Origin of the sequence: Paenibacillus sp. IHB B 3415 (assembly GCF_000802655.2) — a bacterium.
GTDB lineage: Bacteria > Bacillota > Bacilli > Paenibacillales > Paenibacillaceae > Paenibacillus_AQ > Paenibacillus_AQ phytohabitans.
Genome location: NZ_JUEI01000062.1, coordinates 1 through 93217 on the forward strand (window position 1 = coordinate 1; position 93217 = coordinate 93217).

Consider the following 93217-nt stretch of genomic DNA (forward strand, 5'->3'; position numbering starts at 1 on the left):
GCCGCCCGCCGCGCGGCGAGCCGCCGCCTTGCACAGAGGTGAATTCGCCAACGCCGAATTCATCCTTCTCGTACCGGCGGCGGTCCAGCCGCTGGGAAATGCCGTGCTCGATCAGTTCGAGCCCGGCGCGTTCACGCGGCGAAGAGAATGTGATCGCAAGGCCTTTGCCTCCGGCGCGGCCCGTGCGGCCGATCCGGTGAATATAGCTGTCCGCATCCAGCGGAAGATCGTAGTTGAAGATGTGGGTGATGCCTTCCACATCAAGCCCGCGGGCTGCCACATCCGTAGCAACCAGCAGCTGCAGCTTGGCATCGCGGAACCGCTTCATGACCGCTTCGCGTTTGCCCTGCGACAAGTCGCCATGCAATTCGTCGCAGTCATACCCGGCCGCCTGCAGCGCTTCGTTCAGCTTGATGGCCCGGCGTTTGGTCCGGCAGAAGATGATCGCCAGGTACGGGCGGTCCCGCTCGATCAGGGAGATCAGCGCTTCTTCCTTATTGCGGTCAGAGCATTCCACTACCTGCTGGCGGATATTGTCCAGCGGTATTGGAGAGCCGCTCTTGATAATGATATCCAGCGGTTCTTTCATATAATTCGCAGCCAGTCGTTTGATCGGGTCCGGCATTGTCGCAGAGAACAGCATCGTCTGGCGGCGGTAAGGCACAGCCGTAATGATCGTCTCTACATCCTCCAGGAAGCCCATGTGCAGCATCTGGTCCGCTTCATCCAGCACCAGCATCTTCACGCCGCTTAAGTCCAGCGTCTCCCGGCGCAGGTGATCCAGCAGCCGTCCCGGCGTTCCGATAATCAGATGTCTGCCGCCTTCCAGCTTGCGGAGCTGCTTCTCCACATCCTGTCCGCCGTAGACTGCCAGAATCTTCACTCCCGTATGGCGCGCCAGCTTGCGCGCTTCCTCGGTAATCTGCAGCGCGAGTTCACGCGTCGGCGCGAGAATAAGCGCCTGCGGATAAGCCGCCTCTACCCGGATCTTGTCCATAATCGGCAGCAGGAAGGCCAGTGTCTTCCCTGTGCCCGTCTTGGCACGGGCAATGACATCGAGACCCTCTACGAGCGGCGGAATCGCCTCTTCCTGCACCGGCGTCGGCTTCACGATTCCCTGCCCCTTGAGCAGATCGTTTAGTACTTCAGAAACTCCTAATTCTTTAAAACCCGGCAATTGCTCCACCTCACTATTTTTCCTAAGTTTTCACTTCATAACTTATATTCATCCATTTATCGGAGTAATGTACGCATTCACAAGGCTTGGCCTGCGGCATAAGCCCGTTATCAGGCGGCAACGGCTGCACCGTCCTGCATAGCGTGCTGTGCCAGGACAGCCAGTCCAGATATCGCTCTCAGGTATCCGTATCAAACAAAAGCGGAAGAACCCCGTTGCCGGAGCCCTTCCGTTCCACTGGCCCGCAAGGCTGCAGTTGAAGTTCGGTTTCTGGGGCAGCAGCGATCCACCGGACATTCAGACGGCACTCCATTTGCGTTCCATTACACTTTAATTTTGGGCAAGTTATCTTTATATATTGTACTTGATTTCGCGCCGCTTGTGTGCATCTGCGGAAGAATAATTATTTCCCGGGCTTATCCCGCTAGAATCTTCCTGATTTGAATATCGAGAACAGCAGCCATATAATCATCAGCATAGCGATGACGGAGCCGATCTCCACGATGGGGAAATCCCAGAGCAGCGAAGGCTCTCCGCGCAGAGAGGAAGCAACAATCAGACCGGCCATAATAATGCTGAAGGCCAGCAGCACGATACTGAAGGAGAGCCGGTTGCCGACCCGGCTGAACTTGTGCTCCAGATTCTGGAGCTCAGGCACCCCAATCTCCACCTTGAGCTTCCCCTTGCTGAGCAGCGCGGAGAGCTGCCGGGCCTGGGCAGGAAGCTCCACCAGACTCTCGGCAAGATCGGCTACTCCGCCGAGCAGCTTGCGCTGCAGCCGGCTTCCGCTGAAGCGCTGCTTCACCAGCTGCCTGCCGAACGGCTCGGCCATCTGCACTATGCTGAAGGCCGGGTCGAGGCTGGCGACCATGCCCTCCAGCGTCAGCATCGTCTTGCCCAGCATCGCGAGATCCGGCGGAATAACCAGCCGGTGCTTGCGGGCAATGCCGAACAGATCATTCAGCGCCTTGCCAATGCTGACCTGCTTGAACGGGATATCATAATACTGCTCCCGCAGCCGGTCCATATCATCGTGCAGCGCCATCCGGTCGGCATCCTCCGGAATCACACCCAGCCTGAGAATGGCCCGTACCATCGAATCGGTATTCTTGCGCATCAGTGCGATCACGAGTGCGGAGAGCCCATCCTTCATTTCCTCGCTCAGCCGCCCGACCATCCCGAAATCAATCAAAGCCAGCTTGCCGTCCTCCAGCACCATGACATTGCCCGGATGCGGATCGGCATGAAAGAAGCCATGGATGAAAATCTGGTTCAGCATCATCTCTACAAGCTGCTGGGCAATAGTCTTGAGCTTGACGCCCTTGTTCAGCAGCTCATCCCTGCGGTTCAGCGTAATTCCGTCCACGTATTCCATCGTCAGCACCCGTGTGGAGCTGAAATCCCAATAGATGGCCGGTATATATACATTATCCTGGGCAGTCAGATGCCCGGCTATACGTTCGGCATTGCGCCCTTCCTGGGCATAATCAAGCTCGGCCATCAGGGCGCGGGAGAACTCCTCGACCATCCGGGTTAATCCGTATTGCTTGGCCCAGTCCATCTTCCGCTCAGCCAGGACGCTTAAATCCAGCAGAATTTCAAGATCCCGGCTCATGGTCCGCATGACGCCGGGACGCTGAATCTTGACCGCTACACTCTGGCCGCCGTGCAGGACCGCCCGGTGTACCTGACCGATGGAAGCCGCAGCAAGCGGATTGTTCTCGAAGTACTCAAAGACCGTATCCATATGCTGTTCGAGTTCCTGCTCGATAATATTGCGGGCCGTCTCGGCCGAGAACGGCGGCACATTGTCCTGCAGCTTAATAAGCTCCTGTATAATTGAATCCGGCAGCAGATCGGAACGTGTACTGGCGAGCTGGCCCAATTTGACAAACGTCGGCCCCAGATCCTCCAGCACCCGGCGGATCCGCTCCCCGAGTGTTACGCTTTCGTGAACCTCCTGCGTAATAATCCGGCGCGGAAGGGACAGAAGATGATAGAGGCCCAGTTCCTCCACCATATAGCCGAAGCCATGACGCATAAGCGCCATGGCTATTGCCCGGTACCGGCCGGCATGTCTTATGCGGACTGCCATTTATTCCGTATGCGTTTCCGGCACGACATCCTCCTGGGTGCGGGGAGCCGTATTGCCCTCCAGCTCGGCTACGCGGCGCTCAAGCACAGCAATGCGCGATTCCAGTCCGGCAATGTCTCCTTGAACAGGCACCTTGAGCTCCTTCAGCACCTTCTGAACCTGCTCATGTACAGCCGCTTTGAAGGTACCGCGTTCTTCTTCACCGCGCTCCACCAGCCGGTCAACCAGTGCCTTGGATTCCGATGGCGCAAGCTCGCCCCGCTTGACGAGTTCATCTACGACCTTTTCAACCTTTTCCTTGCTGACAATGGTGAGGCCCACTCCTAAAGAGATTGCTTTCTTGAACAAATCACTCATGGTACTTCCCTCCCAAAGATTCCAGTTATGGTTAGAGTATACCCCTTAGCGGGCCAATTCACAAAATAACCCCACAAAGTGGGGCCAAATCTTCGATGATTACTCAGGTACTTTGCGGGAACCCCAAAAATATATACTGTCTTTCACAAAAGTCCGGGGTTATCTGGGAATCCGTGCCGCCCAGGTGGCTGCGCGCAGAATCAGCTGGCGGACTGCCGGATGACGGAACGACGGCTCATGATGGCCGGGCATCAGATAGACAACCCGTCCCTGACCGTAGCTGTGGCACCAGGCCGCAGGCAGCATTTCCCCGTCCGCTTCATATTCAAGCAGAATCTTCTTATCGGTGAAGGGGTCGAACTCGAAACGGTACGGCTCTTCATCGAGCTGGAAATCCTCAATGCCTTCGGTGATATCATGTTCCCGCACCTTGAAATTCAGCGGGGCATAGGGAGGATGTCCGGTGAATCTGCCGCCGATCAGATGTGCCAGCTCATACCGCTTCGCCAGCGAAACACCGGTATGCAGGACAATCAGGCCGCCGCCCCCGCTTACATAACTCAGCAAACCCGCCGTCTGCTGGGGAGATACGGTTTCGTTCCATAATTCGTTATATGCAATGCAGAGATCATATCCTGCCAAATGTTCGCTTAACAGCAGCTTTTTATTCTCCGAGCACTGTACGGTCAGAAGATCATTCAGAATCTCGCTGACCTGCTTGTCTACGCCTTGCAGCGGGTGAAACCGTGGGTGGGTATAATCGCCAAGTAACAGGCATTTTCTCTTATCCATGGGTCTCCTCCTCCTTATTTCTTTATCTTTGTAGTTGAACGTTGCCTATTATTCTAAGGAAAACAGCCCCCGATGTCCATAAAACGGACTGCCTTTATAGTAAGAATACGCTAATCCGGGTGGTCCAAAAAGAATTCCCGTCCTGTACCGGACGGGAATTCCTGCTCTGGGCGCCTGTGCAGCACAGCCTGCTGTTACCGGGAAGCCGCGATATAGCGGCCCAGCTCTACGAACATGCTGCCCATCCGTTCATGCTCCGGCATAATGATCCGCTTCACGCCCTCTTCTTTGAGGGCTTCAGAGGTAAGCCGGCCGACAGATACAGCCAGCACCTTATCCTCCAAAGCCTGAACGAGTTCTTCCAGCCTGCCCTGCTCCCGCGCATACTGCGTCAGGAAGCGGAATTGCGGAGCACTTGTGAAGGCTACCGCGTTCACACGGCCTTCTGTAATATCCGCCAGCAGCAGCGCCAGTGCTCCCGGCTCCGGCTGCGTGTACCGGTACGGCTGCACCCAGCTGACCTCTGCTCCCGCCTGCTCCAGCCACTGGACCAGATGCGGGGCGGACTCTCCGTGCAGCTGCAGTCTGACCCGCTTGCCCTGCAAATCCCAATCCTGCAAACCGCGGATCAGCCCCTTGGTGCTGCCGTCATCGTCGCGCACCACAGGCTCCAGCCCCCGCTTCTTCAAGGCATTGACTGTCTTATAGCCGCGCGCAGCAATAGGTGAAGCGGAGAGAACTTCCAGGAAGCGGTCCGCAAGCTCCAGCTTCGCGGCCATCTCGAACAATGCGTCGAGTCCCATTCCGGTCGTCAGAACCGCCAGGTCCGGAGGCTGGTCTGTCCAGGCCGTCAGCCCGTCACGCAGTGCAGCATCATCCAGAAATGACGTCCCCTGAGCCGGACGGTGCAGCGCAGTCCCACCCATATTCTGTACCAGTTTGGCCATTTCTTCCGCCTTGCGCGGACCCGCCAGGGCAATGGTAATGCCCTTCAATTGCTCTGCCATGAATGCGTCTCTCCTTCGTCACCCCATATTATTGCTTATCAGTATACTTGCAAAAGGAGGTAAAAGGGAAGACCGCAGCGCACTTTCTGCTTCAGGAATTCCGCTGGTCTCCGGAACTAACGCTATTCTGCCGGACGGTATCCGCTGCACCCGGAGCCTGATTTCCCGGATATAATTTGAATTTGCCGACCAGCCGCTGCAGTTCATCGGCAAGATGGCTCAGATCTGCCGAGGAAGAAGCGATCTCTTCCACCGATGCCAGCTGCTGCTGTGCAGCAGCGGAGATAGTTTCGGTATTGCCTGCCGCCTCCTGGGTGATCCCGCGAATCTCACCAATGGCCTTCTCCATACTATCCGCTTCTGCCGTCAGCGTATGCACAGCTCCATTCATCGCTTCAATCTTCTCAGCCGCCCCTTTAACCGCCCTGCGGATCCGTGAGAAGGAGCGTCCGGTCGTATCAACCGCCATAATACCTTCGGATACCCGGTTCTTCGCATACTCCATGGTAGCTGTAGCCTGGGTCATCTCCGCATTAATTGAAGTAATCTGTTCGGAGATCATCCTTGCCGACTTCTCTGATTCTTCAGCCAGCTTACGCACCTCTGAAGCGACAACCGCGAAGCCGCGGCCCTGCTCGCCTGCTCTGGCCGCTTCAATGGAAGCATTCAGCGCCAGCAGGTTGGTCTGCCGCGAGATCCCGGTAATTACACCGACAATCCCCTGGATCTGTCCGGTCCGCTCATTAAGCTTATCAATGACCCCGCCCAGCTCCTCTACTGTTTCATGAATCCCGTTGATCTTATCGACTACACTGATTACAGATTCATTCCCCTCTGAAGCGGAGAGCGAGGTCTTGTCCATCATCGCCGATACTTGCTCCATAAACCCGGAAATATGCTCTACCTCGCTTGTAGTGGCAGCCGTACTTATCATTCCTTTATGGACACTGTTAACCTGGCGCTCTGTTCCGGCCGCTACCTCCTGGATTGCTATCGTAACATGCTCTATCGCTTTGGTAGTCTGCTCGGCCCCCGCTGTCAGTTCCTCGGCGGATGAGGAGACATTGTCGGTCATCTCCTGTACACCGATAATCATCTGCCGCAGATTGCCGACCATCAGGTGGAAATTCTCAGCCAGCAGGCCAATCTCATCTCTGCGGAAGTCCCCGATATCCTGTGACAGGTCGCCCCCGGCGATTAGCTCCGTCGCTCTGCGCAGCCGCATCAGCGGCTTCAGGATCGATGAGACATTGAGGTAGATAAGCACCAGCGCCAGCAATACAGAAACAGAGATTACAATTAATACCGTCTCCCGGATATCACTCGTCGCACGGGTAATCTCATTCTTGCTGATGGTCCCCCCGATTCTCCAGCCGGTCAGCTCATTCACCATGAAGGTCATCTTCTTGGAGGAATCCTTATAGTCATAATCGAAGCTGCCGCTCTCACTTTCGAACATTTGCTTCACGAAATCAAGCGAGGACTCCTCGCCAATAGCTTCGGTCGGGTGAACCAGGAATTTCTTGCTGCTGTCGATAATCAGAATATAGCCTTCTTCGCCTACCTTGATATCTGTCAGATCGGCCAGCGAAGACAGGTTCAGATCCAGACCCACTACCCCGTTCCCGCCTTCCAGCACTGCTGAAATTGCAATAGCCGACTCATTATTTACCGTCTGGAATACCGGTGAGATCACAATCCCGCTGCCATGCTTAAGCGCATTGATATAAGCGTTCTCCTTGCGCGGGTCATAGCCGTCCGGCAGCTGGATATCGGCAGCACGGATACCCTTGCCTTTACTGGTTCCGGCATAAATATCAAGCACATCGGAATGCAGTTTGGCATACTCCTTAAGTCTGGCCTCCAGTGCAGGCGCGGCCGCCCCCGCCGCTTCATTGTTAATAGAGTCCGCCGTGAGCTGTGCAGCAAAGTAATTAATATCATCAATTTTGGATTGAATGTTTGCATCGATAATCTCGTTAACCGCCACTACACTTTCCGTGGCATTTTGGGTGAGCTGCTCCCCGACTTTACTGCTGGCCGATTGATAGGTCTGCCAGCCTATAATGATGCTAGGTACAAGCAAAACAAGCAAATATGTAAGAATTAGCTTCGTGCGGATGGTCAGACGCGCCTTTTTATTCATATGATGGCTCACTCTCTCTTTCTTTATGGGTCTTAAGCACGATAAATCTGCAGCCTCAATATATAATTAAATATCGCCCCTGGAAATCCTCTTTTCTCAGGGAATTCATTATAATTCTCCTATGTTGCTTAATAATTTTCATATATACACAGCAAAAAACCGTTTTTATGAAAACGGTCTTTTGTTATATTTATTCTTTTTTCTAGTGCGAATTCTTATTCCGGCAGGCTGGACATACGCCTCCAAATACAACATGTGTATGGGTGATGGAATAACCCGTATCCTCCGCTACCGTGTCGATCCACGCCTGCGGAACCTGACTCATCACTTCATCCACTGCGCCGCAGATTTCACAGATAATATGCTGATGGTCGTCCAGACGGGCATCATATCTGCTGGCCGCCTCTCCGAGCTTCAGTTCACGGATCATTTGTTTATCCGAAAGATACCGCAGTGAATTATAGACAGTCCCATAGGCCAGGTTATGCCCCTGCTCTACAAGCCGGTTCATTACTTCCGCAGCAGTAGGATGGTCATGGGAATTACGGACGATATCATACACGGCTTGACGTTGAGAGGTTAAGTTCAGCGTTCTCATCTTTATCATCCTCTGACTTGTTTTTAGATCAAGTATAAGTCCTAGTGCCGGAAGCGTCAATCCGAGCGGGGCTCTATTTGATCATTCCCGAGTATTTCACATCCACATCCGCCTTAACCTGAAATTTCAGCCGGGGATACAACCTCTCCCACACCGCCATTTCTGTGTCATTATTCCAGTGCCGGGCCCCGTAATGCAGCCCCCAGCCCATAGGATCCATCCCGCTGTCCCGGATTTTGATTAGCAATGCTGTAACTGCCTTGCTGAGTTCCGCTGCCCCTGACTCCCCGATCTCCTTCAGCATGTGGTGAGTAATCATATCCTCTGTACTATTTTCCTCCAGAATTGCCCGGATCTTAATGTTGTACCGGATGTACGGGTTATCCTCCTGCTGCGTCACAATCCGGTAGCTGGAGGAGCTGCTCTCTGTATAGTACTGGTACATCCTGCCGCCTAAGTGAGCCGGAAAGTTCGTACGCAGATTGGACCGGGACAGCAGATTGAACAGTCTGGTCTCGTCAGGCGTGAGAACAAGCTTGATTTTATTCTTATCCAGCAAGGCAATCTTATCGATTAGGAACTGCTCTTCCCCCTGCGCTTCAATAATAGGCAGAATTGGATCGATACCATTCTCATAAATACTCCGCATCAGCTGATAGGAGAACACTCTGGAGATAAAGGGCGACTCTGTGCCTTGTCCGTTCATCGCCAGAATCAGCGAGTTGGACGGGATTCGCTCGGACGGCGGCTTCACCTGCAGTACTTCCAGCGCCCCCGGCCTTCCGATGGCAAAATTCAGGATCAGCTGGATATCTCTGCGCCGCACCGCCCAGTCCATCACATGCCTGATGTCTTTGGCAGCGATTTGTTCACCCAGGATCAGCGACTTGCAGTGGACATAGTCCAGCTCCTTCTCCACTTTGGACTTCATTCTGCGCAGTGCCTCGGAGATACTCTCCGATTCTTCGGTAAGGATCTGCATCTTCTCATCGATCTTGGTAACATCCCCTTGCGGGATTGCCAGCTTCAGGCTCACCTTGAATGTTCCTTCCACCTTGCCGGGATCGATCCCGATGGCGACCACAAATATTCTCCGGTCGATATCTTTGAAATTGCAGCCTGTCACTGTCATGCACATCAGCAACAACAGAAGGAAGACTGCACTCCTTTTTGTTCTCATACCCTCCGCCTCCTTACAATCCAGTAGCACCAGAACAGCAGGAGAATCAGCAGCAGCTCCCCGTACCAGCGGATATGCAGCAGGAATACCCCAAGCAAATTAAGGTCGTATTGATCCATACGCATAAGGGCGAAGGCTCCGGCAGCAAACAGGACCAGGATAACGATCTCCTGACGCAGTTTTTTCTTAGGCTTCTTAGCCGTGGAGGGCAACAGACTGAGCAGCAGCTCTTTGCCGACATGCCACTGGATAATGGCACTGACCAGAGATAATGTAATGTAGGCGAAATAGAAGATATACAGCATGCGTTCGATCAAGAAGGCTTCGATGCGGATGCTGTCTGCCGTTGTAAACCACGTATACACATGCCGATCAACGCCAACGGTCCCGTGATATCCGATCGGCACAAAAAAGCATATGGCAAGCACTAGAAAACCTTCCAGACTTAGAATCCATATATGCCTCAGCTTCAGTCCATGAAATACACGGTTGAATACCGCCAGATTGATATAACCGCTGAAGGTAAATGTTGCGGCCGCAATACTGTTCATATCCGGGGCATGCAGAGAGTGAGTCATCACCTGTAGCACGGCATCCCAGCTGAAATCCGGGTTAATAATCGCCTTGACTGTTGTATACAGAATTAAAGGCAGGGTAATCCCCAGCGTAAGCTCCAGTCCGTAGAGCAATGACAGCGAGTCTATCCGGGAACACAGGCAGACAACGGCCAGGAAGCCGAGTAATATTGCATACGGCCCTGTATCCGGGCTGATAAAACGCAGCGTAATGTCCACAAAGGACAGCAGGATCAGCGCCCCGGCCATATACCAGAGAACCGCATATACAAAAATCAGCGGAGCAGCCAGCTGCTTCGGCAAGGCCGACCCGAAGATTTCCGGCAGTCCCTGTCCGGGGAATTTATTGATGACTTTGGTGAACAGGTAGATAAATAGGGTGCCCGTAACCACCGCAACCAGAATGGAGGACTGCGCCCCGTCAAAGCGGGCATCGATCAGCTCCCGGGGGGCGAAATTAATGATGTTGATCAGGGTATTCATGAGAAAAAGACAATAGAAATAGCGGCTCTTAGCCATCACTCCCCACCGCTTTTCTTCCTCAGGGTCGTTCCCAGCGTATCGAGGAAAAACATCTTGAAATACGGCTGGCCGAAGCTGCGCTGGCTGCATAAATACATGGTGAAGCCCACCAGGCAGATGACAACACCGACAAGACCGAGCACTGCCGCAGCTATGACGAAGAAATATTTCAGCACACGGATGGAGAAGCTCATCATATTCAGCGGAATCAGGAAATTGGATATCGCCACAACGGAAACCAGAATAATCATAATGTTGCCGATCAGTCCTGCCGCAGTAGCGGCTTGGCCCAGAATCAGACCGCCAACCGTAGTGGCCGTCGGACCAATAGCCCGGGGCAGCCGCAAGCTCGCTTCGGTCAGAAATTCCATCATGATCATCATAAGAATGACCTCGACAAAAGAAGGATAAGGCACCGTAGCACGGCTTCCCCCAATCAGCAGGGCAATCTGCACGCGCACAATCTCCGGATTATAGGAGGTGAAAGCAATGTACAGGGCAGGCAGCCACAGTGTCATGGCCACACCGAGAATGCGCAGCAGCTTTAAGAAACGTCCAACAAAGGGAAGATGGATTTTATCATCCATAGCTGTGAAGAAATCATTGAAAATAGACGGAAGCACAATCGCGTATCCGGTAGTATCCAGCATTACAGCAACCTTGCCTTCAGCCAAATTGAACACCACCCGGTCCGGGCGCTCCGTAACAATCGTTTTGGGGAAAATGCGCAGCTTGTCGCTGCTGATATATTTCTCCAGCTCACCGGCAGCCTGCAGAACATCCAGCTTAAGAGAGTCCAGCTTCTCTTTTAATTCGGCCAGAACATTGTGATTCACTCTGCTCTCGTCATAGAGTATAGCCACCTTGGTCTTGGACACGTTGCCGATGATGGTGAACTCCATCTTCAGTGACGAGGATTGATAACGCCGCCGGATCAGGTTCAGATTAACCGCCAGACTCTCGCCCAGCGCATCTGACGGGCCTTGGCTGATACTCTCGGTTATCGTTTCTTTAACACCGCTAACCTCAGCCTTGAGCGCATCGAAGAAGAAGAACCGGCCAGCCTGGCCTATACAGGCATAACCGCTAAGCAGAAGGTCCAGCGCACGCGTCCCCTCTGTAACCTCCTCACTTCCGGGGTAATCCGCAATGTAGCTATAGTAAGCTGCCGGATCGCCCATCTCGTAGAACGGCGCAACCACATTCCGTCTGATGGTCTGTCCATCCGTAACACTCTTGATATACAGCAGGCTGACCTCTCCAGAGGGAACGGCCATGATCTTGTCCTCAAGGTCACCGAAACCGCTCAGCTGTCCCCTGATCCATTCCAGGGTCACTCCCTGCTTATGCACTTGTCCTGACATGGATCATTCTCCCTCCAGGCCCGAATTGCCGGGGACTTCCCCTTATTTTGGCACTGTCGCCCTCTTTTCATGCAACCGCTGCCGGGTCACGGCGTTTCTTTTGCCGGAAGTGTGGTAATAAATGAAATGAATAATGACTAATGGAGGGATCAACTCATGAATTCACAGGATCACCGCTCGCAAGGTCTTCCGCAATTTCCGGAATCATTATGGAGGGGCAGCACGGAGCTGCCCTCTTTTCCGGAGCTTGCGGAAGATCATGTCACAGATGTAGCTATTGTCGGAGCAGGCATTACCGGCATTACGACAGCTTATTTACTATCCAAGGCCGGGTATAAGGTCACTCTGCTCGAAGCCGGAGAGATCTTCGGCGGCACCACCGGCTTCACCAGCGCCAAGATCACCGCCCAGCACGGAATGATCTACAGTGATCTGCTGAAGCACTTTGGGGAGGAACAGGCCCGGCTCTATTTCCAGTCAAACAGTGAAGCGCTGGAGTGGATGATCGCTACGGCTGAAGAACTGGGGCTGTCCTGCGGGTTGACGCGGGAAGCTGCGTATCTGTATGCCGATATGGGAGATGAGAAGACGCTTAAGCAGCTGGCTGCTGAATTCGAGGCATACAGCAAGCTTGGACTGCCCGGAGAATGGCTGGACCAGGTTTCGCTGCCACTTAGAGCCGGCGGTGCGATCAAGCTGCCCGGACAAGCCCGTTTTCATCCGCTGGAGTACCTGAAAGGGCTGCTGCAGATCGTACTGGACAAAGGCGGCACGGTATACGAGCATACGATGATTGGTGAAAAGGTCGATACGGACGGGCAGCTCACCCTCTACACCGAAGGGGAGAAGTTCAAAATTAAATGCCGCCATGCCGTGTCCGCCTCCCATTTCCCATTCTATGATGGAGGCTCCCTCTATTTCTCGCGGCTGCACGCGGAGCGGTCCTATTGTCTGGCTATTGAGCCGGAAGCAGATTATGAGGGCGGCATGTACCTGAGTGCCAGTGAACCTACCCGCTCGCTGCGCGCGGTGGAATGGGACGGGCGGAAGCTGGTTATCGTCGGCGGTAATAACCACAAGACCGGACAAGGCATCTGCACCTTCGGCCACTATGAGAATCTGGAGAAGTTTGCGGGAGAATTGCTCGGCATTCGCAGCATTCCCTTCCGCTGGTCGGCGCAGGATCTGATTACCCTGGACCGGGTTCCCTACATCGGCAAGCGGGCGGAGGATGAAGAAGTCTATATTGCCACAGGCTTCGCCAAGTGGGGCATGACCAGCGGAACGCTGGCTGCACGCCTGATTACAGATGGAATCCTGGGAAGCAGCAACCCTTATAAGGAGCTGTACGATCCGACACGCTTCAAGGCTAATCCGGGCATCAAAAATTTCATTGTACAGAACTTCTCGGTTGCCAAAGAACTTGTAGCCGGAAAAGTGGAGATTATCCATAAAAAAACAGACGAGCTTGCGCCGGATGAAGGGGCCGTTGTTTTCCATGACGGCAAACGGGTTGGCGGCTACCGCGACCCTGAGGGCAAGCTGCATCTCGTGGACAGAACCTGCACACATATGGGCTGTGAATGCGAGTGGAATGACGGGGAACGCTCCTGGGATTGCCCGTGCCACGGCTCCCGCTTCTCTTATGAGGGCGATGTGCTCGAAGGACCGGCCACAGTGCCGCTTAAGAACCTCACAGCCAAGCAGTGAGTCTGCTTCATATACAGCAGTGTACAGAGACATTCAATTAGAATGGACTGTCTTGTCCCTCTCCGCCTGTCCCGGCGTGATTGTCTCTGTCCGCTCAGGTATAATAGCCTTATGTTCATCCAATATATAGAATTTTCTATCTTAAGGAGCGTGACGACAGGTTATGGATTTAAGAGGAACCAGTATTGTAATTACAGGTGCAGGTAAAGGGATCGGCAAAGCACTCGCGATGGCACTCGCTAAAGAAGGCGCCAACCTGGGGCTTATCTCCAGAACTTCAGCAGATCTGGAGGCACTGAAATCGGCATTGACTGAGGTATATGACATCAAGGTCAGCATTGCTGTAGCTGATATCGCGGTGCGTGAAGAAGCAGAGCGGGCGGTTGTCGCCCTGCAGAATGACCTTGGCCCGTTCGACGCGCTTATCAACAATGCCGGGATTGCCCAGTTTGGCACTTTCCTGGAGATGGACCCCGCTGACTGGGAGCGCCATATGCAGATCAATCTGTTCGGCACTTATTATGTAACCCGTGCAGCACTGCCTGCTATGATTGAACGTTCCAGCGGCAACATCATCAATATCTCTTCTACAGCAGGAGAACGCGGCTTCGCTACAGGCTCAGCCTATTGTGCTTCCAAGTTCGCTCTGATGGGTATGACGGAAGCGCTGGCGATGGAGGTCCGCAAGCATAATATCCGTGTTGTGGCACTGACCCCCAGCACCGTCAACACAGGTCTGGCCACCGGTGCCGGCTTGAAGATCGGTGATGAAGACCGGATGATGCAGCCCGAGGATGTGGCCGAGCTAACGCTCGCTGCCTTGAAGCTTCCAGACCGCGTCTTCCTGAAGACCGCTGGCATCTGGACGACCAATCCGCAATAACAATGGCAGATTACACCCACACCTTATGAGGAGGACTTGGCATGCTGGTAGTAACCAACACGATTAAGATCAAAGAAGGACATGGCGAAGCACTGGCCTCGCGTTTTGGGGCAGACAATGGGGTGCAGAGCATGCCCGGATTTATCCGCATGGAGGTCTGGCAGGGCGCGCCCAAAGAAGGCGTGGAGGAACTGAAGATCTGTACTGTCTGGGAGAGCGAGGAAGCGCTGAGCGGCTGGCGGCTGGACGTCCAGCCCCGCCTTCCGCGATTCGCACCGCGGGGCCGGCCGGAATGAAGCTATTGTCGGCGCCTCACTCGACAAGTATGAGCTGGTACTCAGCCGAACTCCCGGTAACTGAATCTAGCCGTTATACGCATATACACAACAGGGATGCCCCGCAGCCTTTAAGGCTTGACGGGGCATCCCTGTTATTGCATCTGCAGTTCACAACCCGGTTATTCGCGGCCTGCTGCCGGAGACTCGCTCACGTCCTGATGCTTGCCCGGCCAGAAGGCCCGGCGGCCCAGAAGCACGGTGATGGCCGGAACCAGGAACGGCCGGACCACGAAGGTATCGAGCAGTACGCCAATCGCGGTGATGATGCCGAATTGCACCAGCACCTGAATCGGCAGACTCGCCAATACGGCGAAGGTACCTGCCAGAATGAGTCCGGCGGAGGTGATTACCGATCCGGTTTCGTTCACGCCTTCGGCGATGGCCTGCTTCAGCGGCATAGCTTTACGCTTTTTCCAGATATTCGAGATCATGAAGATGTTATAATCCTCGCCCAGCGCTACCAGGAAGACGAAGGAATAGAGCGGAATTGCGCCTTGAATCGCATCTGCACCGAGCAGATAATGAATAATAATCCAGCCCAGACCGAGTGCCGAGAAGAAAGAGAGAATTACCGTAGCCACCAGATAAATGGTCGCCACTACAGATCGGAGATAGATCAGCAGCAGCACTGTAATCATCCCGATAACCACCGGTATAATCAGATCGGTATCCCGTTCCCCGAGCTCCTTGGTATCATACTGGGTAGCGGTCTGTCCGCTAATCCATACCTTATCCTGCGCGTTCTCTATTCCCGACTCCGCCAGAGCCTGCTCTACAGTAGCCTGAAGTGCCGGAATGTGATTCATCGCCTCGATGGAATACGGATTAGCCTTGAATTCAATATCATATGCAGTGATGTTCTTATTGACGGCCCCCTGCTGCGGATCAGACACTACGTCCACATAGGACAGGCCTCCCAGGATGACCTTCAGATCTTCTCCGCCGCTCAGGCCCTCTGTATCCACCATCAGCTTGGCCGGCGCCAGCTCTCCGGGAGAGAACTGCTTGCCGATCAGGTCGAACCCTTCACGTGATTCCATATCTTTCGGGAAGGAGGACAGGATATCATAGGTGAATTTAATTCCGCTGGAGAACGAGGCCAGAATACCCAATACCACCACGGTTACTCCCACGATCGCCCATGGCCGGGAAATGACAAGATACCCGATTCCTTTTTGGGACGAACGCTTCGGCTGCGGTACCGGCTTCCCCTTGGCCTTGGCCCGCTCAATCTCCATTTGCGGAGTACGCGGAACGAACGGGAAGAACGAGGTTCGCCCGAAAATAGCCAGGAGTGCCGGAACCAGCGTCAGACTGGCAATCCCCATAATCAGAATGGAGACACTGAACGGAACCGCAAAGCGGTGGTACGCACCGTATTTGGCCAGCAGCAGCGCGAAGAGCGCAAGGACAACTGTGAATCCGCTCATGGCGATCGCTCCGGAGGAATGGGTGATTGCACTCAGCAGTGCACGCCCCTTGCTCTCCTCAACCTTCAGCATCTGGCGGAACCGGGAAATCATAAACAGGCAGTAGTCTGTCCCCGCCCCGAAGAGCAGCACCGTCATAATAGATACGGCCTGCGAGTCTACCGTAATCCAGCCTTCCTCTGCCATCTTGCCAAGCAGCGGACTGGTCACGCCATAAGCAAAGCCGACGCCAACGAGCGGTATCAATGCCAGAATCGGCGACCGGTAGATCAGGAGCAGGAAGACCAGCACCAGAATTACCGTTGCAATCAGCAGTGAAACGTCGGCATTCTTGAACAGGCCTGTAGCATCTACCGATATCCCGACAGGGCCGGTAATCCGCAGGCTTAAGTCGCCGCTGCCTTGCTTCACTGAAGAAGGATCCGTGCCTGTTTCAGTACTCACCAGCTTCTTCATCTCAGTCAGCGATTCCCCGAGCTGGTCACTGTCTGCCTTCTTGTCAAACAGCACCGGTGTGACGAGTGTGCTTCTGTCCTCCGACAGTGAGGCCTGCAGCGCCTGCGGCGGCAGCTGTCCAAGCGGCGGAACGAAGTTCTGATGCGCGAGCGGCTGCTGTTCAAGCTTGGAGTATACAGCAGTTATATGTAAGAGATCTTCCTCTGATAATCCGCCTTCACGATGCCATACCAGCAAGGCCGGTACACCGCTTCCGGCAGGGAATTCTGCCTCCGCAAGGGCCGCTGCGCGGACAGATTGCGAATCCTCCGGCAGGTTGGGCGCGTTATTGACAACCTGCGAGTTGACCGAAGGCCAGATCATAGTCAAAGCCCCTACAACTGCAATCCACACCAGAAGGGTAATCCATTTAGTTTTGCCTCCTGCTACCCATTTACCGTAGCCTGACATTCCTTTCATCCTCTCTCCCATCCGCAGGCCTAAAATGAGCCGCGGGTCATTTTTACTATCCTTATCATATATACCTTAAAAATTTAAATCAAACCTTTTTTATGTTAACAAAGCTGAAAGGGGTTCTATTCTGTTCCCCGGCAAAACAAACAGGCCCGCAAATCGCCATAAGCGATATGTGGACCCTCGTATATTGGATTCCCTACCTCTACGCTTCTACAGTTTCCCTGTTAAACGCTAAAGCTGATGAATATTTAAGATTTCTTGAGCTCTCCGGTTCCATTAATCCAGAAAACTCCAGTACTGATCTGCTACTTTTTTTTCTGCTTATCAGCGATATATAAAAGTATTCCTATGATGGCCAGCAAAAAAAGATATAAAGAATCATCACCGCTAACTAAGCGTACTCCAAATAGGGAAGACACACCAACCAATAAATAAAAAACGGAAATTGTAATTATCATGTAAATGTAGACCATTTACTCTCCCCATGTCTTATGTACGGGGGCAAATCACAATTCATTGCTGCTCCAGTACATATTATTTTTTAATAAGTGAAATTAAAACGATCAGTAAAATCTTCTATTGCTGCTCCCGAAAAGTCTACACTAAAAAAATTTAAAATAGCCAATGCTGCTCCGGGAATTAGTTTATGAGCATAACCGAGTGCTACAGAACCCGTTTGTCCGGCGTATGATTTTGCTACCCTTATTTCCTGCTTTAAATATCCATCTTGTGATTGATCTCCAGTCGAAATAATATTGATCTCTACTGCATCCCCATCATTTTCTTGTTTTTGAATTTTATTTGTATATTGGAATAATTGTGGATCTGATCTCCAATTATGAACGCTATAAGGTGCTCCGTAAGGTGTGGCCTGGCTCTGCCAAGCCATTCCAAGCGTGTCTGTAAAACAGAAAGTAGGTGCTTTTGCCCAATTATACTGTGCATATATATTATAGCTGTTTTCGGAGCTATTAGGTGAACTGTTTTTTGTTGCAAATCCATATAAAGAAAAATTGCCTTCTTGGACAGACCTTGTGGAAAATTGATTAGAAGAAACTACTTTCCCCTCTTCATCTATAATGGTTTTTACAGGATTCAATTTTTCAGCCTTAATTTTTATGCCGCCATCACTGACAATCTGCTTTTTTAAAGCTAAGGATATAAAACTGGTTTCTTCAGTCGTAAACCCCATTTGCCCAAGATAATCATTAAGCTCAGATTCGGAAAGCGTATCTGTATTCTCTAAAGGGGCTATATACTCTGGCTCTGCAACGACGTTATCAGATGCAAAAACAGGAAACGAGAAAAGAAGCATCAAAGCAAAAGATAAAAAGAAGGCAGAAGCTACCTCTCACCACGAAGAGATAGCGAGAAAAGATTCTTATTTTTGAGAACGATGTCAACGCTGACTTTTAATACGGTAGTCCATCTTCACTTAGAAACAAGAGAGCAATAACGGTGCATATAGAAAAACAATCCAAAGATTAAGGGGTACTAGGTAACGCTTAATAGACCCCAGGTCCATAGTGTCCCCACATAACAGGACAGTCCTGCAAAGCCCTTAAGCGATTAGCGAGATTAACCAAAAAAATAAAGCCCCTATATCCTCAGCAGAGTTGCTGTGACATTAGGGCTTTATGAGCCTATTACTTATTTTGGAAGGTGGTTTACCCTACATCCGGCAGCTCCTCGTCGGAAAACTGGCTGTTGTACAGATCAGCATAGAAGCCGCCGGCTTCCAGCAGTTCTTGATGGGTGCCCTTCTCAATCACGCTGCCCTGATTCATAACCAGAATCAGATCCGCATCACGGATGGTGGACAGGCGGTGAGCGATGACGAAGCTGGTTCTGCCGTTCATCAGCGTATTCATAGCCTTCTGGATCTGCACTTCCGTGCGAGTATCGACGCTGCTGGTGGCTTCATCCAGAATCAGGATTGAAGGATCAGCCAGGATTGCCCGGGCAATGGTAAGCAGCTGCTTTTGCCCTTGGGAGATGTTCGAGGCTTCCTCGTTCAGGATCGTGTTATAGCCCAGCGGCAGCGTGCGGATGAAGTGGTCGGCATGCGCAGCCTTCGCTGCCCGGACCACATCAGCCTCCGTAGCACCTTCCCGGCCGTAAGCGATATTGTCACGGATGGTGCCGTTGAACAGCCAGGTATCCTGGAGCACCATACCGAATTTGCTGCGCAGTTCGCTGCGCTTCATATTGGTGATGTTGACACCATCGATCACAATCTCCCCGCCGCTGATCTCATAGAAGCGCATCAGCAGGTTGATCAGGGTCGTTTTGCCGGCTCCGGTTGGACCTACAATTGCAATAGTCTGTCCCGGGCTGACCTCGATATTCATGTCTTCAATGAGGATAGCATCCTCTTTGTAGCCGAACTTCACGTGGCGGAATTCCACAGAGCCCTCTTCTGCATCTACTGGACGTTTCGCAAGTGAAGTTCCCACCTCAGGAACTTCCTCTTCTTCATCCAGCAGTTCAAATACACGTTCCGCCGAAGCGATGGTGGACTGGATGATGTTGGCGATATTGGCTGTCTGCGTAATCGGCATAGTGAACTGGCGCGAATACTGGATGAATGCCTGGATGTCCCCGACATCAATCGCTTTTTTGGTCACGAAGATCCCGCCGACCACACAGACGAGCACATAACCAAGGTTCCCAATAAACATCATCAGCGGCATAATAATCCCGGAGATGAACTGGGATCTCCAGCCGGAATTGTACAGGTCATCATTAATTTTGTTGAAGTCCTTCAAAGAGTTCTTCTCGCGTCCGAACGCTTTGATAATACGGTGTCCGGTATACATTTCCTCAACATGGCCGTTCAGCTGTCCCAGCGACTTCTGCTGGCCGATGAAATAGGTCTGTGAGCGTTTGGTGATCAGCATAATGACCACGAAGCTCAGCGGCAGCGTTACTATGGTAATCAACGTCAGCCACGGGCTGATGGTCAGCATCATTACGATGACACCAATAATCGTCACAATGGACGTAATAAGCTGGGTCAAGCTCTGCTGCAGGGTAGTACTGATATTGTCTACATCATTGGTCGCCCGGCTTAATATTTCCCCGTGCGTCCGGGAATCGAAATACTTCAGCGGCAGCCGTTCAAGCTTGCTGTTGATCTGCTCACGCATATCATATACGACCTTCTGCGCCACACCGGCCATTACATACTGCTGTATATAACTGAACAGTGAGCTTAACAGATACAGTCCGGCCAGGAGAATCAGAATATCATTAATATAGCCAAAATCAATTTCCGCTCCAGGTACACCCATCAGCTTGCCATAGGCGCCTTCAAACAATTTGGTGGTAGCTCTACCCATTACTTTAGGGCTAAAAATGCTGAATATGGTACTGGCAATCGCCATCACAAACACAATAATCAGCTGAACCTGGCGCGGGCGCAAATACCGGGTCAGGCGCCGCAGCGTTCCTTTGAAATCCTTGGCTTTCTCAGCCGGCATTCTCATGCCCGGACCGCCGGGTCCTCCGCCTGGTCCGAAGCCGCCACCTGAACGCCGGGGCGGTTTCATGTCTTTGTTCTGCTCACTCATGCTATTTCCTCCTCTGACAACTGCGAGGATACGATCTCGCGGTACACCTCATTGTTATCCAGCAGCTCACGGTGTGTACCCATTCCGACAATCTCACCGTCATCCAGTACGATAATCCGGTCTGCATCCATAACCGTACTGACACGCTGTGCGACAATAAGGACTGTAGATTCTGTAGTCTCCCCCTTCAGGGCAGCACGCAGCTTGGCATCGGTCTTGAAGTCAAGCGCCGAGAAGCTGTCATCAAACAGATACACTTCCGGTTTCCGTACCAGTGCACGGGCAATGGACAAACGCTGCTTCTGGCCGCCGGAGACATTGCCCCCGCCCTGGGAGATTTCCGAATTGAAGCCGTCCTTCATGGCCGTTACGAAATCATAGGCCTGGGCCACCTTGGCGGCATGAAGGATTTCATCCTCCGTAGCGTCTTCCTTCCCGTAACGGATATTCTCGTTAATGGTACCGGTGAACAGCACGGCTTTTTGCGGGATATAACCGATCTTGCTCCGCAGATCCTCCTGCGTCATCTGGCGTACATCCACTCCATCGACGCGGATCGCACCTTCAATAGCATCATAGAATCTTGGAATCATGCTTAGCAGCGTTGATTTACCTGACCCGGTTCCGCCGATAATAGCTGTAATCTCGCCGGGGCGTGCACTGAAGGAAATTCCGGACAGCGCAGGCTGTTCAGCCCCCGGGTAAGAGAAGGATACATTGTCGAACTCCACAAAACCGCGCATTCCGTCACGGCCGTCCGCATGGGTAGCCGTAGCCGTAGTCTTCAGGTCTGCAGTTGTCGGATCTGTAATTTCAGGCTTCATATCAAGGACTTCATTGATACGCAGTGCAGAGGCAGAGGCTCTTGGAATCAGGACAAACATCATCGAAACCATGATGAGGGAGAACATAATCTGCATAGCATATTGAATGAAGGCCATTAGTGAACCTACCTGGAGATCGCCGTCGCCAATCCGGATTCCACCATAATAGAGGATAGCAATCATGGAGAAGTTCATCACGATCATCATCAGCGGCATCAGTCCGGCCATAACCTTATTCACTTTGATTGCAGTATCCGTCAGATCTGCATTGGCCAGACTAAACCGCTTATTCTCATGCTCAATCCGGTTGAACGAGCGGATAACGCGGATACCGGTCAAATGCTCGCGCAGCACAAGGTTTAATTTATCCAGCTTGATCTGGATTGCTTTAAAGAGCGGAAGCCCCTTCATTCCAATGAAGAAGATCGCTCCAACCAGCAGCGGAATCACCACTACAAAGATCAGCGAGAGCTTGGCATCCTCTGACACCGCCATAATAATCCCGCCGATCATCATCATCGGAGCACCAATCATCATGCGAAGCATCATAGTTAATACGGTCTGGACTTGTGTAATATCGTTGGTAGTACGTGTAATTAATGAAGCCGTACCCAGCTTGTCGAATTCATGCAGTGTGAAGTTCTCGACATGGTTGAACATCCGTGACCGGGTGTTCTTACCGAAGCCGGCTGCAACCTTAGCCGACAGATAGCTGGCAACAATGGAGCAGACTGCACCGCCGGCCGCTACGAGCAGCATGAAGCCGCCGATTCTCCAGATATAATTCTGGTCGCCGTTCACAATCCCCCTATCAATAATGTCACTCATCAGGGTCGGGAGATACAAATCCCCCATGGACTGCAGGAATACGAGAATCAGTACTGCGGCTATTGCCAATCGGAAGGGTCTCAAATGCTTTAGTAATTTAATCAAGTTTCTCATCTCCGTTCATTTGTAACCGGTCTAGATTAGGCGGAGGATTGTCTTTCATGAAGGCATGTACTTTAAGCAGCAGCTCTGCCAGCTGGTCAGACTCTTCCTCACCCAGATACTCCACCATTTTGTTAAGCGTGGTGTCCATGTGCTTCTTGGCCTTGCGGGTAATAATTTTCCCCTGTTCCGTCAACTTGATGCGTACCACTCTCCGGTCGGAGGCGTCGGCTTGCCGTTCCACCATCTGCTTAGCCTCCAGACTGTTGATCAGCTGTGTGACCGTGGGCGGAGTCAGCCCCAGAAAGCGGCTGATTTCAGAAACCTTGAGTCCTACATCAGATGAATGGGACGCCCGTGCAATACATATCAATAAAGTCATCTCACTTGGCTTATGACCCTCCACGGAATGATGCAGGTGGCCTTTGCGCAGCTTCCGGAGTGCGGAGAAAAGCTTGTGTCCGACTGAATTTTCATCTTCTCTATTTATCCCAATGTTCCCACCTCTTTTTTAGTTAGGTATACAAATAATTAAATACTATATTAATTAGGCTACCTAATTATATTTTCCGGGCAATATTTTGTCAATTCCTGAATACGCTATCAATTATTACAGATTGAAGAACGCAGGTTGACGGATGTTTGTACTTTTTTTCACGTAATCACGCACAAATACTCCCTCGGCACGGATGGCCGGGGAGTGATCCTTAGATAAGGTAATGATTAAGCTAAATAACGCCAAAACGCTGGCTCTCATGATCAGTAATTTCTTCACGCTGTCTTACCTCCCGCAGCAGCTCCCTGTAAGCGGTCTGCTGGGTGTCGGAGGAGGCGTCTCTGTTTAATTCGAACAGGGTCACACAATTAATGAAGTCCTTTCCGCTATTCAGCCTGACGGTTAGCCGCAGACATTGAATAATATAGTCAATTCCTTTGGAGTACTGTTTACGGGAGATATAATATATGGCTATCTGGTAATAGAGACGGTACACACGGTCTACATTAATCGGGTCCTGAAATTGTTCAAAACGCAGCATTTCCCTGGAAAAGCGTGACAGCACAGCGTCTGCAGAGAATCCGAAACGGTTGGCCGACTCCAGAATAATGACCATGCCGGATAGAATTTCACCGGGATGCTCTGCCAAAAAAGCTATATATGCCGGCAGCACCGAAGTATTGCCCATTAATATCTCAAGGGTAAAGCCATTGGCTACAGCAAACAGCCGGAAGCTATCCACGGCACTGCGCCCTTCATCATCCAGCAGCTCAAACCATCCCAGATCCGCATAACCGGCGGTGTATTTCTTGGCCTGCTCATATTCTCCCCGCTTAGTAAGCGCTGAAGCCTTCAATAGGTAGCCATGGCCATAATAGACTACCAGCGGGCGTTCCGCCTGGAAAGCCTCCACCCGTTTCCCCTTGCTTCTGCGCAGCTCCTCGCGGTAGATCCCATGGGCTAATGCCCTAAGCTCATCGGCATATTTCTCTACATCCTTCCAGCGGTGCAGAGCAAAGCATACCTTCGCCAGCTTAAGCAGCCCGTCGAGCTGCATGTCCTCGGGAAGCAGACCGCGGAACGGCTCAAAGCGGATTACAGCGCGCAGCTTCTGTTCCATATCCACATCAGGAGTAGACTGCAGGGATTTGAAAATACGGTACTGGCTGATGGCCAGCCGTTCTGAGTAGCTATCCTGCTCATTCTCTACAATAAGCCTGTAGAACACGATAGATTCCTGTATCTTGCCGCTGCAGAACAGCCTCTCCGCAACCGTATAGATGATATCCAGCGGCCTGGGGTATTCCATAATTCTGCTCAACACTTCATCAATACACTGCCGCTTGCCAATTTCGGCACAGCGGACCAAAAAAGGCTCCACACGGCGGCGGGAAATTCTGTCCTCACTAAAGCACTCTTCCACATAAAGCGGATACAGCCAGCCCTCCGGGAATCCGAATGCCCGCGTCATCGCATCCAGTTGTCCCAGAGAAATCGGCTTGGGCGGATTGCCATGAAGGATCGCACTGAGACTGCCGCGGTTGAGTCCGGATATTTTGGCAAATGAGGCAAGATTATGGCCCGAGCGGGACAAATTTTTCTCAATTTCCGTTCGTAGCGTTGTCAGTTTTGCCTCCACCCGGCACCTCCTCAAGGATTCACTTGTAACCCTTCTATTTATTGCCATTATAGGTGATGACTATTGAAAGCACAACAAAACGGCCCCACATAGTGAGACCTCAACATCCAGAGGCTAACTGGAGTTATTGTATAATTCAGACTACTGCTGCAAGGCTGCTTTATTTCTGATCCGCTGGTTTTTGGTATTCTTGGTGTACCCTGCTGCCCCGTTCTTGCGGCTGCGCAGACTCTCCATCATCAGATTCTGGGCCAGTACAATATATCCGTCCAGCCGCTGGCTGAGTTCCAGAACCGCATGATCACTCAGACTCCGCTCCTGGGCCACCTCCAGCAATTCACTTCTTAAGTTTTCTATAGTAAGAAACAGCTCATCTTCTCTATAATCCCTGCTCTGGTTATCGGGAGAATTCTGGTAAAGGTTCACGGTTACTCACCTTCTCTCTATCAACTTCTCCCTTATCATAATTCATGATGCCAAAAAACATATTTTGAAAAAAAAGAAAAAAATGTCGTTTACAGTTCCCCAAGCACTTTCATCGCGAAGGCGATCCACTCCCGCGCCGCGAAGGACAGATAACGGTCTCTGCGCCAGATCATCCCCAGCTGCCAGGGAATCACAGGCTCGGTCAGGGGGATGACAGCGATCCGTGAACGGTCCATATCCCGGCATATGGTCTCCGGCAGCAGCGCAATGCCCATTCCGGCAGCTACCATCCGGCTGATCAGATCCCACTGCGAGCTCTCATAGACCACCTTGGGCTGGAAGCCTGCTTTGACACATTCCGAAATAATCCGGTCATGCAGGGCGAAGTCCTCCCGGAACAGCACGAATTCCTCTTCTGCCAGCTCTTTCAGCGGAACATTCTGCGCCCCGTCCAGACGGTGTCCTGCGGGAACCAGCAATTGCAGCTTCTCTTCCACAAAGGTGAAGCAGTGAAACTTGGCTCTGTTGACAGGCAGGACAATCGCCCCGATATCAAGCAGGCCGGACTCCACATCATCCTCTACCTTTTTGGCGCCGTCTTCATGCAGCCTTATCGTCACCTCCGGGTAACGGCGGTGAAATTCCCCGATGACAGCAGGAAAGAAACTGGCTCCTACCATAGGAGGCAGCCCAATGCGGATATGCCCCTGCTTCAGATTGCGCAGACTGTCCAGCTCCGAGGAGAGGCTCGTGAAGGACTCTACAATATTCTGCGCCTTAACCAGCAGAAGCTCGCCGGCATCTGTCAGACGGATGCTTTTGCCCTCCCGGTAAAATAGATCCGCCCCCAGTTCAATCTCCAGATTGCGGATCATCTTGCTGATCGTGGGCTGGGTAATGTACAGCGATTCCGCCGCTCTGGAGAAGCTGTTCAGCCTGGCCGCCTGCACGAAATACTCCAGCTGTCTGATGTCCATACCGGTAACCTCCATATATAGATGAAAGGAATGTGAGATATTCAATCTATTCATTGTACCTATGAAAGAAAAGGATGTAAACTTTCAGTAAGACGAAAGGAAGTAATCAATATGAAAAAGATCGCCTTAGGCTTACTGCAGGTAGCCGGACTTACCGTCTTCTCCCTGCTGGTGAATACGTTAACCTCATTTCTGCATATTCCGCTTCCCGGAAGCATTATCGGGATGATTCTCTTATTTCTGCTGCTGGAGTCCGGTGTGATCCGGCTGAACTGGGTGGAGGTTGGCGCCTCGTGGCTGCTTGCCGAGCTGCTGCTGTTCTTCATTCCTTCCGCTATAGGTGTTATGAAATACTCGAAGCTGCTCGAGGCAGACGGTCTGCAGGTGCTGGCGGTTGTACTCGTAGGTACGTTTGCTGTAATGGCCGGCTCCGGGGTACTCACGGGTGCTATTTATAGAATAAAGGAGCGTAGAAGCTCATGATAACCGGATTATTATTTCTTGGACTCACCATCGCTGTCTACCTCCTGGCCAAACGCATCTATGCCTCCAGCGGCAAAATGTACACTTCACCGCTGATTATTACACCGCTGCTGATCATCGCCTTCCTGCTGATGACGGGCAGCTCCTATGAATCTTACAATGCGGGAGGCAAATGGCTATCGGACCTGCTTCAACCGGCGACTATCGCCTTTGCGATCCCACTCCATAAAAACTTCAAGGTACTCAAAAAGCACGCCGCCGAAATTGCGGCAGGCGTGCTGTCAGGAACGTTTATTGCCGTGATCTCATCCATGCTGCTGGCCAAATGGCTGCATCTTAGCGGTGATCTGGCAACCAGTCTGGTGCCTCGCTCGGTGACCACACCGATCGCCATGAGCATCTCACAAAGCATCGGCGGCGTTCCCAGCATCACAGCGGTCTTCGTCATTCTGACCGGTGTACTGGGAACGATGATGGGACCGTCCGTACTCCGCCTTTTCCGCATTGACAATGAAATTGCGCGCGGGGTATCGCTGGGAACCGCAGCGCATGGTACAGGCACGTCCAAAGCCTTCGAGCTGAGTTCGCTGACCGGCACCATCTCCAGTATCGCGATGATTCTGACGGCGCTGTTCTCTATCGGGCTTGCGCCGGCACTGCTCGCGGTTTTCCTCCACTAGGCCGCCCCGGCTTGGGCCATAGACCGGCAGCATACGGCGAAAGCCATGCTGCGGGTCTTTTTTCTACATAGTAACCGTACATGCCTACAGCTTCACCGGCAATCCGCTCTGTGCGGAGTCATAAGCTGCGCAGGTCACCTTCAAGGTCTTATATCCGTCCTCATAATCGCTGAGAATGCGGGAACGGTCTCCGGTCCGCACAGCATGCAGGAACGCTTCGCTCTCCACCGCGTAAGGATTACCTGTGTTCTTGAATTCCTTGCTGTCCCCGCTGCGGACTTCCAGCAGACGTTCCGGGTTCCAGTCGAGCATTCCGTTATCATTATAGAAGCTGATGCCCGCTTTACCCACTTCCCCAGGCAGCACGCAGGTGTTGGAGATGCTGGCAATGATGCCGCTCTCCAGCTTCAGGGACACTGTACCCACATCGGACACGGTCACCCCTTCATGCTTCTCATGCATAATCCGGTTGCCGAACATCCCATAGACTTCTGTTACCTCACCGGCCAGATAACGCAGCAGGTCGACAATATGCGTAGTCTGCTCCGTGAATTGTCCTCCGGACTGCTCCTGGTTGCGCCACCAGGCAACGCCCGGCATACCGCCCATCCATTCTCCGACGATCATCCCTACCTTGTCCGAACTTAGCGATTGCTTGAGCCGCTGGATGTTCTCCTGATACCGGAAATGATAGCCGACGGAAGTCAGCAGCTGATGCTCCTTAATATCCTGCAGCAGGCTGGCAGGAATTGCCGTGCTTGAGCCCAGCGGCTTCTCGATAAAGAAGGGGATATCTCTTCGGATCAGCGCCCGTTCAATGGCCCCGTGGGACTGTGGAGGTACACAGATGTAGACGGCATCCAGCTTGTGGGCATCCAGCATCTCGATAATATCCCCATAGCCCTCGGCTCCGTAAGGACGGGCCATGTCCTCGCCCTTTGGCTTGCTGCTGCCGCAGACTGCCTTCAGTGATACATCCTCCATCCCTGCCAGCAAATCCGCATGCACCTTGGAGAACCACCCTGTTCCGACTATTCCGATATTTAGCGTCATGTCCTTACCTCCTGTTGTCTGATGAATACCTTTTCATTCGATTATACCCGCTTATGTCATGACAAAGTAGTCCCGCCACTCCTCGGGGAGCAGCTGCCGGTAAGAATTCTGGAGAAAGCGGTCATCCGCCAGCACAATAATGCCGCTGTCGTTCTCGCTGCGGATCAGCCGGCCCCCTGCCTGCTGCACCTTGCACATGCCCGGGTAGACATAGGCGTAATCGAACCCGTTCTTCCCCTGTGCTTGAAAGTAGCTCCGCAGCAGATTGCGCTCCAGCCCCACCTGCGGCAGGCCGACCCCGACCACCATCACACCATTCAGCCGGTCGCCCGGCAAATCCACCCCTTCGGAGAAAATGCCGCCCAGCACGGCAAAGCCGAGCAGGGTATCCGGATTGTCCGGGCGGAACGCCGCGAGGAAGTTCTCCCGCTCGGTCTCGCTCATCCCGCTGCCCTGCAGCAGGGTAGCGACTTCCGGGTATTTCTCAGTGAACACTTCATATACATTCTTCAAATAGAGATAAGAGGGGAAGAAGACCAGGTAATTGCCTTTCCTTGAGACCATCCCTTTCAGTGCATCGCTAAGCGGCTGTAAGGAGGCGTCCCGGTCATGGTAGCGGGTGGATACCGGAAGCACAGATACCTGCCACTGCTCTTTATGAAAAGGCGAGGACAGGCTCAGGCTGTAGTCCTCCTCATCTGCGCCGATCATATCCCTGTAATAGGAGAGCGGCGAGAGTGTGGCCGAGAACAGAATCTGGCTGCGGAAGCTCTTGGCCATCTGCTGCAGCAAATGCGACGGATCGAGATTGAACAGCTTCAGGTACACATCACCGCTGCGTACTTCCGCATAGGTAATGTAACGCTCATCATAGGTCTTGAACGTACGCAGCATTCCCTGCACCGCATAGTACGTATCCAGCAGGCTGCCGGCTTCCCCCTCCTCCGCCGGCGGAGTAATCAGCGAGGAAGCATGCAGCAGTTCAAGCTCGGCTTCGGAAGCGAAAAGCTCAAGCAGCTCCGGCAGCTCCGCGGGATACTCCGTCCATTCTCCCGCCCCCTTGTCCCCGCAGCTCTTACGCAGCGCAATGAAGAAGGCATTTACGGCCTTCGCGGCGCTGCTTAGCCGCGGATTCACTGTTTTGTACTGCCGCTGAAGCGCCAGGAACGGCGCCTTGGTAAGCGAGGCGGAGTACATCTCCCGCCCCCGGTCCACCAGATTATGCGCTTCATCCACGAGCAGCACCGTTTTTTTCTTCCGCTCCTCGGACATCCGCTTCAGGCTGATCCGGGGATCATAGATATAATTATAATCGCAGATGACAATGTCGCAGGCGTAGGCGGCATCCAGGGAGAATTCGAACGGGCACACCTCATGCTTTCGGGCATAAGCGGCAATGGTCTCGCGCGTCATCAGCGTTTCGTGCTCCAGCATATCGAGCATGGCGGCATTGATCCGGTCATAGTAACCTTCAGCAAAGGGGCAGGAATCCGCGCCGCAGCTTCCATCCTCACGGAAACACGCCTTCTCCTTGGCCGTAAGCGTAATCACATGCAGATGCAGCCCCCGGCTGTTCAGCATCATTACCGCCTCCTGTGCCGCAATCCGTGTAACCGTCTTGGCGGTCAGATAGAAGATGCCGGACACCTTGTCCTCTCCTAGGGCTTTGACCGCCGGGAACAGGGTGGACATCGTTTTGCCGATGCCTGTGGGTGCCTGCGCGAAGAGATTGGCCCCCTCTGCAATCGAAGTGTAGACTGCAGCAGCGAAATGACGCTGGCCGGGACGGTAACCCGAGAACGGAAACGACAAGCTTTGGATGCTCTCTCCCCTCTTCGCCTTGTAGCGGACCATCATTTCAGCATACGGCGCATACTTGGCTACCGTCTCTTCAGCAAAGGCTGTCAGCTCTTCGCGGGTCATTTCCCTGTATAGGCTGTACTGCTCCTCACTTCCCCGCTGCACATAGGTTAACTTAACCTGTATTGCCGGAAGATCCAGATCCTGCGTGAGGATATAGGCATACATGAAAGCCTGTGCCCAGTGTACCTCCCGTCCTTCCAAGGCGGAATCCGGCGTTCCGGCGATAGATTTGATCTCCTCCACAGTCAGGCTGCCGTCCCCGGCTGCAAGCAGGCCGTCGCAGCGCCCGTCGATGATGAACAGCAGATCCCCATGCGGAATCTCCGTTTTTAAATACACCTCTTTGCGGTCCGCTTCCTTATATTGCTTCTGAATCAGCTGATGGCTGCGCGTACCCTCCACCATAGCCGCACCGCTGCGGAATCCCGGCTCCAGACTGCCGCTGCTGAAGGCATACTCCACCAGTGCCCTCACGGATAAAGCGATTTCTGCATAGCTCATCATGCATCACCTCCATTAATTCCCGGTTTGTTCTTTTGACTCAGACGTCATTTTCGTCCTTTATCAAGGATATAACCCTGCCTGAGGGCGTTACCGGCCCTTGGATTCATTCAGGATTGATTTTACGCTTTCCCCAAAGGGTATACGGCGGTTTCTGATTTTTGACATTCCTTGCCTGGCGCTGCATAATAGGCTTTATTGATAATGGAATTCTTTTGTCCTCATGCTGCTGTTTCCTCCCAGCCGGGAAACATGTTTATTCTTAAGAAAGAAGGCGAAGCTGTGTCATCCGTAACGATCAAACGATGGTTGCTCAAGCCATTTGTGTTCTTCTCAATTATTTTTGTCCTTAAAAGCCTTTTAGCCTGGGGTGTCATTTTTGAAGACCTGCAGTTCTGGAAATCGGTACTGACTGAAATTCCTTTTGTCTGGGCACTTTTCTTCCTGATTGAGCGTTTTGCCTCCAAACGAAAACTCGGATATTACATGACGGTTAATCTGCTGGTTACCGCCATCTTTTTTGCCGCTATTATGTACTTCAAATATTACGGGGTTATTGTCACTTACCATGCGGCAGAGCAGGTGAACCAGGTCACTGCGGTGCGCAACAGCGTATTCTCACTCATGGACCCTTATTATCTGCTGATCTTCACCGACATTATCGTCCTTGGCTTCTACTTCTTCATTAACAAGAACGGACGCAACTACAAGAAGGATAAAATTAACCGCCACAACGGAAGAATGCTGCATGTCGTCCTGTTCGCAGTTTCACTCGGACTCTGCCTGTTCAATATTCTTCCCAACAAAGCAAGCATGAACGAAATCAAGAAGGCCCAGGAAATGGGCATCCTTAATTATGAAGCATATACTATCTTTGCTCAAGATAAACCAGAGCTTGTAAATGCCAGCGAGATTACGCAGGATACCATTAATCAGCTTAAGGGAATCGATCCTTCAGCGATATCCCCGTATGCCGGGGCTGCCAAGGGCAAGAATCTGATTATTATCCAACTGGAGTCCTTTCAGACTTTCCTGATGGGCCTTAAGATAGACGGCCAGGAAGTCACACCTAACCTGAACCGCCTGATGGAGGACAGCCTGTATTTCAACAACTTCTATCAGATGGTCGGCCAGGGCAATACTTCAGATGCAGAATTCGTAGTCAATTCATCCTTCTACATTCCTCCGCAGGGGGCAGCTACAATGTCTTATGTGGATAAGGAAGTGCCAAGTCTGCCGCGCCTGCTGCAGGCCAGCGGATATCAGACAGCCACCTTCCATACGAATGATGTGGAATTCTGGAACCGCGGCGAGCTGTACAGCTCACTGGGCTGGGAGCATTATTACGATCACAAGTTCTTCGGGGACGAGGACACCTTCTTCTTCGGGGCTTCCGATGAAATGCTCTACAGCAAAACTGCTGAGAAGCTGAAGGAAATGAAAGACGGAGGACAGCCATTCTACGCACAGGTGATCTCCATGTCTGCGCACCATCCGTTCACTATCCCTGAAGAGAAGTACAAAATGAAGCTGCCTGAACGTTATGAAGGCACTTTCGTCGGAGACTATATCCGGTCGCAGAATTATGCTGACTATGCCTTCGGACAATTCGTGGAGGAACTGAAGGCGGACGGAATATGGGATAACAGCCTGATTATGGTCTACGGCGACCATATGGGACTGCCTATCTACTCGCTTGATCATGACGACAAGGAATTAATGAAGGAAATCTACGGTTATGATTATGCCTATGCGAATATGCTGAATATCCCGCTGCTCGTTCACGGCAAGGGATTGGCGCCGCAAACACTTGAGCAGGTGGGCGGAGAAGTGGATATTATGCCTACTGCTGCCAGCCTGCTGGGCGTATCGATGGATAACAATATTCATTTCGGCCAGGATTTGCTCAGCCAGTCTTACAATCTGCTGCCTCAGCGGTATTACCTGCCTACCGGTTCGTTTATCGCCAGCTCCGGCCTGCTGATTCCCGGTAACAGCTTTGAGGATAATACACAATATCCGCTTGCTAACGGCGGTCATACTCCGGCCGGCACCGAGGATGAATATACCCGTGCCTTACGGCTGCGCCAGTTGTCGGACAGCTATGTTACACAGCTGCCGGACAAAGAAACGGCTGAAGAATAGTTCTGAGCCTGTCGTAGAATATACAGAAATAAGCCAGCCTCCCGAAACTTTGGGGGCTGGCTTATTTTATATACTTCATGGCTGCTATCACTGTTCAAGGATTATCGTTCCTGCTTCTCAAGCAGCAAATAATAGTGTGCGAAATTCTCGAGTTCTTCTGGCTCAAGTATGGATAAATGCTCCTCCAGCAGCAGCATCGACCGGTGTTGCGCTTCTTCCAGAACTCCTTGCCCCTTATCGGTTATCGTCACGATTACCGCCCGGCGGTCGTTCTCATCGGGAACGCGCGCAATCAGCTCCAGCAGCTCCAGACGGTCCAGCATTACCGTGACCGCACTGGATTTCACCTCCATTTTATCGGCAAGATGAATAACCCGTGCCTGTTTCTCCTGAGCGATCATATGCAACAGTCCGAATTGCGGAACCGTTAACCCTAACTCCTTATGCAGGGACATCTGTGACATTATTTTGCGCTGCACCTTCCACATGGATATGCCCACACGTTCGATCAACGGATTGATATCTTGCGTCATCCCTTCAGCTCCCAGTCCGTTTGTCTTATTCCAAGCGTACCATTATCTTGGCTATAGATTCAATGTTTTTCGTTTACACAAATCATCATTCTCTGACACAAAAATACTTTATTCTGGCTGATGCCTTGGCAGCAGTGATGCGCTATAATCGTAGCAGTGATGAGAACTCACTTAATATACTTAGAGTCAGGGCTGGTGATCATTTTTATGAAATTGGCAACAAAATTAACGTGGATGATGCTGATTGTACTGCTTCTGGTCGGATCATCCATTGGCTTCTTCGGTTATAATGCTGCTTACAAGCAAATCGATGAAGCCGCAGGAATTGAACTGGTAGGCTGTGCCAATATAACTACCGGCCTTATTGATCCCGCCGATATAGCTGCTCTGGCTGCAGGCGATACGAGCAAGTTAAGTGCCATTGAAGACCGCATAGGCTGGATTAATGAACATAAACCTATTTTTAAAGAAGCGTTCATCCTCTCTCTCGACGGCAAAGTGCTAGCCGCTGACGCCCGGTTCAAAGAACGAGGTTATAAAGCCGGGGACCCCTTCTATTTCTCCGATGAAGATAAAGAAATGATTACCACCATGAAGCATTCCGCATACTCCAAAGTATATACATATCAAGGAACCTCGCTTAAAACCGGCTACGGCCCCATTTATCAGGACCATGACCCTACCAAACCAATCATTGCTTTGATGGCTATTAACTTTGACGGCCCGCTGATTCAGACACGGACAATGGAAATTATTACTCAGCCCTTCATTATCGGGAGCTCGATTCTGATTGTGGCCATAATTGCCGCATATCTGATGATTCGCCGTATGGTGAACCCGCTGACCAAACTGTCCGCTTCCGTAAACACCGTAGCCAAAGGTGATCTTAGCCGGGAACCTCTACTCTTCAAGAGCAGGGATGAGATCGGAAAGCTGTCGGGCGATTTCAATGACATGACCCTGAATCTGCGCAATCTGATTACACAGGTTAATGATACCTCGATGCTGGTCGCCTCCTCCTCCCAGGAGCTCTCCGCCAGCGCGCAGGAGACCAACCGCGCCGGGGAACACAGCGTCAATGTTACCCTCGAATTGGCAGACGGTGCACATACGCAATTGCAGAACCTCGAAGGCAGCTACAAAGCCGTACAGGAAATGTCGCATTTCATTACCGAAATTGCCGACAATGCAGATAGCGCGATGAACAATGCCGCCGTTAACGCCCAGAAAGCCCGGACAGGCCGGGAGTCTATGGATTTGACCACATCCCAGATGGGGATTGTGAGCGGAAGCATCTCCGATCTTTCCGGCATTATCCAAACGCTTGGCAGCCATTCCAAGGAGATCGAGAATATTGTCGGTACGATTGCCAGTATTGCCGAAGAAACGAATCTGTTATCCCTGAATGCAGCCATTGAAGCGGCGCGTGCAGGGGAAGAGGGCCGGGGATTCGCCGTTGTGGCAGGCTCTGTCCGCAAGCTGGCTGAACGTTCGGCGAGGTCTGCCGGCCAGATCGGTGAACTGGTCAGTCTGATTGTGAATCAGATGGACAAAGCCGGAGAGACTATGAAACGTTCCACAGAAGAGATGCATCACGGCAAAGAGATGATCATCGCTGCCGGACATTCCTTCTCAGAGATCGAGACCTCCGTCTCCGATATGTCTTCGCAGAGCCAGCAGATCTCGGCAACCGTCCGTGAGCTTGCGCTAATCTCCGACGGCCTTGTAACTGCAATTCAGAAGATTGTAGATGTCTCTAACCAGACTGCTGAAGGTGCAGAGACCTTATCGGCCTCTTCGCAGGAACAGCTTGCCGCCATGGAGGAAGTAGAATCTTCCGCGGCATTCCTCTCCTCCCTCGCCGAGAAGCTGCAGGTATTGGTCGAGAACTTTAAAATCGCCTCATAAAGCGGGGCCTGGCTTCGAGGATTACTCAGGTACTATCCGGTGACCCCGGGCATATAAATTCTTCTCTTTCAAAAAAAGGCTGTCCCGAACGTGGAATGATCCACGGCCGGGACAGCCTTTTATTTCGAATGAATCTGCATGCATTATGCCGTATTCTCTATGAACCATTGGCCCAGTTCATTAACCGGCATGGGCCGGCCGTAGTAGAAGCCCTGCATCACTCTGCAGCCGAGGGATTGCAGCAGTTCAATCTGCTCTGTAGTCTCTACGCCTTCGGCAACAACCTCCATATTGAGATTGCTGGCTATGGCAATGATATTACTGATTATAGCTTTCTTGGAGTGCATCTTGCTCTTACGGATGAATACCTGATCAATCTTCAGTGTATTGACCGGAATCTCATCCAGATTGCCCAGGGAAGAGAAGCCTGTCCCGAAATCATCCAGCGAGACTCTTACTCCGAGATTCCGCAGCTTGGAGAGCTGGGCAACCGTTTCTTCCATGTTGTTCATCGCAATGGACTCTGTAATCTCAAGCTCAAGGAAATGCGGCTCCAGGCCAGCACGCGACAGCGCTTCTTCTACCACATCGTACAGACTGCCGTTCTCAAACATCCGGGCTGACATGTTGATCGAAACCGCTACATTCGCCACCTTCGCCTTATGCCAGAGCATATTCTGTCCGCATACATCATGCAGCATCCAGTAGGTAATCGGCACAATCAGGCCTGTCTCCTCGGCAATCGGAATGAATTCAGCCGGAGAGATAATTCCGTGCTCCGGATGTCTCCAGCGCAGCAGCGCTTCAAGACCTACGGTAACATTCATGAGTGAATCCCACTTGGGCTGGTAGACAACCATGAACTCCGAGCGGGCGAGCGCCTTGCGCAGATCCTTCTCCAGCGACATCCGCCGTACCTGATGGCGGTTCATTTCCAGATCGAACACACTGAACTTGTTCTTGCCCGAGTCCTTGGAGGTATACAGCGCTGTATCTGCAGCCTTCATTAGCGCCGAACGGTCCGTTCCATGGGCGGGAGTCATGCTGATCCCTACACTGGCCGTTACATACAGCTCATTGCCTTCGATGCTATAAGACTTCTTAAGCTCCTGCAGAATATGCTGCGCTTCTTCCTCCGCTGCTCCAATCGTACAATCGGGCAGGGCAATCAGGAATTCATCGCCGCCCAGCCGGAAGACCTTGCCCTTCCCGCCCACACAGCGGGTCAGCCGTTCGGATACTTCCCGCAGCAGCAGGTCGCCGATATCATGTCCGAGCGTATCATTAATGGATTTGAAGCGGTCCAGGTCGACGAAGAACACGGCTCCCGAGATACCTCCGAAGAAATCATCCTTGAAATAACGCTCCAGTCCATGCCGGTTCGGCAGTTCAGTAAGCGGATCATGGTAAGCCATACGCTCCAGCACATGCCTGTCCAGAAAAACAGCTCCGCCGGAGAGTGCCAGCATAAACAGGGTAACCAGCGAAATGCCGGTCAGCAGAATGACATCTGCCTCCATGAGTACAGGTTTCGTGCCCAGCCAGTTGTCATACTGCAGATGGCTTGTTGTCAGACTGGTATAATGCATTCCGGTAACCGCAAGGGCGATGAACAGCGCCGAATACAGCCTCCAGCGGCTATAGCCTCTATAATCCTTGAATTTGCGAAACATAAATACTCCGATGTAGGAGGCCAGCAGAGCAATCAGAACGGACAAGGCCTGGTCCTTAATTTCGTAATGAACCTTTGCCTCCATCTCTATGGAGGACATTCCGATATAATGCATGAGTGAGATGCCGCCGCCCAGTATTACACCCCCAATAAGAAACCGCCACATTCTCTGGCGGGAAGCCGTCGCTATCTGGAGTGCCGCATAACAGGACAACATACTGACGAGCAGGGACAGAACGGCTGTACCCGGATGGTAGCTGACCTTGAAAGGGAGATGGCTGGCCATAATGCCTACAAAATGCATGGCCCAGATTCCGCTTCCCAGCACGCAGGCACCAGAGAGCAGCCAAAGACGCCTGACTCGGCCAGTGGAATGGGAAACCTGCGAAATCAGATTAAGCGCAGAGTATGCCGCAGTTGCAGCAAGCGCAAAAGATAGTAAAACAATCCAAATATTATAGTGGATTCCCATTTGATCCATAGTTGACCTCTTCACCGGTTTTATTATCATCGTCGTTTTCAGTGTTAACCTCAAGTTAAAAATCAATATACGAATAGTAGATAAATGGAAGAGTGCATAGAGATTATAGGCGATCCCTGAAATATAACTTTAGCTGTATTTTACCTTGTATTTGGCAGACTGTCTAAGTAAATACTGGAACTTAGACCCTTTTTTTAATGTGGGCAAAAAATGTCCATATTTGGCGTCAGCCCCCCGCGCGGAGGGTTGGAAACCGGCTGCTGCTTGATTCCTCCGGCAGGAAGGCCCGGTGCCATATCCAGGCGTTTGCAGCTGCCAGAATTACCAGATAGATGTATATTCCCGCGGGAATTAAGGTGAATACATAATGTATCCCGGCCAGTCCCGCCAGAACAAACAGCTGCACAAAAGCACTGCCGGTGAATTCCTTCCGCCGCGCTGCTTCATACTTCTCCGAGAACGGCAGCGCCCTGGGGAACAGAAGAAAGCAAAGCACCGAATACAGCAGCAACGCAAGCAGTACGGCTGCCATATCAGCAATAATCCTGGACCCGAACAAGCCGATGAACACGGCTGCCTCCAGAGTAAACAAAGGCACCAGCAGCTTAAGCACCACTGCCTTCAGCATCCCGCGGTATACCATAGCCGTTCCCGGCAAGGGGATTACTTTATAGATCCATGCGCCTTTGTAGCTGCTGGAGTAGCGGAGCATTTGTACCGCCGTCATCATCAGGAGAGCACTGTAATAGATAAACAGAAACGATCTGGAGCCTCTGATGGCTGCCAGATCCCCGCTCCACACCTGATTGAAGATAAAGATAAAGGGCAGCACGAGGGACAAGCCTACAGTTGGATATACCCTAAGCTTGAATTCGCGCTCATGCTTCATCATCGACCAGGTGAAACGGAAGAACATCGCCTCTACCTTGTTCCGGCATGTTATCTCTGACAGCCTGCGGGATATCCGCCCGGTGCCCTGCCCTGAAGCGCCTTGTTCAGCCAGCTTCTGGAGACTGCTTTCAAACAGCGGCATCAGCCGGATATAGGCTGCAAACAACACGACAGGAGCTGCGAGAGCGAGTACGGCCAGGATAGTTAGATGCCTGCCTTCCGCTCCCCCAACCAGCAGCTCAAACGGAGCCCCGAACCAGACGGGAGGCAGCGCGAAGTGCCACCAGGCAGGAGTGAAATTCAGGCCGAACTCTGTGATATTAAAGAGGCGAGATACGAGCTGAGCACCAACAGTTACGCCAACGGACAGAATAATCTGCACATAATTGATGATGTCCTTAAGCTTTTCACCGTCAAAAAACCTTAAAATCAGCAGATAAACCAGTGCGGTAAACACCAGAATGAAGCCGTCCATCAGGATGATCTCCGCAGCATACAGGAAGAAGAACAGCGCCCCGTGCCGGAATAACGAGAACAGAAGCGAGGGGCCGGTGAAGGTCAGGGTTAACGTGAGCAGATAGATCAGAATATGTATGCTTTTGGCCATGTTTAGCGTCCGGCGGTCCACCGGCTTGGAGAAGAGAATGTTTTTGTCCCGCAAATCCAGCATGACTGTCGAGAAATCCGATATCAGCGTCGTTGTGATCATGAACATCACTATGCTGAACATCAGGCTCATGGTCAGGATATAGTTGTCTGCAGGTGCAACCAGCGCGATCAGCATCAGCCCGAGCAGCAGATACAGCCACTGTACCCGGAACGGAGAGCCTTCCATATTCAGCTTGGGTTCCTGCGATCCCGAGAATATCGTTGGTGTCCGCCGGCCGTCCATCGTGAGCTTAACCTGAAGAATGCGGCGCAGTACGGCATAATCGGCTCCGAGCGCCTTAAATATCCACTGCACCCGGTCCAGCAGCTTCAGTACAAAGAATTCATTCATGCGGCGCACCCTCTCCAATCACAGCAACGAACTCACTGGCGATATCCCTGTACTTGTCAAATCCGGTCAGCTGATTGAAAATCTCCTCAAGCGAGCCCTCCCGGCTCTGCTCCCGCAGCTGGGCGAAGGTTCCGTCCGCAACGATATCACCCCCGTCCAGCAAAATAATCCGGCTGCTGATCTTCTCCACCACGTCCATAATATGCGAGGAATAAAAAATTGTTTTGCCCCTGGCCGCAAGTGTTGCAAAAATCTCCTTCACCACCATTACACTGTTGGCATCCAGACCGCTGAGCGGCTCGTCCAGGAACAGAATATCCGGGTCATGCAGCATGCTGGCAATCAGCAGCACCTTCTGCTTCATCCCTTTGGAGTAGGAGGCAATCCGCATGTCGTAGGCCTTACTCAGGTTCAGCAGTCCCATCAGCCTCTCCGCCTTGAGCTCAGCATCCGCCTTCTTCATGCCATACAGCTCTCCGATAAACGTAAGATATTCCCGGGCAGACAGGCTGTCATACAGCTCTGCCACCTCCGGCACATAGCCGATTCTTCTTTTGTAGACCGTGTCCCCGTCTGAGATATCTCTGCCAAAAATACGCACCGTCCCGCTATAGCCCTCCACGAGCCCCAGCATGATTTTGACCGTGGTACTTTTGCCGGCGCCATTGGGTCCGATGTATCCGATAATCTGTCCCCGGTATACCTCCAGGTCAATTCCCCGCAGCACCATTCTGTCACTGTAATTCATCCATAGTCCTTCAATTGAAATGACCGGTTCTTCTGTATTACCCACTACCCTCTCTCCCTTCGGCATGCACATCCATCATCTTCAATTACGTTTTAGGTGTTGTCCCTATTTTAGCAAATTTTAACACCTGTTACCTATGAGTTATCGCAACACACATACATTGCAAAGGTGAACGTCAAAAAGAGCGGCCCGCAGGCCGCCCATAAAGAAATTATTATACTTGCGGCTACCGGGCAAGCAGGTTATAGATCACCTGTGCCGCCTCGGCCCGTGTGGAGAATTCCAAAGGATGAATTCTGCCGTTGTCACCTTCTACTACACCGCGCTGCACAAGAGCCTGCAGAGCTTCTTGTGCGTAGCCGGCAACCTGCGGCGCATCGCTGTAGGTTGAGAGCGCCAGATCTGTCGTGGAGTCCGGCAGCTGACCCAGAACATTCAGCGCACGGTACAGCAGGGTGAACAGCTCCTGCCGTGTAATCTGGTTATCCGGCTTGAACTGGTTATCCCCGGAGCCCGTAGCAATTCCCAGACTCTTGGCAGCAGCCAGATAGCCGGAATAATAGGCTGTTCCTGCATCTGTAAAGTTGGCTGCTCCGCTGCTGTCCGGTGCAATTCCGTAGGCTTTGAGCAGCAGGACAATGAATTGCCCTCTGGTTACTAAGGCGTTCGGACTGTAGCTGCTATTGTCCGTGCCGGAAGTGATCCCTCTGGCTGCCAGGAAGCTTACAGCATTGTTGTACCAGGCAGTATCAGCAATGTCAGCAAATGCAACCTTATTGTAGGCAATGATATATTGCGAGAAATGAGTGGTCACAAATTCGACTGCTGCGGCAGCTGCCTTGTACCTGCCCTGGACAACATCTAGGCCGCCTTCCTTGTTGATGTTATATACGATAATAGAATGTGCCTGTTCACCCGCCAGCGGTGTATAAGGAAGACTGACGTGCACCTTCCCGCCATCGAAGACAGACACCTCACTATCTCCTGCCTGTACAGTCAGATCATACACCGGTCTGTCTCCGAGTACTGACTTGCCTTCCTCAGTTAAGGACACCTTGGCAATTCTAATGAGGATTGCCCCGCTATCCGCAGCAGCACTGATGCTGGCTACAGCAGTAGAATCGAACGTAATCTGCCCGACGTTCAGAATATTAATCTTAAGCCCGGCATTCGTGGCGGAGGCTGCTTCATTAAATGCACTTCGTGGAATACTGAGTTCCGCTGTCTTGGTATTGGCATCTGCGGCAACGCTGATTTCCAGGACAGCCTTCTTGCCTTCGGTTTCCGCAGCCTTGGCACTGTTCACAAGGCCTGCAACGGCTTCTGCAGAAATAGAAGCTGTAGTTACGCCTGTAGCTGTATCCGTTGTAGCAGTGGCGGCCGCCACTACAGTTACGGTATTCCCGGATGTCGTAGCGGATGGGGCCGGGGCCGGACTGACACTTGGTACCCGCACAACCGGAGTTCCGCCGCCATTGCCCCCTCCTCCACTATTCGAACCGGTTGCCGGTGTATATGCCGGTACGACAACACTGGTATCCGGGCTTGCCTTGTAGCCGAGCTTAGCCGCAGCTCTGACATTATAGGTCCCGGCGGACAAACCCGTAATTTCCTTATCCGGGGCCGGGATGTAGGCAGATGCCGTGGACAGCTTATACTCCAGTGCAGTGGTAGTGCCCGTAATGATCCCGTTCTTATTCTCGGATGAGGTTGGCGCAACGCCTTTAAGGCCGGTTGGGGCTGCCTGTTCCTGAATATTGCCCGGAACCACCACTTTTGCTACCGGACTGGCTGTGTAGCCTTCTTTTGCCGGATATCTCAGATCGTACACCCCAGGGATTAAGCCCGTGGTTTCTCCCTCTCCCGCATAAACATACGCAGTAACGGTGGACAGCTTAATCTGTAATTGACTGGTAGTGCCCGTAATCTTCCCGTCCTTGTTCTCCCAGGTTGTCGGCTTCACTCCCGTAAGTCCGGCCGGTGCCGCCTGTCTCTCCGTGAAGGCAGGAATCGTAATATTCGCCTCAGGGCTTGCCGGAATCTCTTCCTGGGCAATATATCTTACCTGGTAGATACCAGGTGTAAGATTGACTGGCGGTATATCCTTGGCATACGTATATTCCGTTACCGTTGTCAGCTTGTACTCCAGGGACTGCAGTTCCTCAGTGCTCAAAGCCCCTCTTGCACCGCTGATCTGCCCATCCGTATTCGCTGCAGAGGTCGGCGGGAGTCCCTTCAACCCTGCCGGGGCTGCCTGCTCTCCCGGGAGCGGAACAACAACCTCTACTGCTTCTCCCGCAGCATAAGGTATAACAGTGGTTCCTGCCGGTTTAATGATAGGGCCCTGAGAACCCGTAGTCGCTTTATACCGTACCAGGTAAGTTCCCGGAACCAGGCCCGAAATGGTATCACCTGCGGCCGGATGATATTCATAGACCGAATCCTGCACAGTCTTGTACTTGTATTCCAACTGGTCATTGGCACCTCTGATGGTGCCGTCTGCACTGCCATACAGCCCTGCAGGCACAGCCTCCAATCTGGAATACAGCGTGTTTAAAGCCTGGATTGCATTAGTATATCTGGCACCGTCGGAATATCCGCTGCTTACATACCCCGGCTGAATATTCGTCCAGGAGTACATCAGCTCCACATGCCCAAGAATAGGGGCACTCTCACCGGCAGCATCTTTGTTGTTCTTGTTGTAAGTAAAGAGATACGGCACTTGAAGCCGGTCACCCGTGACCGTCTCGTTCAGATCATTCACATAGCTGATTACAGAAGGCTTCGCTGCCTGATTATTCTCTGTCTTGATATTGGTAAGGTAGGTATTAACCAGATCAACATACAGATTGGCATACGGATGATTGCTCGTTCTGATCTGCAGCTCATTGTTATTATGGGGATTGGCCCGCCCGCTTGTTCCGGTGTTATTGCCGGACTCCGCTACCGTCAGACCCGAATCAAGCTTCGTATCAAAGAAATAGATTGTGCTTATGTTATGAGCTATCGCTTGTTCATTAATATATTTGATGATGGCCTGCGTATTCGGGCACCACGAGCCCCCGAACAACAGTGCATAGTTCCCGTCACTGGCCAAAATCTGCTGCAGCTGATGATAGGTTACATGCTCCAGCACAAGATCCTTATCCTCCGGCGTAAAAATAATATTCCCGTTGTTCTCTCCGGCATAGTTGCGGTTGAACGCTGTTTTAATATAATCGGACTCATTAATCACACTATAGGCGGAGGCTGCTTCAAACACCTGACGCACAGAGGCCTTATAATCATTGACCTTGGCTGAGTCAAGCTGGCCGTCTGTCAGGAATTGCTCCCAGGACTTTCCGTCCTTCAGATAAGAAACAACAGGTGCGCTGTTGCCCTGCCCATCCTTATGATCCTTGTTGTACAAGAACAGGAGAGGGGAATCAATCTTGTTGGCAGTAACCGTCTCGCCGGCCGCATTCACATAACTGACATTGTGCTGCGGGTCTGCCTTGTCATACAGCGAAAGATTCTTCAAATACTTGTTGACCAGATCCACATATTTATAGGCATACGGATTATTGCTGTCTGCAATGTCCAGCGTGGCTCCGTCCAGCTTGGTATCAAAGTTATAGATCACCGGTACATTAATACCGGCTTCCTTGGCAACCTCATTAATAAACCCGATATCCGCCTGCGTGTTCCCGCTCCAAGTGCCGCCAACCAGCACGGCATAGGTACCCTCACTCTCAAACAGATTGGCGATATCTTCATATGTAGCCGTCTTATATACATGGTTCCGGTCATTCAGGCGGGGATAATTCTCATAAAAATAGTTATATGTGCTGACTTCTCCAGCGCTGCCAGCTGGAAGAACCGGCTCTGCAGCCGCCTTCCGGGGATACCCGGCAAGACAAGGAGTGCAGCCGCCAGCAGCGGTGCGAGAATTTTATTAAGTTTTTGCTGTGTTTTCATTAGTTGCACCTCAACTTTATCTTTATTCTGTACTTTGCAATAACCAGCCTGCCCGTCAGTTTAGTAAGACGCGGAAATCTTAAGGGCAAACTTCCTCTACAGCAGCCGGGGCAGGAGCAGTATTGCTCACAGCAGGCGCCGGGGCAGAGGTATCAGCAGCTTGAGATGCGGAATTGCCGGAGGCTTGCGATGAGGATGTGCTGGCAGCCGGAGCTGAGGCCGGGGCGCTTGCACTCGCTTTGACTACCTCGGTTGTAGCGAACGTTACCTTCTTCGGAGCGGGCTGTTCGGTGGCCTGAGCCGGCGCTGGAGCGGCCGGGGCCGGGGCTGCCGTTTTAACTGGTGCGGCAGATGGTTGCACCGTCTCAGTCTTCGGCGCGGTAGTTGCCTTCGGAGCGGCTGTGGCTTTGGGAGCCGCAGCCGTTTGGGCTTGGGCAGCTACAGGAGCAGCTGCCGTCTTGGCTGTAGCCTGCGGCTGTGTCTCTTTAGCCGCAGGAGCAGCAGTCGCCTTGGCCTTGGCTTCGGCTTGGACAACCTCTGCCGTCCCGGTGGATGCTGCCGCAACCGTCTTGCCGGCCTCAGGTGCGGAATTCACCGAAGCCGGTGCGGCAGAAGCTGCTGCCGTGTCTGCAACAACCGGCGCTGCTGCCGTCTCAGCCGTGTCTGTTGAAGCAGCAGCTGCCGCTTCAGGCTTAACAGACTCTGCTGCAGGGGCTGTAGCAGTATCAGCTGGTGCCGGGGTTTCCACAACATTTGTGGCTGTGGCTGCTTCAGCCTTGTTGTCCTGCTTGGCTGATACTGCCGCATATGTCAGTACTGAGAACACTACGGCTGCAGTAATTACGGATATAGTAAGCTTTTTCATAGAGGTAACCCTTCCTTTCACTTCGCCCTAGGCAGTTTTTTGGGAACTCAATTACTCATCACAAAAAGACTCAACAAGACACACTGCTCGCGTGCTCATTGAATCTCTGGCGGTCCAGTCGATTCTTCTTACGAATTGCTCTCCTTACAGCAGCGGTATCCCATCCCCCCTATAGAATCAAAAAAGAGACTCAACAAAACGCATGGTTATGCGCTTCTGTTGAATCTCTGGCAGTCCAGTCGATTCCTGAATGACTTGCGGATAAGTTCCATATTATTCATACTGACATCCCTTGTCAATTGAAATTTTATTTATCCTATTTGTTTTATCGGATTAAATAAAATTAACATATTTATACCTTGACAATCATAAAATTTGTCTATACATTTGATCTCATTATTCGCATCAAAAAACTAGGCTTAGGGGGTCTATAACGGGAATGAACAACATCGACAACAATCTATTATCAGCCATTGAGACAAACTGGTATGGCTTCGTGGTTTCTATTTTTGTGTTTGGCATCCTGTATTTCCTGGCACGCAAACGGGTCGGCTTCGGCACCCGGGTCCTGATCGGGCTCGGAATCGGGCTGCTGGCCGGAATCTTTTTTCAATATTTCGAATTCGAAACCAATGCCATTACTACCTTCGGCAGTATTTATGTCAGTCTGATCCGCATGCTCGTTGTGCCGCTGGTATTCATTCTGGTATTAAACAGCATCTCCTCGTTAACCAACCTTGAATACCTGCGCAAGATCGGAATCAAGACCTTCGCCTGGTTCCTCGGAACAACCGGGATTGCCTCTGTTATCGGACTATCGGTAGCTCTGCTGCTCAATCCGGGCAAAGGTATCCAACAAGCTGTGCCGGAGGGCTTCACCGCCCGTGAAATCCCTACATTCTCACAGGTTATCCTTGATCTCGTCCCATCCAATCCTGTTAATGAAGCAGCTACCGGTAAGGTTGTACCGCTGCTTATTTTCGCCATCTTCCTGGCGGTGGCCATTATCAAAATCGGCTCCAAAAAGCCGGAGGCCGTTAAGCCTGTACGCGATCTTATCGAATCCCTGACCCTGGTGCTGCACCAGGTGGTCAAATTTGTAATCCGGTTAACGCCTTACGGCGTGTTCGCGCTGATTGCCGGAATTACGGCACGATATGGATGGGAGACCCTTCAGGAGTTGGGCAGTGTCATTGTAACCTCTTATGTCGCATTGATTCTGCACTTTGTGCTGGTCTTTGGCGGACTCGTGCTGCTCGTGGTCAAAGTAAATCCTATCCGCTTCTTCCGCAAGGTCTACCCGACGCTAACCGTTGCATTCACCACCAGAAGCAGCTATGCTACACTTCCGGTGAATCTTGAGGTTATTACGAAACGTCTGCATGTCTCACCGCGGATTTCCAGCTTTGTTGCTCCGCTCGGCGCATCTGTCAACTTCAATGGATGCGGGGGCGTATGGCCTGCTATTGTAGCTGTGTTTACGGCTCAGGTCTATGGAATTCAGCTTACCGGAACCGACTATGTCACACTGGTGCTGGTCAGTATCATCTCCTCCATTGGGGTAGCAGGAGTACCCGGACCGGCTGTAATCTCAACAACCGTCGTATTAACGGCACTCGGCCTGCCGCTGGAGGGGATAGCCATTGTTGCAGGGGTAGAAGCGCTTATCGATATGGGCCGTACTGCTGTCAATGCTACAGGAACTGCCGTTACTGCCCTATTGGTCGCCAATTCTGAAGGTGAATTCGACCGCGAAGCCTTCAACCGGGGCGATAACGAGGATGAAATTCTTCTTAACACAATATAAGTTCTGAAGAAGTCAACCGATTACGATATATGCGGTATGCTTAATTGTACTTTGTACAACTAAATCGTCTGATTTACAAACGGTTATCTGTTTAGTTGTACTTCGTACAATTAAACTGCCGTGTGCACCTTGATTCTCACCATTCGGGCAGATTTAGTTGTACAGACTACAGTTATTAGATGCACGCCTGCCTTTTCGCTGTTTTTAATTGCACATTATACAACTATCACTGAGTCTCCACTTGGAACTGAAACATACATTGCTGCCTTGTTGAATGAATTCAATTCCTTAGTGCTGATGTTGCACTAGAGCATAAAGACATACAGAAACGGATACCGCCCATGGGACGGTATCCGTTTCTCTTTGAAAGAATATTTATTCATGAAGGGAGCTTATTATCTCCTGTGACGGCTACACCAAGCTGATTCTTTCCCGCTTCCGGGCAGATTCCAGGCAGCTCTCAATCAGCTTCATATTATGCACCGGGTCCTCTTCGGCGATCCAGGGCTTGCCGCTGAAAACCGCAGTGGCGAAATGATCCGCCTGCTGCACGTAAGGATTGGCTCCGAAGGCTTCCACCTGCCGGGGCTCTCCGCTGCTGCCATACACGAAGAACTGTGCATCGTCGAACCTGGCGTTGAACGGCATCGGGATTTCGATCCGGCCTTCTGTGCCAAGCACCTCCAGCAGCTGGCGGTTATACGCCCACATGCCGCAATCGAAGATCAGGCTCCGCCCGCCGGGGAACTCAACCAGGCCGGAGGCCATCATGTCTACATTATCATGCTCCGGTGAGAAGAGCGCCTGCACAGTTACGGCCTCCGGCTCTGTACCGAACAGCAGCCGCGCCGCTGTAAGCGGGTAGCAGCCGACATCATACAGCGAGCCGCCTCCCCAGGCAGACTTGAAGCGGATATTGGAAGTATCCGTTGCATCGTTATAGGTAAACGTGCCGCGGATGGAACGCAGTTCCCCGATCTCGCCACCCGCTATGATCTCCTGCAGCTCAGTGATCCGCGGATGATGGCGGTACATGTAAGCCTCCGCCAAGTGAACTCCCGCCTTCCGGCAAGCCTCCACCATCCCGGCTGCCTCGCGGCTGTCCAGGGCAATCGGCTTCTCGCACAGGACATGCTTGCCTGCCTCTGCCGCGCGGATCACCCATTCATAGTGCAGATGATTCGGAAGCGGAATATAGACCGCATCGACATCCGGATCGGCCAGCAGTTCTTCATAGCTGCCATAAGCCTTCCCAATACCGAACTCGGCCGCAGCAGCGCTGCTCTTCTCAAGCCCCCGGCTGGCAATCGCCGTAATCACTCCGGTCTCTGACTGCTGGATGGCCGGCATTACCGATCCTGTGGCGATCTGCGCGCAGCCCATAATTCCCCAACGAAGCTTTTGTGTCATAGTTATACACCTTCCTTATATAAGTTCTTCCGCGTATACCCTATAAACACAATATCATAGAATCGGGTATATCTCTAAGCAGGCCAGATGGAGACCCATATAACAGCTATACCCAGAACTATGATTCTTGCCGCGCTCATGAGCATGAAATTCTTGACGGACAGAATGAAGGTCGTACCTTTATGCTGCTCCTGCTGGAACCGCGCGATATTGCGGCGCAGCGGAATCAGTGTCAGCAAGAGCAGAAGCACCAGTACCGGATGAATGCCAAGCAGGACCAGCACGATCAGATCCACAAAAGAAACATAGTAGAGCAGCTTGAACAGCAGCAGCGCATTTTTGCGTCCGATATACACAGGCAGCGTATACCTGCGGTTATCCATATCATCCTCAATATCACAGATGTTGTTAGCCAGCATGATGCCGGCAATCCCGAGGATGGCCGGTACCGAGAACCAGAACAGATACAGCACCTCAAGGAAATTAATGTGCAGACTGATCCAGTTGCCCTGAAGCAGGAGGGTCACCACCGCCTGATCTGAGTGAATGTAGGCCGAGATGAAGATAATGACGAAACCCATAAACAGGCCGGAGAACAGTTCCCCCAGCGGCATCCGCGAGATCGGAATCGGCCCGAAGGAATACAGGATGCCGATCAGGAAGGACAATCCGCCGAGCAGAAATACAATCAGTCCCGTCTGGGAGACCAGAGCGATCCCGCCGCCCGCCGCAAGTACAAGAAGAATGACGATCGTCGCCACCACCGTGCTTTCCTTCAGCTTGTAATGGACGATGGGATTATGGGTTTCATACCCGTAGCCGTGGGTTTTTGCCGCTTTTTTGAAATCATAATAGTTATTGATCGCCGTTGTTGCCATATCGAAGCTGAGGAGCGATACAAACATCAGCGCGAAGCGCAGGATATAGAAGTCCTCGAACCGGTATAACGCATAGAGTGTCCCCAGCAGTAGCGGCAGCATACTGGCTACCTTCGTTGGCAGCTCGACAAACTTGAAGAAGGTTTTTATATTCACGGCCATTCATCCTTATCTGTTAGATGCGCACTGTTACTTTGCAGAGGTTGTAACCGTCACCGGTGACCATTCTGCGATTACCGTCTGCCCGTGTGCGGATACGCTGCCCTCCGGCGTCAGATCCTTCTCGGTCATAATGCCCAAAGCGATAGTGAAGCTGTTGAATTTAACTGGCACATTCTGCTCGCGGCGCACCTCTTGACCGTTCACAAAGAATATAGCCTCGTTTTTGCCCCGGTGGTAAGTGATTTTGTAAGTATTGAATTCACGCGCCTTGAAGCCGGTATCCTCTGTGAAAATGCAGAAGTATTTGGTTCCCCCGGTCTCGGGTACTGTTACACCCGGAAACGGCAGAATTCCATACACACTGGCATATTTATCGTTACCGGCGAAGAAATCGAGCGCGGCACCTGTTGTGAAATCTAGTAAATTCAGCGAAACATAGCCGTCATACAGATCGCCCGGCGCTGTCCCCTGCGTACGGGCACGGATCTGCAGCTCGAAGCTGATCTCCCCCTCTTCAGGCACTTCTACCGGCTGGGCCGAATAATACATATGCTTGGCATTATCAAGAATCTGCACATGGTCGTTCTGGCGGCTCAGCTGAGCCCGCACATACAGATATCCATTACGTACAATAACTACAGCTTCCGGTTCACGGTAAGCCCAGAACGAGCCGTCAGGCAGCGTGAAGCCGCCGGTTCTCCAGACCTTACCCTCCGTCAGAATGGTATGGAAATCTCCGATTACGGTTTGTTTGACCTCAGCCGGTTGCACTTCTTCACTAATTGGTTTGTTCTTGTCCATGGGTTCTCCCGCTTTCTGTAATGTAGTAAATTCCGGTTTCAGACCAGTCCCTGAATAAGCAGTGCCACCGCCATGATCATCCCGCAGCGCACAGAGGCCCGCTGTGAGGCGCCCATGAGCGGCAGATAAGCGGCAGATGCATTCTGCGGCTGCAGGTTGCGGTAGACATGCACCGGTGCAATGGCCGTCAGCAAGGCGAGCAGCGCATACACCGGCAGTACATCAAGCAGTACACAAACAATAAGGGATGCATATGAGATATAGAGCAGTACATGAGAGAAAATCAATGCTTTGCGTTCGCCCCAGACTACAACAAGCGTACGCTTGCCGGCCTGCTGGTCAGCTCTCCAGTGCAGGAAGTGGTGGTTGAACAGCAGCAGCGTTGTCAGAAGCCCGATCGGCAGAGACAGCAGGACAGGCTTCAGGCTGAATTCACCAGTCTGAACGAAATAGGCGCCCAGAACAGGCATCAATCCGAACGCAAGGAAGATCGCAAGCTCACTGTAGCCCTTGCCGCGGTAGCCGAAGCGCAGCGGCGGCGCGACATAGAAATAAGCGATCAGTGCACCGCCGGCGACAAACCATAGTATCTCCCAGCCGCTGTACAAGCTAAGCAGTAAGCCGCAGGCGGCCGCAACGGCCAGCAGGCCCCACGTCAGAAGCGCAAATAGCGACTCCCGCATCATTCCTCCGGACAAGAAACCGGAATTCGTAGAGATGGCCTCAGGTGTATTATGCGCCTCCGTGTCGGTTCCGTTGCGGAAGTCCCATAAATCATTCACCATGTTGGAGAATAAGTGTGCCGCAGCTGCTCCGACAAAGGTTATAACAAACAAAAACGGATGGAATACTCCCTGCCATACATATGCCCCGACCGTTCCCAGGACAACCGGTATGAGCATAACGGGAATAACTCCAAACCGTGAGGCTTTCTTAAAAATCGTCCATTTTTCCATCATGCCAAGGATTATCTCCTTCAATTATTATTTGATAATAATTATCATTAAATTATTATACATCAAATTTCGACACTTTGGGGAGATTTACGCTGCAAAATATTCCCTAATCGTGGTACACTATTATAGATGGTACTTATTTCCTATTAAGTCTAAAATATTAAAGGGGAACACCATGAAACTCCGCAAAAAAATATTTATCTTCATTGGCTTTGTAGCCGTGCTCGGAATAGGCACTACCTATCTGCTTCTTCACATGATTCTGCTTAACCGTTTCGAGAAGCTGGACGAGGCGCAGCTGCAGCGCAACTTGAACAAAGCTGTAGCTTCCTATAATGAAGAACTGCAGGACATGAAGACCGGACTTCTCAATTACTCCGTGTGGGATGAAACCTACAGGTTCATGGAATCCGTAAGAAATACCGGCCCGGCCTTATCCGGCGGTACTGCCCCCACCCCCAGGAGCTTTGACCAGACCACCTATGAAATCAACCGTTTCGATATGATCGCCCTGCTGGATTTGAACGGCAGTCCAATATATGGCGGCTCCTACGATCTGGCATTAGGAAGTGTTACCCCCCTGACACAGGAACAGCTCACTCTTCTCAAGCTGATCCACAGCCGTCTGCCTGCTTTCACCGGAACCGAAGAGAGCAGGAGCGGCGTTGTTATTCTGGATAAGGGTCCTATGCTGATTACGCTCACGCCGATTGCCGGCAGCAGCAGTGACAAGCCGGTGATTGGAACGGCTGTTGCCGGAAGAATGCTACACCCGGAAGAGATTTCGCATATCTGGAAGGACACCCTCTCAACTATTCATGTGTCCCGCGCCACCTCTGCGCTGCTTGCGGAGAGCGGAGGCCAGCCGACCTGGACCCGTCCGGTCTCGGACGGTATGATGTCGATTCATACGGCGGTGAATGATTTGTTCGGTGATCCGGGCCTGATCATCTCCCTGAAGGAGCCCCGGCAGCTCTACAATAGCGGACTGAAGACCATAAGCACCTTCCGCATGCTCTATTTCATCTCCATGCTGCTGCTGCTTGCCGCAAGCATGCTCTTCGTCAACCGGTTTATTCTGGACCGGATGTCATCGCTGGTAAGAAATATCCGTGCTATCGGCAGCAGCAAGGATCTGTCTATCCGGATTCCCAGCACCGGGCGGGATGAATTCGGCGAAGTGGAGGTTGAATTCAACCGGATGATCGATTCACTTGAACAGGTGCAGGACGAGCTGCGGCAGCAATCCCTGCTGGACCCGTTGACCCAGCTGCCTAACCGCTCACTCTTTTTTGCCAAGCTGAATGAAGCCATCGCCGCGGCCAAAGGAATCAACCGGCAGATTGCCCTGGTATTTATTGATCTGGATCATTTCAAGACGGTGAACGACACTCTGGGCCATGATTTCGGGGATGCCATCCTGAAGGAGACGGCCTTCCGGATCTCACAGGTTGTCGGCAAACACGATGTGGTCTCCCGGCTTGGCGGGGATGAATTCACCATTCTGCTCTCCGATGTCCCCGATGCCGGAAGCATTCATATGCAGCTGTCACGGATTCAGGAGGCCCTCTCCATGCCGCACCATATCAAGGGGCATCTTCTATATAATACGGCCAGTATCGGCATCAGCATTTATCCGCAGAACGGTGAAGATGCCGATTATCTGGTCAAACAGGCTGATCTGGCCATGTTCCATGTCAAGGAGACAGGCCGCAATAACATCTTTCTGTATTCAGAGGATCTTGAGGCAGGGATCCGGCGCAAGAAGGTCCTGGCCCAGCAGCTGCTCTCTGCCGCAGTGGCGAACGAGTTCGAGGTGCATTATCAGCCTATCCTTGGTGCAGGCACTTTACAGGTATCGAAGGTGGAGGCGCTGCTGCGCTGGACCAGTCCGAGCTACGGAAGTATCTCACCGGCCGAGTTCATCCCGCTGGCGGAGAGCAGCGGCTCGATTGTCGGCATTGGCGGCTGGGTACTGCGGCAGGTCTGCTCCGATATGCGTGAATTCCGCAGCCGGGGGCTGGAAGTTACCGCCGCGGTTAATATCTCTGCCCTGCAGCTGATGCAGCCCGGCCTTCTTGAGCTGCTGCTCGATCTGCTCCATGAATATGAACTGCCTGCTTCGAGTCTGGAGCTGGAGATCACAGAGAGCGTTCTGGTCTCCGGGGACAGCATCTTCCGGTCGCTGCAGCAGCTTAGAGCCCACGGCTTCCGGATCTCGCTTGATGATTTCGGCACAGGCTTCTCTTCCTTAAGCTATCTGCGCCGCTTCCCTGTCGATGTCATTAAGATTGACCGTTCCTTCGTTTCCGAGATGTCCCCGGCCCCGCCGGGTGATGTGCTCGTCAAGGCGATTATTGAGCTAAGCCATAACCTCGGGCTGCAGGTCGTCTCCGAAGGCATAGAGCATAAGGAGCAGTTCGACATGCTGCGCGCGCTGGGCAGTGACGAGCTGCAGGGATACTATATCAGCAGGCCTCTCCAGGTCACGGCACTTTATTCTTTTTTAGCGCAGAAAAATTACTTTTCGGAGTCAAAATAAGCAGTAATTTTATAGGCAAGCTACCGGGTATATGATATGATAGGCAAGCTGATAACAGCACCCGCTCCGGGTGCTGTTATCCTATGCGAACAATTATGAAAATTGGAGGCTTTAATTGTTATGTCAGCGCAACCGCAAACAACTCAATCCGTCAAAATCGTCACCGCCGACCCCAGCGCCATCGGCTTGTTCGGATTGGCTATCGTCACCTTGGTCGCTTCTTCACAAAAGCTCGAAATTACAACAGGTCTAAGCTACGCTATTCCATGGGCTATCTTCCTCGGTGCCTTCGCCCAGCTGTTCGCATCCATTCAGGATGCCAAGCACAACAATACCTTTGGCATGACCGCTTTTGGTGCCTATGCATTCTTCTGGTTCGGCATGGGCGCAAGCTGGCTGATCAAGCTCGGGGTATTCGGTACGGTGCTGGCAGAAGGCGTTGATCCCAAGCAGCTCGGATTTGTTTTTGTAGGATATCTTGTGTTCACCCTGTTCATGACGCTCGGCGCTGTTGAAGCGAACCGCGTCCTGCTGGTCATCTTCATTCTCATCGACTTCCTGTTCCTCGGCCTCGCTATGGATTCCTTCGGAGTCGCTGCGGAATTCTTCCACAAGCTGGCTGCCGTTGCGGAAATGGCTATCGGAATTGTATCGCTCTACGGCTGCGGCGCATCTGTGCTCAATGCTCATTTCGGACGTACTTTCCTGCCGATCGGCGCACCGCTGGGCATCTTCAAGAAATAATTACAGGTTCAAGCTCAAGCTACTTGGGCTCAATCTTAAGAGCAACGGATAAATACTTGCTGCCCCCAGGCAGAAGGTGTTTATCCGTTTTGAATTTACACGGCTGTTTGTTAGGTTTTTCCTTGCGCAAAGACGATAAAAATGACATGCTATAGAGACACCTACGACATATCTCGACATTTTTCTGCGGTGCAGTAACCGCTTTTTATGAATAGCAAATCTACTGCTTTAATCTTTCGGGTATCGGAGGCAATCCATGGCTTTCATTAATAAAAAGCCTTTAACGATTATTGTCGGCTTCTTAGTCGTCCTGCAGCTCTCGCTGTTCTATTATTATTCCTTGTCCGTGAACCGGGAATACAGGGCTGAGAAGGCCGATCTGTCCTCACAGGCAGTCATGCTGACCTCAAATATTGAGGAGAGAGTGGCAATTGTCAAAGGCGTAAGCTCCTTTATTCAAACGGTCGGCTTCGATGCTGATCCCGCACTCATTAATAACTATCTGGTAACGGCACACAACAACAACTCAAGCCATGTCACGAACATTATGATCGCTCCTGACGGTCTTATCCGCTACCTCTACCCTCTTGAAGGCAATACAGCGATTCTGGGCAAAAGCCTGCTGCTGGATGCCTCCCTGGCCTCCTCCGGCATGATCCAAGAAACGATACGCTCCCGCGGCATTACGGTAGACGGGCCCCGTACACTAGCCCAAGGCGGCTATGGAATGGTAATCCGGCAAGCAATTTACAAAGACAACTCTTTCGAGGGCATCGTCTCGGTTACAGTGAAGATCGATAACATTGTGGACCAGCTTGCGCTCGAGGACAGCAATATATATGTTACAGCCGAGGACCACACGTTCCTCTTTGGCAATGAATCGAATGCCGATGACCTGCAGCTTACCGTTCCTGTTCAGGCCTATAATCAGCATTGGCTGATGGGGATATCCCTGCCCTCCTATAAGAAATGGCAAGTGTTCCGCAGCGTGCTGTGGATCGATATTGCCTTCCTGCTTGTAATTGCTTTCATTCTCTATGTCTCATGGCATCAGAGCCGGTTCAACCGTGAGCTGGAGCGTGTAGTCAGTCTCCGGACCCGTGATCTGAGCATCTCCAAGCGTTTATATGAAAAGCTCGCCCATTACGACAGTCTGACGGACATTCCGAACCGGCGTTATTTCATGGATGAATTCGAGCGGCTGCTGCAATGTTCTGACCCGACTCAGACTTATACCTTATTCTTTTTCGACTTGAACCGGTTTAAGGAAATCAATGATACGCTTGGACACTCTACAGGAGATCAGGTGATTAAAACACTGGCCGGCCGGCTGAAATCCGGTGATCTGCCCTTCAAGCTGTTCGCGCGTACCGGCGGAGATGAATTCGTCATGATCTTCCCTGACCTGCCGCGTGAGCAAATCCCTGTGGTTGCCGAACAGATTAGCTTAATCATCTCGCAGACGTTGCTGATCTCCGGAGCACATCTCAGCTTATCCACCAGCATCGGCATCTCCCTGTACCCTGAGCATTCGAAGAATAAAGATGATCTGCTCAAATTCGCGGATATGTCCATGTACCAGGCCAAGACACAGGAAGACGCCAACTTCTTCATCTTCGACTGGGAGCTGCGCGAGAAGCTGGAGCAGAAGACGATGATCGCTAAGTATTTGCATTCTGCACTGGAGCGGGAAGAATTCGTGCTGTATTATCAGCCGCAGATCAATGCCGTCACAGGTAAAATGATCGGTATGGAGGCGCTGATCCGCTGGAACCATCCCGAGAAGGGTCTGATCGGGCCCGGCACCTTCATCGCCGCCGTGGAAGAGGCCGGTCTGATGATCCAGCTCACCGACTGGGTGCTGCGCGAGGTATGCCGCCAGCTCTGCGAGTGGCGGAACCTGGGAATGCCGCTGCTGCGGACATCGATTAATATCTCCAACAGCTGGTTCTACAACCGTAATCTGATCGAGAATCTGCTCTCTGTGCTTGACCAGTACGGACTGGATACCGATATGCTGGAATTCGAGATTACAGAGAGTACCGCACTGCTTGAAGAACACTATCCGCTGCTGCAGCAGATGCGCGATCACGGAATCATCGTTTCCATTGACGATTTCGGCACGAAATATTCCTCACTGAATTACCTGAAGCATTTTCCCGTGAACAAAATCAAAATTGACCGGACCTTCATCACCGGCATCGGTGTCAGTTCCATTGACGAGACCATCATCAAATCCATCGTCTTCGTCGCCTCGCAGCTTGGCTATGACCTGATTGCCGAAGGGGTAGAGACGCCGGAGCAGCTCGCCTTCCTGGTGAAGCATGATTGCCCGCATATTCAGGGATTCCTGTTCTTCCCTCCGCTGCCTGCCGACGAAATCCGCAAGCTGGCTTCATAAACGGGGGATCGTTCGTTATAATAAAGGTGAGACTGAAGTTAACCCGAAAGGATTATGAGAACATGAATGGATTAACTACCGGCGAAATTGCCGGAACCGTTATATTTGCGCTGATCCTGGCCATACTTGCCTACCGCATTATCCGCGGCATGCCGAAGATGGCCGGAGATATTACAGCTTTCCGCAAACGCACACTCGTCTGGACCCAGGTGGCATTGGTACTTACGGTTCTCCAGTTGAACTTCAAAGCAGGAGACTGGCGTTTCGGAATTATTCTTGGACTGATCGTGCTCTTTACCGGAAGCATCTGGCTGTCCGCCCGCCGTTTTGATAACGCCCGTCTGGCTGAGTCCGCAGCAGAGCCGCAGGACAGCACCAGAGAATAACACACTAATCTTTCAAGTGGAAACGGATACCGTCCTTTTGAAGGACGGTATCGATACCGTCCTTTTGAAGGACGGTATCCGTTTCAGCGAGAAATAGAAGGATAATTTATAGCGTGTAACATATAAATTCTTATATTTGAATTTGAAGCTCCCGCATGGGGGCTTTTTTTAGGAGGAGTTGCTGTGAGCAGTACAAAAGCATTGGGCATCTACGGCTTCCGCTTCAGTGAGCCGGACAGGCTGCCGCTGCTGAATCTCTTTGCAGCCGGGCATTCGGTTGAGCTGAGCCCGGATTATCACTGGAACGGCCTGGAGCGCAGTGATGGTCCGCTGCTGCTCTTCCAGTACACCGTTTCGGGAAGCGGGATCTATGAGCTTGACGGGGAGAGCTTCAACATCGGCCCCGGACAGGCCTTCATGGCTGAGATTCCCGGCAGCCACCGGTATTATTATCCCGGCGGTACGGAGCCGTGGGAGTTCTATTTCCTGCTCTTCCGGCCGGAGCCGCTGCTGCCGCTCTGGAATGATATCAAGTCCAGAATCGGGGCAACCCCGGCCCTGGATTCCGGAAGCCCGCCGGTCCGCATGCTGCGCGATATCGTCCGTGAAGCCCACGCCGGACGGATTACCGATCCCTACTCGGCTTCCTCGCTGCTTCATCAATTCATGATGGAGCTCGGCAGACACACCTCCGGCGGTCCGCACGACGCGGCTGGATGGCCGCCGGCCATCCGGGAATGCGTCCGGTTCATCGAAGCGAATTACAGCTCCATGATCGGCCAGGAGCAGCTCGCCGGGAAGCTGGGCCTCTCGAAATTCCATCTGCTGCGGACCTTCAGCAAGGCAGTGGGTGTTACCCCCAATGACTATTTGAACCGGGTCCGCATTGAGCATGCCGTGGAGCTGCTGAGAACAACAGACTGCAGCATCGAAGCCATTGCGGGTCAGGTCGGCTATTCCTCTGGCAGTTACTTCATTAAGGTATTCCATAAGCTTACCGGGCAGACACCGGGTGCCTTCCGTTCAGGGAACGGCAGCCTGAATTACAGCCGTCTGTTCTTCAGCTGACACTTGAAGGTGTTACCTTTTCCGTGCCCCGTAAAGGATCAAACCGAGCAGGATCAGCAGGACTGGAAAGCCGGTGAGCAGCAGAAGAGAAGAGGCCATTCCCTCGTATGAGGTTGTGCCGACTACAATCGGAATCTCAAACACTCCAGATTGGGTAAGTATGAACATTACCAGACCGATACCTAGTCCGATTAACGCCATTCTGGTCATGTGTCTGGAAAATGATGTTGATTTCATGTGGATTTCCTCCATTTTTCGTGATTAATAGTGATTAATCTTGGTCCAGCCGTCTTCTTGACAGGTAAGCAGCCGTTAACAAGCCCATGCTGATTAATAGATAGACCATATTCGTAATGAGCAGATTCTCTGCAGAAGTCTCTGAAGTCCTTGTGCCCAGGAAATCAAGATAAGGCATTCTGCTGAACGGACCGAGGTACCAGATGATCAGGTATACCAGCTCAAAGGTACGGCCTGTCCCGGTCAACACCCCGCATGCGAGGGCCAGACTGGGAATCAGAAATACCGCTGCAGTCCAATAGAGGAGATGTTTACAATCTCCCTCGAGGAGCATTCGCAGGAGCAGACCTCCTCCCGTGATGCAGGTAAGCATAACTCCTGAAATCCACATCGCGGATAACTGACGGGTAGCGTAACGCGGGCTCGAAGCTACAAGGTATTGCGTCCCGCAGCGTGTGTCCCGGCTCCCCAGTCCGGACCAGAGCCTCAGCGGCCAGATCCAGACGGCAGGCCAGATCTTCCACTCGGCTGAGACGGAAATCGGAACCGCGAGTCCCAGGATGAACAGCACGGAGGCAATGACAAGCCAGCGTAGTGTAGCGGCGTCCTTCATCATTAAGCGCCATTCTGCATGGATTAAGGTCAGGAAGGCATCCCTGATGACTACAGGCGGCAGCATGGATACATGCACCCCGGAAACGGGGTGCCCAATTTCCTTTTGCAAATCAAACACTGTGTTATCCGCATCCGCGAGCCCCGTTCCAGCCCTCTTAGGCTTTCTTATAGCGTAACCTGTCTCCCTGAATCCATGAAACAGCATAGACGCTGCAGCAATCAGCACAAAGGCTGCTAGCCCAATCGACAGTTGCTGCGACAGCAGCGGCCACGTCCAGTCCACACCTTGCCATTCGAACAGACGGAGCGGCTTCTCCGGAAAGAGAATTCCCATCCCATAGGAGCCGGAGGATTGCGGACTGATCGCCATCAGGTCCTTCTGCATCGCTGAAATAATGAGATCCGGCCCGAATGGCATAACACCCGATCCAGCAGTAAAGAGCAGATATAAAACGAAGTAGAGAACATTACCCAGCGTCCCCTTAAGGATACGGGTTGTCTCGAACCCTACAGCCAGAGCAGCCACAACAGACATGAAAGGCAGCGTCAGGAACAGAAATGGAGATACAAGCGGCCACCATTCAATCACCCGTTCCTCTCCCCGGACCCATTGCATAATTAGCGAGGCTGCCATGACAGCTACGGTGATAGCGGACAGAACGGCGAAGTTACTGATCCATTTGCCGAGCAAATAGTATAGCTTCTTCACAGAGGAGGAAGCGATAATCTGTCCGACTCCGGTGGTCTCATCCCGTTCAATGCTGTTCTTAACCAAATAGAAACCCAGCAGGGACAGCAGCAGTGTGGTGGAGATGGCTACGGAGCCGCCGATCCAGGCTGAATTATAAATCCCCCGGTACCCGTCCAGATCCAGAGTGACATAAGCAGCCTCTGCCGGAGGGACAAAGAAGTAAGCCGCCAGCAGGGTTAGGCCGAGGATGACCAGAAATGCGTATTGTCTGATCCTTTCGAGAAAATCCGCCCGCGCAATATAGGAAATAGTCCTGATGATCCTCACTTTACATCCTCCTCCTGTATGGCTCTGGCATACAGGTAGGCCTCTTCAAGACTTGGAGCTGCTTCCACCGCCTGCGGAAGCGGCCGTGCCTCCGAGACCATGCGCACCAGCATCCCGTTCTCCTGCCGGATCGTACCGCTGATCAGCCAGCCGTTACGTCCTACCTGATATTCTTCATCCGGGATGAGGACGGACCATACCTTCCCTTGCACCTTGCCTAAAAGTACAGCCGGATCAGAATAGGCCATAAGCTGCCCACGGGATAGGATGGCAATCTGACCGGCAACAGCTTCGACATCGGAAATTACATGGGTTGAAAGAATTATAATCCGCCCCCCGGACAAGTCTGTGAGCAGGCTGCGAAACCGCATCCGCTCTTCCGGGTCCAGACCTGAGGTCGGTTCGTCGATAATCAGCAGGCTTGGATCATTCAGCAGCGCCTGGGCAATGCCGATCCGCTGGCGCATCCCTCCGGAGAAGCTGCCTATTGGGCGCTTCAAGGTATGCTGGAGATTCAGCAGCTCCAGAATATCCATAATCCGCCTTCTCATCAGACGGCCGCCCAGACCTTTCAATGCGGCTGCGTATTCCAGGAACTCCAGCGGATTCAGATGGGGATATACGCCAAAGTCTTGGGGCAAATATCCCAAGACCCGGCGAAGTTCATCTGGCTTCTTCTGAATATCTACCCCGTTCCAAATGACCTTCCCGGCTGTTGGTTGTGAGACGGTCGCCAGAATCCTCATCAGTGTTGATTTGCCCGCCCCGTTAGGCCCCAGCAAACCTATAATTCCCGGCCTGAGCTGAAGGCTAATCTCCCGCAGTGCCCAGACCCCTTTCTTGTACTGCTTGCTAACCTGTTCTATCTCCAGCATACTCATTCCCCCTGTTGCTCTTAGTGTAGGGTTCCAAAGTAAAATCGGAGTAAACGGCAGACAAACATCAGCCTAATTATGCAGCGGCAGCGTTACGCAGACCGAAGTTCCTTCGTTAAGACGGCTTGTCACGCTGATGTCTCCTGCGTGTGCCAGCACCAGCTGACGCGCAATCGCCATGCCTAGTCCGGTTCCTTCCGACAGGATATCAGTGGAGGTACCGCGGTAATATTTATCGAACAAACGGCTGACGTTCTCCTCGCTCATCCCTGCTCCATCATCTGCGATAACAATCTCCAGCCGGACACCCTGCCGGATAAGAATCTTAATACGGGTATCCGGAGGATTATGAAGAACGGCATTAAGGATTAAGTTATGCAGCGCCCGCCCAAGAAGCCGCGGGTCCAGCTCCGCTTCAATATGGGGCTCTGCGGTTTCGAGGGTCAGGTTAAACCGGGCAGCACGGGGATCATTAGTCACATCTGCCACAATCCGCCGTACGAATTCAACCAAATCCGTCCGTTCCCGCTGCAGGGGAGTCTGCTGCTCCTCCAGCCGGAAGGATAAATTCAAATCACCGATAAGCTCCTGCATGTGATTGGCCTTTTGTTCAATTTCCGTCAGAAATTTAATGGTTTCTTCCTTCGTCCAATCATATTGGGGAGACAGCATCATTGAAGAATAACCTTTAATATAAGTAAGCGGGGTCTTGAGGTCATGGGAGATCCCGGCGACCCACTCCTTCCTCATCTCGTCCAGACGTCTCCTCTCTTGCCTGCTGTCCTCCAGTATGCCAGATAATGTCTGCAGCTGGACAATCAGCTCTTTGAACAACCGGTACGGCCGCTTCAGCTTCTCCGATCTCCGGGAATAGATTCTCCGGTCACCTGCCGGATCGGCATATACTCCACCTGCCAGAAGGTCAATTCTACGGATAATGTAATACAGCGACTTCCCTAATGACCAGCCGGCAACGATCATGAAGCAGAACAGGATGGCAGGCAAGCTGATCAATACCGCGAGATCCTGCTCTGGCCCCTCGTCCGGCAGAATCTGCTCCGTTAGAAGGACTAGAACGCCACTTATAACCAGAGCAAGCAGAGGCAGACTCAGCATGAGATATAAGACAAGACGAAGACTCTGGCGCAGATTAATCTTCATGAATAGCCGCCGCCTTCCTGGCGGGAACGAATTTGTAGCCGATGCCGCGTAAATTCACTATGTATTTGGGATCTGCCGGATCTTCTCCAAGTCTTTTTCTAAGTCTGGAAATATGAATCACCACGGTCTTCTCATCTCCTGTCAGCGCCCGTCCCCAGACCTGTTCATATAACTGAAGCGCGGTGAACACCTGATTTGGATGCTCGCACAGAAAAACCAGCAGTTCGTATTCCTTCGCCGGACAAGGGGTATCCACTCCATGTACGGTCAGCACAGCAGCGCTTTTATCCACAGCAAACACACCGAAATCCATAACCTGAGCTGCCGGCGGCGCCGCCGGAGCACCGTACTGATTCTTCCGGCGCAACTGCGCCCGGATTCTCGCCACAACCTCCATGGGGTTGAACGGCTTCGTAATGTAGTCATCCCCTCCGATGCCAAGGCCCATTAATTTATCATAATCGCCCGAGCGTGCAGTCAGGAATAACACCGGAACCGTTGTATACCTGCGGATCTGCTGACACAGCCCGAATCCGTCTGTATCCGGGAGCATCACATCCAGCACAATGAGATCGAAGGAAGCGTCTTCGACCAGCGCCATAGCTTCCTGCCCAGAAGCTGCCGTTGAAATATGCCGGAATCCCTCTTTATGGAGCAGCAGTTCAAGCATCGTTAGAATCCCTTTTTCGTCGTCTACCAGCAAAATATGTTCATCCTGCAACCTCATCCCTGCCTTTATCCAAAATATTGAAAATCCTTGCCTGTATGCTGTATTCGCCGGGCAGGCATACTTTACCTCCGTACAACCATACTAATGACATTCTATGGATACTAATGGAGGGTTAACGAATGGGTAAAAAATTAAATCTGCTGATGTTCAGCGGAGAATATGACAAAGCCATGGCGGGGCTGATTCTGGCGAATGCCGCAAGGGATATTGAGGTGGAGGTTACGATGTTCTTCTCATTCTGGGGGCTATTCCTCATCCGGGACCCGGAGACAATGACGCTGGAGGACAAGAGTATCTACGAGAAGCTGATGGATGTTATCACGCCCAAAGGGCCGGAGCAGCTGCCGCTCTCGCGGATGAACTTCAGCGGTCTCGGCAAGCTGATGCTGGAGGAGATGATTGAGGACAATAACGCGCCGAAGCTGATTCATTTCCTGAAAGGGGCGCGCAAAAAGAACATCAAGTTCTATGCCTGCAAGCTCTCGGTGGAAATTATGGGCTTCAAGCCGGAGGAGCTGCTGCCTGAAGTGGAGATTATCGACGCTGCGGCATACCTGAAGGACGCACTGGAGAGCGATATTCAGCTTTTCATCTAAGCAGCATTAGATCCGGCATGGGCTTTAACCTAATTCCAGGCGCGGGCATATACTGAGGGCAAGCGGAAACGGATTTGCCGTCCTTATATCAGGGCGGTACCGCCATCCCTCCCAGGACGGTCCCCTTCCGTATCCGCGACAACAGATTCATTGTCTGGAGGGATTATCCGTGCTGAGTATCCGCCACGCCGTTGCAGCAGAGGCGCCGTCATCATTGCAGGAGCATTTCGCGGCTTTTCGCGAGCATACAATAGGAAACCGTCATATGATTACTACCCCGTACGGCCGCCAGCCGCTGCTGTATGCCGACTGGACGGCCAGCGGGCGGCTGTACGAGCCGATCGAGCGCAGAATGCAGGAGAGCTTCGGCCCCTATGTCAGCAATCCGCATACCGATTCCAATACCACAGGGCTAACGATGACCCTGGCTTATAATGAAGCCCGGCAGATCATCCGGCAGCATGTGAATGCCGGTCCCGGAGATGCGCTGCTCTTCTGCGGCAACGGCACTACCGGAGCGGTGAACAAGCTGCAGCGGATCATGGGCCTTAAGCTGCCGGAATGGCTGCAGCAGAACTACGTCTGCCCGCCGGAGGAACGCCCGGTTATCTTCGTGAGTCATATGGAGCATCATTCCAATCTGCTGCCCTGGCAGGAGGGCATCGGCGATGTGGTCACCGTTCCATCCGGGCCGGGCGGACAGGTTGACCTTAAGCAGTTAGAGGAGCTCCTGCTGCGCTACCGGAACCGCCGCTTCAAAATCGGCTCCTTCACCGCCTGCTCCAATGTCACCGGCATCCAGACACCCTACCATCAGCTGGCCGCCGTCATGCACCGGCATGACGGGGTTTGCTTTGTCGATTTTGCCGCGAGCGCACCTTACGAACGGATCGACATGCATCCCGTATCTCCGCAGGAGAAGCTGGATGCCATCTTCTTCTCTCCGCACAAATTCCTCGGCGGCCCCGGAACCGGCGGAGTGCTGCTGTTTGATGCCGCACTTAGCACCGGCAGCGTGCCGGATGAACCCGGCGGAGGCACCGTGGTATGGGTCAACCGCTGGGGCGGGCGGCGCTATATTGCTGACGTGGAGGTGCGCGAGGACGGAGGCACCCCCGGTTCCCTGCAGGCTATCCGCACAGCGCTGTGCATCAGACTGAAGGATCAGATGAACGGCCCCAGACAATATATGGTGGTCCGGGAGCAGGAGCTATGCCGGAAGCTGCTCGCGGAGCTTGCGCAGATTCCAGGCTGCTCCGTACTGGCAGGCGCGCAGACTGAGCGCCACGGGATTATCTCCTTCACGCTGAAGGAGATTCACTACAACCTCGCCGTCCGCCTGCTGAATGACCGCTTCGGCATTCAAGCGCGCGGAGGCTGCTCCTGCGCCGGGCCTTACGGCCATCAGCTGCTCGGGCTGGACCCTGCGGATTCGCAGGCGTTCATCCAGGCGATACACGCCGGCGACCAGTCACTGAAGCCGGGCTGGGTCCGCCTGTCCCTGCACCCGGTCATGACTGACCGGGAGGTGGAGCATATGGCCTTCGCCGTCCGTTCCATCGTCAGCCGCATCGGCGAATGGAGCAGCGATTACCGCTATAATGCTGCCACCAACAGCTGGCTTCACACTGGGGATACAGGGGAGCCTGGCGGCGAGATCCGCGAATTATTCTCCCTGTAGCGGTTTGCTGCTTGATTCCCGTTCCCGGGCCAGCCGGGCGAATCTGGACTCAATCGCCTTAACCCCCCACAGCGACACTCCGATAAACAGCAGCACGTAGACTATCTCTCCCGGATGACGGATGAACCGGTCCACATCATTGCCGATGTAGGAGACCGCGAATACCATAATGGCTTTGCCGGCGCACAGGGCAATCAGATAGGAGCGAAGACGCATGGCGGCAAGCCCGGCAGCCATATTTATGACTACGAATGGCCCTACCGGAAACAGACTGAGCAGAAAAACATAGCTGAACCCGCTCTGGCGGACCCAGGTCATGCTTTTGGCGACCTTGGGCCGCTCGGCCCATTTGCGCAGGTAGCGGTGGCTGCCGATTTTACGGATAATCAGGAAGGTAGTTACACAGCCGGCTACAAGACCGATCCAGGAATACAGGAATCCGAGCCATAACCCGTATACCGCCCCGTTAAGCCCTACAATCGCAATGGTCGGCAGCGGCGGCACGAATGATTTCATGAAGGTAAGTCCAACTCCGGGCAGCGGCCCGAGCGAGCGGTACTGCTCCAGCAGAGTCCGCAGCCGCTCCTCGGTCAGCCATGACATTATATCTAAAAAGAACATTTCCTCAGCTCTCCTCATTACATTCTGGAATAGTTGCCGTTATACATAACATTGAGTTTCAATTATACAATACTTCTATCCGCCTGACGCTAAAACGTCAACTGACTAGACAAGCATAAGCTGCCGGAGATATGATGAAATCAACTAGTAACAGAGTCGGCGTGAACCTGGATATACTCTTATCTTGTCGAAACAACAGCCAGCCCGAAGTGAGGTCTTCATGAAACCATTTGATTATAGTCTGCTGGCCAAAAGAGCGCTCGCCCTGCTGTGCATCTGCCTGCTCGCCGCATCCGCACTGGTGCCGCTCCTGGGCGCCTCTTCTTCCAAATGCTCCAGCCGGCAGAACGGTTATATAGATTTGTCCGCATGTACCTTCGATGATTCCTCTGTCTTCCCGCTGGACGGTGAATGGGAGTTCTATTGGCAACAGCTCCTGGACCCGCAAGACACACTCTCCGGTACCGCGAGGGCTCCGGCTTATATGGCTGTACCCGGAGCCTGGGGTCCGGGCACTGAGACTACCGGGTTCTCCCGTTACGGATATGCCACCTACCGCCTGCTGCTCCAGCTTCCGCCGGAGGTTCCTGCCTTTGCCCTTAAGGTGAACAATATCCGTAATGCCAGCCAAGTATTCGTGAATGGCGAGCTGCTGGGAGAGAGTGGACTGCCGGGGGTATCCCTTCAGAGCACGGAACCGCGCAACAACCCGTATTCCTTTACTTTCAGCGCCAAGGATAATCAGGCTGAAATCCTTATTCATACCTCCAACTTCACCTATGCGAACGGCGGCATTGCCGAATCCATCCGGATCGGCACACCTTCATCCATAGGGGCCATAGACCAGCGGAACAGTACCTACGATATTTTGCTGGTGGCCGGCTTTGCTTTTATCAGCTTCTACTTTCTGGGACAGGGATTCCAGCGCAAAGAGGACAACTCTTCACTCCAGCTGGCTATGTATTGCTTCACCATCGCTCTTTATATGCTGACGCACAGCGAGAAGCTGTTGTTCCAATACCTTCCTTCCATTTCCTATGAAGCTTTCAGCAAATTACAGGTCATGTCCGGCGTAATCGGGTTCTACTTCGTATCCAGCTATACTTATTCCCTGTTTCCCGCACTCTATTCCCGGCTCTTCCGGCGGATCACCTTCGTATATTCGCTCGGCTTCTGCATTATTGTACTGATGAGTACGATCCTTATTTACTCACGGATCGCAAGTATACTGCTGGTCTTCAGCTTCATTTCGGTCTGCTATACCTTCTATGTTATGGCCAAGGCAACCTGGCGGCGTGAGATCGGCTCCTATTATTTGCTGATCGGTGTGATTGCCGCGATTATGTTCACCTTCTCCCTGGCGGGCAATCTGTTCCTGGGCACGGGATTCTATGCCATTCCGCCGGTATCCGGCCCGATCTTCATCCTTGCCGAGGGCCTCTTCCTGTCTGCACGCCATGCGCATGCCTATCAGACGATCAAGCAGCTCTCCCTTCAGCTCGAACGCAAGGACCGGGACAAGGATGAGTTCCTGCTCAAGACTTCGACCCAGCTGCGTACACCGCTGAATGCTATCATCAACATCTCACTGTCTATGTATGAGGGCGCCGGCGGGCCGCTTACCCCTTCACAGCGTGAGGATATGCGGCTGATCCTCGGAACCGGAAGACGGCTGGCCTTCCTGGTCAGGGATATCCTTGATTATGAACAGATCAAGCGGCAGCGCATCACCCTGCACTGGGGTGCTGTGGATATTCAAGGCGTTGCCGAAATTGTAATTGAAGTCTTCCAGTTTCTGAATAAGAACGGCGAGATCCGCATCAAGAACCGCATTCCGCCGGGTGCGTTCCTGGTCCAGGCTGATGAGCAGCGGCTAATGCAGATCCTCTACAACCTGATGGACAATGCGCTGAAATTCACCGATCGCGGCAGCGTGATTATTGAGGCCGTTCAGCTGGATGATTCCATATCGGTTACGGTCACCGATACCGGCCGGGGCATTCCCCAGGAACAGCTGGAGAGCATCTTCCGTGATTATGAGCAGGTTAACGAAGCCGACTCGCTGGAGACTGGCGGACTGGGTCTGGGCCTGGCCATTACCCGTAAGCTTGTGGAACTGCATGGGGGAAGGATCACCGTGTCCTCCACGCTTGGCCGCGGAAGCAGCTTCACCTTCACACTCCCCGCCAGACAGGCTGACGCTGCCGTTACGGAGGAGCCGGAAGACCGCCAGCTGCTGCTTATGCCGGTGCAGGCCCCTCCGGAAGCTGTGGATGAAGAATGGAAGTACAGAACCGCTCCAGTAACGCACTCCACCGGACAGGCAGGCCCCTATGCTCCCCGCATTCTGATTGTGGATGACGATTATGCCAATCTGAAGGCGCTGACCAACCTGCTGTCGCTGGAGAATTATACGATCTCCAGTATGGGCAGCGGCAAGGACGCACTGGCCCTGCTTGCAGAGGACCGTGATTTCGACCTCTGCATCATCGATGTCATGATGCCGGGCATGTCGGGCCTTGAGCTGTGCAGGAGGATCCGCCAGACTTACACGCCTCTGGATCTGCCGATCCTGATGGCCACAGCCGGACAGCAGCTTCACTTCAATGAGGCGGCCTTCCGCGCCGGAGCTAACGACTTCATCCATAAGCCTTATGCCTGGAGCGATCTCAAGGGGCGCGTCAATACCCTGGTGCAGCTGAGACGATCGGTATCCGACCGGCTAAGTTCGGAGATCGCTATGCTGCGCGCGCAGATCAAACCGCATTTTCTCTACAATGCCATTAATACGATCATCTGGATGAGCACACGCGACAATGAGAAAACCCGGCATTTGCTGTACGATTTGAGCCATTTTCTGCGCGGCAGCTTTGATTTCAGCAATCAGGAAACGGCGATTCCGTTTGAAAAGGAGCTTGAACTGATTGAGGCTTATCTGTCACTGGAGCAGGCCCGTTTCGGGAAACGGCTTAATGCCCAATATAATATTGAAGTCAGTGAATTTTCATTGCCGCCGCTGATTGTGCAGCCGATCGTGGAGAATGCCGTCCGCCACGGACTGATGGAGAAGATAGATGGGGGAACCGTAATCCTCTCCACCAGACAGGAAGGCAATGCCATCCTCATTACCGTCACCGATAACGGTAAGGGAATGAGCGATGAGCAGCTCTCTTCCTGGATGAACGAGGGCTACCGTTCTCCACATGGAGAAGGCACCGGAATCGGCCTGCGGAATATCAACCGCCGGCTGCTGACACAGTTCGGCTATCCGCTTGTCATTACACGCGGGAGCAACGGGGGTATCGAGGTACTTATAACAATCCCATGGAAGGATGAGATCTCCTGAGTATATCTGTAATGGTTATTGATGACGAATGGCCGGCGCTGGAGCAGATGCGCGAGCTGCTGCTTCAGTGTGACGGCATTTCCTCTGTTCTTGTGTATGATAATCCGCGTGAAGCTTTTACGGCTGCTGTAGAACGTAAGCCCGACATTCTATTTCTGGACATTCAGATGCCTGAGCTGTCCGGCTTGGCTTTTGCCGAGAAGCTGCTGCCCTTCTCACCGGATACGGATATCGTATTCGTGACAGCGTACCGGAATTATGCTGTTGAAGCCTTTGAACTGTCGGCGGTGGATTATCTGCTGAAGCCCGTAGACCCCTCACGCCTGCTCAAGACGTGGAACAAGATACTCTCCAAGCGTATGCTGCCCGCCGCCACCGGGACAACAAGTGCGGAAACGGCCTTCCGCCTTCTTGGCGGTTATGAGCTGACCGGTCCGCAGGGCGCCGTGAAATGGAGCACTCATAAGGCGGAGGAGTTATTCGCCTATCTATGGATTCACAGACAGGGCAGCGTAAGTGTAATTCTGAATGATGTGTTTCCGCAATGGAACTATGAGAAGGGCAAGCAATATCTGCACACCACTGTCTATCAGATCCGCAAAACCTTAAAGAAGGCTGCGCTGGAGGACAGTATTGAGCTGACCTTCGACAGGGAAAACTACCGGCTGGAATCCAGGGGGATCGAAGGCGATACCGAAAGATTCATGGTGGCAGCCACACTCGCACTGCAGAACAATCAGCTGGAGGAGATGCGTGATGCTGCCGCCCAGTACAAAGGGGATCTGCTGCAATCGCTGGACAGCCTCTGGGTGTATTCCTCCCGCGACAAATACCGCCGGATCTATCTTAAGCTGCTGGAGCAGCTTGCCCTGGAGCTGATACAGTCCGGACGTCATTATGAAGCTGAAGATTACGCCGTACGCCTGGCCGAGCTGGAGCCGCTGGATGAGAGTTATGCCCTGCAATTGATCTCCATTTATTATGAAATCGGCAAGCCTCTGAGGGCGCAGCGAAAATTCACCCAATTCAAGGACTCCTACAAAGCCGAGACGGGTGATGACCTGCCGGAATGGTTTATGGAGGTCTATCAGCGCCTGGGTAAATAAGTGCTGAAGCATGTTCATAGATTAAAACACACTAAAAAAGCAGCTCCGGCTTCCTTCCTCCTGCCCGGGCTGCTTTTTAGCGCAAATATGTATATTTTGTGCTCACCGTTTCGATATTTTATGTCATAGTTCGACGTTTATCAGCGTTTTATCAGTGACAATTGTTACCATTGTTCTTACACAGGTTGATTCAGGCACAGGATGCATGATTAGAGCTACGGAGGTTGAAGAATGAATACATGGACCGGATTCAAAAAAGTTGTCAAAACTACCCGATTGCTGCCGCTTATGATGTCGATGATTCGTGAGGTTACTGTAGATAGTACGGCTCCTGCGATGTCCGTAGAAGTTACCACGGATAAAAGCTCCTATTTACCCGGTGATGAAGTAACCGCGCAAGTCCTTTTGCGGGATTTCGCTCCCAATGATCATGGCTACAGCTATTTCAACTTCATTGTGCAATATGACAGTCAGGTATTCGACAACGCTGAATACACGCAGCAGTCTGTCTATACGGATGCAAACTATACTCCCGGCGATGAAGTGAATAATATCTTTCAGTTCAATTTCCAGAACCCGGTTGACGGAAGCATCTATCTCGGAATGAACACCACTATGCGCGGAATCGATATTCAGGTCGAAGCGGCCAATAAACTAAGCTGCATTCCGGCTGTAGACCAGACGCTGGTAACCTTCAAGCTGCGGGTCAGAGAACAGACACTTGCATCCTCCTCGACCATCAGCCTTGCTAATGAATTCACCAGAATCCGAACCTCCGAAGCAGGCAACAGCTTTTATCTATACTCGCCCGATGTTACCGAGATCACTCCCGCCCCTGTTGAAATTACCCGCTCCCCGTCCGTATCTGTCTTCTCATCCCCGGAGTCAACCAACCGTCTGGCGTAGCGGAGTCTCCCTCAAATCCAAATTCAGCTTCATATACACTGCAGATTGGCAGCCGTCTCTCCTTCCTGTACTATAGCTGTATACATACTCAGGAAGCAGGTGGATTGTTATGCTGCATTCAGAACTTATAAAGTTACGGGCAACAACCCTGGAAGATCTCGACTTTGTCCTGGATGCCGAAGGGGCTGAGCTAAACCGCCGGTTCATCGGCCAGTGGAGCAGGGATCAGCACACAGTAGCTTTGGATGACGGAGATATTATGCACCTGATTGTTCAAGACTCAGCCGGGGAACGGGCAGGGTACGTGATTCTTACGGGAATTCAGGACCGTAACCTCACGGTCTGTATCAAGCGGATTGTCATTCAGACCAAGGGCTGCGGCTATGGAACAATGACGCTGAGGCTGCTGACCAACTGGGTCTTCACCCGTACAGATACTCACCGGCTGTGGCTGGACGTCAAAGATTATAACGCCAGAGCACAGCATGTCTATGAAGGGGCCGGCTTTAAACTGGAAGGCACCTTGCGCGAGTGTGTACGCACTGAGGAAGGCTTCGAATCGCTGCAGGTCATGTCTATCCTGCGGCATGAATACAGACACGAATAATTACAGCAAAACAGCCGGTCAGCCCATGTTCAGAGCTATCCGGCTGTCTTTATTTTAGAATGCCGGAACTACCGCCACTCCATATTTGTCTTCAATAAACTTCTTGACTTCGGGACTGGTGAGAGCCGCATCCAGCTTCTTAATCTCGTCCCTGTCCTCATCCCCGCTGCGCACCACGATAATATTGGCATAAGGTGAATTGGCATCCTCACGGAACAGCGCCGCCTCAGGATCTATCCCCGATTCAAGCACGATATTCGTGTTGATGACCGCACCATCCAGATCAGGAAGGGCCCGCGGCAGCGTAGCGGCGTCGGCTTCTACGAACTCGAAGTTATGCGGATTGTCAGCGATATCCTTCGGTGTCGCCTCATACGTGGTCAATCCATCCTTCAGTTTAATCAATCCCTGCTGCTGCAGCAGGACAAGTGCCCGGTATTCATTGGAAGGGTTGTTCGGAATCCCGATCTTGGCCCCGTCCTTGAGTTCATCCTTCGACTTCAGCTTCCCGGAATAGAAGCCTATCGGCTCCACATGCACCTTGGCCGTCACAGCGAAGTCATAGCCCTTCTCTTCCTTAATCGAATCCAGATAAGGCACATGCTGAAAATAGTTTGCATCAATCTGCTTCTCCTGCAGCGCCGGATTCAGCTGTCCTTCATCGTCAAGTGTAACGATCTCCAGATTGATTCCCTCTTCCTTCAGCGTTGGTTTGATAAACTCCAGAATTTCGGCATGCGGCACGGCAGCCGCTCCCACCTTGAGTGTAATTTCTTTGCCTGCCTTGCCGTCCGAAGAACCTTCCGCCGCTGCTGCAGCCCCGTCATTCCCCTTGTCAGAACCGCAGCCTGCGAGCACCCCCGCCAGAACAATCGCCAATGCGACCAGTACACTGCTTGCTTGTTTCTTCACCCTAATCCCGCCTCTCGAACATATATATTTACAATCATTACTGCAGTACTTGAGCTTATCCGCTTTTACAGCGTTTCCTGTCAATCGATCGGGCAATATAATCACCGCTCCATTGCAGGATCTGGACGATCAGAATGATCAGCAGCACAGTACCCAGAAGAATGTCCGTACGGAAACGCTGGTATCCGAAACGGATAGCCAGGCTGCCCAGCCCTCCGGCACCAATGGCACCGGCAACTGCTGTAAACTCCGTGATGGAGATTACAGCAATCGTAACCCCGCGCACCAATGCAGGCAGCGCTTCGGGAACAATGACTTGTGTAATAATCGTTAGGGGATGGGCACCAACCGATTTGGCTGCTTCAATCTTTCCCGGCTCCACTTCCCGCAGTGCACTCTCGATAATTCTCCCCAGGAACGGAGCCGCCCCGATGGATAAGGATACAATCGCCGCTGTCGGCCCGAGGGAGGTTCCGACAATCAGCCGGGCCAGAGGCAGCAGCAGCACAATAAGAATAATGAACGGAATAGAGCGTACCCCGTTAATTGCTGTGCTGATCACCCTGTTCAACCGGGGTACGGGAAGCACTCCCCCTTTCTCAGTGACCACCAGAGTTATACCCAGCAGCGCCCCCAGAATAAGGGCAAAAACAGAGGACCAGGCCACCATATACAGCGTCTGCAGCAGGCCGTCCCACAGAAGCTCTACCATATCCTCTTTCATCGTAGAATGACCGCCTTTTCTGCTCCATTGGCATCCTTGTAATAGTTGAATATATTCACAAACTGCTTAGCCGTCTCGCTCTCCGGACGGTAGAACAGCTGCTCAACCGGTCCGTTCTCCACGATCCGCCCGCCTTCGATAACAGCGGCATTGACACAGATATGGCGCAATACATCCATTTCATGCGTGATCAGCACTATGGTCAGATTCAGCTTCCGGTTGATGTCCTGCAGCAGCTCAAGGATCGAATATGTCGTCTGCGGATCAAGTGCCGAGGTAGCCTCATCGGAGAGGAGCACATCAGGCTCGACGGCCAGCGCCCGGGCGATGCCCACCCTCTGCTTCTGGCCGCCGCTAAGCTGCGACGGGTATACATTAAGCTTATCGCTTAACCCGACGAGCTCCAGAATGTCATGCACGCGCTCACGGGTCTCCTGCTTGGAGAATCCTGCGACTCTAAGCGGAAAAGCGACATTTCCGTATACTGTCTTGGCCTCCAGCAGATTGAACTGCTGAAAGATCATCCCGATCCGGCGGCGGGCCAGCCGCAGCTCCTTGCCCTTCAGCTCCGTTATGTTCGTGCCTGCTACCTCGACGCTCCCGGAATCCGGCTGCTCCAGATGGTTGAGGCAGCGGATCAGGGTAGACTTGCCGGCACCGCTTGCACCGATGATACCGAAGATCTCTCCTTTCTTAATGCTCAGATTAATATCCTGCAGAGCGGATACCTTGCCGTCCCGGGTAGCGTAGCTCTTGTTCAACTCTTTAACAACAATCATCCTGCCCCTCCTCCCCTCATAACTCCGTCTGATAAGCTGCCCTCCTATTCGTCCCCGCTTAGCCATCAAAAAAAGACCAAGCCAACGCCACTCCGGGCGATTCAGGCTTGATCTCCAGTCTACTGGTCAATCAACAATTAATATTCCGATTAAATCCATGGGATTAATATAGACCAACCGTAAAAAACTGTCAATCATAATCTTCGTACCCATATAAAAAGCCGCGATCCTAAGATCGCAGCCCTCCATCCGTAATACTGATTTACGTATGGGTTTCAATCGGAGCCGCTGGCTTACTGCCGCCAAAGATCAGCGTCGTCACATGCTTGCGTGCATCTGCTGTAAGCAGCAGCAGCTCTACCGGTTCTCCGGCCGGCTCCCTGCGGATAAATTGGACCTTCGCGCCGTCCAGATCCTCGAAGATGCCGGTAACCGTATATCCCTGCAGCAGGAGGCTGTCAATCGCCTGCCGCTCTTGGTCGAACTCCTCGAATGCCGACATCTCAGATCACTCCTCCGCTGATTTCCGCCTGGGCCGGACGGGGCGCTTCAGCCTCGAAACGCTTGCGGTGCAAATATTTGCCCGCACCGGCTGTACCGACGAACGCCTTGTCGCGGATAACGAATTCTCCGCGGCTGAGCACAGACACCGGCTCGCCCTTAACCTGCATACCTTCAAAAGCATTATAATCCACATTCATATGATGAGTCTCAGCGGAGAGCGTTCTTTCTACAGCCGGATCGAAGATGACGATATCTGCGTCACTGCCTACAGCGATTGTGCCTTTTTGCGGGAACAGGCCGAACAGCTTGGCACTGGAGGTGGAGATAATATCCACGAACTTGTTAAGTGAAATGCGGCCCTTCTGCACACCTTCAGAGTAGAGTACGCTGAACCGGTCTTCGATGGTTGGCCCGCCGTTCGGAATCTTCGAGAAATCACCCAGTCCCAGATCCTTCTGTCCCTTGAAGTTAAAAGAGCACTGATCAGAACCTATCGTCTGCAGCGTACCGCTCCACAGCGCATCCCATAATACGTCCTGATTCCACTGCTCGCGCAGCGGAGGAGACCAGACATACTTCGCCCCCTCGAAGTCCGGCTTCTCAAGCGCTGACTGGTCCAGCACCAGATACTGCGGGCAGGTCTCACCGTAGACGCGTAGCCCTTTCTTGCGGGCTTCCGCGATCTTCCAGGCGGCTTCGGCGCAGGTCACATGCACTACATAGAGCTGCGAATCCGTCAGCCCGGTTAAATATGCAGCCCGGCCGGTGGCCTCGCCCTCCAGCTCGGGAGGCCGGGTCAGCGCGTGATAGATCGGATCGGTGTTGCCGGCAGCCAGCGCCTGGTCGACCAGATACTCGATCACATCGCCGTTCTCGGCATGCACCATAACGAGTGCGCCTTCACGCTTGGCCGCCTGCAGCGTCTTGTACAGCACGCCATCATCGGCCTGGAACGTGTTCTTATAAGCCATGAACACCTTCAGCGAAGTGATGCCTTCCTTCTCAATAATCTGCGGCAGCTCGCCAAGCACCTTGTCGTTAAGCTCCGAGACCATCAGGTGGAAGCTGTAGTCAATGACTGCCTTATCCTGCGACTTGTTATGCCAGGTATCTACCGCCTGCTGCAGCGGCTGGCCCTTGGTGGTCAGGCAGAAGTCGATAACCGTTGTGGTTCCGCCATAGGCAGCGGCCATCGTGCCGGTCTCGAAATCATCAGCAGTGACGGTACCGCCAAAAGGCATATCCAGATGCGTATGCGGGTCAATCCCCCCCGGAAATACGTAACAGCCGGAAGCGTCGACAATCTCGGCTCCCGGCGCTTCAAGGTTCAGGCCAATTCCGGTGATGATCCCATCTTCAATCAGGACATCCCCTGTATAAGTATCCGCTGCTGTGACGATAATGCCGTTCTTGATGATCTTCTTCATCTTAACCCACCTCCACTTCCGAATAAGAACCGTTTAATCCGCTAATGACCTGATTACGCTGAATCCAGGTCATCGGGGCCGCTCCGCTATCCAGTGCAACCATATCAATGGCACCTTCCGCCGGGCAGACAATCGAACACAGATTACAGCCTACACAGTCTTCCTCACGCACCTGCAGAATCGCCTTGCCTTCGGCATTCGTAAGCATGTCGATACATTGATGCGAAGCGTCCTCGCAGGCGATATGGCATTTATTGCAGTTGATGCAGTTATCTTCGTTAATCCGCGCAACCACTTTATAGTTGAGGTCGAGATCGCCCCAGTTGGAATACTTGGGCACCGACTTGCCGATCAGTTCCATGACGGAAGCCAGCCCTTTCTCATCCAGGTAATTATTCAGGCCGTCGATCATCTCCTCCACAATCCGGAAGCCATGATGCATAACCGCCGTACAGACCTGAATGCCGGTGGAGCCCATCAGCATGAACTCTACGACATCCTGCCAGGTGGAGATGCCGCCGATTCCGGAAATCGGAACACCAACGGCACGGTCACGGGCACATTCCGCCACCATGCTGAGGGCAATCGGCTTCACTGCCGGACCGCAGTAGCCGCCGTGCGCGCCCTGGCCGCCGACATTCGGGATCGTGTTCCAGCTGTGAATATCCACTCCGGCCAGGCTGTTGATCGTATTGATCAGGCTGATCGCATCCGCGCCGCCCTTGACGGCATGCCGGGCTACGACCGTAATGTCGGTGATATTCGGCGTCAGCTTCACAATGACCGGTGTTGTCGCCACTTCCTTGACCCAGGTGGTCTGCGCCTGCACCAGATCGGGCTGCTGGCCGGAGGCTGCGCCCATTCCGCGCTCGGCCATCCCGTGCGGACAGCCGAAGTTGAGCTCAAGGCCGTCTACGCCAACCGCTTCGACGCGCTTGACAATTTCATGCCATTTCTCCTGCTTGGGCTCAACCATCAGCGAAGCGATAATCGTATTGTTCGGGAATCTCTTCTTCGTCTCATAGATTTCCTTGAGGTTAACCTCAAGCGGACGGTCGGTAATGAGCTCGATATTGTTGAAGCCCGCTACGCGCTGCCCGTTAAAATGAACGGCAGCAAACCGCGAGGAGGTGTTAATGACCGGCTCGCCCAGCGTTTTCCACACCGCGCCGCCCCAGCCTGCTTCGAATGCACGCTGCACCTGATAACCTGTATTGGTAGGCGGCGCAGAGGCCAGCCAGAACGGATTCGGTGACTTGATTCCTGCAAAATCAATACTGAGATCTGCCATTGATATTCCCTCCCTGTCTTATGAAATCTATACCGCAGAGCCAACCACACTGTCCTGATGGCCCGACATTTGCTTCACAATCGCATAGGCGGCCTCCTTGCCCTGCTGGGCGGCCGAGACAACCATCGCTTCACCTGCACCGGAACCGAAGACGATATCACCGGCAGCATAGATCTGCGGATCAGAGGTACGCCCGGTTGCCCCGTCAATCTTCACTACACCCCGGTGATGCTCCAGGCCCAGCGCTTCAATGAGGTCAATCCGCCGCTTCTGCCCGATCGCCACAACTACCGCGTCCACGGGCAGGATGAATTCGGAGCCCTCCACCGGCATCGGAGCAAGGCGGCCGTCCGGACCGGTCTCGCCCGTCAGCTTCATCTGCACGCATTCCAGCCCGGTAACATTGCCAAGCTCATCCCCGACAATCCGCTTCGGCAGGGTCAGCCAGCTGAACTCCACGCCTTCCTGCTTGGCGAATTCATATTCGAAGTCATAGGCCGTCATCTCCGTACGGGTCCGGCGGTAGACCATCTTAACGTTCGCTGCGCCAAGCCGCACGGAGCAGGTAGCCGCATCGATCGCCGTGTTGCCTGCGCCAATGACAGCAACGCGCCGGCCCATCAGCTCCAGGGTAGGAATCCCGGTCTTCGTGGTTTCAACCAGCTCTATCGCATCATAGACACCGGACAGCTTCTCGCCCTCGATGCCCAGCGGAGGGACATAGCCCATGCCTGCAGCCAGCACAATAGCGTCATATCCGGCCTTCAGCTCTTCTACAGAGATATCCACTCCGACCTTCATTCCGGTGCGGATCTCTACACCCAGCTTCTCTACCTGCTCTACTTCCCACAGGGAGATAGACTGCGGCAGCCGGAAAGATACGATCCCGTGCGTATCGAGGCCTCCTGCCAGCTGCTTCGCTTCATAGATCACCACCTGGAAGCCTTCCCGCGCCAGCTCTCTGGCTGCAGACAGCCCTGCCGGTCCGCCCCCCTCCGCCGCCGATCACGGCGGCTTTTTTACCGTTGGGGACACCTGCCTTGAATAATTGAACTCCGCTGCTGATCGCCCAGTCAGTAGCGTAACGCTGCAGCAGGCCAATCTGAATCGGCGCCGAAGCGTCATTCAGGACACAGGCACCCTCGCACAGCTCTTCAGTAGGGCATACGCGGGCGCAGCTGGCGCCTACCGGATTGGAATCCATAATCGTCTGCGCCGAACCCTTGAGGTTATCGGTGGCGATTCTTTTGATGAAGGAAGGGATATTAATGCTGGTCGGACAGGCCTTGATACATGGGGCATCATAACAATACAGACAGCGGTTGGATTCCTCGATTGCACCTTTGCGGGTAAGTCCCGGCTCAGCCTCGGCAAAATTGCGCATGAACATATCAGGTGTGAATGTTAACGGTGAAGCCTGCTCCATCGGTTATCCCTCCTTCTGTATGATAGCTTCCGCTTTCGAATCAGGTTTGTGTTATATAATATAACATTATTACGATGATTGCCTTAATATTTTACTTACTTATCAGGATTATTGTAGTAAAATGAACTCTAAGCCAACATCAACACGGATTCATATTCAATATTGAGTCATATTTCCTGACATTCTATATCCAAACTATAGTCAATTCAATTTTTCGTTACATTAGACACATTGTCTAATTTCAAAAGTCTATTTTTTACCTGTGAGAATGTGCTGAGAATGGAGAAGCCGCGCAGGCGGGCTGCAAGGCATACGTTCAACGAGGGGGAAGCTTATGGATTGGGAACTTGTATTTACGATCCGCGATGCACTGAAGAGACCGCTGTTTGCGGAAGCCGAGCTGATTGGAGGAAGAAACGGCCTGAACCGGGCGGTCCGCTGGGTGCATGTGCTGGAGAGCTCAAGCTTTGACAGCCTGATTCACGGAGAAGAGATGATTCTGACCACCGGGATGAGTGCAAGCACTGATTTGGCCGCTTCTTTATCTTTTATGCAGAATTTGATCGATAAGAACGCTGCCTGTTTATGCATTGAGCTTGGAGCGTATTTCAGCTCGATTCCGCAGGAAATGATTGATCTGGCGGGCCATCACGACTTCCCGCTGATACAGTTTACCCGCACTGTGCGTTTTGTCGATATCACACTCGATCTGCATTCCCTCATCATCAACCGCCATCACCGCATGCTGCAGGAGCTGGAGAGCATCTCCCGCGAATTCCACCGTCTGACCCTGACTTCCCAAGGGACCCTTAAGGTATTGCAGTTACTATGCAAAAGCACCCGCACACAGATTGTCTATATGCAGATTCAAGGTAAACCCCTCTTCTTCCCGGCCCTGCCGCCCGAGGAGCAGCAGCCGCTGCTGAGTTTCTTCGAGGCCTTCAGTGAAGAAATGGAGGGCGTTCAACCGGACGCTGCACCTCATATCCGTGAGTACGGCCATAAGACCATTGCTCTAAAGCCAGTCGGAGCCTTGGACCAGACCTGGGCCTATATTCTGATGGTCTGCAATCATAAGCCGCAGGAATTCGACTGCCTGCTGCTGGATTCCGCCTCCCTGTCGATCGCCCAGGAGCTGCTGCGCACGCGATATATGGAGGAACGGAAGCTTTTCTCCGAGAATCTGTGGGTGGATGAGCTCGTGAGCGGCCGCGGCCAGGATGATAACCGGATCAAAGGGCTGGTCGGACCCGACTTCAACGTGGTTAACGAGCTGCCGTACCGGGTCTGCCTCATCGAGATCGAGAACCCGCGTGACGTCAAATGGAACAGCTCGGAGAATGACTGGGAATCGATCACCTTCCATCTCTCGCTCATTCTGCGCTCGATCTTCGAGAAGTACTCCCTCCGTCCGCTGATTACACTGAAGAATAACCGGCTGACCGTCATTGCGCTGGATATCCAGTCCAAGCTGCCCGGCAAGCTGCGGCTGCAGCAGGCGCTCGATTCCCTGCAGCATATCCGCTCGGATGAGAAGCTGAAGGACCTGCAGCTCGTTACCGGAGTCAGCAAGTCCCACAGAGGTCTGAAACATGCCCATGCCGGATACCAGGAAGCCGTACAAGCGCTGTCTCTCTATTCTTGTTACCAGAAGTCCATTCTGTTCTATGAAGAGCTTGGCGTCTTCCAGCTGCTGCTGAGCCTGAACGACGGCAAGACGCTGGAGAATTTCATCCGCAGCTATCTCGGCCCGCTGATCGACCACGATGAGGCCAAGGGCAGCGAGCTGATGCTCACACTGCGCGTCTACCTCGACCATGACGGCTCGAAGCAGATTGCCGCGCGGAATCTGTTCATTGTACGGCAATCCCTCTACTACCGGCTGGACAAAATCACCGAGCTGCTCGGCGAGGACTTCATGCTTCCGGAGAACCGGATCTCCATTCAGGTGGCCCTGCGGGCTTACCAGTTCCTGTACCCGGAGAAGTTCAGTCTGCCCAGCTCCCGTTCAGCACAGCTTTGAAGGTGTCTATAATGAACTGAATATCCTCATCGGTGGAGGATAAAGGAGGAGCGAACGTGAGGACATTATTGAAGCCCGCTACCGTATCCCCGTTCTTGCCGATGATCAGCCCCTTGGATTTACATTCCGCGATAATACCCTTGACGATGCTGAGGTCAGCAGGCTGTTTGGTGGCTTTATCCGCAACCAGCTCGATGCCTATCACCAGCCCGAAGCTGCGGATGTCACCTACCAGCTTGTGATCCTGGAGACTAGCGAATTCATCGGCCAGCCTTTTGCCCAGAATGGCGGCGCGCTCCACCAGATTCTCCTGCTCCAGAATCTCCAGGTTGCGCAGCGCAAGCGCACAGGCAGCCGGATTGCCGCCGAAGGTATTCACATGGCGGAAATGCCCATAGTCGTCGCTGTTATCCTTGAAGGCCTCATAGATCTCCTTGCGTACCGCCGTGGCCGACAAAGGCAGGTAGGCGCTTGTCAGCCCCTTGGCCATCGTGACAATATCCGGCTTGATTCCGAAGTTGTGGTGGCCGAACTTACGGCCGGACCGCCCGAAGCCGCAGATCACCTCATCGATGATCAGCAGCACGCCGTGGGTGTTGCAAATCTCCTGCACCCGGTCCGGGTAGACCTGATGCGGCACAATGACGCCGCCGCCGGTAATGACCGGCTCCATAATCACCGCCGCGACCGACTCCACGCCTTCCCAGATGATCATGTCCTCAATAGCCTGCGCACACTGGAGGTTAAACGCTTCTTCGGTCATGCCTTCAGGACGGCGGTAGCTGTCAGGCGGAGCCACATGCAGGAATCCGCCGCCCAGCGGTTCATATTTGTATTTGCGCTGCGCCTGGCCGGTCGCCGACAGGGAGCCCATCGAGCTTCCGTGATATCCGCGGTAGCGGGCAATGAATTTATGGCGGTAATGCTGGCCGGTCTGCTGCTGGTACTGGCGGGCGATTTTGAAGGCCGCTTCATTGGCTTCCGAGCCGCTGTTGGAGAAGAAGATGACATAATCGTCCTCCAGCCATTCGTTCAGCTTCTCCGCCAGGGCGATCGCCGGCATATGACTCTGTGTCAGCGGGAAATACGGCAGGGTCAGCAGCTGATTGTAGGCCGCTTCCGCCAGCTCCTTACGCCCGTACCCGACATTCACACACCATAGCCCGGACATTCCGTCCAGAAATTTGTTGCCATCGATATCGGTAACCCATGAACCGCTTGCGGATGCGGCAATCATTGGCGGGTTCTTCTCACTGTATGGTGTAATATTATGCCATAGATACTGCTGATCCTTCTTGACCGCCAGCTCACTTTCTTTGCCCAGGCTCTGCATGGCACTCACTCCTCTCGGAAATCCCATTTGATATTTAAACTAATCAACTAATAACGCGCGGTGACCATTTTCTTGCGGGTGTAGAATTCAACGCCGTCGCGGCCATTGGCATGCAGATCGCCATAGAACGACTTCTTATAGCCCGAGAACGGGAAGAATGCCATCGGGGCCGGTACGCCGAGATTAACCCCCAGCATCCCGGCATCGATCTCTTCGCGGAATTCGCGGATCGCCTTGGCGCTGTCGGTATAGATACAGGCCCCATTGGCAAAAGGCGACTCATTCGTGACGGCTATCGCCTCGGCCAGATCCTTAACACGCACTACAGACAGCAGGGGCGCGAAGATTTCATCACGCCAGATCGTCATGCCCGTCTGCACATGGTCAAAGATCGTCGGGCCGATGAAATAGCCGCCGCCTGTTGCTGCAGCGTCCTTACGGCCGTCCCGCACCAGTTCAGCCTGCTCGGCAAGCCCCGTTTCGATGTAGGCAATCGTCCGGTCCTTGTTCGACTGCCGGATGACCGGCCCCAGGAACACGCCGTCTTCCTTGCCGTCCCCGATCTTCAGTCCGTCAGCCGCAGCAGTCAACCGGCTCACCAGCTCATCGCCGACCGCCTCATGCACCACAACCACTGAGCAGGCCATGCAGCGCTCACCAGCTGAGCCGAAGGCGGCGGAAATGATATTCTTCACCGCATTGTCAAGATCCGCATCGGGCAGCACAATCGAATGATTCTTGGCTCCGGCCAGCGCCTGTACCCGCTTGCCGTGCGCCGTACCCTGCTTATATACATATTCCGCCACCGGCTGTGAGCCGACGAAGGAAATTGCCTTCACCTCTTCATGCTCCAGCAGACCATTCACGACCTCATGTGCGCCATGCACGACATTCAGTACGCCCGGCGGAAATCCCGCCTCAGCGAACAGCTCTGCCAGCCGGCCCACCAAGAGCGGTGTCCGCTCGGAGGGCTTCAGCACAAAGGTATTGCCGCAGGCAATGGCCAGCGGGAACATCCAGCAGGGCACCATCATCGGGAAGTTGAACGGGGCGATGCCGCCGATCACCCCCAGCGGGTAGCGGTACATCCCCGACTCCACGCCCGTGGCGATATCCGGCAGCTGGCTGCCCATCATCAGTGTGGGAATACCTGCGGCAAATTCCACGCATTCGATGCCGCGCTGCACTTCGCCCAGCGCTTCCTCCAGGCTTTTGCCGTTCTCCAGCGTGATCAGCTCCGCCAGCTCATTCCAGTGCTGCACCAGCAGCTGCTGGTACTGGAAGAAATAGCGGGCACGGCGAGGAACAGCCACTCTTTTCCACGATGCATAGGCCTCTGAAGCTGCCTGTACGGCAACGTTCAGCTCAGCACGGCTGGAGATCGGCACATAAGCAATCACTTCGCCCGTTGCCGGATTGAATACCTCCTCTTCCTGCCCGGATGAGGATTCCACCCAAGCACCATTCACATAGTTCTTCACTTTACCGGCCTGCCCCACGAGCAGAGACATAGTCTGCACCTCTTTCCATATTCTGGGCTGATCATTATAATAGATGACCGCCGTGCCCGGGCGGCCATCTATTATAGCTATATAAGCTGAACTTAAGAATGATGCCCTGCTGATTCTTAAACTCACTATATATAGGAAGGAATTCCGTTATTTTGCCGCCATCTCGACAATTTCGTTCGTATAGGCTGCATTCACATCAGATGCTGTCTTGATTACACCGAATTTGAGCGCAATATCAGCTGTCTGCTGGAATGCCGCTGCATCCGTATAACCCATCTTGGAAGCATCGAAGCCCTCCGGCTGAATCAGCTTGGCAACTTCAGTCATCATGGTCAGCTGATGCTCGCGGGACGTACTGCCTTCTTCCGCAAGCTTCATTACACTGTCAACAGCCGCTTCAGGATCGGCAATCGCATCTGCCCAGCCTTTGAGGGAAGCACGGACGAACTTGGCTGCCGTTTCTTTATTGGCTTCCAGCCACTCCTTGTTGGCGAACAGGTTGTCTTCGAGCATCGCCACACCCTCGTCATTCATGTCGATTACATTCAAATCCTCTGCCTTGATACCTGATTCCAGCACCACCTGATATTCGTTGTAGGTCATGGCCGAAGCTGCATCAATCTCACCGCCAAGGAACTGGTCCATGGTGAAGCCCTGCTTGGTGAAGTTCAGATCCTTATTAGAATCCAATTTGTATTTATCAAAGAGTGCCAGAATCTCGAACTCGTTACCGCCCATCCAGTTGCCGACCTTCTTGCCCTTCAGGTCAGCCGGTGTAGCGATGCCCGCATCCTTCTTGGATACCAGCACCAGGCCGCTCTTCTGGAAGATCTGGGCGATCTGCACCAGCGGCATTTCCTGCTCCTGGCTGGTCAGCAGACTCGCCACCCAGTCTACGCCAATATCGGCCGAACCGCCGGCCACCTGCTGCTCCGGCACGATATCCGGACCGCCGGGCAGAATCTCAACATTCAGCCCTTCTTCGGCATAATAGCCTTTGTCCTGGGCTAAGAAGTAGCCGGCGAACTGCGCCTGCGGTACCCACTTGAGCTGCAGCTTCACGGTAACCGGATCAGCCGCCGGTTCTGTGGTTGCCGCCGCTTCCGGTGAAGCCGCAGCCGTATTGCCCGCTGTCGCCTCTGCCGCCGGAGCAGTATTGTTGTTGCCGCCGCAGCCTGCCAGTAAAGAGATCACCATTATGACCGCCGCCATCATTAATCCGCCACGAAATTTGCTTCTTTTACCCTTCATCTCAGCAACTCCCCCTACCAAATTGAGTTTTGTAATCCGGCCAAACACAGCATGGTTGCCATCGTGGTGCTCTATGCATACGGTCATGCGTTGACAGCTTCTCTATATCCCGTCAGCGCAGAAGCCGGATGTAACAGGTACAGGGTGCTACAGGGTGCTACAGGGTGCTACAGGCATTACAGTTGTTACGCACGCTGGGAGGGATGCCATTTGATGAATACCTTCTCCAGCCGTTCAACGGCCAGGTAAAAGATGACTCCGGCAATGGCTGCCAGCACAATGCAGGACCAGCCCAGCGGCATTTTGGCCACCTTGATGGAGTTGGAGAGCAGATAGCCGAGTCCCCGCGAGGAGAAGAAGAACTCCCCGACAATGGCTCCGATCATACTCGCCGTAGCGTTGATCTTCAGCGCAGTGAATACATAGGGCAGGCTGTTCTGAATCCGCAGATAGCGGAATACTGCCGGTTTGCCCGCTGCATAGGAATGCATCAGATCAAGGGCCAACGGATCAACAGCCGCCATACCCTTGTAGGCATTGATGGCCATGGCCGCCATCGTGGTCGCGGTAACAATAGCGGCCCGCGAGCCGATGCCGTCACCGAACCACAGGTTCATGATCGGGGCAAGCGCCACGATCGGCACGGCATTCAGCACAGCTACCATTGTCAGGCTGCCCCCGCCCCAGCGGGGCCAGGCCGTTGCGGCCAGCGCAATGAGGAAGCCGCAGGCTGAACCGATCAGCATGCCAAGGACAGCTTCAGTGAGGGTATATCCGGTATAAGAGAGCAGGAGGCTGAAGTTGTCCCGCATAGCTTCCGCTATGGCCGAGGGCAGCGGCAGCTGATATTTCTTCAAATCGAAGATTCGGTGAAACACTTGATATTCCCACAACACCAGGAATATCACCCCGGCCAGGAGGGGAAGGATGATTCCGGGATTCAGCCGCCGCAAGGGACGGCGGGGATTCTTTTGCTTCCCTGGTTCTGATGAAATTCCGTTGTTAGATGCCGGGACTGGAGCAGGACCCGCCTCCGTGCCGGCAGAAGTAATGAATGGGATATCGCGTACAGAATTGCTTGCCATCAGCGGCTCCCTCCTTTGGGACGGAATTCCGGCTGCCATGGCGCCACCATACGTTCGGCCAGGCTCATCAGCCAGTAGCTTGCCATGCCGAGCAGGGCGCCGACCAGTACCGTGGACCAGAACATATACGTATGGGAAGGGCCATAGTAGAGATTGCGGAGCATAATTACACCGATGCCGTGCTGCGCACCCATCAGCTCAACGAGAATAGCGCCCGTTACAGCCAGCGGTGCAGCAATCTTCAGGCCGCTGAACAGACCCGGCAGCGCTGCGGGGAAACGCAGCTTCCAATAGACTGCCCAAGGCTTAGCGGCATAGGAATGCATCAGCTCCAGCGCGGATAGATCCACACTGCGAAGTCCGCGCAGCATGTTAAGCGCCACCGGGAAAAAGGTGATATACCCGGATATAATAATCCGCGACACCTGCTCGTCGCGTACAATGCCGTAGATAATCGGCGCCAGGCCAAGGATTGGAATCATCTGCGAAGCAATGGCATAGGGGAAGGCAAGCTGTTCTATTGTCTTCGACAGGCTCATCAGCACTGCCAGAATGACCCCGGCCAGCGCTCCGATCAGAAATCCGACACCGGCGTTGCCGAAGGTGGCCCCGCCCTCTTTCAGGAGCGTCCCGCTATACTTCCAGAGGGTTGCGGCCACTTCATGAACATAAGGCAGCTTGGACTGGGCCAGCGGCGTCTTCGCTACGTTCAGCAGCCACCATGAGACAGCCTCCCAGACCACCAGCAAACCAAAGATCCAGACGAACAGCGGCAGCACGCGCTCCCGCATAAACGCACTGTTCTGCTTCATGCCTACACCCCTTCAAAGCTGTCGCGGATGCGGGCGATCAGTTCAAAAAACTCAGGACTGTTTCTCATCTCCGCCGTCCGCGGGCGCGGCAGCGGAATATCAACAATCGCAGACAGTCTTCCCGGATGCGGGGATAGCACGAATACTCTGTCTGACAGGAAGATGGATTCAGGGATGCTGTGAGTGACGAATACAATCGTGCTCTGGACCTTGCTCCAGACGGAGAGAAGCTCTTCGTTCAGGCGTTCGCGGGTAAATTCGTCCAGCGCTGAGAAGGGTTCATCCATGAGCAGAATTTCCGGCTCCATCGAGAGCGCTCTGGCGATGGCTACGCGCTGCTGCATCCCTCCGCTCAGCTGCCAGGGATATTTATCAGCAAACCCCTGCAATCCCACGAGATCCAGCAGTTCCAGCGCTTTATCCTCGCGGACCGATTTCTTAACGCCCATCAGCTCCAGCGGCAGCGTAATATTATGTTTGACCTTCCGCCAGTCATACAGCACCGGACTCTGAAAAACAATCCCATACTTTTGTGCCAGCCGCGCTTCCTTCGCCGTCTTTCCGGCCACCATGATATTTCCGGCTGTTGGTGTTATAAGATCTGCCATCAGTCTCAGCAGTGTGGTTTTACCGCATCCGGAAGGTCCCAGCAGGGACACGAACTCTCCTTTGGCAATATCAAGGCTTACCTGATGCAGCGCAAGCACGTCAGCCGTTTCCGTCTTATAACGCATCTCGACGCTCTCCAGCTGTATTTCAGGAATTTTCGTCGCTACCAATGACATTTCCAGCTCCCCCTTCATCCCTGAATCTATTATATGTTAAATAACATAACACATATGTTGTGAAAAAACGCCCTTTTCTTGTTACATGTTCGATTAACTAACATCTTACACTTTGCTCTGCAGACCCACATTAGACAAATCGTAAAATGGACTCTGAGAAATTCCGTCATTTTGTCCAGGAGCCCGTTTGCATTGTTAATAATCTAGAATTGTGCCGATAAAGTTAGTATGTATTCTCACCCTCTGTTGCCGGATTCCTGCCAACTGTTATCTATGCAGATGTGTGATATCATTTAACTATATCTACTCTTCTATAGGAGACCTTTAGCCAATGTTCAAAGCCTATTCCTACACATGGAGGCGCTACCCATGGAATCCATGATTTCCAACTATATAGTCATCGTCTCTATTTCAGGTGTGCTGAGCGCATTGCTGGCGCTGTTTGCCTATTATAGGAAGACAGATTTTTCCGGTCTAAAAGCTTTCATTGTAAGCTCAGCTGCTTCGGCGATATATACCTTCGGGTTCGCGCTGGAACTCTCCGGCAGCACCATGCAGGAAATCGCGTTGTGGGTTAAGGTGGAGTACCTCGGTATGCCTTATATCGCCCCCTCCAGCATGCTAATGATTATGCACTTCGTAGGTCTGGAGCGGCTGATTTCCAAAAAACTGCTGACCGTCCTGTATTCGGTGCCCGTGATCTCTACCGTGCTCGTATGGACCAACGATTCCCACCACCTGTTCTATCAATCCATGCATTTCCGGGAAGGTGCCCCTACACCGCTGATCGATATCGTCATGGGACCCTGGTATATTGTGCAAGGCAGTCTGACCTTCGGCTGCATGCTGGCCGGCATGTGCCTTATTCTCTGGCGCTGGAACCGGATGAAGCGGGTGTACCTCCGGCAAATGGTGATTATTTTCATCGGGCAGTTCCTGCCTGCGCTGGGCGCATTCCTCTACCTGATGGATGCGACTCCGTATGGAATGGACCCCGTGCCCGTAATCATGAGTGTAACGTCCACCCTGTATATATGGGCTATTCTCTCCCGGGGCATGCTTACCGCCGCACCCATTGCCCGCGAGAATCTGTTCGAGAGCATGCGGGACGGCGTGCTGGTCATGGACCTCTCGGACAAGCTTGTCGATTACAACCGGGCCGCAGCCGAGATGCTGCAGGATCTCGATGCCTCCGCAATCGGCAGGCCGCTGGCCCAGCTGTTCCTTCCCGCCGGCAAGGAAGCTGTCGATTATGTGATGAATTCCAATCCCGGGGACAGCGAGGAGCAGGAGCTTGTGTGGAATCTGGGGAAGGATGTCCGTTATTACCAGATTCGCTCCTCCCCGGTGCAGAAGCATGACGGGCATCTGGCCGGACGGATGATTATGCTGATCGATGTCACCGAACGGACACTGCTCCAAGAGAAGCTCCTGCAGCTGGCCACCATCGACAGCCTTACCGGTATTTATAACCGGACGCATTTCATGGAACTGGGCCGGGGCTTGCTGGAGGAAGCGGCCGAACGCTCCGCCCCCTTTTCGATCATCCTGCTGGATATCGATTTCTTCAAAAGCATCAATGACCGGTACGGACACCAATATGGCGATATGGCATTGCAGCATGTAGTGGGTGTATGCAGCCGGCATGTGCGGGAAGAGGATATCTTCGGACGTTATGGAGGCGAGGAATTCGTCTTATGTCTGCCGGATACTCCCTTGAAGCAGGCGGCGGTCATCTCGGAGCAAATCCGCGGGGATATCGAGCGCAGCGCTTTCTACACGCTGTCCGGGTCCATCAATGTAACGGCAAGCTTCGGCGTAGTAGAAGCCTTCCGCAGTAATATATCGCTGGAGGAGCTGCTCTCCGAAGCCGATCATGCGCTCTACACCTCCAAGCGGAACGGCCGCAATGCCGTTCATCTGTCCAGCGGTTCTGCGATCACGCATTTCAAGCCTGTATAAATTCATAACAATACAACTCCCCCCATGCCCGGACAGAATCCTAAGCACGGGGGTAGTGTTGTTTTTGGGGAAATTCTTATTGGGTACCAAAGGGGATGTAATGCCGTGGATAAGTTAACAGAAATATTAGAGGCCAAGCATGTGGAGTTTGAAATCCTCCATCATGAAAGACAGATTCGCACTATCCGTTTATTTACGGCGGTACAGGTGTGCCGTCATCCACATTGAAGCTTAATCCGCATGACTTGGAGAAGCTGAACCGGGTGGTTGCTTTTTTGGATTAGTCTCGGCTTCGGCTGCGGAGTATCACCTTGCGCCTTCCAGGAAATATTCCACACTCCGCAATAAACCCGGCGGCAGCTCTTCCAGTTGAAGATACGTCTTCAGCTCCAGCAGCACCCGCTCGCGGTTATCCCCGAAGACATCCACAATCCGGGCAAGACGTTCCCAAGGGGCAAGGTCTGCGCGGAATTCCTGTTGCGTCATCGGCACTCCATGTGACTCCACCAGCACGTTCGCCTTATAGCCGTAGATAAGCTCCAGCAGCTTAAGGAAACCGGTACTGCTGTAGCGGCGCGGTCCTCCGTATACGGAGGGTCCCAGAGCATCTCCCAGGAAGAGAACTTTATCTTCTATAACATGCAGGACGCAGGAATCGGCTGAATGATCACCGCCCACATGGCTTAGCTCACAAGTGACTCCGCCCAGATCTACAGTAATACTCCCGTTAAAGACAATATCAGGCGTACCCACGGCGATTACCCGCGGGGAGCCATATTCCAGGCGGATATGCGCTACACTCTCCTCACTGATTGTCCCCTCCTGCACAAGGCCTTCCAACTCTTCATCCGTTCCGCTCAGCCCTGCGAGCGGGTTAAGTACCCGCGCCGTTTCTTCATGCGCAATCACAGGGACGTTCCAGGCTGTCATCCCGAAGGTGTGGTCCCAATGCCAGTGCGTCAAGGCCAGCAGATCCGGCTGACGCCAGCCCCTTCTTGCCAGCTCTTCCCGGAACAGCTCCGCATGGGCGGGGGAATTCCCGGCATCCATCAGCAGTGTCCGGCGTGAGCCGGAGACGGCCGCCAGGATCGGGCGGTCCGTGTCATGCTCCTCATGCATGATAAGAATATGCGGACTTAGCTCCTGAAACTTATGTTCCATACACAACTTCCTTTCCATAGCTATACCTTAAAGGGTAGGGTAAGCAGAATAAAAGGCATTCTGCCGAAGTATATCCTCTTCCTCTTTTGGTGATAACAGCACCATTGGCAGTTTTTCATTCACGGTATTCTGTTCCAAATCCTATCTTCATGTTGCCTGAGTTTCAGCTTTTAATCAAATGCCCTTGTTTGCCTTGACGGGTTTTCAGTTTAATAAGAGATAGCCAGTGTTGAAACTGGCATAGAGCAGACTGATACAAGGAGGGCGTTCTATGATTAAAATCGGGCTTACCGGCTTCGGGGACCACGAGGAGCTGTACGGCAAAATCAAACCTGCCGACCGGCTTCCTGCGTATAGCGCTTATTTTTCCATTGTGGAGATCGACAGTTCTTTCTATGCCGTGCAGCCGGTCAAGAATTATGTGAAGTGGGTTAACCAGACGCCGGAGCAGTTCAAGTTCATTGTGAAGGCTTACCAGGGGATGACCGGACATCTCCGTGATAAAAAAAATTATTACGATACGCCGGAGGAGATGTACCGCGCCTTCCATACCTCCATTGCCCCTGTGCGTTCGGCAGGCAAGCTGGCCATGACGCTGTTCCAGTTCCCGCCCTGGTTCGACTGCACCAAGGACAATGTGGAATTTCTGCGTGAGGCTAAGGAAAGAATGCTGGATGTGCCCTCCGCCATCGAATTCCGCAACGATTCCTGGTACAGTCCTGAGCTGCGCAGCAGAACTTTGCAGTTCCTGGAGCAGGAGGGCTGGATTCATACCATAGCCGATGAGCCGCAGGCTGGTTCAGGCTCGATCCCGATTGTACCGGTCGCTACTACGCCAGACCTCACCTATGTACGGCTGCACGGCCGCAATACCGGAGGCTGGAATCAGAGCAGTCATCCCGATTGGCGCAAGCTGCGCTATCTGTACCGTTACAGCACCGAAGAACTGGTGGAATGGAAGAACCGTCTGCTTACACTTACGCAGAGCAGCCGTGATATCTACGTAGTCTTTAATAATAATTCCGCCGGTGATGCTACACCCAATGCGCAGGAGCTGCAGTCCCTGCTTGGGATTGACGGCGGTTTGGCCCCGCGCCAGCTGGATTTATTCACCTGAGGTTCGGAGGTCTACATAAATCTCTTCTACTCCTTGCTGAAGCAACAGACCCAAGAATTGTTCCATTCGTTTCACAACCCTTAAGGAGGCTAACCAGGAATGAAGAGAAACCATACCATGATGCAATTTTTTGAATGGCATGTTGCCGCAGACGGAGAACACTGGAAGCGCCTTGCCCAAATGGCCCCTGACCTGAAGGCGGCGGGAATTGATTCTGTATGGGTCCCTCCCGTAACCAAGGCGGTCTCTCCGGAAGATACCGGTTATGGAGTCTATGATCTATATGATCTGGGCGAATTTGATCAAAAGGGTGCCGTGCGCACGAAATACGGAACCAAGCAGGAACTGGTCGACGCGATTGCCGAATGTCTGAAGAACGGCATCGCGGTCTACGTGGATCTGGTCATGAACCATAAGGCCGGGGCGGATGAGACAGAGGTGTTTGAGGTCATTGAGGTCGATCCTAACGACCGCAATAAGGATATCTCCCAGCCGTTTGAGATTGAAGGCTGGACCAAGTTTGATTTTCCGGGGCGCGGAGATGAGTACTCCAGCTTCAAATGGAACCACACCCACTTCAACGGCACCGATTTCGATGCCAAGGCAAGCCGCAACGGCGTATTCCGGATCGATGGGACGAACAAAGGCTGGAATCAGAATGTGGATGACGAATTCGGCAATTACGACTATCTGATGTTCGCCAACATTGATTACAGCAATGAAGACGTGAAGAACGAAATGCTGAACTGGGGCAAATGGCTGGTCGACACCCTGCAGTGCAGCGGCTACCGCCTGGATGCCATTAAGCATATCAACCATGAATTCATTAAAGAATTTGCGGCGGAAATGAAAAAGAAACGCGGCGAAGACTTCTACATTGTCGGCGAATTCTGGAACTCCAACCTGGAGGCCTGCCGCGAATTCCTGAACACCGTTGACTATCAGATCGATCTGTTCGATGTATCGCTGCATTACAAGCTCTACTCGGCTGCGCTTGCGGGCAGGGACTTCGATCTGACGCATATCTTTGACGATACGCTGGTCCAGACGCATCCGGCCAATGCCGTCACCTTCGTCGACAACCATGACTCCCAGCCGCATGAGGCGCTGGAATCCTGGGTCGGCGACTGGTTCAAGCAGAGTGCCTATGCCCTGATTCTGCTGCGGAGGGACGGATATCCCGTTGTCTTCTACGGCGATTATTACGGTATCGGCGGCCCGGCGCCGGTGGAGGGCAAGAAGAACGCCATCGATCCTCTGCTCTGTGCCCGTTACAACAAGGCCTACGGCGAACAGGATGATTACTTCGACCATCCCAACACCATCGGCTGGGTGCGGCGCGGCGTTCCGGAGATCGAAGGCTCCGGCTGCGCCGTAGTGATCTCGAACGGGGACAACGGAGAGAAGCGGATGTTCGCCGGCGAAGAGCGCGGCGGGGAAGTATGGGAGGATCTGACCGGCAACCGCCAGGAGACTGTCACGATCGGAGAAGACGGCTGGGCGGTATTCCCGGTGAATGGCGGAAGCGTCTCGGTCTGGGCTCTGCCTGATCCGGAGCCGGAGGACGTTTGCGTAAAAGAGTGAGCATTGGAGTCCGGCCAGACGGTGGGCGGGCGGTGGGCGGTGGACAGCCGGGGCGGGCGGTGGACTGACGGACGAGGACAGGCGGTGAAATCAAGCGCACTTATGCTCCTCATTTCTCACTTTTGCCCGCATCCGGTGAAATCAGG

Annotated in this window: 72 protein-coding genes and 2 pseudogenes; 23 read left to right on the forward strand and 51 right to left on the reverse strand. The window is 53.0% G+C overall.

Translation table 11 applies throughout. The features are described 5' to 3' along the window. From QW71_RS24995 to QW71_RS25040, 10 genes are all read right to left on the reverse strand, one after another. The coding region (locus tag QW71_RS24995; protein ID WP_235441544.1) for a DEAD/DEAH box helicase at positions 1 to 1177 on the reverse strand (1177 nt) is incomplete at its 3' end. A 424-nt stretch (positions 1178 to 1601) separates the two neighbouring features. Next, positions 1602 to 3272: an AarF/ABC1/UbiB kinase family protein gene (locus QW71_RS25000; RefSeq protein WP_039305486.1), complete on the reverse strand. Its 1671-nt coding sequence runs from the start codon at positions 3270 to 3272 to the stop codon at positions 1602 to 1604. After that, on the reverse strand, positions 3273 to 3629 hold the full coding sequence (locus QW71_RS25005) for a phasin family protein (RefSeq protein ID WP_039305489.1): 357 nt from the start codon (positions 3627 to 3629) through the stop codon (positions 3273 to 3275). A 159-nt stretch (positions 3630 to 3788) separates the two neighbouring features. After that, positions 3789 to 4421 carry a ThuA domain-containing protein gene (locus QW71_RS25010; RefSeq protein WP_039305493.1) on the reverse strand — a complete coding sequence of 211 codons (633 nt, stop codon included), beginning with the start codon at positions 4419 to 4421 and terminating at the stop codon, positions 3789 to 3791. A 194-nt stretch (positions 4422 to 4615) separates the two neighbouring features. Further along, positions 4616 to 5428 carry a uroporphyrinogen-III synthase gene (locus QW71_RS25015; protein WP_039305502.1) on the reverse strand — a complete coding sequence of 271 codons (813 nt, stop codon included), beginning with the start codon at positions 5426 to 5428 and terminating at the stop codon, positions 4616 to 4618. A gap of 91 nt (positions 5429 to 5519) precedes the next feature. Next, positions 5520 to 7574: a methyl-accepting chemotaxis protein gene (locus QW71_RS25020; RefSeq protein WP_052770192.1), complete on the reverse strand. Its 2055-nt coding sequence runs from the start codon at positions 7572 to 7574 to the stop codon at positions 5520 to 5522. Positions 7575 to 7776: 202 nt separating this feature from the next. Then, the gene (locus QW71_RS25025; RefSeq protein WP_039305505.1) at positions 7777 to 8172 is read right to left on the reverse strand and encodes a Fur family transcriptional regulator; all 396 of its coding nucleotides are present in this window, start codon (positions 8170 to 8172) and stop codon (positions 7777 to 7779) included. Between the two features lie 73 nt (positions 8173 to 8245). Further along, on the reverse strand, positions 8246 to 9352 hold the full coding sequence (locus QW71_RS25030) for a Ger(x)C family spore germination protein (RefSeq protein WP_039305508.1): 1107 nt from the start codon (positions 9350 to 9352) through the stop codon (positions 8246 to 8248). Next, the gene (locus QW71_RS25035; RefSeq protein ID WP_039305511.1) at positions 9349 to 10446 is read right to left on the reverse strand and encodes a GerAB/ArcD/ProY family transporter; all 1098 of its coding nucleotides are present in this window, start codon (positions 10444 to 10446) and stop codon (positions 9349 to 9351) included. Before QW71_RS25035 ends, QW71_RS25030 begins: the two co-directional genes overlap by 4 nt. Next, the gene (locus QW71_RS25040; protein WP_047013970.1) at positions 10446 to 11813 is read right to left on the reverse strand and encodes a spore germination protein; all 1368 of its coding nucleotides are present in this window, start codon (positions 11811 to 11813) and stop codon (positions 10446 to 10448) included. The genes QW71_RS25035 and QW71_RS25040 overlap by 1 nt, the downstream gene beginning before the upstream one ends. A gap of 156 nt (positions 11814 to 11969) precedes the next feature. Here QW71_RS25040 and QW71_RS25045 point away from each other — a divergent pair, with 156 nt between their 5' ends. The 3 genes and pseudogenes from QW71_RS25045 to QW71_RS37320 all read left to right on the forward strand — a co-directional run bounded on the left by QW71_RS25045 (position 11970) and on the right by QW71_RS37320 (position 14766). Further along, positions 11970 to 13523, forward strand: a complete 1554-nt coding sequence (locus tag QW71_RS25045; protein ID WP_039305514.1) for an FAD-dependent oxidoreductase — start codon at positions 11970 to 11972, stop codon at positions 13521 to 13523. 163 nt (positions 13524 to 13686) lie between these two features. After that, positions 13687 to 14406, forward strand: a complete 720-nt coding sequence (locus QW71_RS25050) for a 3-ketoacyl-ACP reductase (protein WP_039305517.1) — start codon at positions 13687 to 13689, stop codon at positions 14404 to 14406. Positions 14407 to 14447: 41 nt separating this feature from the next. Next, a pseudogene (locus tag QW71_RS37320) lies at positions 14448 to 14766 on the forward strand (antibiotic biosynthesis monooxygenase). Between the two features lie 97 nt (positions 14767 to 14863). Here QW71_RS37320 and QW71_RS25060 read toward each other — a convergent pair. From QW71_RS25060 to QW71_RS25095, 8 genes are all read right to left on the reverse strand, one after another. Further along, on the reverse strand, positions 14864 to 17089 hold the full coding sequence (locus QW71_RS25060; protein ID WP_039305520.1) for an MMPL family transporter: 2226 nt from the start codon (positions 17087 to 17089) through the stop codon (positions 14864 to 14866). A gap of 538 nt (positions 17090 to 17627) precedes the next feature. After that, positions 17628 to 18401: a hypothetical protein gene (locus tag QW71_RS25065; protein WP_039305523.1), complete on the reverse strand. Its 774-nt coding sequence runs from the start codon at positions 18399 to 18401 to the stop codon at positions 17628 to 17630. A gap of 352 nt (positions 18402 to 18753) precedes the next feature. Continuing rightward, positions 18754 to 20658 (reverse strand): ABC transporter ATP-binding protein, encoded by a 1905-nt coding sequence (locus QW71_RS25070; protein WP_039305526.1) that lies wholly within the window; start codon positions 20656 to 20658, stop codon positions 18754 to 18756. Next, a complete protein-coding gene (locus QW71_RS25075; protein WP_039305529.1) occupies positions 20655 to 22415 on the reverse strand; it encodes an ABC transporter ATP-binding protein in 1761 nt (586 codons plus the stop codon). The genes QW71_RS25070 and QW71_RS25075 overlap by 4 nt, the downstream gene beginning before the upstream one ends. Further along, on the reverse strand, positions 22408 to 22794 hold the full coding sequence (locus QW71_RS25080) for a MarR family winged helix-turn-helix transcriptional regulator (protein ID WP_052422143.1): 387 nt from the start codon (positions 22792 to 22794) through the stop codon (positions 22408 to 22410). Before QW71_RS25080 ends, QW71_RS25075 begins: the two co-directional genes overlap by 8 nt. A 346-nt stretch (positions 22795 to 23140) precedes the next feature. Next, positions 23141 to 24547: a hypothetical protein gene (locus QW71_RS25085; RefSeq protein ID WP_039305535.1), complete on the reverse strand. Its 1407-nt coding sequence runs from the start codon at positions 24545 to 24547 to the stop codon at positions 23141 to 23143. A gap of 141 nt (positions 24548 to 24688) precedes the next feature. Then, positions 24689 to 24973 (reverse strand): aspartyl-phosphate phosphatase Spo0E family protein, encoded by a 285-nt coding sequence (locus QW71_RS42030; RefSeq protein WP_039305538.1) that lies wholly within the window; start codon positions 24971 to 24973, stop codon positions 24689 to 24691. A gap of 89 nt (positions 24974 to 25062) precedes the next feature. After that, on the reverse strand, positions 25063 to 25950 hold the full coding sequence (locus QW71_RS25095; protein WP_039305541.1) for a LysR family transcriptional regulator: 888 nt from the start codon (positions 25948 to 25950) through the stop codon (positions 25063 to 25065). Between the two features lie 111 nt (positions 25951 to 26061). Between QW71_RS25095 and QW71_RS25100 the strand changes: the two genes are divergently transcribed. Together QW71_RS25100 and QW71_RS25105 are read left to right on the forward strand one after the other, a co-directional pair. Continuing rightward, the gene (locus QW71_RS25100) at positions 26062 to 26433 is read left to right on the forward strand and encodes a CidA/LrgA family protein (protein ID WP_039305543.1); all 372 of its coding nucleotides are present in this window, start codon (positions 26062 to 26064) and stop codon (positions 26431 to 26433) included. Continuing rightward, on the forward strand, positions 26430 to 27113 hold the full coding sequence (locus tag QW71_RS25105; RefSeq protein WP_083442718.1) for a CidB/LrgB family autolysis modulator: 684 nt from the start codon (positions 26430 to 26432) through the stop codon (positions 27111 to 27113). Before QW71_RS25100 ends, QW71_RS25105 begins: the two co-directional genes overlap by 4 nt. An 84-nt stretch (positions 27114 to 27197) precedes the next feature. On the opposite strand, the gene QW71_RS25110 is transcribed toward QW71_RS25105, so the two are convergent. Together QW71_RS25110 and QW71_RS25115 are read right to left on the reverse strand one after the other, a co-directional pair. Continuing rightward, positions 27198 to 28166, reverse strand: a complete 969-nt coding sequence (locus tag QW71_RS25110; RefSeq protein ID WP_039305546.1) for a Gfo/Idh/MocA family protein — start codon at positions 28164 to 28166, stop codon at positions 27198 to 27200. Between the two features lie 51 nt (positions 28167 to 28217). Continuing rightward, the gene (locus tag QW71_RS25115) at positions 28218 to 30530 is read right to left on the reverse strand and encodes an ATP-dependent DNA helicase (protein ID WP_039305549.1); all 2313 of its coding nucleotides are present in this window, start codon (positions 30528 to 30530) and stop codon (positions 28218 to 28220) included. Positions 30531 to 30782: 252 nt separating this feature from the next. Here QW71_RS25115 and QW71_RS25120 point away from each other — a divergent pair, with 252 nt between their 5' ends. Further along, positions 30783 to 32675, forward strand: a complete 1893-nt coding sequence (locus tag QW71_RS25120) for an LTA synthase family protein (protein ID WP_047013972.1) — start codon at positions 30783 to 30785, stop codon at positions 32673 to 32675. 101 nt (positions 32676 to 32776) lie between these two features. On the opposite strand, the gene QW71_RS25125 is transcribed toward QW71_RS25120, so the two are convergent. Further along, positions 32777 to 33208: a MarR family winged helix-turn-helix transcriptional regulator gene (locus tag QW71_RS25125; RefSeq protein ID WP_047013973.1), complete on the reverse strand. Its 432-nt coding sequence runs from the start codon at positions 33206 to 33208 to the stop codon at positions 32777 to 32779. 207 nt (positions 33209 to 33415) lie between these two features. Here QW71_RS25125 and QW71_RS25130 point away from each other — a divergent pair, with 207 nt between their 5' ends. Continuing rightward, positions 33416 to 35116, forward strand: coding sequence for a methyl-accepting chemotaxis protein (locus QW71_RS25130; RefSeq protein WP_039305552.1), 1701 nt, complete (start codon positions 33416 to 33418; stop codon positions 35114 to 35116). A 143-nt stretch (positions 35117 to 35259) separates the two neighbouring features. Here QW71_RS25130 and QW71_RS25135 read toward each other — a convergent pair whose 3' ends face one another. The 6 genes from QW71_RS25135 to QW71_RS38220 all read right to left on the reverse strand — a co-directional run bounded on the left by QW71_RS25135 (position 35260) and on the right by QW71_RS38220 (position 44730). Beyond that, positions 35260 to 37269, reverse strand: a complete 2010-nt coding sequence (locus tag QW71_RS25135) for a bifunctional diguanylate cyclase/phosphodiesterase (RefSeq protein ID WP_039305555.1) — start codon at positions 37267 to 37269, stop codon at positions 35260 to 35262. A gap of 226 nt (positions 37270 to 37495) precedes the next feature. Next, complete coding sequence (locus QW71_RS25140) at positions 37496 to 39160, reverse strand: hypothetical protein (RefSeq protein ID WP_039305558.1); 1665 nt, start codon at positions 39158 to 39160, stop codon at positions 37496 to 37498. Continuing rightward, positions 39153 to 39908, reverse strand: coding sequence for an ABC transporter ATP-binding protein (locus QW71_RS25145; protein ID WP_235441548.1), 756 nt, complete (start codon positions 39906 to 39908; stop codon positions 39153 to 39155). The genes QW71_RS25140 and QW71_RS25145 overlap by 8 nt, the downstream gene beginning before the upstream one ends. Before the next feature lie 226 nt (positions 39909 to 40134). Beyond that, positions 40135 to 43620 carry an S-layer homology domain-containing protein gene (locus QW71_RS25150; RefSeq protein WP_039305564.1) on the reverse strand — a complete coding sequence of 1162 codons (3486 nt, stop codon included), beginning with the start codon at positions 43618 to 43620 and terminating at the stop codon, positions 40135 to 40137. A gap of 77 nt (positions 43621 to 43697) precedes the next feature. Then, positions 43698 to 43865, reverse strand: a complete 168-nt coding sequence (locus QW71_RS40615; RefSeq protein ID WP_160311843.1) for a hypothetical protein — start codon at positions 43863 to 43865, stop codon at positions 43698 to 43700. A gap of 79 nt (positions 43866 to 43944) precedes the next feature. Continuing rightward, positions 43945 to 44730 carry a hypothetical protein gene (locus QW71_RS38220; protein WP_052770195.1) on the reverse strand — a complete coding sequence of 262 codons (786 nt, stop codon included), beginning with the start codon at positions 44728 to 44730 and terminating at the stop codon, positions 43945 to 43947. A 439-nt stretch (positions 44731 to 45169) separates the two neighbouring features. On the opposite strand from QW71_RS38220, the gene QW71_RS25160 reads away from it, so the two are divergent. Further along, positions 45170 to 46537, forward strand: coding sequence for a dicarboxylate/amino acid:cation symporter (locus QW71_RS25160; protein WP_200905973.1), 1368 nt, complete (start codon positions 45170 to 45172; stop codon positions 46535 to 46537). A gap of 411 nt (positions 46538 to 46948) precedes the next feature. Here QW71_RS25160 and QW71_RS25165 read toward each other — a convergent pair whose 3' ends face one another. From QW71_RS25165 to QW71_RS25180, 4 genes are all read right to left on the reverse strand, one after another. Then, a complete protein-coding gene (locus QW71_RS25165; protein WP_039305567.1) occupies positions 46949 to 47947 on the reverse strand; it encodes a Gfo/Idh/MocA family protein in 999 nt (332 codons plus the stop codon). Positions 47948 to 48021: 74 nt separating this feature from the next. After that, complete coding sequence (locus tag QW71_RS25170; protein ID WP_039305675.1) at positions 48022 to 48981, reverse strand: 1,4-dihydroxy-2-naphthoate polyprenyltransferase; 960 nt, start codon at positions 48979 to 48981, stop codon at positions 48022 to 48024. A 33-nt stretch (positions 48982 to 49014) separates the two neighbouring features. Further along, a complete protein-coding gene (locus tag QW71_RS25175) occupies positions 49015 to 49788 on the reverse strand; it encodes a DUF6081 family protein (RefSeq protein WP_047013975.1) in 774 nt (257 codons plus the stop codon). Between the two features lie 38 nt (positions 49789 to 49826). After that, complete coding sequence (locus tag QW71_RS25180; RefSeq protein WP_235441545.1) at positions 49827 to 50747, reverse strand: prenyltransferase; 921 nt, start codon at positions 50745 to 50747, stop codon at positions 49827 to 49829. A gap of 172 nt (positions 50748 to 50919) precedes the next feature. On the opposite strand from QW71_RS25180, the gene QW71_RS38225 reads away from it, so the two are divergent. From QW71_RS38225 to QW71_RS25205, 5 genes are all read left to right on the forward strand, one after another. Beyond that, entirely contained in the window at positions 50920 to 53286 is a 2367-nt protein-coding gene (locus QW71_RS38225) for an EAL domain-containing protein (protein ID WP_052770197.1), read from the forward strand. Between the two features lie 120 nt (positions 53287 to 53406). After that, on the forward strand, positions 53407 to 54030 hold the full coding sequence (locus QW71_RS25190) for an acetate uptake transporter family protein (RefSeq protein WP_039305570.1): 624 nt from the start codon (positions 53407 to 53409) through the stop codon (positions 54028 to 54030). Between the two features lie 256 nt (positions 54031 to 54286). Continuing rightward, positions 54287 to 56431 (forward strand): bifunctional diguanylate cyclase/phosphodiesterase, encoded by a 2145-nt coding sequence (locus QW71_RS38230; protein ID WP_052770199.1) that lies wholly within the window; start codon positions 54287 to 54289, stop codon positions 56429 to 56431. A gap of 62 nt (positions 56432 to 56493) precedes the next feature. Then, the gene (locus QW71_RS25200; RefSeq protein ID WP_039305573.1) at positions 56494 to 56817 is read left to right on the forward strand and encodes a hypothetical protein; all 324 of its coding nucleotides are present in this window, start codon (positions 56494 to 56496) and stop codon (positions 56815 to 56817) included. Between the two features lie 183 nt (positions 56818 to 57000). Further along, complete coding sequence (locus QW71_RS25205; RefSeq protein ID WP_039305576.1) at positions 57001 to 57885, forward strand: AraC family transcriptional regulator; 885 nt, start codon at positions 57001 to 57003, stop codon at positions 57883 to 57885. 12 nt (positions 57886 to 57897) lie between these two features. Here the strand turns inward: QW71_RS25205 and QW71_RS25210 are convergent, their stop codons facing one another. From QW71_RS25210 to QW71_RS25230, 5 genes are all read right to left on the reverse strand, one after another. Next, a complete protein-coding gene (locus tag QW71_RS25210; RefSeq protein WP_039305579.1) occupies positions 57898 to 58122 on the reverse strand; it encodes a hypothetical protein in 225 nt (74 codons plus the stop codon). A 34-nt stretch (positions 58123 to 58156) separates the two neighbouring features. Continuing rightward, on the reverse strand, positions 58157 to 59755 hold the full coding sequence (locus tag QW71_RS25215; protein WP_039305581.1) for a hypothetical protein: 1599 nt from the start codon (positions 59753 to 59755) through the stop codon (positions 58157 to 58159). Then, positions 59752 to 60630 (reverse strand): ABC transporter ATP-binding protein, encoded by an 879-nt coding sequence (locus tag QW71_RS25220; protein WP_039305584.1) that lies wholly within the window; start codon positions 60628 to 60630, stop codon positions 59752 to 59754. The genes QW71_RS25215 and QW71_RS25220 overlap by 4 nt, the downstream gene beginning before the upstream one ends. A gap of 72 nt (positions 60631 to 60702) precedes the next feature. Further along, complete coding sequence (locus tag QW71_RS25225) at positions 60703 to 61791, reverse strand: sensor histidine kinase KdpD (protein WP_039305587.1); 1089 nt, start codon at positions 61789 to 61791, stop codon at positions 60703 to 60705. Beyond that, positions 61781 to 62512, reverse strand: a complete 732-nt coding sequence (locus QW71_RS25230; protein WP_039305591.1) for a response regulator transcription factor — start codon at positions 62510 to 62512, stop codon at positions 61781 to 61783. The genes QW71_RS25225 and QW71_RS25230 overlap by 11 nt, the downstream gene beginning before the upstream one ends. A 128-nt stretch (positions 62513 to 62640) precedes the next feature. Between QW71_RS25230 and QW71_RS25235 the strand changes: the two genes are divergently transcribed. Both QW71_RS25235 and QW71_RS25240 read left to right on the forward strand, forming a co-directional pair. After that, positions 62641 to 63117 carry a DsrE/DsrF/DrsH-like family protein gene (locus QW71_RS25235; protein ID WP_039305594.1) on the forward strand — a complete coding sequence of 159 codons (477 nt, stop codon included), beginning with the start codon at positions 62641 to 62643 and terminating at the stop codon, positions 63115 to 63117. Between the two features lie 169 nt (positions 63118 to 63286). Further along, a complete protein-coding gene (locus tag QW71_RS25240) occupies positions 63287 to 64798 on the forward strand; it encodes an aminotransferase class V-fold PLP-dependent enzyme (RefSeq protein WP_039305597.1) in 1512 nt (503 codons plus the stop codon). Here QW71_RS25240 and QW71_RS25245 read toward each other — a convergent pair. Continuing rightward, on the reverse strand, positions 64784 to 65419 hold the full coding sequence (locus tag QW71_RS25245; protein WP_039305599.1) for a TVP38/TMEM64 family protein: 636 nt from the start codon (positions 65417 to 65419) through the stop codon (positions 64784 to 64786). The genes QW71_RS25240 and QW71_RS25245 overlap by 15 nt on opposite strands. A 220-nt stretch (positions 65420 to 65639) precedes the next feature. Between QW71_RS25245 and QW71_RS25250 the strand changes: the two genes are divergently transcribed. The 4 genes from QW71_RS25250 (at position 65640) to QW71_RS25265 (ending at position 71384) form a co-directional block, all read left to right on the forward strand. Next, entirely contained in the window at positions 65640 to 68765 is a 3126-nt protein-coding gene (locus tag QW71_RS25250) for an ATP-binding protein (RefSeq protein WP_039305602.1), read from the forward strand. Positions 68766 to 68776: 11 nt separating this feature from the next. After that, entirely contained in the window at positions 68777 to 69871 is a 1095-nt protein-coding gene (locus tag QW71_RS38235; RefSeq protein ID WP_052770201.1) for a response regulator, read from the forward strand. A gap of 231 nt (positions 69872 to 70102) precedes the next feature. After that, positions 70103 to 70777, forward strand: a complete 675-nt coding sequence (locus tag QW71_RS25260) for a hypothetical protein (RefSeq protein WP_039305603.1) — start codon at positions 70103 to 70105, stop codon at positions 70775 to 70777. Positions 70778 to 70886: 109 nt separating this feature from the next. Further along, positions 70887 to 71384 (forward strand): GNAT family N-acetyltransferase, encoded by a 498-nt coding sequence (locus QW71_RS25265; RefSeq protein ID WP_039305605.1) that lies wholly within the window; start codon positions 70887 to 70889, stop codon positions 71382 to 71384. 54 nt (positions 71385 to 71438) lie between these two features. On the opposite strand, the gene QW71_RS25270 is transcribed toward QW71_RS25265, so the two are convergent. The 7 genes and pseudogenes from QW71_RS25270 to QW71_RS42265 all read right to left on the reverse strand — a co-directional run bounded on the left by QW71_RS25270 (position 71439) and on the right by QW71_RS42265 (position 78447). Continuing rightward, positions 71439 to 72296, reverse strand: coding sequence for a MetQ/NlpA family ABC transporter substrate-binding protein (locus QW71_RS25270; RefSeq protein ID WP_039305607.1), 858 nt, complete (start codon positions 72294 to 72296; stop codon positions 71439 to 71441). 55 nt (positions 72297 to 72351) lie between these two features. Beyond that, positions 72352 to 73020, reverse strand: a complete 669-nt coding sequence (locus tag QW71_RS25275; RefSeq protein WP_039305609.1) for a methionine ABC transporter permease — start codon at positions 73018 to 73020, stop codon at positions 72352 to 72354. After that, a complete protein-coding gene (locus QW71_RS25280) occupies positions 73017 to 73799 on the reverse strand; it encodes a methionine ABC transporter ATP-binding protein (RefSeq protein ID WP_039305611.1) in 783 nt (260 codons plus the stop codon). The genes QW71_RS25275 and QW71_RS25280 overlap by 4 nt, the downstream gene beginning before the upstream one ends. A gap of 262 nt (positions 73800 to 74061) precedes the next feature. Next, positions 74062 to 74301 (reverse strand): hypothetical protein, encoded by a 240-nt coding sequence (locus QW71_RS25285; protein ID WP_039305614.1) that lies wholly within the window; start codon positions 74299 to 74301, stop codon positions 74062 to 74064. A gap of 1 nt (position 74302) precedes the next feature. Further along, positions 74303 to 75730 (reverse strand): dihydropyrimidinase, encoded by a 1428-nt coding sequence (hydA, locus tag QW71_RS25290; protein ID WP_039305617.1) that lies wholly within the window; start codon positions 75728 to 75730, stop codon positions 74303 to 74305. Between the two features lies 1 nt (position 75731). Beyond that, on the reverse strand, positions 75732 to 77021 hold the full coding sequence (preA, locus tag QW71_RS25295) for an NAD-dependent dihydropyrimidine dehydrogenase subunit PreA (RefSeq protein WP_039305619.1): 1290 nt from the start codon (positions 77019 to 77021) through the stop codon (positions 75732 to 75734). Positions 77022 to 77048: 27 nt separating this feature from the next. After that, positions 77049 to 78447: pseudogene (locus tag QW71_RS42265) on the reverse strand (NAD(P)-dependent oxidoreductase). Positions 78448 to 78781: 334 nt separating this feature from the next. On the opposite strand from QW71_RS42265, the gene QW71_RS25305 reads away from it, so the two are divergent. Next, a complete protein-coding gene (locus QW71_RS25305) occupies positions 78782 to 80470 on the forward strand; it encodes a PucR family transcriptional regulator ligand-binding domain-containing protein (protein WP_039305621.1) in 1689 nt (562 codons plus the stop codon). On the opposite strand, the gene QW71_RS25310 is transcribed toward QW71_RS25305, so the two are convergent. The 6 genes from QW71_RS25310 to QW71_RS25335 all read right to left on the reverse strand — a co-directional run bounded on the left by QW71_RS25310 (position 80436) and on the right by QW71_RS25335 (position 87247). Then, positions 80436 to 81803 carry an aspartate aminotransferase family protein gene (locus tag QW71_RS25310; protein ID WP_039305625.1) on the reverse strand — a complete coding sequence of 456 codons (1368 nt, stop codon included), beginning with the start codon at positions 81801 to 81803 and terminating at the stop codon, positions 80436 to 80438. The two genes, QW71_RS25305 and QW71_RS25310, sit on opposite strands and share 35 nt — an antisense overlap. Before the next feature lie 47 nt (positions 81804 to 81850). Beyond that, a complete protein-coding gene (locus QW71_RS25315; RefSeq protein WP_039305627.1) occupies positions 81851 to 83314 on the reverse strand; it encodes a CoA-acylating methylmalonate-semialdehyde dehydrogenase in 1464 nt (487 codons plus the stop codon). A 147-nt stretch (positions 83315 to 83461) separates the two neighbouring features. Then, positions 83462 to 84565, reverse strand: a complete 1104-nt coding sequence (locus QW71_RS25320) for an ABC transporter substrate-binding protein (RefSeq protein WP_039305630.1) — start codon at positions 84563 to 84565, stop codon at positions 83462 to 83464. A gap of 185 nt (positions 84566 to 84750) precedes the next feature. Further along, positions 84751 to 85650 carry an ABC transporter permease gene (locus QW71_RS25325; protein WP_052770203.1) on the reverse strand — a complete coding sequence of 300 codons (900 nt, stop codon included), beginning with the start codon at positions 85648 to 85650 and terminating at the stop codon, positions 84751 to 84753. Then, positions 85650 to 86462, reverse strand: coding sequence for an ABC transporter permease (locus QW71_RS25330; RefSeq protein ID WP_039305634.1), 813 nt, complete (start codon positions 86460 to 86462; stop codon positions 85650 to 85652). Before QW71_RS25330 ends, QW71_RS25325 begins: the two co-directional genes overlap by 1 nt. A gap of 2 nt (positions 86463 to 86464) precedes the next feature. Then, positions 86465 to 87247: an ABC transporter ATP-binding protein gene (locus QW71_RS25335; RefSeq protein ID WP_039305637.1), complete on the reverse strand. Its 783-nt coding sequence runs from the start codon at positions 87245 to 87247 to the stop codon at positions 86465 to 86467. 369 nt (positions 87248 to 87616) lie between these two features. On the opposite strand from QW71_RS25335, the gene QW71_RS25340 reads away from it, so the two are divergent. Beyond that, complete coding sequence (locus tag QW71_RS25340; RefSeq protein WP_039305640.1) at positions 87617 to 89209, forward strand: histidine kinase N-terminal 7TM domain-containing protein; 1593 nt, start codon at positions 87617 to 87619, stop codon at positions 89207 to 89209. A gap of 306 nt (positions 89210 to 89515) precedes the next feature. Here the strand turns inward: QW71_RS25340 and QW71_RS25345 are convergent, their stop codons facing one another. Continuing rightward, positions 89516 to 90370 (reverse strand): MBL fold metallo-hydrolase, encoded by an 855-nt coding sequence (locus tag QW71_RS25345; RefSeq protein ID WP_039305643.1) that lies wholly within the window; start codon positions 90368 to 90370, stop codon positions 89516 to 89518. A 271-nt stretch (positions 90371 to 90641) separates the two neighbouring features. Here QW71_RS25345 and QW71_RS25350 point away from each other — a divergent pair, with 271 nt between their 5' ends. Both QW71_RS25350 and QW71_RS25355 read left to right on the forward strand, forming a co-directional pair. After that, positions 90642 to 91487, forward strand: coding sequence for a DUF72 domain-containing protein (locus tag QW71_RS25350; RefSeq protein ID WP_039305646.1), 846 nt, complete (start codon positions 90642 to 90644; stop codon positions 91485 to 91487). Between the two features lie 99 nt (positions 91488 to 91586). Continuing rightward, the gene (locus QW71_RS25355) at positions 91587 to 93071 is read left to right on the forward strand and encodes an alpha-amylase (RefSeq protein WP_039305649.1); all 1485 of its coding nucleotides are present in this window, start codon (positions 91587 to 91589) and stop codon (positions 93069 to 93071) included. The last annotated feature ends 146 nt before the right edge of the window (positions 93072 to 93217 follow it).

Excerpts from the sequence above, each read along its gene's own strand:
- QW71_RS25280 (WP_039305611.1), bottom strand. The coding sequence starts at position 73,799 with ATGATTGTTGTTAAAGAGTTGAACAAGAGCTACGCTACCCGGGACGGC.
- QW71_RS25005 (WP_039305489.1), bottom strand. The coding sequence starts at position 3,629 with ATGAGTGATTTGTTCAAGAAAGCAATCTCTTTAGGAGTGGGCCTCACC.
- QW71_RS25245 (WP_039305599.1), bottom strand. The coding sequence starts at position 65,419 with ATGTTCTTTTTAGATATAATGTCATGGCTGACCGAGGAGCGGCTGCGG.
- QW71_RS25025 (WP_039305505.1), bottom strand. The coding sequence starts at position 8,172 with ATGAGAACGCTGAACTTAACCTCTCAACGTCAAGCCGTGTATGATATC.
- QW71_RS25135 (WP_039305555.1), bottom strand. The coding sequence starts at position 37,269 with ATGGATCAAATGGGAATCCACTATAATATTTGGATTGTTTTACTATCT.
- QW71_RS25355 (WP_039305649.1), top strand. The coding sequence starts at position 91,587 with ATGAAGAGAAACCATACCATGATGCAATTTTTTGAATGGCATGTTGCC.
- QW71_RS25285 (WP_039305614.1), bottom strand. The coding sequence starts at position 74,301 with ATGTCGGCATTCGAGGAGTTCGACCAAGAGCGGCAGGCGATTGACAGC.
- QW71_RS25070 (WP_039305526.1), bottom strand. The coding sequence starts at position 20,658 with ATGAGTGAGCAGAACAAAGACATGAAACCGCCCCGGCGTTCAGGTGGC.
- QW71_RS25145 (WP_235441548.1), bottom strand. The coding sequence starts at position 39,908 with ATGAATTACAGTGACAGAATGGTGCTGCGGGGAATTGACCTGGAGGTA.
- QW71_RS25315 (WP_039305627.1), bottom strand. The coding sequence starts at position 83,314 with ATGTCTCTGCTCGTGGGGCAGGCCGGTAAAGTGAAGAACTATGTGAAT.
- QW71_RS25015 (WP_039305502.1), bottom strand. The coding sequence starts at position 5,428 with ATGGCAGAGCAATTGAAGGGCATTACCATTGCCCTGGCGGGTCCGCGC.
- QW71_RS25325 (WP_052770203.1), bottom strand. The coding sequence starts at position 85,650 with ATGGCAAGCAATTCTGTACGCGATATCCCATTCATTACTTCTGCCGGC.
- QW71_RS25095 (WP_039305541.1), bottom strand. The coding sequence starts at position 25,950 with ATGGACATCAGACAGCTGGAGTATTTCGTGCAGGCGGCCAGGCTGAAC.
- QW71_RS25310 (WP_039305625.1), bottom strand. The coding sequence starts at position 81,803 with ATGCAGAGCCTGGGCAAAGAAAGTGAGCTGGCGGTCAAGAAGGATCAG.
- QW71_RS25305 (WP_039305621.1), top strand. The coding sequence starts at position 78,782 with ATGGATTGGGAACTTGTATTTACGATCCGCGATGCACTGAAGAGACCG.
- QW71_RS25260 (WP_039305603.1), top strand. The coding sequence starts at position 70,103 with ATGAATACATGGACCGGATTCAAAAAAGTTGTCAAAACTACCCGATTG.
- QW71_RS25210 (WP_039305579.1), bottom strand. The coding sequence starts at position 58,122 with ATGAAATCAACATCATTTTCCAGACACATGACCAGAATGGCGTTAATC.
- QW71_RS25035 (WP_039305511.1), bottom strand. The coding sequence starts at position 10,446 with ATGGCTAAGAGCCGCTATTTCTATTGTCTTTTTCTCATGAATACCCTG.
- QW71_RS25200 (WP_039305573.1), top strand. The coding sequence starts at position 56,494 with ATGAATGGATTAACTACCGGCGAAATTGCCGGAACCGTTATATTTGCG.
- QW71_RS25265 (WP_039305605.1), top strand. The coding sequence starts at position 70,887 with ATGCTGCATTCAGAACTTATAAAGTTACGGGCAACAACCCTGGAAGAT.
- preA (WP_039305619.1), bottom strand. The coding sequence starts at position 77,021 with ATGGCAGATCTCAGTATTGATTTTGCAGGAATCAAGTCACCGAATCCG.
- QW71_RS25100 (WP_039305543.1), top strand. The coding sequence starts at position 26,062 with ATGAAAAAGATCGCCTTAGGCTTACTGCAGGTAGCCGGACTTACCGTC.
- QW71_RS25120 (WP_047013972.1), top strand. The coding sequence starts at position 30,783 with ATGTTTATTCTTAAGAAAGAAGGCGAAGCTGTGTCATCCGTAACGATC.
- QW71_RS25040 (WP_047013970.1), bottom strand. The coding sequence starts at position 11,813 with ATGTCAGGACAAGTGCATAAGCAGGGAGTGACCCTGGAATGGATCAGG.
- QW71_RS25080 (WP_052422143.1), bottom strand. The coding sequence starts at position 22,794 with ATGACTTTATTGATATGTATTGCACGGGCGTCCCATTCATCTGATGTA.
- QW71_RS38230 (WP_052770199.1), top strand. The coding sequence starts at position 54,287 with ATGGCTTTCATTAATAAAAAGCCTTTAACGATTATTGTCGGCTTCTTA.
- QW71_RS25275 (WP_039305609.1), bottom strand. The coding sequence starts at position 73,020 with ATGAAAGAGGATATGGTAGAGCTTCTGTGGGACGGCCTGCTGCAGACG.
- QW71_RS25180 (WP_235441545.1), bottom strand. The coding sequence starts at position 50,747 with ATGATGGAAAAATGGACGATTTTTAAGAAAGCCTCACGGTTTGGAGTT.
- QW71_RS25350 (WP_039305646.1), top strand. The coding sequence starts at position 90,642 with ATGATTAAAATCGGGCTTACCGGCTTCGGGGACCACGAGGAGCTGTAC.
- QW71_RS25050 (WP_039305517.1), top strand. The coding sequence starts at position 13,687 with ATGGATTTAAGAGGAACCAGTATTGTAATTACAGGTGCAGGTAAAGGG.
- QW71_RS25105 (WP_083442718.1), top strand. The coding sequence starts at position 26,430 with ATGATAACCGGATTATTATTTCTTGGACTCACCATCGCTGTCTACCTC.
- QW71_RS25010 (WP_039305493.1), bottom strand. The coding sequence starts at position 4,421 with ATGGATAAGAGAAAATGCCTGTTACTTGGCGATTATACCCACCCACGG.
- QW71_RS25045 (WP_039305514.1), top strand. The coding sequence starts at position 11,970 with ATGAATTCACAGGATCACCGCTCGCAAGGTCTTCCGCAATTTCCGGAA.
- QW71_RS25140 (WP_039305558.1), bottom strand. The coding sequence starts at position 39,160 with ATGAATGAATTCTTTGTACTGAAGCTGCTGGACCGGGTGCAGTGGATA.
- QW71_RS25235 (WP_039305594.1), top strand. The coding sequence starts at position 62,641 with ATGGGTAAAAAATTAAATCTGCTGATGTTCAGCGGAGAATATGACAAA.
- QW71_RS25250 (WP_039305602.1), top strand. The coding sequence starts at position 65,640 with ATGAAACCATTTGATTATAGTCTGCTGGCCAAAAGAGCGCTCGCCCTG.
- QW71_RS25115 (WP_039305549.1), bottom strand. The coding sequence starts at position 30,530 with ATGAGCTATGCAGAAATCGCTTTATCCGTGAGGGCACTGGTGGAGTAT.
- QW71_RS25125 (WP_047013973.1), bottom strand. The coding sequence starts at position 33,208 with ATGACGCAAGATATCAATCCGTTGATCGAACGTGTGGGCATATCCATG.
- hydA (WP_039305617.1), bottom strand. The coding sequence starts at position 75,730 with ATGAAGAAGATCATCAAGAACGGCATTATCGTCACAGCAGCGGATACT.
- QW71_RS25220 (WP_039305584.1), bottom strand. The coding sequence starts at position 60,630 with ATGCTGGAGATAGAACAGGTTAGCAAGCAGTACAAGAAAGGGGTCTGG.
- QW71_RS25000 (WP_039305486.1), bottom strand. The coding sequence starts at position 3,272 with ATGGCAGTCCGCATAAGACATGCCGGCCGGTACCGGGCAATAGCCATG.
- QW71_RS38220 (WP_052770195.1), bottom strand. The coding sequence starts at position 44,730 with ATGAAAAAGCTTACTATATCCGTAATTACTGCAGCCGTAGTGTTCTCA.
- QW71_RS25060 (WP_039305520.1), bottom strand. The coding sequence starts at position 17,089 with ATGAAAGGAATGTCAGGCTACGGTAAATGGGTAGCAGGAGGCAAAACT.
- QW71_RS25335 (WP_039305637.1), bottom strand. The coding sequence starts at position 87,247 with ATGTCATTGGTAGCGACGAAAATTCCTGAAATACAGCTGGAGAGCGTC.
- QW71_RS25165 (WP_039305567.1), bottom strand. The coding sequence starts at position 47,947 with ATGACACAAAAGCTTCGTTGGGGAATTATGGGCTGCGCGCAGATCGCC.
- QW71_RS25160 (WP_200905973.1), top strand. The coding sequence starts at position 45,170 with ATGAACAACATCGACAACAATCTATTATCAGCCATTGAGACAAACTGG.
- QW71_RS25030 (WP_039305508.1), bottom strand. The coding sequence starts at position 9,352 with ATGAGAACAAAAAGGAGTGCAGTCTTCCTTCTGTTGTTGCTGATGTGC.
- QW71_RS25320 (WP_039305630.1), bottom strand. The coding sequence starts at position 84,565 with ATGAAGGGTAAAAGAAGCAAATTTCGTGGCGGATTAATGATGGCGGCG.
- QW71_RS25330 (WP_039305634.1), bottom strand. The coding sequence starts at position 86,462 with ATGAAGCAGAACAGTGCGTTTATGCGGGAGCGCGTGCTGCCGCTGTTC.
- QW71_RS25190 (WP_039305570.1), top strand. The coding sequence starts at position 53,407 with ATGTCAGCGCAACCGCAAACAACTCAATCCGTCAAAATCGTCACCGCC.
- QW71_RS25110 (WP_039305546.1), bottom strand. The coding sequence starts at position 28,166 with ATGACGCTAAATATCGGAATAGTCGGAACAGGGTGGTTCTCCAAGGTG.
- QW71_RS25345 (WP_039305643.1), bottom strand. The coding sequence starts at position 90,370 with ATGGAACATAAGTTTCAGGAGCTAAGTCCGCATATTCTTATCATGCAT.
- QW71_RS38225 (WP_052770197.1), top strand. The coding sequence starts at position 50,920 with ATGAAACTCCGCAAAAAAATATTTATCTTCATTGGCTTTGTAGCCGTG.
- QW71_RS25130 (WP_039305552.1), top strand. The coding sequence starts at position 33,416 with ATGAAATTGGCAACAAAATTAACGTGGATGATGCTGATTGTACTGCTT.
- QW71_RS25020 (WP_052770192.1), bottom strand. The coding sequence starts at position 7,574 with ATGAATAAAAAGGCGCGTCTGACCATCCGCACGAAGCTAATTCTTACA.
- QW71_RS38235 (WP_052770201.1), top strand. The coding sequence starts at position 68,777 with ATGGTTATTGATGACGAATGGCCGGCGCTGGAGCAGATGCGCGAGCTG.
- QW71_RS25340 (WP_039305640.1), top strand. The coding sequence starts at position 87,617 with ATGGAATCCATGATTTCCAACTATATAGTCATCGTCTCTATTTCAGGT.
- QW71_RS25225 (WP_039305587.1), bottom strand. The coding sequence starts at position 61,791 with ATGAAGATTAATCTGCGCCAGAGTCTTCGTCTTGTCTTATATCTCATG.
- QW71_RS25065 (WP_039305523.1), bottom strand. The coding sequence starts at position 18,401 with ATGCTTCTTTTCTCGTTTCCTGTTTTTGCATCTGATAACGTCGTTGCA.
- QW71_RS25175 (WP_047013975.1), bottom strand. The coding sequence starts at position 49,788 with ATGGACAAGAACAAACCAATTAGTGAAGAAGTGCAACCGGCTGAGGTC.
- QW71_RS40615 (WP_160311843.1), bottom strand. The coding sequence starts at position 43,865 with ATGAAAACACAGCAAAAACTTAATAAAATTCTCGCACCGCTGCTGGCG.